82 protein-coding genes, 2 tRNA genes, 3 pseudogenes and 1 other annotated feature (1 of these 88 cut by a window edge) are annotated in these 86,988 nt (G+C 41.7%); of the genes and pseudogenes, 41 read left to right on the plus strand and 46 right to left on the minus strand.

Annotated elements, in window-relative coordinates; translation table 11 throughout:
- The 4 genes from UH38_RS07705 to UH38_RS07720 form a co-directional block, all read right to left on the minus strand.
- On the minus strand, positions 1-184 hold the beginning of the coding sequence (locus UH38_RS07705; RefSeq protein WP_045054058.1) for a hypothetical protein. Its footprint begins 188 nt before the window's first position; 184 of the gene's 372 nt are visible here — the first part of the coding sequence; the start codon lies at positions 182-184; its stop codon lies beyond the left edge, outside the window.
- A gap of 162 nt (positions 185-346) precedes the next feature.
- On the minus strand, positions 347-604 hold the full coding sequence (locus UH38_RS07710) for a hypothetical protein (protein ID WP_045054059.1): 258 nt from the start codon (positions 602-604) through the stop codon (positions 347-349).
- 12 nt (positions 605-616) lie between these two features.
- Entirely contained in the window at positions 617-1,321 is a 705-nt protein-coding gene (locus UH38_RS07715; protein ID WP_045054060.1) for a Uma2 family endonuclease, read from the minus strand.
- A 138-nt stretch (positions 1,322-1,459) separates the two neighbouring features.
- Positions 1,460-2,668 (minus strand): serine/threonine protein kinase, encoded by a 1,209-nt coding sequence (locus UH38_RS07720; protein WP_045054061.1) that lies wholly within the window; start codon positions 2,666-2,668, stop codon positions 1,460-1,462.
- A gap of 389 nt (positions 2,669-3,057) precedes the next feature.
- Between UH38_RS07720 and UH38_RS27100 the strand changes: the two genes are divergently transcribed.
- The 3 genes from UH38_RS27100 to UH38_RS07730 all read left to right on the plus strand — a co-directional run bounded on the left by UH38_RS27100 (position 3,058) and on the right by UH38_RS07730 (position 5,644).
- Complete coding sequence (locus tag UH38_RS27100) at positions 3,058-5,160, plus strand: serine/threonine-protein kinase (RefSeq protein ID WP_045054062.1); 2,103 nt, start codon at positions 3,058-3,060, stop codon at positions 5,158-5,160.
- A gap of 89 nt (positions 5,161-5,249) precedes the next feature.
- Positions 5,250-5,435 (plus strand): DUF6888 family protein, encoded by a 186-nt coding sequence (locus UH38_RS28110; RefSeq protein WP_407640444.1) that lies wholly within the window; start codon positions 5,250-5,252, stop codon positions 5,433-5,435.
- A complete protein-coding gene (locus tag UH38_RS07730) occupies positions 5,435-5,644 on the plus strand; it encodes a DUF6887 family protein (protein ID WP_045054063.1) in 210 nt (69 codons plus the stop codon). The genes UH38_RS28110 and UH38_RS07730 overlap by 1 nt, the downstream gene beginning before the upstream one ends.
- Before the next feature lie 3 nt (positions 5,645-5,647).
- On the opposite strand, the gene sbcC is transcribed toward UH38_RS07730, so the two are convergent.
- The 5 genes from sbcC to UH38_RS07755 all read right to left on the minus strand — a co-directional run bounded on the left by sbcC (position 5,648) and on the right by UH38_RS07755 (position 14,097).
- Positions 5,648-8,674, minus strand: a complete 3,027-nt coding sequence (gene sbcC, locus UH38_RS07735; RefSeq protein WP_045054064.1) for an exonuclease subunit SbcC — start codon at positions 8,672-8,674, stop codon at positions 5,648-5,650.
- Between the two features lie 346 nt (positions 8,675-9,020).
- On the minus strand, positions 9,021-11,573 hold the full coding sequence (locus UH38_RS07740; protein ID WP_045054065.1) for a polynucleotide kinase-phosphatase: 2,553 nt from the start codon (positions 11,571-11,573) through the stop codon (positions 9,021-9,023).
- 23 nt (positions 11,574-11,596) lie between these two features.
- Positions 11,597-12,349, minus strand: coding sequence for a nucleotidyltransferase domain-containing protein (locus UH38_RS07745; RefSeq protein ID WP_045054066.1), 753 nt, complete (start codon positions 12,347-12,349; stop codon positions 11,597-11,599).
- 10 nt (positions 12,350-12,359) lie between these two features.
- Complete coding sequence (locus tag UH38_RS07750) at positions 12,360-12,716, minus strand: DUF6717 family protein (protein WP_045054067.1); 357 nt, start codon at positions 12,714-12,716, stop codon at positions 12,360-12,362.
- Positions 12,709-14,097 carry a 3' terminal RNA ribose 2'-O-methyltransferase Hen1 gene (locus tag UH38_RS07755; protein ID WP_045054068.1) on the minus strand — a complete coding sequence of 463 codons (1,389 nt, stop codon included), beginning with the start codon at positions 14,095-14,097 and terminating at the stop codon, positions 12,709-12,711. Before UH38_RS07755 ends, UH38_RS07750 begins: the two co-directional genes overlap by 8 nt.
- Before the next feature lie 189 nt (positions 14,098-14,286).
- Between UH38_RS07755 and egtC the strand changes: the two genes are divergently transcribed.
- From egtC to egtD, 3 genes are all read left to right on the plus strand, one after another.
- Positions 14,287-15,084, plus strand: coding sequence for an ergothioneine biosynthesis protein EgtC (egtC, locus tag UH38_RS07760; RefSeq protein ID WP_045054069.1), 798 nt, complete (start codon positions 14,287-14,289; stop codon positions 15,082-15,084).
- A 52-nt stretch (positions 15,085-15,136) separates the two neighbouring features.
- Positions 15,137-16,375 carry an SUMF1/EgtB/PvdO family nonheme iron enzyme gene (locus UH38_RS07765; RefSeq protein ID WP_045054145.1) on the plus strand — a complete coding sequence of 413 codons (1,239 nt, stop codon included), beginning with the start codon at positions 15,137-15,139 and terminating at the stop codon, positions 16,373-16,375.
- A 69-nt stretch (positions 16,376-16,444) separates the two neighbouring features.
- A complete protein-coding gene (egtD, locus tag UH38_RS07770) occupies positions 16,445-17,467 on the plus strand; it encodes an L-histidine N(alpha)-methyltransferase (protein WP_045054070.1) in 1,023 nt (340 codons plus the stop codon).
- A 58-nt stretch (positions 17,468-17,525) separates the two neighbouring features.
- Here the strand turns inward: egtD and UH38_RS07775 are convergent, their stop codons facing one another.
- The 3 genes and pseudogenes from UH38_RS07775 to UH38_RS28115 form a co-directional block, all read right to left on the minus strand.
- The gene (locus UH38_RS07775; protein WP_045054071.1) at positions 17,526-17,993 is read right to left on the minus strand and encodes a pentapeptide repeat-containing protein; all 468 of its coding nucleotides are present in this window, start codon (positions 17,991-17,993) and stop codon (positions 17,526-17,528) included.
- A gap of 149 nt (positions 17,994-18,142) precedes the next feature.
- Complete coding sequence (locus tag UH38_RS07780; RefSeq protein WP_045054146.1) at positions 18,143-18,727, minus strand: thylakoid membrane photosystem I accumulation factor; 585 nt, start codon at positions 18,725-18,727, stop codon at positions 18,143-18,145.
- A 345-nt stretch (positions 18,728-19,072) separates the two neighbouring features.
- Positions 19,073-20,343: pseudogene (locus UH38_RS28115) on the minus strand (RNA-guided endonuclease InsQ/TnpB family protein).
- A gap of 155 nt (positions 20,344-20,498) precedes the next feature.
- Here UH38_RS28115 and UH38_RS07790 point away from each other — a divergent pair.
- Entirely contained in the window at positions 20,499-20,798 is a 300-nt protein-coding gene (locus UH38_RS07790) for a hypothetical protein (protein ID WP_045054072.1), read from the plus strand.
- Positions 20,799-20,873: 75 nt separating this feature from the next.
- Here the strand turns inward: UH38_RS07790 and UH38_RS07795 are convergent, their stop codons facing one another.
- The 3 genes from UH38_RS07795 to UH38_RS07805 form a co-directional block, all read right to left on the minus strand.
- Entirely contained in the window at positions 20,874-21,623 is a 750-nt protein-coding gene (locus tag UH38_RS07795) for a tetratricopeptide repeat protein (RefSeq protein WP_045054073.1), read from the minus strand.
- Between the two features lie 47 nt (positions 21,624-21,670).
- Positions 21,671-23,368, minus strand: coding sequence for a GspE/PulE family protein (locus UH38_RS07800; protein WP_045054074.1), 1,698 nt, complete (start codon positions 23,366-23,368; stop codon positions 21,671-21,673).
- 326 nt (positions 23,369-23,694) lie between these two features.
- The gene (locus UH38_RS07805) at positions 23,695-25,197 is read right to left on the minus strand and encodes a multicopper oxidase family protein (RefSeq protein ID WP_045054075.1); all 1,503 of its coding nucleotides are present in this window, start codon (positions 25,195-25,197) and stop codon (positions 23,695-23,697) included.
- Positions 25,198-26,076: 879 nt separating this feature from the next.
- Between UH38_RS07805 and UH38_RS07810 the strand changes: the two genes are divergently transcribed.
- Entirely contained in the window at positions 26,077-26,898 is an 822-nt protein-coding gene (locus UH38_RS07810) for a SirB1 family protein (protein WP_045054076.1), read from the plus strand.
- A gap of 175 nt (positions 26,899-27,073) precedes the next feature.
- Here the strand turns inward: UH38_RS07810 and UH38_RS07815 are convergent, their stop codons facing one another.
- From UH38_RS07815 to nagA, 5 genes are all read right to left on the minus strand, one after another.
- A complete protein-coding gene (locus tag UH38_RS07815) occupies positions 27,074-27,529 on the minus strand; it encodes an orange carotenoid protein N-terminal domain-containing protein (RefSeq protein ID WP_045054077.1) in 456 nt (151 codons plus the stop codon).
- Positions 27,530-27,696: 167 nt separating this feature from the next.
- Positions 27,697-28,074, minus strand: a complete 378-nt coding sequence (locus UH38_RS07820; protein ID WP_045054078.1) for a DUF423 domain-containing protein — start codon at positions 28,072-28,074, stop codon at positions 27,697-27,699.
- A 9-nt stretch (positions 28,075-28,083) separates the two neighbouring features.
- Positions 28,084-28,362 carry a hypothetical protein gene (locus UH38_RS07825; RefSeq protein WP_052672305.1) on the minus strand — a complete coding sequence of 93 codons (279 nt, stop codon included), beginning with the start codon at positions 28,360-28,362 and terminating at the stop codon, positions 28,084-28,086.
- A 177-nt stretch (positions 28,363-28,539) separates the two neighbouring features.
- Positions 28,540-29,223, minus strand: a complete 684-nt coding sequence (gene bchM, locus UH38_RS07830; protein WP_045054079.1) for a magnesium protoporphyrin IX methyltransferase — start codon at positions 29,221-29,223, stop codon at positions 28,540-28,542.
- A gap of 100 nt (positions 29,224-29,323) precedes the next feature.
- Positions 29,324-30,511, minus strand: a complete 1,188-nt coding sequence (gene nagA / locus UH38_RS07835) for an N-acetylglucosamine-6-phosphate deacetylase (RefSeq protein WP_045054080.1) — start codon at positions 30,509-30,511, stop codon at positions 29,324-29,326.
- Positions 30,512-30,633: 122 nt separating this feature from the next.
- Between nagA and purE the strand changes: the two genes are divergently transcribed.
- The 4 genes and pseudogenes from purE to UH38_RS27615 all read left to right on the plus strand — a co-directional run bounded on the left by purE (position 30,634) and on the right by UH38_RS27615 (position 35,819).
- Positions 30,634-31,152 carry a 5-(carboxyamino)imidazole ribonucleotide mutase gene (gene purE / locus UH38_RS07840; RefSeq protein WP_045054147.1) on the plus strand — a complete coding sequence of 173 codons (519 nt, stop codon included), beginning with the start codon at positions 30,634-30,636 and terminating at the stop codon, positions 31,150-31,152.
- A gap of 392 nt (positions 31,153-31,544) precedes the next feature.
- Positions 31,545-33,170, plus strand: coding sequence for an ammonium transporter (locus tag UH38_RS07845; RefSeq protein WP_045054081.1), 1,626 nt, complete (start codon positions 31,545-31,547; stop codon positions 33,168-33,170).
- A 316-nt stretch (positions 33,171-33,486) separates the two neighbouring features.
- Positions 33,487-34,899: an ammonium transporter gene (locus UH38_RS07850; protein WP_045054082.1), complete on the plus strand. Its 1,413-nt coding sequence runs from the start codon at positions 33,487-33,489 to the stop codon at positions 34,897-34,899.
- Between the two features lie 515 nt (positions 34,900-35,414).
- A pseudogene (locus UH38_RS27615) lies at positions 35,415-35,819 on the plus strand (LemA family protein).
- A gap of 77 nt (positions 35,820-35,896) precedes the next feature.
- Here the strand turns inward: UH38_RS27615 and UH38_RS27860 are convergent.
- Both UH38_RS27860 and UH38_RS07865 read right to left on the minus strand, forming a co-directional pair.
- Positions 35,897-36,502 (minus strand): serine O-acetyltransferase, encoded by a 606-nt coding sequence (locus UH38_RS27860; protein WP_045054083.1) that lies wholly within the window; start codon positions 36,500-36,502, stop codon positions 35,897-35,899.
- Between the two features lie 273 nt (positions 36,503-36,775).
- Positions 36,776-37,357, minus strand: a complete 582-nt coding sequence (locus UH38_RS07865; RefSeq protein WP_045054084.1) for a Uma2 family endonuclease — start codon at positions 37,355-37,357, stop codon at positions 36,776-36,778.
- Positions 37,358-37,482: 125 nt separating this feature from the next.
- Between UH38_RS07865 and UH38_RS07870 the strand changes: the two genes are divergently transcribed.
- From UH38_RS07870 to argH, 3 genes are all read left to right on the plus strand, one after another.
- Positions 37,483-38,688 carry a 4-hydroxy-3-methylbut-2-enyl diphosphate reductase gene (locus UH38_RS07870; protein ID WP_045054085.1) on the plus strand — a complete coding sequence of 402 codons (1,206 nt, stop codon included), beginning with the start codon at positions 37,483-37,485 and terminating at the stop codon, positions 38,686-38,688.
- A gap of 153 nt (positions 38,689-38,841) precedes the next feature.
- Complete coding sequence (locus UH38_RS07875; RefSeq protein ID WP_200892344.1) at positions 38,842-39,093, plus strand: hypothetical protein; 252 nt, start codon at positions 38,842-38,844, stop codon at positions 39,091-39,093.
- 98 nt (positions 39,094-39,191) lie between these two features.
- On the plus strand, positions 39,192-40,580 hold the full coding sequence (gene argH / locus UH38_RS07880; RefSeq protein WP_045054086.1) for an argininosuccinate lyase: 1,389 nt from the start codon (positions 39,192-39,194) through the stop codon (positions 40,578-40,580).
- A 259-nt stretch (positions 40,581-40,839) separates the two neighbouring features.
- Here the strand turns inward: argH and UH38_RS27130 are convergent, their stop codons facing one another.
- Positions 40,840-41,004 (minus strand): hypothetical protein, encoded by a 165-nt coding sequence (locus UH38_RS27130; protein ID WP_009632648.1) that lies wholly within the window; start codon positions 41,002-41,004, stop codon positions 40,840-40,842.
- A 239-nt stretch (positions 41,005-41,243) separates the two neighbouring features.
- Here UH38_RS27130 and UH38_RS07885 point away from each other — a divergent pair, with 239 nt between their 5' ends.
- Complete coding sequence (locus tag UH38_RS07885; RefSeq protein ID WP_045054087.1) at positions 41,244-41,699, plus strand: NUDIX hydrolase; 456 nt, start codon at positions 41,244-41,246, stop codon at positions 41,697-41,699.
- Here the strand turns inward: UH38_RS07885 and UH38_RS07890 are convergent.
- Both UH38_RS07890 and UH38_RS07895 read right to left on the minus strand, forming a co-directional pair.
- A complete protein-coding gene (locus tag UH38_RS07890) occupies positions 41,691-42,464 on the minus strand; it encodes a pantothenate kinase (RefSeq protein ID WP_045054088.1) in 774 nt (257 codons plus the stop codon). The two genes, UH38_RS07885 and UH38_RS07890, sit on opposite strands and share 9 nt — an antisense overlap.
- A 41-nt stretch (positions 42,465-42,505) precedes the next feature.
- Positions 42,506-44,497 carry a cytochrome-c peroxidase gene (locus UH38_RS07895; protein WP_235355128.1) on the minus strand — a complete coding sequence of 664 codons (1,992 nt, stop codon included), beginning with the start codon at positions 44,495-44,497 and terminating at the stop codon, positions 42,506-42,508.
- Positions 44,498-45,134: 637 nt separating this feature from the next.
- Between UH38_RS07895 and UH38_RS07900 the strand changes: the two genes are divergently transcribed.
- The 3 genes from UH38_RS07900 (at position 45,135) to UH38_RS07910 (ending at position 49,392) form a co-directional block, all read left to right on the plus strand.
- On the plus strand, positions 45,135-46,853 hold the full coding sequence (locus UH38_RS07900; RefSeq protein WP_045054089.1) for a diflavin flavoprotein: 1,719 nt from the start codon (positions 45,135-45,137) through the stop codon (positions 46,851-46,853).
- Positions 46,854-47,143: 290 nt separating this feature from the next.
- Positions 47,144-47,671 carry a phosphate-starvation-inducible PsiE family protein gene (locus UH38_RS07905; RefSeq protein ID WP_045054090.1) on the plus strand — a complete coding sequence of 176 codons (528 nt, stop codon included), beginning with the start codon at positions 47,144-47,146 and terminating at the stop codon, positions 47,669-47,671.
- Positions 47,672-47,679: 8 nt separating this feature from the next.
- Positions 47,680-49,392 carry a diflavin flavoprotein gene (locus UH38_RS07910; protein ID WP_045054091.1) on the plus strand — a complete coding sequence of 571 codons (1,713 nt, stop codon included), beginning with the start codon at positions 47,680-47,682 and terminating at the stop codon, positions 49,390-49,392.
- A gap of 31 nt (positions 49,393-49,423) precedes the next feature.
- On the opposite strand, the gene UH38_RS07915 is transcribed toward UH38_RS07910, so the two are convergent.
- Entirely contained in the window at positions 49,424-49,966 is a 543-nt protein-coding gene (locus UH38_RS07915) for a phycobiliprotein lyase (protein ID WP_045054092.1), read from the minus strand.
- A gap of 229 nt (positions 49,967-50,195) precedes the next feature.
- Here UH38_RS07915 and rplS point away from each other — a divergent pair, with 229 nt between their 5' ends.
- From rplS to rplL, 8 genes and pseudogenes are all read left to right on the plus strand, one after another.
- The gene (gene rplS / locus UH38_RS07920; RefSeq protein ID WP_045054093.1) at positions 50,196-50,570 is read left to right on the plus strand and encodes a 50S ribosomal protein L19; all 375 of its coding nucleotides are present in this window, start codon (positions 50,196-50,198) and stop codon (positions 50,568-50,570) included.
- Between the two features lie 152 nt (positions 50,571-50,722).
- Positions 50,723-50,794 (plus strand) — tRNA-Trp (locus UH38_RS07925).
- 176 nt (positions 50,795-50,970) lie between these two features.
- Positions 50,971-51,186 (plus strand): annotated as a pseudogene (gene secE / locus UH38_RS07930) (preprotein translocase subunit SecE); the annotation flags it as partial.
- An 80-nt stretch (positions 51,187-51,266) separates the two neighbouring features.
- A complete protein-coding gene (gene nusG / locus UH38_RS07935; protein ID WP_045054094.1) occupies positions 51,267-51,944 on the plus strand; it encodes a transcription termination/antitermination protein NusG in 678 nt (225 codons plus the stop codon).
- A gap of 9 nt (positions 51,945-51,953) precedes the next feature.
- Positions 51,954-52,379: a 50S ribosomal protein L11 gene (rplK, locus tag UH38_RS07940; protein WP_045054095.1), complete on the plus strand. Its 426-nt coding sequence runs from the start codon at positions 51,954-51,956 to the stop codon at positions 52,377-52,379.
- A 69-nt stretch (positions 52,380-52,448) separates the two neighbouring features.
- Complete coding sequence (gene rplA, locus UH38_RS07945) at positions 52,449-53,162, plus strand: 50S ribosomal protein L1 (protein ID WP_045054096.1); 714 nt, start codon at positions 52,449-52,451, stop codon at positions 53,160-53,162.
- 54 nt (positions 53,163-53,216) lie between these two features.
- Positions 53,217-53,377: a sequence feature (ribosomal protein L10 leader region), on the plus strand.
- Between the two features lie 28 nt (positions 53,378-53,405).
- Positions 53,406-53,960 (plus strand): 50S ribosomal protein L10, encoded by a 555-nt coding sequence (gene rplJ / locus UH38_RS07950; RefSeq protein ID WP_045054097.1) that lies wholly within the window; start codon positions 53,406-53,408, stop codon positions 53,958-53,960.
- A 45-nt stretch (positions 53,961-54,005) separates the two neighbouring features.
- The gene (gene rplL / locus UH38_RS07955; RefSeq protein WP_045054098.1) at positions 54,006-54,401 is read left to right on the plus strand and encodes a 50S ribosomal protein L7/L12; all 396 of its coding nucleotides are present in this window, start codon (positions 54,006-54,008) and stop codon (positions 54,399-54,401) included.
- Between the two features lie 128 nt (positions 54,402-54,529).
- Here the strand turns inward: rplL and UH38_RS07960 are convergent, their stop codons facing one another.
- Positions 54,530-56,251 (minus strand): protein kinase domain-containing protein, encoded by a 1,722-nt coding sequence (locus UH38_RS07960; RefSeq protein ID WP_045054099.1) that lies wholly within the window; start codon positions 56,249-56,251, stop codon positions 54,530-54,532.
- 118 nt (positions 56,252-56,369) lie between these two features.
- Positions 56,370-57,155 carry an SAM hydrolase/SAM-dependent halogenase family protein gene (locus UH38_RS07965; protein WP_045054100.1) on the minus strand — a complete coding sequence of 262 codons (786 nt, stop codon included), beginning with the start codon at positions 57,153-57,155 and terminating at the stop codon, positions 56,370-56,372.
- Between the two features lie 130 nt (positions 57,156-57,285).
- On the opposite strand from UH38_RS07965, the gene pirA reads away from it, so the two are divergent.
- The 3 genes from pirA to UH38_RS07975 all read left to right on the plus strand — a co-directional run bounded on the left by pirA (position 57,286) and on the right by UH38_RS07975 (position 58,829).
- A complete protein-coding gene (gene pirA, locus UH38_RS27135) occupies positions 57,286-57,441 on the plus strand; it encodes an arginine synthesis PII-interacting regulator PirA (RefSeq protein ID WP_200892346.1) in 156 nt (51 codons plus the stop codon).
- Between the two features lie 192 nt (positions 57,442-57,633).
- Entirely contained in the window at positions 57,634-58,305 is a 672-nt protein-coding gene (locus UH38_RS07970; RefSeq protein WP_045054101.1) for a DUF1361 domain-containing protein, read from the plus strand.
- A gap of 41 nt (positions 58,306-58,346) precedes the next feature.
- Positions 58,347-58,829 carry an MgtC/SapB family protein gene (locus tag UH38_RS07975; protein ID WP_045054102.1) on the plus strand — a complete coding sequence of 161 codons (483 nt, stop codon included), beginning with the start codon at positions 58,347-58,349 and terminating at the stop codon, positions 58,827-58,829.
- 15 nt (positions 58,830-58,844) lie between these two features.
- Here the strand turns inward: UH38_RS07975 and UH38_RS07980 are convergent, their stop codons facing one another.
- From UH38_RS07980 to UH38_RS07990, 3 genes are all read right to left on the minus strand, one after another.
- On the minus strand, positions 58,845-59,534 hold the full coding sequence (locus UH38_RS07980) for a 5'-methylthioadenosine/S-adenosylhomocysteine nucleosidase (protein WP_045054103.1): 690 nt from the start codon (positions 59,532-59,534) through the stop codon (positions 58,845-58,847).
- 99 nt (positions 59,535-59,633) lie between these two features.
- Positions 59,634-60,755: a DNA replication/repair protein RecF gene (gene recF / locus UH38_RS07985; protein WP_045054104.1), complete on the minus strand. Its 1,122-nt coding sequence runs from the start codon at positions 60,753-60,755 to the stop codon at positions 59,634-59,636.
- A gap of 150 nt (positions 60,756-60,905) precedes the next feature.
- Entirely contained in the window at positions 60,906-63,713 is a 2,808-nt protein-coding gene (locus tag UH38_RS07990; protein ID WP_045054105.1) for a cation-translocating P-type ATPase, read from the minus strand.
- Between the two features lie 261 nt (positions 63,714-63,974).
- Here UH38_RS07990 and UH38_RS07995 point away from each other — a divergent pair, with 261 nt between their 5' ends.
- The 3 genes from UH38_RS07995 to rpsU all read left to right on the plus strand — a co-directional run bounded on the left by UH38_RS07995 (position 63,975) and on the right by rpsU (position 66,500).
- Entirely contained in the window at positions 63,975-65,630 is a 1,656-nt protein-coding gene (locus tag UH38_RS07995) for a transglutaminase-like domain-containing protein (RefSeq protein WP_045054106.1), read from the plus strand.
- 191 nt (positions 65,631-65,821) lie between these two features.
- Positions 65,822-66,136: an RNA recognition motif domain-containing protein gene (locus UH38_RS08000; RefSeq protein WP_045054107.1), complete on the plus strand. Its 315-nt coding sequence runs from the start codon at positions 65,822-65,824 to the stop codon at positions 66,134-66,136.
- Between the two features lie 184 nt (positions 66,137-66,320).
- Complete coding sequence (rpsU, locus tag UH38_RS08005) at positions 66,321-66,500, plus strand: 30S ribosomal protein S21 (RefSeq protein ID WP_009632535.1); 180 nt, start codon at positions 66,321-66,323, stop codon at positions 66,498-66,500.
- Positions 66,501-66,603: 103 nt separating this feature from the next.
- On the opposite strand, the gene pth is transcribed toward rpsU, so the two are convergent.
- From pth to psbH, 3 genes are all read right to left on the minus strand, one after another.
- Entirely contained in the window at positions 66,604-67,242 is a 639-nt protein-coding gene (pth, locus tag UH38_RS08010) for an aminoacyl-tRNA hydrolase (RefSeq protein ID WP_045054108.1), read from the minus strand.
- Positions 67,243-67,246: 4 nt separating this feature from the next.
- Complete coding sequence (locus UH38_RS08015) at positions 67,247-67,546, minus strand: TatA/E family twin arginine-targeting protein translocase (RefSeq protein ID WP_045054151.1); 300 nt, start codon at positions 67,544-67,546, stop codon at positions 67,247-67,249.
- A gap of 183 nt (positions 67,547-67,729) precedes the next feature.
- Positions 67,730-67,939, minus strand: a complete 210-nt coding sequence (gene psbH / locus UH38_RS08020; protein ID WP_045054109.1) for a photosystem II reaction center phosphoprotein PsbH — start codon at positions 67,937-67,939, stop codon at positions 67,730-67,732.
- An 84-nt stretch (positions 67,940-68,023) separates the two neighbouring features.
- On the opposite strand from psbH, the gene psbN reads away from it, so the two are divergent.
- Complete coding sequence (gene psbN / locus UH38_RS08025; RefSeq protein ID WP_045054110.1) at positions 68,024-68,155, plus strand: photosystem II reaction center protein PsbN; 132 nt, start codon at positions 68,024-68,026, stop codon at positions 68,153-68,155.
- Positions 68,156-68,261: 106 nt separating this feature from the next.
- Here the strand turns inward: psbN and UH38_RS08030 are convergent, their stop codons facing one another.
- Positions 68,262-71,522 carry an alpha-mannosidase gene (locus UH38_RS08030; RefSeq protein ID WP_045054111.1) on the minus strand — a complete coding sequence of 1,087 codons (3,261 nt, stop codon included), beginning with the start codon at positions 71,520-71,522 and terminating at the stop codon, positions 68,262-68,264.
- A gap of 77 nt (positions 71,523-71,599) precedes the next feature.
- Between UH38_RS08030 and UH38_RS08035 the strand changes: the two genes are divergently transcribed.
- The gene (locus UH38_RS08035) at positions 71,600-73,078 is read left to right on the plus strand and encodes a hypothetical protein (RefSeq protein ID WP_045054112.1); all 1,479 of its coding nucleotides are present in this window, start codon (positions 71,600-71,602) and stop codon (positions 73,076-73,078) included.
- Positions 73,079-73,125: 47 nt separating this feature from the next.
- Here the strand turns inward: UH38_RS08035 and UH38_RS08040 are convergent, their stop codons facing one another.
- The 3 genes from UH38_RS08040 to UH38_RS08050 all read right to left on the minus strand — a co-directional run bounded on the left by UH38_RS08040 (position 73,126) and on the right by UH38_RS08050 (position 77,255).
- Positions 73,126-75,183, minus strand: coding sequence for a cytochrome-c peroxidase (locus UH38_RS08040; RefSeq protein WP_082065339.1), 2,058 nt, complete (start codon positions 75,181-75,183; stop codon positions 73,126-73,128).
- A 501-nt stretch (positions 75,184-75,684) separates the two neighbouring features.
- The gene (locus UH38_RS08045; protein WP_045054153.1) at positions 75,685-76,857 is read right to left on the minus strand and encodes a membrane protein; all 1,173 of its coding nucleotides are present in this window, start codon (positions 76,855-76,857) and stop codon (positions 75,685-75,687) included.
- A gap of 200 nt (positions 76,858-77,057) precedes the next feature.
- Positions 77,058-77,255: a hypothetical protein gene (locus UH38_RS08050; RefSeq protein ID WP_045054113.1), complete on the minus strand. Its 198-nt coding sequence runs from the start codon at positions 77,253-77,255 to the stop codon at positions 77,058-77,060.
- A 57-nt stretch (positions 77,256-77,312) separates the two neighbouring features.
- On the opposite strand from UH38_RS08050, the gene UH38_RS08055 reads away from it, so the two are divergent.
- From UH38_RS08055 to UH38_RS08065, 3 genes are all read left to right on the plus strand, one after another.
- A complete protein-coding gene (locus tag UH38_RS08055; protein WP_045054114.1) occupies positions 77,313-77,909 on the plus strand; it encodes a hypothetical protein in 597 nt (198 codons plus the stop codon).
- Between the two features lie 10 nt (positions 77,910-77,919).
- Positions 77,920-78,216, plus strand: a complete 297-nt coding sequence (locus UH38_RS08060; RefSeq protein WP_045054154.1) for a DUF6464 family protein — start codon at positions 77,920-77,922, stop codon at positions 78,214-78,216.
- Between the two features lie 110 nt (positions 78,217-78,326).
- Complete coding sequence (locus UH38_RS08065; protein WP_045054115.1) at positions 78,327-79,172, plus strand: peptidoglycan recognition protein family protein; 846 nt, start codon at positions 78,327-78,329, stop codon at positions 79,170-79,172.
- A 33-nt stretch (positions 79,173-79,205) separates the two neighbouring features.
- Here the strand turns inward: UH38_RS08065 and UH38_RS08070 are convergent, their stop codons facing one another.
- Positions 79,206-79,583: a hypothetical protein gene (locus UH38_RS08070; RefSeq protein WP_052672306.1), complete on the minus strand. Its 378-nt coding sequence runs from the start codon at positions 79,581-79,583 to the stop codon at positions 79,206-79,208.
- 485 nt (positions 79,584-80,068) lie between these two features.
- Between UH38_RS08070 and UH38_RS08075 the strand changes: the two genes are divergently transcribed.
- The 3 genes from UH38_RS08075 (at position 80,069) to UH38_RS08085 (ending at position 84,332) form a co-directional block, all read left to right on the plus strand.
- Entirely contained in the window at positions 80,069-82,966 is a 2,898-nt protein-coding gene (locus UH38_RS08075; protein ID WP_268748871.1) for a UPF0182 family protein, read from the plus strand.
- A 55-nt stretch (positions 82,967-83,021) separates the two neighbouring features.
- A tRNA-Cys gene (locus tag UH38_RS08080) sits at positions 83,022-83,093 on the plus strand.
- A 135-nt stretch (positions 83,094-83,228) separates the two neighbouring features.
- Positions 83,229-84,332, plus strand: a complete 1,104-nt coding sequence (locus UH38_RS08085; RefSeq protein ID WP_045054116.1) for a site-specific integrase — start codon at positions 83,229-83,231, stop codon at positions 84,330-84,332.
- On the opposite strand, the gene UH38_RS08090 is transcribed toward UH38_RS08085, so the two are convergent.
- The 7 genes from UH38_RS08090 to UH38_RS08120 form a co-directional block, all read right to left on the minus strand.
- Positions 84,319-84,513 carry a hypothetical protein gene (locus tag UH38_RS08090; RefSeq protein ID WP_045054117.1) on the minus strand — a complete coding sequence of 65 codons (195 nt, stop codon included), beginning with the start codon at positions 84,511-84,513 and terminating at the stop codon, positions 84,319-84,321. The genes UH38_RS08085 and UH38_RS08090 overlap by 14 nt on opposite strands.
- 2 nt (positions 84,514-84,515) lie before the next feature.
- Complete coding sequence (locus UH38_RS08095) at positions 84,516-84,890, minus strand: hypothetical protein (RefSeq protein WP_045054118.1); 375 nt, start codon at positions 84,888-84,890, stop codon at positions 84,516-84,518.
- 109 nt (positions 84,891-84,999) lie between these two features.
- Positions 85,000-85,269 (minus strand): hypothetical protein, encoded by a 270-nt coding sequence (locus tag UH38_RS08100; RefSeq protein WP_045054119.1) that lies wholly within the window; start codon positions 85,267-85,269, stop codon positions 85,000-85,002.
- An 86-nt stretch (positions 85,270-85,355) separates the two neighbouring features.
- Positions 85,356-85,553: a hypothetical protein gene (locus UH38_RS08105; RefSeq protein WP_045054120.1), complete on the minus strand. Its 198-nt coding sequence runs from the start codon at positions 85,551-85,553 to the stop codon at positions 85,356-85,358.
- A 49-nt stretch (positions 85,554-85,602) separates the two neighbouring features.
- Positions 85,603-85,824, minus strand: coding sequence for a hypothetical protein (locus UH38_RS08110; protein WP_144405646.1), 222 nt, complete (start codon positions 85,822-85,824; stop codon positions 85,603-85,605).
- A 260-nt stretch (positions 85,825-86,084) separates the two neighbouring features.
- Positions 86,085-86,303, minus strand: a complete 219-nt coding sequence (locus tag UH38_RS08115; RefSeq protein WP_045054122.1) for a helix-turn-helix domain-containing protein — start codon at positions 86,301-86,303, stop codon at positions 86,085-86,087.
- A 5-nt stretch (positions 86,304-86,308) separates the two neighbouring features.
- Positions 86,309-86,842, minus strand: a complete 534-nt coding sequence (locus UH38_RS08120; RefSeq protein WP_045054123.1) for a hypothetical protein — start codon at positions 86,840-86,842, stop codon at positions 86,309-86,311.
- Positions 86,843-86,988: the final 146 nt, after the last annotated feature.

Here is an 86,988-nt window from a genome sequence, read left to right on the forward strand (position 1 = left end):
CGTCTACTAATCGCATATCAAATTTTACTAATGTGCTACTTTTAACAATGCTTCGATCGTCAATGAATACTTTACCACCATCTTTTGAGGTTCCTAAATCTACCCATATTGGACTTGCATAAGCTGTATTACTCATATTTATTAAACTTGTAAAAACTGCTACTGCTAGTAACTTTAACTTCATTTCCCTTTACTGTTTCTTTGTGCTACAAGTGTAGCTACCGCATCATTAGATACGTATCAGTAGCAGTACGGAATTTGCAGTTAAGATACGATAAAGATTTCCTTAAAAATATGGCAATTGGAACCTACGGCATCGCTCGATTTCAAAACGCAATCAAAACATCTATGTTACCGCCACAAGGCTAGCAAAATTCTGTTTACAATAACGATGATTTAACTGTTTTAATACTTGCGCTTCGCGTTCAAATAGTTTGAGGTTTTTCCATTGGATTTGTCCGCCAAATGCTAGAAACTTGACTACTACAAAGGGCTTTTCAGGTAACTCTAAGTAAGTGGCTAACCAGGTTTGACGTGCTGTATTGTCAGCTAACTTTTGATGGAGTTGACAGCGGTTTTGGATGATTGCGTCTGCTTGTAGCATAATTGTCTGCTGCTAGAAGATATCTGGATCGATTCCCCTTGCTCTTAACTTGTTAATTAACTCCTGTGTCTTACGTCGCTCTTGTTCTAGCTGCTGCTGGGCAATTTCTGCCCTTTCCTCTGTTGAGAGCAATCTATTTCCTTGGGAGTCATACCAGTATAACCATTCCCGATTCCAACCCCGATAGGTTCCCTGCGCTCTACCAATCCCTAAACCAATTTCCGGTAGAAAAAATGGTTCGTCTGATTGCAGTACATATTTTCCCTGCACCAAACGATACACCTCAAAAGGACTATGGTTGTGGCGAGTGGAATATTCTGGATTGTAGACTGCGTAGTAAGTCACGCCCATATTGGCATAGTCATCTTTCTTAGTGTCGTACTCTCCCCCATAGCTTTTAGAGACATACTCTAGGGCGATGATAGGAAGAACACCCTCTTGCCAAACTACATAACTCAACCTGCCGCCTTGCCGAGGCAACCGTTGTACTCCTAGGCACAAGAACCCATCAGGGACAATTGGTGGCTTCTGCTGGTCGTAGTAAACACCCATATTGATGCCCCAGAACCAATCGTTACGGTGACTCCATTTCCAGGACAGAATATCTTCCAGCAAAGAGGCAATCAGGACTTGTAGTTGACTATCCACAGGCTTATGGTCAGTTTCAGGCAGTTCTTCCTGTGTGGGCAGGAATTGCCACGAGTTGTACTGTACCATAACGACCCTCTTTAATGACTAATTGCTCAGATTTTAACGTGCATTGCTACTAGGCTGTATATCATGTTTGAGGCAAACGAATCTGGCTGAATTTATCCAATTTTGGGGCAATCGTCGCCACTCTAGTCCAATTATATGCTACTGAATCAGAATTGACAGTAGGTACAACATACCTAGATTCCAGACTACTAGATTAACTGAGATCCCGAAAATGATGCCAGCGATCGCCCATTTGCGCTGATGCGATTGAAATTGCTCTATACTTTGCCATTTGCGGCTTTTCCACGCCCATTCGTTGCCTTTCGCGCCTAAAGCGATCGCCATCGAAAACCCAACAATAGGAACCCACGCCAGTAACCCAATCCATACGCGATTGGAAACTAGCCAAAAGGGCGATAATAAAAAGGCTCCCCAATTCCAGCCTTGAATTTCTGCGGGTACTGGTACTTTTGTATCAAATAGACTGCCTTGCCCTGAGTTATTTTTTATACTTAATTGCGGTAATAGCGCTCCTGTTTCTAAGGCTTCAAGAGCAAGTTTTGCTGTTGCAAATCTCTTTTCTGGTGCAGGTTCAACTAACTGAGAAAGCCATTTTTTCATTGCCAAACTTAGCTCGACGTTAGCAAGTTGCGCTTGGAAGTTTTGCTGTGGTAGCTCGGCTAGCATTATGCCAGTCAAAAGATGAATTAGGGTTGCACCTAATGCATACAAATCTGATGCTGGAATTGCTTTATCGCTAAATTGCTCAATTGGTGTGTAACCATAAGTTCCGACTACAAATGTATTTTCTCCGTCTTCATTTTGTCTTGCGACTGTACCAAAATCTATTAAATAAACTTGCCCGTCTGCGCTCAAAATTAGATTGCTTGGCTGAATATCGCAGTGGATTAATTGCGGTTTTTGCCCGTGTAGGTAGATTAAGATATTCAATACATTTTTAGCAATATCTTTAGCTTGCTCTTCGCTAAATTGTTCTCCTCGTGCTAATAGTTGGCTAAGTGTGTAACCAGGAATATAGTTTTGCACTAACCCAAACCAAGAGCTTTGTGCATCAATACTACTAAAGGTAGTATTTCGGCGATCGCTATCTTCAATGTTCGTACTAAAATAGTTTATAAATTTAGGAATTTGCGGATGATTTAGTTGTTTTAATACTTGCGCTTCGCGTTCGAGTAGTTTATGCTCTTCCCACTGAACTAAAAGATTAAATGCTAGTAATTTAATAATTACTAATTGCTGCTCTGGTGTTGCCAAATCTACTGCTAGCCACGTTTGACGGACAAAAGAATTTTTGATTATTTGTTGGAGTTGATAACGTTTATGTATAATTTGTTTTGCTTGCAGCATTTACAGCAATTCCTTACAACGAGCGCTTTTTATAATCTAACTATCAAAAATCAATTATCCTTTTATAAACCAGTAAATTATTTTTGTATATAATAATACCCAATCATATTTATATCGGTAGTTATATGTCTAAATAAATACAACTTTAGATAGACAGAATTTAACTAACGAGTTTGTACTTAGATTGTCCATTATTAATGTCAAGATAAATTTTTAATACAAAGAGGGAAAGTATAAAAGGCTGCGATCGTTGATATGTATATAGATAAGCATTTTCGCTCGATAAAATGTTTCTTCTAGTACACTCTAAATTCTGTCAAGGGCAGAATTATCATTGAATTAACGATCTATTACAATCTTAATTGCTTAAGTTGGAACGAAACGCCTGAATGAACTCGCTATACCAGCAAAACTATTGGCTCGGACGGTACGTTGACGATTATCAACGTTACCGCCTTGAAAAGTGGTTGGGTGGAGGCGGGATGGGCGATGTTTTTTTGGCAACCGATACTCGGCTAGGGCAACTGGTAGCATTAAAACTGCTTAAAGAATCTCTCGCCAAGACAGAAGAAGTCAAAGAACGATTTGAGCGAGAATTTGCAATTTGTGCAGCCCTCAAAAGTCAGCATATAGTTCAAGTACGAGATTACGGCGTAACTTCTGAAGGATACCCATTTTATGTAATGGAGTATCTGCAAGGACAAACATTAGGGCAAAGACTAACTAAACAACCGCGCCTAACAGTTGCCCAAACTTGCAGCATTGTCGCTCAAGTTTGCGCTGGCTTGCATTTAGCTCATCAAGGGATAGTGTTTTGGAATGGCGGCACAAATCCTGGCGAAAAAATCAAAGTCATCCACCGCGATTTGAAGCCAGACAATATATTTCTCGTTCCTACAGCTTTGGGAGAATTAGCCAAAATTATCGACTTTGGCGTTGCTAAAATTCGCAGCTTGCAAACTGAATACACCAATAGCACGACAATATTTTTGGGAACTTGTCGTTATGCTGCGCCAGAGCAACTAGGAGTATTTGCGACTTTAGACGAACGGGCAGATATTTACAGTTTGGGTGTAATGCTGTATGAAATGCTAGCGGGGATAGATCCATTTGGCTTTACAGCAGATAATAAAAAAGTTAGTGGTGAAACATGGGCAGCAGCACATACTTCGCAAACGCCTCAACCATTGCGATCGCAAAGTGGCTGTGAAGACTTAGCGCCCGATTTAGAAGCGGTAGTGATGCGCTGTTTGCAAAAACGCCCCCAAGATCGTTTCGCTTCGGTTAAAGATTTAAGTTTAGCTTTGCAATCGGCTGTAAGTGGAGTTCCTGTTAGTGATGTTTATTTACCAGAGCTTACATCTATTCCCATTCCTACAGAAATTCAACATAGGACAGGTGGTACTACTCGCATTAACCCAGCGATGGCGACGACGCTAATTAGGGAAGATACAACTCTACCTAAGCGCCAGCATAAGCTGCTATGGCGTAAATTTTTGTGGGCAATAGTTGGTAGTAGTATTTTGTTAGTCGCAACTGGCGGCTACTACGCCCATAAGTTATCTCGCAGTGCGATCGTCCAAGAAGTAGAACCAATCGAACCAGTTCCCGAAATTACTTTAACTAAAACTCTTACTGGTCACGATGATTCAGTTTGGTCTACTGCTATTAGTAATGACGGACGAACTTTAGTTAGCGGTAGCGAAGACAAAACTATTAAAGTATGGGATTTATCTACTGGTAAACTCCGCTATACTCTAACAGGACATACCGATACTGTGCGATCGCTTACTCTAAGTGCTGATGGCAAAACTCTTGCTAGTAGTAGTGGCGATAAGACAATCAAGCTATGGAATTTGCAGACGGGCGAACTGATTCGGACTTTAAGGGGGCATAGTAGTACAGTTTGGTCAGTGGCAATTAGCAGCGATGGGAAAACTTTAGTTAGCGGCAGCGATGACGATACAATTAAGGTGTGGAATCTACACACCGGACAGTTGAGGCGGATTTTGTTCGGTCATGCTGGTCCGGTTTTTTCTGTAGCGCTAAGTCCTGATGAAAAGACTTTTGCCACAGGCGGAAGCGATCGCACGATTAAAGTTTGGGATTTACAAACTGGTCGATTGCTGCGGACTTTACAAGGGCATTCTGATTCGGTGAGGTTTGTTGTTTTTAGTCCTGATGGTCAGCAGCTTGCTAGTAGTAGTTGGGATAAAACTATTAAAATTTGGAATTTACGTACTGGTAAGTTACTTTATACGTTGGAAGGACATACCGAGCGCGTAGTTGCTGTTGCATTTAGTGCTGATAGTAAGACCTTAGCAAGTGCCAGTATAGATAAGTGTATTAATATTTGGTCGTTGCCAACGGGTACATTGCTGCGTAAGCTTGGCGGTCATTCTGATTGGGTGTTGTCTGTTGCTTTTAGTCGCACAGGGGATACTTTGGTAAGTGGAAGTAAGGATAAGACAATTAAGATTTGGCAGTGGTAGGGGCGCGGCGGCATTACACCTATACTGAGATTGCGGTAAAAGAGCGCGATCGCGCTTAACAATAGTAATTATCCCCAAGGAGAACAAATATTAAACCAACGACAGATCAGGCTCAAGCAGCAGTTAGAGTTTGCCAAATGCTCTCAAGCTATTATCAACCCATAGTAGTCTTTCGCTACGATACTCATAACGAAGTCATTTATGTTTTGGCAGTTAAAGAGCGACAAGAAATAGAAGTTGTTATTTATCTCAGTGGGTTTTGGAGGTTCATTTGATGCATGAATTTGAAACAATGAGTATGGCAGAGCTAAAAAGCTACGTAATCAGCCATAGAGATGATGACGCAGCTTGGGCAAAGTATATCGCTTTATTAGTTGCTTCAGAGCAAAAATTGTATCCAGCGCCTATCGACCAAAAGGGTGTAGAAATTATGGAGCAAGCCTTTAGGGAACGACTAGGTTTACCTCAAGAAGGTGAAAGCTAAGTGCTACATAGACAAGCTTAAGTGAGAGCCTGTTTGAGTTTTGTGGACTTCAATTCGGGCTTGGAATGCTTCTTTGAAGTAGGGCATATGCGTGACGGCTAAAATGCAGGCAAAATCAGGGGCGATCGCATTGATCGCTGCAATTAGGCGATCGCATCCTTCGCGATCTTGCGTGCCAAATCCTTCGTCTACAATTAACATTTGCAAGGATGCACCAGAACGCTGCGCGAGTAATTTGGCTAGTGCTAATCTAATGGCAAAGTTGATTCTAAATGCTTCGCCACCTGAATATGTTTCATAAGCTCTAGTTCCGCGTGCGTCAGCAATTACTATTTCCAAAGTATCGATTAATTTAGCGTTTTTCTTGGCTGCTTTACCGCTGCGCCCTGCTTTTTGGGTGACAAATTGAACGTGCAACTGGTTAGCACTTAATCTTGCGAGTAATTGATTCGTCTCTGCTTCTAATTGCGGCAATACGTTTTCAATCATCAGTGCTTGAATGCCATTTTTACCGAAGGCTTGGGCTAATTCTTGGTAAATGCGGTGTTGCTGTCTGATGTCTTGTAATTGTTGCTGTTGTTGCTCAGATTGAATTTGCAATGCGTCTAACTGTGCTGATTGCTGTTGCAACATTCCTAAGTGACTGAGCAAATCGTCTAGTTCTCTGCGCCTGAATGCAAGCTTCTGTTCTAGGTTTTGGATTTCTGCTGTCGGATCGGGCGATCGCTCTAATTGCTGGACTAAGCTTTCTATTTGCGCTGCTAATAACTGCTTTTCTGTTAGTCTTTCTTCCTTTGCCTTGTTTAACTCCCCAACTCGTTGCTGCAATTCGGGATACTGCTGTTGGGCAGAAATTAGTTGCTGATGGCGCAATTGCCAAGCTTGAGACTGACGTAAAGCGCTGCGGAGGGCATTATGTTGTTCTAAGTTATAGCCTATTTCTTGAATGTGACTTTCTAAGGTAGCAATTGCGATCGCGCAGGGGGAATTGCGATCTTGTTGGTCTATTTTTGCTTGTAGTTCAGCTATTTGTGCCTGAATTTCTGGCTTGCGGGCGGCTATTTGCGCTTGTCTTTTTTGGGCATCTTTAATTTGAGCTTGACGAATTTCTGCCCAACGCCATCTTTCGATTTCACTACGGGCTAAGGCGTGATCTTGTTCGCTATAGTTGAGCGATCGCAACTGTTGCTGCACTTGTTGTAATTGGGCTTGCTTGTCAGCAGCATGATCGCCGCTAGAAAGCGATCGCTCTAATTTCTGTTTCTCAGTAGCAATTTGTTTTAATCGCTCTTTCGTATCATCTGTAACTGCTAGTTGTTCGGTTAATTTGCCTCTTTGTTCTCTTAAAGCATCGTATTGGGCTACTTCTTGCAATAATTGACGGTATTCCTGGCGCAACGTCTGAATTTCGCTATCTGTTGCTGCCATTTGATCCCTACTTACCCAAAATTGGTCTTGGACTTCTTGCTGTTGGGATTGAGTTTTCTGTACTACTCGATCCCAGTGATGTTTGTCTAAAGGGCGATCGCATAACGGACAAACAGCATCGGGATTTTGCAGCATTTGCATTTTCTGCTCTAATTCTCCGATCTGCTTTTCATAATCGCGCTGATGAGCGTGCAAGCGTTCGAGAAAATGACGGCGTTCTTGCCCTTTTTCGCGCACTCTATCTAGGTAAACTCGTTTTTTCTCTAATTCATCAATTTGCACGCCTACTTCCATTACTGCTTGTTGTAGGTGGGGTTGGCGTTGTTGCTGAGAACTTAATTGCTGTTCTGAAGTTTGGAGTTCTTCAATTTTGGCAAGAATTCGGGCTTGCGATCGCTCTAGTTGCATTTGCAAGCTTGTTTGCTGTTGCAATAAGGGCGATACTTCTAATTGCAAACGATCTAGTTGTTGCAACCGTTGACGTGCCTCTGCAAGTTGAGCTAAAGCGCTTTGCACTTCTGCTACTTTACTCAGGGTTTGTTCTATTTCTTGCTCTTGCTGCTGCAAGGCTGCTAATTGTCCTTCGGCGTGTTGCAACTGGCGCTGAATTTCGTTGATTTGCTGCGCTTTTTCTTGCTGCAACTGCTGCATTTCGACTGTAGCGCGGGTATGTTCTTGAAATTTGGCACTAAAGGCTTCTTCTTGAGCTTGCAAGCGTTGATATTCGCTATAACCTTCTGTAATTGCCTTTTGTTGACCTAGTAGCTCTCTAAGCGCTGCTAGCTGCCCGTTCGCTGCTGCTTGTTCTTGTTCTAGGCGATCGCTATCTTGGCTGAGATTTTGGTGTTGCTGTCTGAGAAATCCCAATTGCTGCTGCCAATTTTGCCTTTGGTGCTGCACTACTTGCAAGCTTTGCACTTTTACGTTGTCGTAGGCTTGCGCTTGTTGGAGTTGATTTACTTGTTCTTCGAGTTCTATACGTTGCTGGGCGATCGCGCTTCGTTGTTGCAACTGCCCTTGGATTGATTCTAAAAGTCTATCTAGCTGTTCTGCTTGCCCTTTAAAAGAACGTGACAAATCTTTTGCTCGTTCTTCTAAATCGTCATATTGATTTAGTTTGAGCAATTCTGCCAAAATTTCTTTACGCTCAGTAGGACGCTTGAGCATAAATTCATCGGCTCTACCTTGGCGCAAGTAAGCAGAATTGATAAAAGTATCGTAGTCTAGCTTGATATGGTCTAAAATTGCTTGCTGCGTGGCGCGTAAGCCTTTTTCTGTCAAAGCTTTGAAGCCGCTAGGTGTGGCGACTTGAAATTCTAAACCGCTGCTTTGTCCTCGGTAGCGAGTGCGAATTACTCGATAATTATGATCGTTGCTGCTAAAAGTAAAGTCAACGCGGACTTCTTTAGCACCAGTTTGAATTACATCATCTTCAGTAGAGGCGCGACTTTCTCCCCAAATTGCCCATGTAATTGCTTCTAGTAATGAAGATTTACCCGCACCGTTGGAACCGCAAATACAAGCTGTATGCAACCCATTAAAATCTAAGGTTGCATCCTGGTAGCTCAAAAAGTTTTTTAGGATTAGTTGGACTGGAATCATGCAAGCTTAAACGCCATACACCTGTATGTCTAGAAATAACAGTACATTTGCACTGTTGCCTAGTGTATCGACGCAGAAACAAGGATTATAGCTATTGTCTCTTTAGTTTTACAATTTTTAATACTTTAGGTGCATAAATAGAAAAAACTCTTGGGAGTCTTGCCGTGTTTCGACCCCAAGAGTTTTTTCAGTTCTGTTCGCTCCTCACACTCCTAAAATATATGTCCGTTTGTGGGGAACAAAATTGGGGAGGGTGACAGTTTGCTTATTGTCACTTACGATGTGTTGCATTAAGCTTCTGTTTTGAGATAGAGATAAGGGGATAAAGAGGACAATTGTTGCGCCCCTACAAGCGCGGATCTATGGGTTCGCTTTCTAATGCCAGAATGCCAAATACGCATTCGTGGACGCGGCGTAAGGGTTCGCTTTGGGTAAAACGTTCTAAGGCTTCTATGCCTAAAGCAAATTCTCGCAATGCTAGAGAGCGCTTTTTCGATAAACCGCGCGATCGCAGTCTATCTAAATTCTCTGTTGCTGTGTACTCTGCGCCGTAGATAATTCGCAAATATTCTCTACCTCTGCATTTAACTGCTGGTTGGACTAAAAAGCGATCGTTTTTGACAACAAAATCCAATGGCTTAACAACAATTCCTTCACCGCCTTGGCTGGTAAGTTCTTCCCACCAGGCGATTGCTGTTTCTGTGCTACTGCTGTCATTTACATCTACTACTTGGTAATTTGTTGCTAGTAACAGCGCTGGATCGCAGTTGCACGCTTTGGCTATAGTTTCCATGTGCCAGATATGATTTTTATCTGTATGCACTTGCTGCTGAGTTGCCAAAATATGAAAAGGTGCAAGCTTGAAGTCAGCTATAGAATCAACTTGCCAGCAATAACGGCGATAAGCTGCAACATAACTATCTGCCATTTCTGCACGCTGTTGGTAGTGGGCTAGGCATGACTCTAGTTCAATTGTGCGACTAGCGGCTTGTTTTAGGGCTGCTACAGCACTATTTAACGATACTTGGGATGCAGCGCCTACGGCGGCATATTGACGCTGCAATAGCTCCTGAGCCTTTGCTGACCAAGGCATCAGTTCGCAGTCCAAACATACCCAACTGGTGTTAAATTCTTGCCAAAAACCAGATGTTGTTAAGGCTGTTTGCAACTTGGCTAGCATTTGGGTTTCTAGTTCGGGAGAATTAAAAAATCTTCTCCCAGTGCGGGTGTAACAAATTCCGATGCCTTCGCTTTCTATGCCAAAATGTTTGAGCGCTGCTTGCTCGCTTTGGCAGACAATAACTATAGCGCGAGAACCCATGTGCTTTTCTTCGCAGATAACTTGGGATACGCCTTGATTTTGATAGTAGGTAAATGCTTGTAAGGGATGTTCTAATAAGCCTGGCTGCTTAGATGTTTCGCAGGGTGACATGGTAGGCGGAAGGTATATCAGCCATTTGGGATTAGCCGCAAAACGACTCATTACTTCCAATGCTGCGATCGCATTTTCTTCCCTAATGCCAATTTTGCCATGCCAGCGAGTTTCTATAATTCGCTTTCCCAATACATCGTCTAAATCTAAAACATCGTCTAACTGCTGCTGTGTAGTTAGCGCTGTATCTTCTACTGGTAAAAATGGTTTGGCTGATTCGCAGTAAGCTTGTTTGGCTGCAACCGATACTATTTCCTTTTCTGGATAGCGCAAGGCGGTTAATTTACCACCATAGACGCAGCCTGTATCGATATCGATTGTCCCATTGAGCCATTGCGGTTCTATCACGGGAGTATGTCCGTAAACGACAATTGCTTTTCCGCGATATTCTGCTGCCCAATCGTAGCGTACTGGTAAACCAAATGCATCTGTTTCTCCAGTAGTTTCGCCATATAAAGCAAAGTCTCTCACTCTACCGGAACCACGTCCTTGCAATGCTGCTTTCATGCCAGCGTGAGCTACTACTAAGTTACCGTCATCTAAAACGTAGTGGCTAATTAGAGAATCGAGAAACTGAGTTATTTCTTGTAAGTAGACTTGGCGGGTATCTTCTGATAAAGCGTCAATTTCTGCTAAAGTTTTATCTAATCCGTGAGTAATTTTGACATTTTTGCCCTGCAATTTACGCATCAGTTTCATGTCATGATTGCCAGGAACGCATAATGCTGTACCTGCTACAACCATGTTGCGAACTAGGTTGAGAGTGTCTAGAATCCGGTTTCCTCTATCTACTAAGTCGCCTAAAAATACTGCTTTTCTACCTTGAGGATGGGAATAATAGCTTTCAGTAATTTCGTAGCCTAGTTTTTGCAGTAGTGCTGCTAATTCGTCGTAGCAGCCATGAATATCGCCGATAATGTCAAATGGTCCGCGTTCTGACTTGCGGTTGTTCCATAATGGTTGAATTTGAATGCTAACAGCTTCTATATCTTCTGGCGAATTGAGAGTATAGACGTAGCGGAAGCCTTCACGTTTTAAGTTACGCAAATTCCGGCGCATGGCTGCACTTTGCCTTTGTACTACATGAAAACCAAAGTTGCGGTCTGGGCGGTGTTGATTGCGATCGTGGCATACTTGTTCTGGTAAGTTGAGAGCGATCGCAACTGGCAAGCAATGATACTCTTTTGCTAGTGCTAATAATGGTTTGCGATCTTCAGCTTGGACGTTTGTTGCGTCTATTACTGTTAGTTTACCCGCAGCTAATCTTTTTGCTGCTATATAGTGCAGTAGATCAAAAGCATCTCTACTCGCAGCTTGATTATTTTCATCGTCAGAAACTAATCCTCGACAAAAATCTGATGATATTACTTCAGTTGGCTGAAAATGCTTTTTGGCGAAGCTAGATTTCCCAGCGCCAGATGCACCAACAAGTACGACTAAAGATAGTTCTGGTATTGTTATTTTCATAAAATCTTATCAATAAATATCTTTTATATAAATTGCATTCTTAGTCTAATAAGCAGATCGTTTAACTCATTCTTACAACTAGGTGTTTCTGGTAAGCTGCTGTTTTGACTAGCGGCTTGTAATTCACTGTATAAACGTTCGTATTCTCGCTGGTGAAATACTAAATCTATTTCTGGCAATACTACTTTTTCTACTCCTGCTAACTTGCAAGCAATTAACTCAGAAAGATAAGGAAATTTAAAAATCTCGTTCAATTTAACTAAATTGGCTTCTATCTCACCTGTTTGCATTAAATGAATACCTGTCAGTAATACTCGATAAATGTATAGTAGTGGTTTAACTTTTGGTGGGTTTTGCTTTGAGAAAAGCTGCCACTGAGTTTGAGCAAAACCTAAGTAATGATGGACGTGATGGCGGGTAATGCATTGACGTGCGATCGCTTTTAATTCTTCATGTTCTGGTGTAGTATGCACGATTAACGGCGAATATAATTGCTCCAAAACGTAGCCATTCTTTTTTAGGAGCATGGCAAAGAATTTTTTAACGTCATGAGTAACTAAATCTAGTTCTAAATTGCCTTGTAATTCAGCAACTTCAATCGTTTCTCTCCCGCTATCAAGTCCAACAACTTCTTTGACTGGAAGAATATGCACGCCACGCAAATCATAATCAGAATCTGGTGAAGGAAATCCGTACAAATGCGCTCCGCTAATTGTCGCGAATAGTAGTGGATATGGTTGCTTATTAGCTATTTCAATTAGTTGCTGAGAAATCATACTTGCGAAATTAAATAATTACATATAAGCTTTCTGCTTTGCAGTAAATTGTTTGAGATGATAGCTCGAAATACTTAAATAATGCTGGACACAACCAGCCTTCCATATTCTTCTGTTCCCACCGATACCAACTTCCGCCGTATTCTTCTTTTATCCAAGTAAGTTCGGCTTGATAATTGGGAAAAGGAGTGGCAGAAAATAGTAGCCTAAAACCTTCTTCAACATTTGGAAGGATTTGAACTAAAACATCAATAATTTCCGGCGCACCGCTCACAAAAGGTTCTTGCTTAAGTCCAGCTTGTTCCTCATCAAATACCCAAGTATTTTGATGTTTGTAAGGAAAGATTGCCACGATCAAATTAGACATAATTCTTGCTAAATACTCCCATTTGTGTAGGCGCTCCTAAATCTAAATCTTCATCGCCTATAGGTAAAAATTGCACTGAATAACCGAATTTTTCTGCTATTTTGTGCGCCCAATTTTGAAACTCTTGGCGCGTCCACTCAAATCTATGATCTTTGTGGCGCAATTTACCAGCAGGTAACGTCTCAAACTTGATGTTGTACTCTATGTTTGGGGTTGTTAGCACTACTGTATTTGGTTTAGCAAATTCAAATACCACGCGCTCAAAAGCAGCCAGACGCGGCGGATCTAAATGCTCGATTACTTCTACTACCGCTGCTGCATCGTATCCACACAGGCGTTTGTCGCGGTAAGTAAGAGAACCTTGTATTAGTTTAAGGCGATCGCGCTGCATTGTTGGCATCCGCTCTAAATGCAGTCTTTCTTGAGCAATTTCTAAGGTGTGGTAGGAGACATCTACGCCGACAATTTCTGTAAAGCTCTTGTCTTGTAATAGCGCTTTTAACAGCTTCCCTTCACCACACCCCAAATCTATCACTTTGGAGCTTCCACACTGCTTTAAGGCTGCAATAACTGCCGCTAAACGCTGTTGATTTAAACTGATGCGCTCTTCTACTACCGCCTCTTCTTGCTCGTGTTGTGCTTGGGTAGTATCGGGATCTAGTTCGTCTACTAACTGTGTTAAAGCCGATCGCACTAAGCGCCCTTGACGTTTGAGATAACGCTTGGCGATCGCTTTTTGCTCTGGATGTTTATTTAACCAGCCTGCACCATGACGCAGCAATTTATCTACTTCTTCTTCGCCTACCCAGTAGTGTTTTTCGTCGTCTAATACTGGAATTAGGACGTAGAGATGGGATAAAAGCTCTTGTAGAGGTATAGTGTTTTGCAGTTCGACTGTATAGTAAGAACTTTCTCCCCACTGCGGAAACTTGTCATCTAAAGTATGACGCTGGATTGTTAGCACGTAACCTAATGGCTCAAACAAGCTGCGTAACAATGCTTCGCCGCCGCGAGACTGTACTACTGCTAGTTTTGCTGTTAAAGGTATAGGCTTTTGTGCTAGTTCGGGTTTATCTTTGCAACGCCCAGCTAAAGCGCTACCAAATACTTGAGAAATGGCTACACTCATAAATGATGAAGCTACATAAGGGCGATCGTTGACGTATTGTTCTAACCCTTCTCCACCTTTTTTTCTGACTAATCCTACCGGATCGATATCTAACAACAAAGCCGCAGTACAAAGTTCTGTACTCGCTTCGGGGTAAAATACGTGCGCTTTGCCAAAAGATAGCTCAAAAGTCTGCAACCGATTGGGATGTTTGTGCAGTAAGTAGCCTAAATCGGTAGCGGGTGAATAAGTAGTTGCGATCGTCAGAAGCATTAACTAAAAACAATACTGTAACCTCTGTATCTACTGTAGCTTAAATACTACATTTGTACTACAAAACCATATTTGCTTGTCTTCATGCTTGGGGTAGAAATTTTGTGGTGTTATAAGTCACACGCCAGGCGATGAAACAAATACAATAGGATCGACTCTTAGGAATGTGTTGGATCGCTCGCTACAAGTATGTGTAGATTATTAGGCTATATCGGTCCATCGATTCCATTGGACTATGTTTTAACCAAACCAGAACACTCGTTAGTAGTGCAAAGCTATCAACCCCGCGAGATGAAGTCTGGAGTCGTAAATGCTGATGGTTTTGGCATTGGTTGGTATCACCCGCAGAAAGATACCGCTCCTTTTGTATATAAAAACATTCTCCCTATTTGGAATGATGTAAATTTATCTAGCTTGGGGCGTTATATAGAGTCAGACTGCATTCTAGGCTATATTCGCAGTGCCACAACTGGGCAAGCTGTAGATATGAGCAACTGTCAGCCATTTAAGTCCGATCGCTTGTTGTGCATTCATAACGGCAGAATCGAGAACTTCAAGCAGACATTGATGCGTCCAATTTGCGATCGCCTCAGCGATACGGCGTACAAAGGCATTGCAGGTAGTACCGATTCAGAACACTTTTTTGCTTTATTTATTGATGAACTTCAAAAAAATCCATCTGTTACTCTAGAACAAGCTTTGCAAACTGCGCTGCTAAATTTAGATGAATTAGCCAAATCTCATCAAATTTCCGCGTCAGCCAACATGATTATCAGCAATGGTAAGCGGCTGATTGCTTCGCGTTTTGCTACTAGCATAGAAGCACCAACTCTTTATTGGACTAAGGAAGATCCAACTTTTCCGAAGTCGGTAATCATTGCTTCAGAGCCAATATTTGCAGGCGATTGGCATAGTTTTCCTGAACAAAGTATTCTGAGTGTGGGAGAAGACCTTGAGATCGAAATCCATCAAATTGCAACAAACTAGCGGAGATTCTGTAATCTCTCTTGATGCAAGAAGACAGCAACTAAAACAGTGGATGCATAACTGTCGCGCTGGTACTCTGGCACTATTTGAAACAGTAGACGAAACTACATTTTGCCATCAAGCACACGCTGAATTTAGCCCAGTTGGTTGGCATTTGGGACACATAGGTTATACCGAATCATTATGGCTGCTAGAGCGCCAAGCAGGAATAAAACTGTTTCCTGAGTATCGCCGTTTGTTTGTTGCTGATGGATTGCCTAAATCGCAGCGGGGTAATTTACCACCGCTAGCAGAAATCAAAGAGTATCTCAACACGATTAGGAATAACGTTTTCCAGCGCCTAGAAACGCTCGATTTAGAGCAAGAAGAACGTCTTTGGCGCTGGCTACTTCAGCATGAAAGTCAGCATAGCGAAACGATCGCTTTTGTTCTTCAACTCCAACGCTGGTACGCCCAAGCGCCTGTAGGTGCAAGTTGGCAATTATTTAATGCAAGACAAGCTAATTTTATGGTCAATCCTGCCCCTACTGAGGTTGCATCAGATATCAACTCAGACACTATCTGCATTCAAGCAGGTGAATCGATTCAAGGAAGCGATACTATCGATGCCTTAGATAACGAGCGATCGCAGCATTTAGTTAATCTAGATACTTACTTTATCGATCGCTACCCCGTCACCTGCGGACAGTATAGACGTTTTATAGAAGCAAGAGGCTATGAAAATTCTACCTGGTGGTCGCAAGCTGGGTGGCGATGGCTGCAAACAGAAGGCGTTACCAAACCTTTATACTGGTCAGATGATACGCGCTGGGACGATCGCCCTGTTTGCGGTGTTAGTTGGTACGAAGCCCAAGCCTACGCCCGTTTTGTCGGTAAAAGGCTGCCTACTGAGGCAGAATGGGAAAAAGCTGCCTGTTGGGATGTTGGAGCAAAATGCCGTCGCACTTATCCTTGGGGCGAAGATTTCCCTACTGAAAAACACTGCAATCACGATAATGCAGTTAGTCAAACAACTCCAGTAAATGCCTATCCTGCCGGACAAAGTGCTTACGGCTGTTACGATATGTTGGGTAATGTCTGGGAATGGACATCGACATTATTTGACGGCTATCAAGGGTTTGCTAGCTATCCTTATCCTGGCTATTCTCAGGTGTATTTTGACGCACAACATTACGTTCTCAAAGGTGGTAGTTGGGCGACTCGCCCTTGGGCGCTGCGTTCTAGTTTTCGCAACTGGTATCATCCTGGCGTACGCCAGATTTTGGCAGGATTTCGTTGTGTCACCCTGTAAAATACCGTAGAGACGTAGCAGTACTACGTCTAAATGTCTGATGATGCGATCGCACCTTGAGGAGTGAATATGTCTATTTCTAAAACGGCAAGTAGTAATATTGATGAACGCTTGCAAGTTGAGCATTTATTAAGTGTCAATACGCTGTCAGCACAACAACAGATTGATGCTAGCGATGTAGTTAAAGGTTTGACTCAAACGCCTAAATCGCTTCCGGCGCGTTACTTCTACGATGATTATGGATCAATGCTATTCGAGCAAATTTGCGAACTGCCAGAATATTACTTGACGCGTACAGAAACAGCAATTTTACAACAGTATGCAAGTGCGATCGCGCAAATTACAGGTGCTTGCGAATTAGTAGAATTAGGCAGCGGTAGCTCTACTAAAACTCGGATTCTTTTGGATGCTTATAATTGCTTGGGCTACCCTTTACGCTACATACCAATTGATGTCAGTGCAGGGATTTTGGAAAGCAGTGCTAGGTTGTTACTAGCTGATTATTCCTCTTTGCAAGTTCAAGCTCTTGTTAGTACCTATGAATTAGCTTTAAAACAGCTAAAACCAAGTCAATCAGATAGCCGTGTTATTTGTTTTATTGGTAGCTCTTTGGGTAATCTCAATCCCCAAGAATGTCAAGTATTTTTCTCGCAAGTTACTGCTGCACTTGCCCCAGGTGAATACTTTTTGTTAGGTGTAGATTTACATAAATCCAAAGATTTATTAGAAGCAGCATATAACGATAGTCAAGAAGTTACAGCAGCTTTTAATCTAAATATGCTCAAACACTTAAACCAGCGCTTCGACGGCAATTTTAATTTAAAGCAATTTAAACATCAAGCATTTTACAACGAAGAGCGAAGACAAATTGAAATGCATTTGCGTAGTATGCGCTCTCAAACTGTTGAACTTCGCGATTTAAATCTTATCATTGAGCTAGATTCAGACGAAACTATTCTAACAGAAATTTCTCGCAAATTTGACCTAAATGAGTTGAAGAAAGACTTGCAAACTCAGGGCTTGAAAACGCTTAATGTCTGGATGGATGATAATAAATGGTTTGGATTGTTGCTGTGTCAGATGCAGTCTTAATTCTAGCCAATTTGCTAATATACCCATGTAGTGTTAGCTATCAAAGGGCAAAAAGTTATTAACTTGATAATTTTTCTTTATCGGGCATCACTGCACCATGTAATACTGCATACTCTAAATTAGCTTGCGACAAGTCTGTACCAACCAAAAAGGCGTTGCATAAATTCGCCATACTTAGATTAGTTTCCAATAATACAGAAAAACCTAAGTTGGCTTCAGTTAAATTTGCTTCGTTTAAATTGGCTTTAGTCAAATCTACTTCTATTAAGTTAGCTTCTATCAAATTGCTCTCGCTTAAATTAGCTTCTTGAAGATTAGCTTGGCTTAGGTTCACCTTTCTCATATTTGCTTTTCTAAGGTTTGCTTGGCTGAAGTTTACCTCTGTTAAATTAGCTTCACTAAGGTCTGCTTTACTTAAATCTATTCCGCTTAAATTTACTTCGACTAAATTAGCGCCAATCAAACTAACGCCACTAAAATTTCTTTCTCCCTCCGCGTATTTTTGCAAAAGTTCTTCAACACTCATCGGCTTCATATTCCCAAAGGACTAAGTGTCCACAAATTAAGGATACAGTAATATAACCTTAATTATTTGGGTTTAAATTCCATCTAAAGAAGAGAACTAATGTAAATTTATGATGTTAGTTTATATACAAACCGTTAATTAGAGAATTTCTATTTCGAGAGCGTTTTCTCTGTTAATTCAGTGCTAAATTCGTTAACTGGACGTATTTTCAACTCTATTGACTCCGATCGCGGGAATAAGTTATATACTTCTCTTAAAGAGTCGTCTACTTGTTCGTAAGGTACTTGTCCTTGGCGATCGAAGACTACTTTCCCAGCTTTATCTAGTATAACTACTTGCGGAACCATCCCTTTGTAGTAATAGCCTGCTTCATCTGGCGTGTACTTTTTATTCTCCGCTAATGTATCTACATTAACTGGGATAATATCAGCGGCTCGTCCATAATAAGCTTGCATCCGAGAAACAACTGTAGCATACTGCTTGCAATCACTACTATCATCAAGATAGTAGACGAGGATTGTCGCCTTATTACTTGCTTTAGATTTAGGCAAAGTTGTTTTAGGCGGTACTAAAGAGCCATTACCACCATACAACACAAAAACATTGCCTTCAAAGCGATCGTCGTTGATTGCAGCGCTTGCAGGTAGCGTTGCCAGCAAAAATAAACACGATACTAACAAACAGCATAAAACTAGCCGCTGCCAAAGAGAAGAAAATTTTAGACGTACATTCATTAAAAGTTTTTGTAGAACGTAATTTATAGTTAAGATGCGATCGCTTTTCATTCTACCTTGACCGAAATAATTCGTAATTCGTAATTCGTAATTAACTTGGGTACAAGCCCCATTAAAATCAAGGATTTTAGTAGTCTTCAGTCAGTAGTGGTTTTAAGCCTCTACTGACGCGCTACGTTTGCGGAAGAAGCCTCTTTTGCAAAGCTGGTTTTGTAACTACACATTACTAATTATTGCCTTGCGGCTTGACAATTGACCTCTATTAACAACAAATATTTGTAGCTAAGGGCAGAGGTCTACAAATTGACATCCTCCCCGCGATGAATCGGCGGGGATTCCTAAGACTCACGACTTAGGTTTCTGTTTCTTTCCCTTGCGGGTATTTTGCAACTGCCCTTTAACCATTTGATTATTAGGTCTTATGTTCGCTCCACAGACTGACACGGCAAGCCCTGCCGCCAAAATATTCTTACTTGCGTTAATATCACGGTCATGGCTAACCCCACACTTAGGACAATCCCACTGCCTAATATTCAAGGGCATTTTATCCACGATATGCCCACAAGAGCCGCACCTCTTGGAGGAAGGAAACCATCGGTCAATTTTAATCAGTTCTCGTCCGTACCACTCGCATTTATAGGTAAGTTGACGGACAAGTTCTCAAGCGACGTTTGTGGGGGAAGCTTCCCCCACAAAGCTCGCGCCCCAAGAAGCATCACTAATAGAGAGCGACAGTTTATGGTTTTTGACCATGTTTTGAAGCGCCAAATCCTCAACTACTATCGTTTGGTTTTCACGTACCAGTTGAGTTGTCAGCTTATGCAAAAAGTCTTTTCTACTATCGGTTATTTGTGCGTGTACTTTCGCTACTTTGTGCCTTTGTTTCTGTCGGTTGTTCGACTCCTTAAGTTTACGAGACAAAGATTTTTGCACCTGTCTGAGCTTAGATCGTAACTGCTTAAAGTGTCTTGGATTGCCGATCTTGTCGCCATTGCTCGTAGCAATCAGGCTGGTTATTCCCACGTCCAAACCGATAGACTTATCAGTTTTAGGCAATGGTTGAACTGTTGTATCTACTAGCATTGATACGTGGAATCGTCCACTCGCATCCAGCTTGACTGTTATCGTGCTGGGTTCGCACGCCTGTGGCAACTGTCTACTCCAACGAATAGGCAGCGCCTCGCTACACTTGGCAAGCCAAACTTGCCCATCCTTCCACTTAAAAGCAGACTTAGTAAACTCCGCACTGCCGCCATGATGTTTTTTCTTAAAATTAGGATACTTAGCGTGTCCCGCCCAAAAGTTAGCAAAGGGCGCGACGTTTGCGGGCAGATTACTCTGTCCGCAAAGCTCGCTTCTTTTTGCAGATGTCTAAGTCCTTGTTGCAAAGGTACGCTACTAACCTCATTGAGAAATTGCAAGTCTTCTTGCTTCTTCCATTGAGTGAGCATCGCAGAAGTCTTGATGTAGTCTATTTTCTCCTGCCGTTCATACCAGCCTTGAGTTCTCGCCGCCAGCGCTCGGTTATAAACCAAACGCGCACAACCCATTGTCCGACGCAAGAGAGATTCTTGTTCGGCAGTTGGGTAGACACGATAGCGGTAAGCTTTTTGCATTCTTACATTTTAGCCTACAATTATGTAAAAATATATCTAGGCAGGATAAATCCTGCTAACAGCTTTCATCTCCGGTTTAAAAACACGGAGTTTTCAGCGTCGTTCCTTATAAATCAATTACAATATAAGTAGAGTAGACATTCTCAGAGGAAAAAGTGATTAAATCGTTGTGGTTAACTTCGCTATCTATTGGTTTAACTGCGATTTTCGCTAATACTACTTTCGCTGCTACTACTACTGAGCAAAAATCTCAGCCTACGCGAATAGTTCAAATAGAACCAGAAACTCCACTATGCTATTTGCAAACTTCTGATGGCAAAGTTTGGAACCTCAATCAATTGTGCGAGCAACAACCACAAGAAACAACAGCACGTTCTACTCCTCGAATCGCTAGCCCGTACAATGCTTCTACTATTAAGAGGTTTGATGATGATTTGTACGGAGAAGGTAATTAAGTTTTTGGCATAATTTTAGTTAATAGGCAAAAATAATTGCAGGTATAGATGCTTTATCTATACCTGCAATTGTGTTTATCTCTTCTGTGTAGAAGCTGTTGGAGTTGCTTGCTGTAAATCTTTAGCTAAATTGGTTGCTCTGGTGTAACCAGCTTTATTAGATTGTGAGGCAAAAAGTTTTGCTGCTTTTTGATAATCAGCGATCGCAGCTTTATTATTACCTAGTTTAGCTTGAACTTGACCGCGATAAGTATAAGCTTCGGCATTGTTTTCATTACCAGCAATAGCTCGATTTAAATCGTCTAGTGCTTTTTCATTTTCGCCTACTTTGAAGTACATCGCGCCGCGATAGCTATACCCCGCACCTTGTTCGGGATAAATCTCAATTGCTTGAGAATGATCTGCAATTGCTTTTCGATATTCACCTAAAGCAGCGTAGCTTACACCTCTACTATTAAGCAAATATGAATGACTAGGATTATGTTCTATCGCTTTAGTATAGTCATCAATGGCTGCTTGATACTTTCCCATCGACCGGAATATATCACCGCGATATGTATAAGCTATATAGTGATCGGGCTGCGTTTCAACTGCTTTAGTTAAGCCCTCAATAGCTGTTTGATAGTCTTTATTGTGTAATCTATCTAATGCCTGGTTTACATATTTCTCTGCTTGACGCTGTGATTCTGTAAGTTCTGGAACTACTGAACCGCTAGGTGATGAATGATGTCCGCCATGCGTTTGAGCAAAGCTATTTTTTGCTGCTACAACTGAGCCAATGCTAATTATAGTTGCGATCGCGATCGCCTGGCGCACAAAAGACATATTTTTCCTCGATAAGTTAGTTGCAAGTTTATTCAAGCTTCAGTTTTTTAATTGACATGAAGCAATTCCATTGACGGTTGTGGAAGTACGTGACTAGCGTAAGATTTTTGATACAAAGCGCTGTGAGGTAACACGCGCAATATTTCCGATACTGTAGTTATACCTTTGGTAACTTTCCTCACCGCCGCCAAGCGGAAAGAATCAAAATTGGTTTCATTAATATAATGATGCAGTTGAGTTGTTGTACCTTCGTAGATTATACGTTTAACAGTTTCATCAACATTGAGTAACTCCACAATTGCTTCTCGCCCAATATAGCCAGAATTGAAACACTTCGCACAACCTCTACCATGTCTCCAATCTTGTACGTGGGCGTGTTCCATATCTAAGCCCAAAACTTTCAAATCCGCTTCTGTAGGCTGATATGGTTCGCTGCAATGAGGGCAAACTTTACGTACTAGACGTTGGGCAACTACTCCCAAAAGTGCATCGCTAATAAATCCCGCATCAGGGCAAAGGTCTTTTAAGCGCGGTACAGCACTAATAGCATCATTTGTGTGCAAAGTAGTTAATACCAAGTGTCCTGTCAAAGCCGCGCGTACAGCAGTCTCCGCCGTTTCCGCATCGCGGATTTCACCAATCATGATAATGTCTGGATCTTGACGCAAAATCGCTCTAAGTCCCGCCGCAAATGTCATCCCCGCAGGTTCGTGAACTTGAGTTTGAGTAATTCCAGGTAATACATACTCTACAGGATTTTCGACTGTAACTACATTGACGTGATCTTGAGCTATCTTTTGCAAGCTGGTGTAAAGAGTGCTAGTCTTACCGGAACCTGTTGGACCTGTAAAAATAATCATCCCTTGGGGTTGTTGCAACCAATGTTTGTATGTTGCTAAAGTGCGATCGCTAAACCCCAATTCTTCAATACTAGAAAAGTTATTCTCTCTAGGCAAAAGTCTAATTACTGCTTTTTCTCCACCAACACAAGGTAGGGTACTAACGCGCATATCTAAGCTTTGTTCCCCATCTTGTTCGGACATATATTTATCGCCAATCCGCGCATCTTGAGGGCGACGGCTTTCGGAAATATCCATATCGGACATAACTTTTAGCGCGATGATGGCTTTGCGGCTAACATCTAAGGGTAAAGTTGTAATGTTGCGTAAAATCCCATCGATGCGATAGCGCACTCTTAAGCCGTTGGGCATTGGTTCTAAGTGGATGTCGCTAGCTCGATTCCGCAAAGCGCTAGAAATAATTGCTTTAATTCGACTAATTTGATCTGCGGCTTTAGATAAAGAAAATTCTGTAGCTTCGCTGATGTCTTCTTCTTTTACTTGTTCTTTTTCTAACTCGCCTGTCAATGGATTGAGTAAGGGAGCAGAACTAAGACGGTTGTTATCCAGGTTGTGATGATGAACCCAAGCTCGATAGCTTTTATGTTGAATAGGAACAAACTTTACTTCTGTTAAAGTCTGTTCGCTTAGTTTTTTGATTGCATCCGGTGATAGCGGTATAGAACTACCTAAAAAGTAGCAATTGCGCCACAGTAATAAAGGGATTACCGGAGGTAAAGATTTGCGATCGGGAAACTCTCTTAAAAATCTTTGACTTACTTCCGAATCGAGCAATTCTAAATGAACAAGTCCGCTTTCATCTACCAAAAGTTTTAAAGCTTGTTCGCAAGTTATCTCTTTACTTTTTAGCCTTTGCCAAACTGAGCGATGATGTTGCTTTTGCATTTTGCCTAAATTATTTATTATTTATATTTATTCAATTATAACAATTGAAAATTTACTGCGAATATCGAAAATAATGTCGAGCGATCGCCTTTTATTAAAAATTAATAATATGAACATATAAAGCACTTACTTTGATAAATTGTGCTACACCTTGAACTATATATAAATAATTTTAAGTTTACAGATTAAACCATTTATAGATACTAGCTATGAGATTTTAATTAGGAAAAGGTTAATTTTGTATTTATCACCTGTTTATTAAAAGTTATGGATAAAGCACTGCTATTTTGTTGAGCCTACAGCAGTGCTTTTGATGTACTAGCGGTTTATAATGCGGGTGCTGGTAGATTCTTCGGTGGAGCGGCAGCGATCGGGTCAGGACCGCCTGTACCTACCATAAACTGGTTCATCATGTCGTGGTCTTCGTGAACTGTGTTATGGCAGTGGCTCATATATGCACCAGTATTAGGACCAAATCTGCCAATTACGCGCAGAGTCTCGTTTTCACCTACATAGAAGACATCTTTCCAGCCTCGTTCGTAGGCAAAAGGTGCTTTACCATTGCGATCGAGCAGTTGCATATCTAATAAATGCATATGGATGGGGTGGAACCAGCCGCCTGAATTGTTGTAGATTTTCCAGATTTCTACATCGCCAAGTTGCGGATTGCCATCAAACCGCGCTTTATCCCATGTTTTACCGTTGATTACCCACAAGCCATTAGAGCGCTCGTATCTAAATTCACGAGTCCTTACTGCTGAAGATTCAGCAATAGGTTGAATGTCGCGCAGCTTGCTAGGAATAGAACTAGGATCGCTTTCAGTCCGCACAACCTCGAACTGCATAATTCGATCTGTGTTGTCATACTTGTCATTGTTGGCGGGATGATTATTTCTCAATACAATCTTTGTGCCGACTTTGTACTTGGAAAAGTCAATAACCACTTCGTAGCGTTCAGCCATCCCAATCCGAAAATTGCTGACTTGAGCAGGTGCGCCCATCAAACCTGCGTCCGTACCAATCACAGTAATAGGGTCGCCTGTACTTAGGGAAAGATTATAGGAACGCGAGATCGAGCCGTTTAAGACGCGGAAGCGATACTTGCGGTTGGCGACTTTCATGTTGGGCCAAGGTACGCCATTAACAACAATCACATCACCCATTTGGCTGCTTTCGCCTTGGTTGTCAAAAATTAACTTGCCGCTTGAGCTAAATTGCTTATCTTGGATAAGTAGAGGTACGTCGTACTCACCTTTTGGCAAAGGTAAACCGAGTTCGTAGTCATCCTGAACTAAATACATACCTGCTAAACCCATATACACATTTATGGCAGTTTTGTGGATTGCGTGATCGTGATACCACAAGGTAGCAGGGCGGTTGTTGGGATAAATATAGTCTTTATATTGACCTGGGTTGGTCAAATCTTCAGCATAGCCGTCATATTGAGGCAGCGATGCCATACCGTGTAAGTGAACTGAGGTCGGCGTACCTACGCTGTTATTAATGAATCGAACTATTGATTGCCGATCTTTGCGTTGCTTGATTGTTGGACCAGGAGTTATACCGTTGTATCCCCAAATTTCTGTTTTCAGCCCTGGTAGGATCTCTACCGTAGCTTTTTTCATTGTGATTTCGTAGTAATCAGTTGTAGCATCGCTACGGACAGGATTGAGAACAGGTGGGATACGTAGTTGCTGACTAAAGAGCGGAACTTTCGGACTACCTGCGTCCCCAGCGTAGCTGCGACGTTGGAAGCCGATCGGTAGTATTAATGACCCGCCAGCTAGCGCTCCTAGTTTTAATGCTTGTCGTCTAGTTAGGATTGTCATTGCAGTAGTTCCCTTCGAGAATATTGTTAATCTTTTTTGCTGGAGATAGCAAATTTATTAAGTTAAATTAAGTTCACTCATCTATCATGACAACTACATAGCTAATAAGTGGTTGCGTTATGTCTGAGTTATGTCTAAATTTGGCCTAAATTAGACATATTTAAAATCTATACATTACCTAATTTGCAACGCTTGCAGCGTTATCTACGACCATCTACCAAAAGAAATATTTAAAGTTTTTGCTTATGTATGTCTTTAGATAGATGTTTTATATTACATAATTAAAATGAGAAATGTGTAAATATTTGTTAAATATAAATTTTGAGATGGATCGAGTTGGCTGGCGATCGCTGCGTAACTAAATTAAGCTGCAACTAAATTAGGAGCAGTAAATTAAAGAATTACTCTTACTTATAGGTTGACAACTAAATAGATAATTAGTGTTTAACTTGTGTGTAAGTTATGTCTAAATTTTACTAAGTTTATGTATTTTTACGTAGTTTGAGCAAGTACCTAATCAAATTCCCAATCTAGCCCAAATTTTTAACTTAAATTCGAGAGAACATTTAATAAAAACTTTAAATTCAAAGTGAATAATGTATGCTGGGCAAAATGACGTGCAAAAACAATCAAACTGTTTTGCCTGAGTGGATATAGAAAAACCTTATCTTAGCCCAAAATAAGCAAGAAGCAAGACGAGCGAAAAAACACTTTTATGAGAGTGCTGCTAGTAAAAAAAGTCAATTAGGCAAAGGTAGTATATTTACAGTCTTCTTACCTTGCCAACAAAGCGTTAGTTAGAAGTAGATCTCCTCCCTGCCGTAGAACGGGCAAAGTTTATGTCAAAATCGGTTGAAGCGTAATATTTAATTTTGAATTATGGATTTTCCGCGATCGCGGCAATATTTTCAGCAAGAAATCGAGCAACCGGACGAGCAGATCGATTTAGCTTTGTCGGCGCTGTATATTGCTCAAGAAGAATATCCGAATTTAGATATTTTTGAATATCTCAATGCTTTAGATACTATGGCATTTGAAATCAAAGAGCGTTTGCCAAATCAGATGTATCCGCTACGGACGATTCAATGTATTAATCAATACTTGTACGACGATCTAGGATTTAGTGGCAATACAGCAGATTATTACGATCCGCGTAACAGCTTCTTAAATCAAGTAATTGAACGACGAGTAGGCATTCCTATTACTTTGTCTTTAGTATATTTAGAAATTGCCAAAAGAATTGATTTTCCGATGGTAGGGGTAGGAATGCCAGGACATTTCCTCATTCGCCCAGATATAGCAGAAATGGAGATATTCGTCGATGCTTTCAATCAGGGCGAAGTTATGTTTGCTGACGATTGTCAAGAAAGACTTATGCAAGTTTACGGGCAACCTGTAACTATGCAACCGGAGTTTTTAGTCGCAGTTAGCAAGCGGCAACTTTTGGCTAGGATGTTGAGCAATTTAAAATTTATCTACTTAAACGTACAGCAATTAGAACGAGCATTAGCAGCAGTTGAACGTATTTTGTTGTTGTTACCCGATAGTCCAACAGAAATACGCGATCGCGGCTTAATATATTATCAAATCGGTCGTTGGGTAGCAGCAGTTAAGGATTTTGAAACTTATCTATCTCAATTACCTAATGCCCAAGACGCACCAGTAATTCGCCGCTTGCTAGAACAGATATCTAAAAATTAAAATTTACTTTTTCTCTGCATTTCAATCCAATAAAGGCACAAAATCTAGCAATACTGTAACACAAATATGTTACTTTTTCGCTTAATTTTGTGCCTCAACACTATAACCATGTATTTACTAATTCGTAACTAAGGAGCTTGCCCCGTTCGCGAATTATACGGATTATATATGCGTGCTATTTAGCGCCCATCTCAACTACTAGACTACGCATAAAATTAATCCGTTGCTCGAAATCTAGCTGCTTAATCTGATTGACAAACTCGTCTGTTTCTGAGGGCAACTTGTAGTCAGAAGGTACTTGAATAATTACACCTTCATCCATTCCCTGAGCCAAACGCAGCCATAGATCCAACTTACCGCTAGAGCTAATAGATCCATAGCTGTGGCTAATTTCTGAATCTGCACCTGAAGCAATATCGCGTTGCGCCTGCAACTGTTCTTCCTTAGACATTGCTTTAATGCGATCGTATAGCGCTCCCGCCGTATCTTGAGCCGAAGCTGCGTTACCTGGATTCAATTTGTCTTTGAGATCGAGATAGCCAAACCACAAGATACCTAACTGAGTGTCGATATCAAAGCGCTTGAATGTTTCTAGAGACTTTTTGGTGTTTTCGTCGGTAGCGAATGTCATAGAACCTAATCAAAAATAAAAGCAACTCAGTTTTTCAACTGTAGGTTGCACTGCAATAACTTAGGTTTAATTAATTCACCCTACTAGATTAACCCCGCAAAAGATAGATGTCGCGATCGCTACTAAAGATAGATGCAAGTGAATATTTAGTATAGATAGTTACCTATTTATTCAAAATTGAAACCTGCATAAGCTAGGCAAAGCCAACCCAAGATAAAAGCCGCACCTCCTAATGGAGTAATTGCGCCCAAAACTTTAATATCAGTAAGGCTGAGTGCGTATAAACTACCAGAAAATAAAATCGTACCGACAATAAACGCCCATCCAGTTACAACCAAAGTAGACTGAGAAAAATCTGCACGAATTAGTAAAAGTGCTACTATTAATAAAGCGATCGCATGATACATCTGATAACGCGCCGCCGTTTCAAAAATTTCTATAGCTCGTTCGCTTAACTTTGCTTTTAAAGCATGGGTAGCAAAAGCCCCAGCAGCAACAGATAAACCGCCTAAAATTCCTGCTAAAGTAATAAATATTTGGGGCATTACTTGTCCTTAAATATCAAAATAATAACTAATTCCGCCACGTTCGTTATTTTCAAAAGTAGCGTTTAATTCTCGATCTTTTTTGTTTAGATATTGTTTAGCTTCTTCCGGCATGATTTGAGCGGCGATCGCAAAGTTTAAAACACTAATATGCCCTTTGTCTTGCTGTACTAATTGATAGAAAATTGCTTGCAAGCGATCGCTATTATTTTTCTGATGCTGTTTTTGCAATCCCCATACTATCCAACCGCCTGCTGCCATTACTGGAACGCCAAAGGCTAACCCCAAGTATAACCGGATCTAAACTGTCGCTTTTTTCTTGGGGTATGGTGTCTCGATCTACAAGTTCGCCAATTGCAATCATCAAGCAAAAAAGCCTACTGACAGGAGTAAACCAGCCCCTACTTTTTTAAGAAACTTCATAATATCAGTGCAAGATACGCTCGATCTTGCACGATTTTAACTCTACTTGCGAGTAGCTTCTAGAATGCGGGAAAAGTAAAATTGAGTGCGCGTCATTGCTTGCCGTTGCACTGCAAAACCGTTACTTTCCAAAATTTTGACAACGTCTACTTCGCGGTGCAAGTAGGCGCGAGTTGCTTTGCTTGCTCCTGGGAAGAAACTACCAATTTTTTTTAGCAAACTTAGGGCGAAGGTTTTGGGGGCAAAACTGAGGATAATGCGCGATTGTGCCATAGATGCAAGATGGGATATCATCCGATCTGCCTCGTTTTGAGGGTAGTGGATTAAGACATCTAAGCAAATTACGGTGTGATAGTTACCAGTAATAGTTTCTAAGTCTTGAACGGCGAATTTAAGCTTGTTGGTATTACCTATTTCTGCTGCTGCTCTATCTTTGGCTTCTTGAATCATTTTCTCGGAAATGTCGCTGCCGTAAACTTCGGCTCCTGCTTGGGCTAGTGGTATGCTCAGGCTGCCTACTCCACACCCAGCATCGCAGATTGATATTTGGGGGAGGTTGTCTGTTTTTAACCAGTTGAGAACCGTGTCTACTGTTTGCTGATGTCCGGTGCGAATGTCTAGTTGGACTTTGTTTACTTCTCCGTCTCCGTAAATTCTTCGCCAGCGATCGAATCCGGTGGAGTTGAAGTATTCTTTGACTATGGTTTTGTCGTCAGTTGCGTTCATTATCAGGGTTTATTATTTGCTCTAGGCTCTAAATTATCTCACTTAAACGAACCGTGTTAGCGCAGCGCAGACATTAGCCGTTAGACACGGAGGAAACAAATCAAAGAGAGGTTTTTAGTCTTTGCCAGGTTAGTTGGGTGTAGGGTTGGTTGAGTTGCCAGCGGATGAGATGAGTGGCTGGGGCATTTTCAATATTTGGTAGGTCGATCGCTTGTCTAGGCGATACTGTAGCAAGAGCGATCGCATTTTCTACTTCACAAATTCCCCATTTAACTAGGTTCTGTACTCCAGCTAGTAGGGGTAATGTTGTGCCAGATAGGGTGTTGTCGGGTAGTCTAGCTGTGCCTTCTGCGACTATTATTTGTCTATTATCCCAAGGATATGTGCCGTCTGGTAGTCCTAATGGTGCTAGGGCATCGCTGACTAAGAAGAGTCTTTGTTCGTTGTTACTGGCTCTTAGTAGTAGTTGCAACATTGTTTTGCAGATGTGTTGTCCGTCGGCTATTAATCCGCTTTTTACTCCAGGATGGGTTAGGGCGGCTCCTAGTAAACCTGGTTCTCTATGGTGTAATGGTGGCATGGCGTTGAAGGCATGAGTCACCATTGTTGCTCCAAGTGCAAATGCTCTTTCTGCTTGGGCTGCGGTGGCGAGGGAGTGTCCTAAACTTACGGTTATACCTAATTGCTTCAAGTAGGGTATTGCTTGCTCTAGGGGGTCTAATTCGGGCGCTAAGGTGATGATTCTTACTACTTCTGGGCGATCGCCTAATACTTGCTTAATGTTATCTAAAGTCAGGGGTAATAAGTATTCTGCTGGGTGTGCGCCGCGTTTTTGTGGGTTTAAAAATGGTCCTTCTAAGTGAACTCCCAAAATTTGCGCGGTTGGTTGGGTGTGAGATTTTTGCGTATCGACGAAATCGGCAATTACAGTTAGCGATCGCTTAATATTTTCTACTGATGTGGTTACAAGTGTAGGTAAAAATCCATCTACTCCCGCATCCCACAAAAATTGACAGATTTTATGGATAATTTCGGTATGATGTGACTTGATATCTGTAAATGCTAGTCCTAGTGCGCCATTAATCTGTAAATCGATACCACCTAATGAAATCCAGTCTTCTGCTACATCCATTTCTGGAAAATCTAGCGGTAAAACTCGTTTAAAGCTAGTACCCATCGGACAAATTCGAGCAATCTTACCTTGTGAATCTATACAAATTCTTTGCAAGTCTGCGTAACCTGATACTCGCGCATTGATAATATCCAATTTAGCCCTTACTTCTTCCATCACCAATCCACAACCAAAAACCTTAACCCCAACTCAGTTTACCCCATCTCCCCTGCTTCCCCTGCTAGACGTAGCATTGCTACGTCTCTACTCTCCCTTGTCCCCTTGTCCCCTTGTCTTTTATGACCAACTCCCAAATCGGCATCATCATGGGCAGCGACTCAGATTTGCCTACAATGCAAGATGCGATCGCTGTTTGTACGGATTTTAATATCCAGTGCGAAGTTGCGATCGTTTCTGCCCATCGCACTCCAGGACGTATGTTTGATTATGCCCAATCTGCCCACCAGCGCGGTATTAAGGTAATTATTGCTGGTGCTGGTGGCGCGGCTCATCTTCCTGGAATGGTTGCATCTCTAACGCCTTTACCTGTTATTGGCGTTCCTGTAGCTAGTCGTCACTTGCAAGGATTAGACTCGCTTTATTCTATTGTCCAAATGCCTGCGGGTATTCCTGTTGCTACTGTAGCGATTGGTAATGCTAAAAATGCTGGTTTGCTGGCTGTGCAAATTCTCGCTACTTCTGACGGCGAATTATTAACGAAAGTGCAGCAATATCGCCAAACTCTAGCGCAATCGGTTATGGACAAACAAACAAAGTTAGAGCAGTTAGGCTACCAACAATATTTAGGAAATCTCTAAGTCTAATTAGGGAAATGTTTGCTCAAATATTAGTTTTTGGCTCTGTTTTTGGCTAATTTTCGCAAATTGCTTTCGGCGTACAAAATTAAACATCAAACATCTGTATCCGATTATACAGATTTAATGCTCGCAGTGATACAAAATCAACTTTTTAACAGGCATTAACAACATTTTTAGCAGTAGAACAAGTTGCTTAGTGGTGGCTTCGCACCTCTTGGGTAAATGTTCGGGATTATGGCTTGTTGTTGTAAGTCAAGATTTCTTGAGTTAGTAGTCTGCTTGTGGGTAATATCTACAAGCAACTAAAGCCTAGCGAGCCAGGTATCAAATGCGGAAGGCTCAATTGCGTCAAATTGTTAAATATATTTACCAGGTAAGGATCGTTGCGACTGATGAAGGGAAGATTCAACCACAAGCACAAATGGAAAAAGACTAAAAGGCGGCTGCAAGGGCATTCAAGCTCCCGCTTTAGCAAAACTGCGCCGATTTTAGCTCAGTTAGAGCGGGTAATTAAACGACTCTCTCCTAGTTGGCAAGCGTGTATCCCCCTAGCTACTTTGATTGTGTTGGTGTGGGGTTATGCCGCAGTTGCTCAAGACGCACCGCCTGCAACTACAGACAAGGTAACGCAAGATTTGCAAAGTTTGCGTGTGGGGATGGATACTCTATGGGTATCGATCGCAGCTTTTTTAGTATTTTTTATGAATGCTGGTTTCTGTATGTTAGAAACCGGATTTTGCCGTCAGAAGAATGCAGTTAACGTCTTAGCAAAAAACTTAATCGTATTTGCGCTTTCTACCTTAGCATTTTGGGCGATCGGTTTTGGCTTGATGTTTGGCGATGGCAATCCATTTTTCGGTACTAATGGCTGGTTCCTCAGCGGTGCTGATAATAGTCCTGCTATTGGAGATGCTTATCAAGGTGTATTTAGCGCTCTCAATTGGACTGGCGTACCTCTAGGCGCTAAGTTTCTGTTCCAGCTTGTATTTGCCGGAACAGCAGCAACTATCGTTTCTGGGGCTGTTGCCGAACGAATTAAGTTTGTTGATTTCTTGATTTTCAGTCTCTTACTTGTAGGTATTGCTTACCCAATTACAGGTCACTGGATTTGGGGTGGCGGTTGGCTTGCTAAAGCTGGTTTTTGGGATTTTGCTGGTTCTACTGTAGTTCACGCTGTTGGCGGTTGGGCGGCTTTGATGGGAGCAGCTTTCTTAGGACCTCGCTTGGGCAAGTATCAAAATGGTGTCTCGGTGGCTATGCCAGGACACAATATGAGTATTGCTACTTTGGGCACTTTGATTTTGTGGTTGGGCTGGTTTGGTTTTAATCCTGGTTCGACGATGGCAGTAAGTCCTAGCATTGCTCATATTGCTTTAACGACGAACCTAGCTGGTTCAGTTGGCGGAATTGCGGCAACAATTACAGCTTGGTTATATTTGGGTAAGCCGGACTTGTCGATGATTATCAATGGCATTTTGGCAGGGTTAGTCGGAATTACGGCAAGTTGCGCTTTTGTGAGCTTGCCTTGGGCAGCGGTAATTGGCTTAGTTGCTGGGGTAACTGTTGTCTTTTCCGTTACTTTCTTTGACAAAATCAGAATCGACGACCCTGTTGGTGCAACCTCGGTTCACTTAGTTTGTGGTATTTGGGGAACTTTAGCTGTCGGCTTGTTTGCTGAAGGTCCTGGCGGCGCTTTGAATCTATACGAGGATGGCTTAGGACCAGTTAGAGGTTTACTTTTGGGCGGTGGTTTCCAGCAAACTTTGTCGCAACTGATTGGTATTGTCTCTGTAGGCGGTATTACTGTTCTTCTTAGCACAATCTTTTGGGTAGCCCTCAAAGCTACTTTAGGTATTCGCGTCAGTGCAGAAGAGGAAATTAAAGGCTTAGACATTAGCGAACATGGTATGGAAGCCTACAGCGGATTTCTCAAGGAAGCTGATGGCACTGGGTTAGGTGATGCTAATATCGGCGGTTCAGCACAGCAACCAGGAAATTTATCTAGCAGACCGTATTAACAGCGACCAGTGACCACATAATTCGTAATTCGTAATTAAAGAGGTACAAGCCCCTGACCAGCGACCAGTTAACAGAGTTGGTTTTACGCTGAAAGTCACTCGCTAAATTTGAATAAACCCACCTATAAACAGTCAGTTTTGCTCTTAGGTGGGTTTATTCGTTTGTTATGTAGCTCTATCTAATTAATCCAACGATTTGCGTTCGCAATTTCCTAGAATTCAGCTAAATGTATAGTATGATACGGAATTGCTATATGAGATATTGATGCAATGAGACTCACTGCATTCAAAAGATAGATGTAAAAGGTCGAAATAAGTGATAAAGAAAATACTAATTGTCGGTGCGATCGCCATATTTCTGTTTGTTGGTCCATTTGCTGCTCAAGCATCGGCTGCTCCTTTTGATGCCCAAGCAGCAGTTACCAACGCTCAAACGGCTGCTGATACTGGCTTTATACTCATGTCCTCAGCTTTGGTATTGTTGATGACACCAGGACTAGCATTTTTCTATGGCGGCTTTGTCCGCGAACGCAATATCCTCAATACTCTCATGATGAGCTTCCTCCTAATGGGAATCGTCGGCGTAACTTGGGTGCTGTGGGGATACAGTTTGTCTTTTGCTCCTGGGTTGCCATTTATTGGTGGCTTAGAGTGGTTGGGTTTGAATAATGTGGGATTAGAAACGACTGGTTATTTACAAGGTTCTGCACCTACTGAGGTAGTGTCTTACGCACCAACAATTCCCCACCAAGCATTCATGATTTATCAAGCCATGTTTGCTATCATTACTCCGGCACTAATTTCCGGTGCAATTGTCGAGCGGGTTAGCTTCCGCGCTTATGCATTGTTTGTCCTCATTTGGTCAACTGTCATTTATTGCCCTTTGGCGCACATGGTCTGGGCTAAAGGTGGATTATTAGGCTTGTATGGCGGTATTGGCGCACTTGATTTTGCTGGCGGTACGGTGGTACACATTAGCTCTGGGGTTTCAGCTTTAGTTGCAGCAATAGTAATTGGTCCTCGCAAATCTTTTCCCTCGCAACTAACTGCTCCGCACAATGTACCGTTTATTTTGCTAGGCGCTGGTTTGTTGTGGTTTGGTTGGTTTGGATTTAATGCTGGTAGCGCTTTAGCTTCTGGTGGTTTAGCTACAGTTGCCTTTGTTGCTACCAATACGGCGGCGGCGGCGGCGGCTTTAACTTGGCTAATTCTAGAAAAGGTTCTACGCGGCAAACCAACGGCTGTAGGTGCAGCTACAGGTGCAGTTGCAGGTTTGGTAGGCATTACGCCAGCAGCAGGTTTTGTTCCTCCTTTAGCAGCTATTTTGATTGGTAGTATTACTGCTGTTTGCTGCTTCTATGCCATTAGCTTTAAGCACAAAATACAAATTGATGATTCGTTAGATACTTTCCCCGTACACGGTGTTGGCGGTACGGTAGGGGCAATCTTGACGGGAATTTTTGCTACTGTTGAAGTCAACTCAGCAGGAAAAGATGGCTTATTACGCGGTAATCCAGGTCAGCTTGTTACCCAAATAATCGCCATCGTCATTGCCTATATTATTGCTGGGGTTGGTACTTTTGTTATTCTCAAGCTGCTGGATGCGACAGTCGGCTTGCGGCTCACAGCAGAAGAAGAGTTCCAAGGCATGGATATCAACGAACACGGCGAAGAAGGTTATGGCGAAGAGTTTGCTGGTGGGTTAAGTCTCAAGCGCGAATACGAGTGATTTGCTCAAGTTTTATCTGAGTGAAAGACAAGTTTCAGCAAGAGATACCGAAATTCTACAGTTTTCTCAATCTAAAATTAAATAAAACTTAAAGCGGCATTTTCAAGAGCTATTTAATAGGGACTGCCGCTTTTAAGCTTTTCATCCTTAATTGGGCTATTAGTCTCTGTTTAGCTTCCATATTTTCACGGACTTCATTCTAGCTACATAAAACTATCTACGAGTATTTACTGTTTTCGCTTAAGTTAACGTGCAGTAGCATCTGTATTGGAAAGCAAATTAGCCATTGCCTGAATAAAACTATTCAGGCAATTTACTTTTTTATACCAAATGTTTGTGTAGCACTAGGTTTTACTTGCTTTTTTAACTATAAAAATAGCAACAATTTTAACTACTATATATTTTCATCATTATTAATTGCTATCAGTTTTTTGATATCTATTCCTGATAGCTTTATGTTTCTCTATAAGAATCTTATTGGCGAGAAAAATTAAGTCGATAATTCTTTTGCTAGCATTGATGTTCTCTTGAAAAAGCGATGCAATTTAATTCCTAACTTGGTTGCTGTAGTCAAACAATATGCTGATTTCGAGCAAAAAACATTAACTGATATTGCTAACTTGCGATCGCAAGCTGTATCAAGTCATAATTCTGGTAGCGATAGGGTTGAAATAGAACATCAAATATCTAGAGCGATAGGCAATATCTTGGTTGCCATAGAGTCATAAGAATTAAAAGCTAATAATAATTTTAACCGCTTGCAAGCGTCTCTAAATGAAATTGAAGAACAATTATCAGCAGCAAGAAGATTTTATAATTCTTCGGTTGCAGATTATAACAATGCTGTCGAGATATCTCCTACCAATTTCATCGTCTCTTTGCTCAATTATCGGTTGAAACAGCTTTCTGAAAATACTTAATAAGCAAGAAACATATTAAGTTTGTAAGCATATTTAATTGATAAATTAAGCAAACATTTATTATTCATTATCGATAATTAAGTAAGTTTTTCATACACTTTAATCCCATCTCTTTTAATAATGTACGCCGGAACGCCAACTACAACACAATTGGGAGGAATATCTTTTACTACAACTGCATTTGCGCCTATTATTACATTATCACCAATTTTTATATCTCCAATAACTTTTGCTCCTGCTCTGATCGCAACATTATTTCCAATAGTTGGACTATTTCCTACTCCATTATGTCCAACTGTAACTTGTTGATTAATCCAACAGTTATCGCCAACAGACTTTGCGGAGATTACGGTACTAAAACCGTGCTGAATAAATAAACCTGAGCCAATATTCTTACACCAAATATACAGATTTTCTTCTTTTTTAAAGATAAAACTCAAGGGAGTTGCTATAATTACACCAAACAAATTTCCTTGATGAATACGATAGTAATAAAGACTTCTAAATTCTTTTTGTAATAGCAAGTACAATAAATTATTCAAATCGTTTTGATTAGTTAAATTATATATATTTGACCATCGTCTTACATCGCTAAAAATGACTGACCTTTGGTTGCTGACAAGAAAAGGTAGAAGTAAAGGGAGCGTTATTAGCTGCAAAGTTTTCTTTAAAGCGTTTCTCATAAATTTAATTATTGGATATGTTTTAGATTCCAAGCTGAATCTTTAATAAAAATAACTAATATGGCAATATAGTCAATCACTAATATAACAGCTACTATATCCTTCGTCGACACTTAGCTTATGTTAGTGCTTAAATCTATTTTTCCCAGACAGAGTGAATGCGAGTTCTAGCGCTTAGACTATTGAGCGAGCATAGATTTGAGTTATCAATTTGGATTCAACTCATAAATCTAAAAAAATGCATAACCTCAGTAGAAACAGTTTGAATTAAAACTAATTTATACCAGAAAAAATTTTAGATAAGTCTAAAGATAAATCGGGGAAGCTAGGCAAAGCGATCGCTTCATTTGCTGATAAAATTCGCTGCAGGCGATAATTACAATCGCCTTGAGTTTTTTGATACGGTTCGGCGTAAGTCTCTAAGCTGTTATCTAGTAAGTTAAATATCCAGTAATGAACTATGCCGTATTCAGCATATAAAGGCAATTTGATTTCGCGATCGTATTTTAAGGAAGAATCAGCAACCTCGATAACCAGCAATATATCTACTGCAATAGGATGACTGCTCAAATAATTATCAGCTTTATTAACAGCCAGTGTAAAATCTGGTTCAGGTTCGCTATCTGGTGGCAAAATTATCGGCGAATGTACTCTAGTAGTAGCTTTACTTCCTAATAATAAAGTTAGCTCTTTATTTAATTTACTAATACAGACTTCGTGCGCTGTCTCTTTTGCTACCATCTCAATAAATTGTCCGCGAATTAGCTCAACTCGCTCCTCTTCACCAAAAAAACCTAGTTGTGCTAGGCGATGATAATCATCTATGCTAAAAAGTTTAACATTAGCAATGCTCATAATTTAGATACCTTCAATAGCAAGCTAACCTGATAAATGTATTTTTACACCGATGCTGAATTAGCCTAAAATCTATGTAAAGCATTTGACAATAGGCTAAGACGAACTAGAGGATACGAGGCTGCATGGATACTAAAGCTTTTAAGCGATCTCTCCAACATTCAGAAAACTATCACCGTAAAGGCTTTGGCAAAGAAGCAGAAGTTGCTACGATGATGCAGGACGAGTATCAAAGCAATCTAGTTCAGCAAATTCGAGACAATAACTATACCCTAAAACGCGGTGATGTTACCATTCGTCTAGCTGAGGCGTTTGGTTTTTGTTGGGGAGTAGAACGTGCTGTCGCAATGGCTTATGAAACCCGTCAGCATTTCCCCACTGAGAAAATTTGGATTACCAATGAAATTATCCACAACCCATCTGTAAACCAGCGCTTGCGGGAAATGAACGTAGGATTTATCGAAGTTACAGCAGGTGCAAAAGATTTCTCTGTTGTCAATTCTGGCGATGTAGTAATTCTCCCTGCTTTCGGTGCTAGCGTTGAAGAAATGCAGCTACTCAACGATAAAGGGTGCAAAATTGTTGATACTACTTGCCCTTGGGTGTCTAAAGTTTGGAATACTGTAGAAAAACACAAAAAAGGCGAATATACCTCAATTATTCACGGTAAATACCAGCATGAAGAAACGATCGCCACAAGTTCCTTCGCAGGTAAGTATTTAATAGTGCTAAATCTAGAGCAAGCCGAATATGTCACGGGCTATATCCTCAATGGCGGCGATGCAACTGAATTTATGACAAAATTTAGCCGCGCTTGTTCTGTTGGATTTAACCCCGATAAAGATTTAGAGCAAGTTGGCATTGCTAACCAAACTACCATGCTCAAGAGCGAAACCGAGCAAATAGGCAAACTATTTGAGCGGACTATGATGAGAAAATACGGTCCTAGCGTCCTAAATCAACATTTCCAAAGCTTTAATACTATCTGCGACGCGACTCAAGAACGTCAAGATGCAATGTTTGAGCTAGTAGAACAAAAGTTGGATTTGATGGTAGTAATTGGCGGCTTCAACTCTTCTAACACTACTCACTTGCAAGAAATAGCTGAAAATAAGCATCTTCCTTCTTATCATATCGATAGCGCAGCGCGAATAAGCGATCGCGGCATTGAGCATCGCTTACTAAGTGGAAACTTGCAAGTAACAGAAAATTGGCTACCTGATGGTGCAATTACAATCGGCGTTACTTCTGGAGCTTCAACCCCTGACGTAGTTGTAGCAGATGTTGTAGAAAAGATTTTTGCTTTAAAAACCCTGGCTACGGTAAATTAGTTTTTGCCTAGTGTTGCTCAAAATCTAGGTAATTTCCTGTATGGTACTTACCTTAAGTTAATGCCATAATTCCGCAGATATAACTTTACAGGCATTTTCAGCAGTTGCCAGTACAGTTGTCTCAACGATTATATCTTTGTGGAAATTGAATTTATGGTTACGAACGCCATGCAGCAAATAATCGCTTTTGTAAATAGTTTTAGTCACGGCGGCGATCCTGTGTCGCTATTGCTGCTAAAATTACCTGTAAATTGGACTATTGTTGCCCAAACCGTCAAAAATACAGACTTAGCTGGCGATGTGCAAAGATCCTTCGATCATTTTGTGCAGACAGGACAAATATGGGCGTTGTTAACTGGAATAATTATCGGTTATCTATTTCGCAGCCTGACTAGCTACGGTTAAACGAAAATTGCATCTGGTGTACCAGTCTTAGGGTAATAAAACCTCTACAATGAACACTGATTTATCCTACAGACGCGGCGCACGCCGTACTAATTGCAGTGAGTCAACAACAAACTTGGAGCCAACGATTTGAGTCAAGCCTGCATCCGGCGATCGCAATTTTCAATGCTAGTATCGGTTTCGATATCGAATTAATTGAATACGATCTAACTGGTTCAATCGCTCATGCTCGAATGCTTGGGCGTACGGGAATTATCTCCCCACAAGAAGCAGAGCAATTAACCGCAGGCTTAGAACAAATCCGTCAAGAGTACAATAGCGGGCAATTTACACCAGGTGTAGAAGCTGAAGACGTACATTTTGCTGTCGAACGCAGACTTACAGAGATTGTCGGCGATGTAGGCAAAAAACTACATACAGCGCGATCGCGTAACGATCAAGTAGGTACAGATATCCGCCTGTACCTACGCGCCCAAATTCAGCAAATTTGCACTCATATCCGCCAATTTCAACAAGTTTTGCTTCAGCTTGCCGAACAAAATGTAGAGACTCTCATCCCTGGATACACCCACCTACAACGCGCCCAACCCCTCAGTTTGGCTCATCACCTCTTGGCGTATTTTCAGATGCTCCAGCGCGACTGGGACCGCTTGAAGGACGTATATAAACGGGTAAATATCTCTCCCCTCGGTAGCGGTGCTTTGGCAGGAACTACTTTTCCGATTGACAGGCATTACACAGCCGAATTATTAGAATTTGATGGCGTATATGCCAACAGCTTAGATGGAGTAAGCGATCGCGATTTTGCCATAGAATTTGCCTGTGCTGCTAGCATAATTATGGTTCACCTCAGCCGCTTGTCAGAAGAAGTCATATTATGGTCGTCAGAAGAATTTAGCTTTGTCAAGCTCAAAGATAGCTGTGCTACTGGTTCTAGCATTATGCCCCAAAAGAAAAACCCCGACGTGCCAGAATTAGTTAGAGGAAAAACAGGGCGTGTCTGCGGACATCTGCAAGGGCTATTAATGCTTATGAAGGGGCTACCTTTGGCATACAACAAAGACTTGCAAGAAGATAAGGAAGCGCTATTTGATACGGTAAAAACAGTCAAAGCTTGCTTAGAAGCAATGGCAATCCTCTTTCAAGAAGGCTTAGAGTTTCGTACCACACGCCTAGCTGAAGCTGTAGCTGAAGACTTTTCTAATGCAACAGATGTAGCAGATTATCTAGCAGCAAGAGGCGTTCCTTTTCGCGAAGCTTACAATTTGGTAGGCAAAGTTGTGAAAACAAGTCTAGCCGCAGGTAAATTGCTTAAAGATTTAACTATACAAGAATGGCAAGAACTACACCCAGCATTTGCTGAAGATATATATGAAGCGATCGCACCGCGTCAAGTAGTTGCAGCCCGCAACAGCTACGGCGGTACTGGTTTTGCACAAGTAGAAAAAGCAATTGCGATCGCTCGTACTCAGCTTGAAGCGAATTGATGAAGTTGTATGTGGAGTTACGTGCCAAAGAACAGCAGATTTGCAGAGTTATTTAGAGCGATCGCAACTTTAAAAGCGACCAGTTAAATATTGGACCTAATTCCCTAACTGCTAAAAGTTTTAGGTTTGAAGTTGGGGTAAAACATCCCCATCTTTAAACCTGGTCACTGGTAACTGACAAACTGGTCACTGTTTTAATGGCGATCGCCTAAATACAGTTAAAGTGGCAGCAAATTATTTGCTACCACTTTTTTAGAATTTAGTCAGCAGCAGTTGTTGCTGCTCCTTCATCTTCTTCGCTCTTGGGCGATCTCTGATTAAACCTTCTCTGGAAACGCCCTGTAGTAGTCCGTTTACGAAACTTTCGGGCGTATGCCTGGTTCCGTAGCGCCTTTTCTTTCTTGGGGTTACGGCGCTTTGCCATGTTCACCTCATTTATAAACGATGTTCTCGCTATCTATACAGATAGCCCAAATTAATCATTGTAATGGGATAGTTCCACCTAAGTCAAACAAGCCAATCAACTTATGTAAATCAATTTCAGTATAAATCCTTACAAACTCTGTTGCTTTCTTTGCCCAGTACAAATGTTAGGATGAATAAATGCGATCGCTCTAGTAATAAATTACTAGCAATGCTTACTTCATTATCAACATTGAACCTATGAGCCGATTGTGGCAGATTGTCCAAACCCTGTTAGGTTTGATTTTGCGCCATCCTGTAACTGGTACGAGTGTTATCCCAATTTTACCAGACGGGCAAATCGTCTTAATTCGCAGACGAGATAATGGATTGTGGGCGCTACCTGGAGGGATAGTAGACTGGGGAGAAGATGTCGCCACAGCAGTCAAGCGAGAAATGAAAGAAGAGACAGGACTTGATGTTGTAAAAATTCGTCGTCTGGTAGGAGTTTATTCCGCGCCCGATCGCGATCCGCGAATGCACTCAATTTGTATTGTGGTAGAAGCAGATGTCCAAGGCAATATGGTAGTACAAGATAAGCTAGAAGTTGCTGAAATTAAAGCTTTTACCCGTAGCTTATTACCTCCGGGCGAAATGTCTCACGATCACTTGCAACAATTGCAAGACTATTTTAATAACCAGACAACGTTAGCCTGAAGCCCTGTATAGTTTTCGGTACGATCGCACTCCCCAAAATATCAAATTACCATCAACAATTATTTTAGTTGCTAGCTGGGGAGAGTAGTTGCTGAGATAGTTTAATAAGATAGTGCGATCGCCTCCAGTTAAAACCACCTTACTATTTGGGTATTGCTGCAACCAAGATTGAATATAGTCACAAAGACTAGCAATTATTGTATAAATTATCCCGCTTTGGATTGCTTGGGTCGTATTAGTAGCAAAGCGAGGCGGTAATTGGGCGGGTAACTCTTCAATCGATAAGCCAGCAGTTTTTTGACCTAAAGACTGAAATTGCAAGCTTAAGCCTGGTAAAATTGCCCCGCCAACTAAGGAAAAATTGCTTGCACCAGTAAAAGTTAGGGCTGTACCTGCATCAATAACTAATACAGGTATACTGTAAGTTTCTATAGCACCCCATAATGCCAAAGCGCGATCGATGCCTAATGTGGGATAAGTTCCCTTAATTGGCACTTTATCTAAAGTTATTATCTGCAAGTTGGGATAAGTTTGCCAAAGTGCAGTTTGACTGGGAACAACAGAAGCCAGAAATAAAGGTAACGGGCGATCGCCATTAGTAATATTTACAGACAATTCTGCCCAATTGCTACAACTTGCTAGTAGATGGGGAGCATCCCAATTTTTCAGCAAAGATTCGCCTGCAAACAAAGCCCAATGCAGTCGAGAATTACCAATCGCCAGTGTTAGCCAATTAGATTCAAGCACATAAAAAAGGGCGGACATTGCCCACCCTAATAATATTCTGATTTCAATTAAAACGTACGTTAGGAACCAGCGAGGAAACTAGGTATAGGAGAGCCACCATTACGTCCAACAGCGACAATTTCTATCATGTCATCTGTAGCATTGCCCGTATTAGGATCTACATTCACACCTGTAGGAGCGCCTGGATGTCCGTTTGTCACCCACAATTGCGGGTGATCGAAAGGCGCTTTTTGTAGGCGAACGCGATCGTCAGTCAGAGATTTCATGAAAGCAACTAACGCCTCTTTAGCTTGTTCTACCTCTTGGGGAGTTTTGCCCAAAATTAGAGTAGACAATGGGCTAATCCTTCCTTCTTTACCAGCTATCGGCTGGAAGTCGCCGCCACGAGCATAAAAATCAACTAATTGGCGTAAAGTTAATTGACTGCCGTTGTGGAAGTAGGGCGCAGTTAGTTCTATATTACGCAGTGTAGGAGTTTTGAACGCTCCATCTACGCCAATGATGTCATTAGGATTCAAAGGTGGGTTCAAGGTTGGATCGCTAAAGCTTCCTTGTACGGCTAAACGTGCTGTAGAAAGTGGTTTGCCAAACGGATCGACATCACCTAAACCTATGTCGTCAAGAGTAGGTCTGACAGCAATATTGTTAAACCCGCGATCGAAAACATTTCCTTCGCGTCTTCTTAGAGGGCTTTTCGACACTTTACTTACTGAAGCATCAGTAAATTCTGTGCCGCTGTGACAGTTAATACATCTACCCCCACCATTTTTTTCATCTTGTCCGATAAAGATTTCTAAGCCTTTTTGCTGTTGAGCAGTCAAAGCGCTGTAATTTCCAGCTTGGAAGCGGTCAAAAGGACTATCCCCAGAAACTAACGTTGCTTCGTACAACTGCACCGCTAAACCAAAAAATAGCGGGAAGTTGTATTCCATCAATGTATATTCGTTAGTCGCTAAATTGCGATCGGGCTTTTTAACTACACTGCGGCTACCATCAGCAGCAATTTGAATCATGCGGTTAGATTTCCACCACTGCTCTTGAAATGCATCTTCGATCATCTTCTCGTAGGTATTCGTCTTCAACCCTGGTTGGGGTACTCTACTTAAGCTACCCAAAACGCTATCTTCAGGATGTACGATCTGTTTGCCTAAAGGTCTTAGCGCTCTTAGCTTTTTACCTAGTTTTCTGGGTAACTTCTTGCCTTTAAGCGCTTTATCTTTTTTATTGCGATCGCCAAACTTATCACCTACTTCCTGGAAAGTGCGACCGTCTGCTGATACTTCAAAAGAACTAATCGGCGGACCTACTGCTTGGGAAGCTAAAGAGGAATTTTTTAGGCTAACTTTGGTTTGTACCAGGTCGTTAGATTTGATTGCTTTGTAAACAAATGCATTTGGATCTCTCGATCCAAGCGGGTTTACACCATTAAAATCGTTTTGGGCGCGTCCATCCCAAAAATTGCGAAAATTGAATACAGCATTAATTACTGTGGGCGTATTGCGTGCAACTACTTGGCGCACGTTTACACCATTAATATTGAAAACTGGATCGGCTGCGGGTTTTACTATATCTACAGCCTGACCTGGGATAACATCCTCAAAAGTGCTTTTAGCAACACCTTGAGATGAAGTAATGTCGTTAACGTCAGAGATAACAGCAGAATTGCGATCGCTCGGATTTGCTAATTTGTGAAATGGGTAATCTCCAGGCTTAAGGGTGTAATTCCACCCACCTAGTTCAAGCTTTTGGTCTGGATTAGGAGTTCCATCAGCATTTACCCGCAATAAAGCTGGAGCAAGTTGGTTTTTTGCTCTACTATCTGCACCAGCATTGAAGTGACAGCTAGCACAAGATTGAATCCCATCGCTACCAACTTGCATATCCCAAAATAAAGCTTTACCAAGGGCGATCGCTGGTGCTTTATTTACCAGTCCAGTTTTTTTGTCTGTAACTAGGAATTCATTGAGATTATCAGGTTCGGGAACTGGTACGCTACTCAACGGACCAAGTGTTAGCAACGCTGGTGGGGGAGTTGCTATTTGTGCTGACACTGAATGCCCCGCTACAATTGCTACAGTAACCAACACAGCTACGGTAATTGTTCTGTTTATTTTACTCAACAGACCACTTATAAATTGCGTAAATTTAACTACGCTGTTAGGGACGAATTGAGTAACTTGTTGTATTATTTTAAACAAGTTGATTGTTAGCATAATAAAGACAAAAGCCGTTAAACTTCTCACTCCAGCTTAGGGTTGACTAAATTTTAAACAGATGAATTGTGACGTTGGCTGTTTAAACCATCACTTTTCTGTGTAACTTTGTTTGTTTTCAGTTTTTTATCATGCTCTCAGTTGAGTAAATTTGTATAAAAAGTATCTACCCTTATCCATTATTAAGTCAATCAGGTATTAATTTTTCTACCTGTAGATAGAAGACAAAAGCCGATTTAGCAGTAAAAAATACGCGAACGATTATCTGTAATAAATTACAGCAAGAACTATTTATCGAAACTAAACTGGCAAATTCGTGTTTTTGCACTCCCGCCAATTTTTAGACGTAGCAGTGCTATGTCTGTACATCACTTGTCTCCCCTATTGGTAACTCTTAACTAACCCATAGGTTTTTCAATAAAACTTTACAAGGTACTCATGTGACAATAGAGTTAGTTGCTAAGGAGACGACTAAATGGTAGCGCTCACTGATAGAGACCAAAAGCGGTTAACCATACAAACTGCCGACATTGCTCCCGATACGACAGCGATTCGCTCCTTAGACTGGGATCGCGATCGCTTTGACATTGAATTCGGCTTGCAAAATGGTACTACATACAACTCTTTTATCATTCGGGGTGAAAAAACAGCTTTAGTCGATACGTCCCATGAAAAGTTCCGTAAGTTGTATTTAGATACTCTGAGCGGACTTATCGATCCATTAGATATTGATTACATCGTTATCAGCCATACAGAGCCAGATCACAGCGGACTTGTCAAAGATATTCTGCAACGAAATCCTGAAATTACAGTAGTAGGCTCAAAAGTAGCATTGCAGTTTCTCGACGACATGGTGCATCAGCCGTTCAAACGGCAAATTGTGAAAAATGGCGATCGCTTAGATTTAGGTAACGGACACGAATTAGAATTTGTCAGCGCTCCTAACTTGCATTGGCCCGATACTATGTTTAGTTATGACAGCAAAACCCAAATTCTCTACACCTGCGACGCTTTTGGCTTGCATTACTGCGACGAATACACCTTTGATGAAGATTTAGGCGCAATTGAAGCAGATTTTCGCTTTTATTATGATTGCTTAATGGCTCCTAACGCTCGTTCGGTACTATCAGCGATGAAGCGGATGGACGAACTAGGGACAATTAGCACCGTTGCTACAGGTCACGGTCCATTATTGCAGCACAACGTAGCAGAACTAACCAAACGTTACCGCGTTTGGAGTCAAACTAAAGCCAAGGCTGAAACGACTGTTGCCTTATTCTATATATCCGATTACGGGTATAGCGATCGCTTGTCGCAATCTATAGCTAGCGGGATTAACAAAACTGGCGTAGCTGTAGAAATGGTAGATTTGCGCTCGGCGGATTTACAAGAAGTGCAAGAACTTGTCAGCCGTAGTGCAGCAATTGTCTTAGGAATGCCATCAAGTTCGGCTACTAACGCTAGAACAGTTTTAAGTACCGTTTTAGCAGCAGCTAAAGGAAAGCAAGCGATCGGTTTGTACGAGTCTGGCGGCGGCGATGACGAACCCATCGATCCATTGCAAAGTAAATTTATCGATCTAGGCTTAACAGCAGCTTTTACAGCAATTCGGATCAAAGAAACCCCCACCGAAAGCACCTATAAACTGTGCGAAGAAGCAGGGACAGACTTAGGACAATGGCTGACACGCGATCGCAGTATCAAAGAAATTAAAGCCATTGACACTAACCTAGAAAAAGCGCTAGGACGAATTAGTAGCGGGCTTTACATCATTACAGCCCAAAAAGGCGATCTTACTAGCGCCATGCTTGCCTCATGGGTAACTCAAGCTAGTTTTGAACCCTTGGGACTTACAATTGCTGTCGCCAAAGATAGAGCTATTGAATCATTGATGCAAGTAGGCGATCGCTTTGTCCTCAACGTCTTAGAAGAAGGCAATCACCTCCACTTGATGAAACACTTCCTCAAGCGTTTCCCGCCTGGTGCTGACCGTTTTGCTGGGATTAAGACTCAAAGTGCTGAAAATGGTTCGCCAATTCTTACAGATGCTTTAGCTTACCTTGAATGCGAAGTTACTACTCGCATGGAAGCTAGCGATCACTGGATAGTTTACAGCACAGTTCAAAATGGTCGCGTATCCAAGCCTGACGCGCTTACTGCCGTTCACCATCGGAAGGTAGCAAACTACTATTAACAGTGACCAGTTACCAGTGACCAGTGACCAGTTAAGAAACAGTAACTAGCCAGTGTCAATTGTCTGAATGATTAACTATCTCATCAGCAGTTATTAGTTATCAGCACTTAGACAAGAGTGTTGTCCTATTTCTCTTCTACCTGGTCACTGTTTACTGATTACTGGTCACTGTTAGGTCCTGGTCGCTATATTACAGTTATTAGTTTTTCCAATAACTAACTACTTGAGCTATAAGGTTAAGTAAAGTAAAGTAAAGTTAACTAAACCGAGCCAAGTAGGAGTAGCTAAAAATGCAAGATTCATACGATAACCCCTCAAGTAACTGGTATATATGGTTCAATAAAAGCCGTATTGTCCGCGCTTTAGAAACGATTCAAGACTTGATTGTAGTTTCGCTTTGCATCGGTCTATTCAGCGTCATGGTTATCCAATTGCGAGCAATGTTTATCTCGTTGTTGCCGCCTTTAAACTTTAAAGCTGTAACCTCAGATATATTGTTCCTGTTGATTTTGGTCGAGTTGTTTCGCCTATTGATTATCTACCTGCAAGAACAACGAGTTTCGATTGGGGTAGCTGTAGAAGTATCAATCGTTTCCGCCTTAAGAGAAGTCATTGTTAGAGGCGTATTAGAAACACCTTGGAGTCAGATTTTATCAACTTGTGCATTTTTGCTAGTTATGGGCGCACTTTTAATAGTTCGAGTTTGGATACCGCCTACATTTAGTGGTATCGACCCCGAACGCCGCCTGTCTAAAAATAGACAACAAGTAGCTAACTTGACTAATTCCCAGCACGTAGAATCTCAGCCACTTAATTAATAAAATTCATGCCAGAAACTAAAAAACGAGATGTTCAAGTATTACCTATCGCCGCAGATACAACCGTAATGCGATCGCGTAGTTGGACTCGTCTGCGCTTTGAAATTGAGTATGCTTTAGCTAGAGGTACAACTGCTAACTCCTACCTGATTCGCGGCGATAAGCTAGCGCTATTCGATCCCCCAGGCGAGACGTTTACGCAAATCTACCTTACAGCCTTACAACAAAGGTTCGATGTAGAACTGGTAGATTACGTCATTTTAGGTCACGTCAACCCGAACCGCGCAGTTACGCTCAAAGCTTTACTGAAACTAGCACCGCAGATTACTTTTGTTACCTCTAACCCTGGTGCAATTAACTTGCGTGCAGCACTGCCAGATACAGAGTTAAATATATTAGTAGTCAAGGGAGAAGAAACCCTAGATTTAGGTAAAGGGCATCATCTACAATTTATTCCTACTCCTAACCCCCGCTTTCCCGACCAACTTTGTACCTACGATCCGCAAACAGAAATTCTCTATACAGATAAGTTATTTGGCGCTCATTTCTGCGGCGATCAAGTGTTTGACGAAGGGTGGGAAGTATTTAATGAAGACAGGCGCTATTACTTTGACTGTCTGATGGCTCCTAATGCTCGGCAAATAGAAACAGCTTTAGATAAGTTAGCACCTTTCCCAGTCAGACTATATGCTACAGGTCACGGTCCATTGGTACGTTATGCCTTATTGGAATTAACCCAAGCTTATCGCACCTGGAGCAAAAAACAAACTACTCAAGATACAACAGTAGCTCTACTATATGCTTCAGCTTACGGCAATACGGCAACATTAGCCCAAGCGATCGCGCGGGGAATTACCAAAGCTGGTGTTGGCGTAGAAGCAATTAACTGTGAAGTAGCCGAACCTACCGAAATTCAAGCTGCTGTAGAGAAAGCCGCTGGATTTATTATCGGTTCGCCGACATTAGGCGGTCATATGCCTACACCCGTTCAAACTGCTTTGGGTATTGTCCTATCTACTGCTACTAATAGTAAATTAGCTGGGGTGTTTGGCTCTTTTGGTTGGAGTGGCGAAGCGATTGATTTACTAGAAAGCAAACTTCGCAATGCAGGCTACCGCTTTGGTTTTGAGACTTTGCGCGTTAAGTTCAAACCTAACGATGTGACGCTCAAACTGTGTGAAGAAGCTGGAACGGATTTTGCTCAAGCACTGAAAAAAGCCAAAAAAGTGCGATCGCCAAGACAACCAGCTACTAATGTAGAACAAGCTGTAGGTCGTCTGGTTGGTTCTTTATGCGTTGTTACTTCCAAGCAAGAAGAAGTTTCCAGCGCTATGTTAGCTTCGTGGGTTTCGCAAGCAACTTTCAACCCTCCTGGTTTAACTGTTGCTGTTGCCAAAGATCGGGCGATTGAGTCTTTAATGTACCCAGGTAGTCATTTTGTTTTGAATATCTTAGGCGAAGGCAAACATTTAGGCTTGATGAAACATTTTCTCAAACCTTTTACTCCTGGCGAAGATAGATTTGTCGGTATTGATACCGAAACAGCCGATAATGGTTCGCCTATCCTCAGCGATGCACTTGCCTATGTTGAATGTTCTGTAGATAACCGCATGGAAGCAGGCGATCATTGGATAGTCTACGCAGTTGTCAATAATGGCAAACTAATGCAATCAGATACAGTTACCGCCATACATCATCGCAAGTCAGGAACTCATTATTAGCAACAAGAGGCGTTCTTTAACTCGAACGTCTCTAACTTAGACGCTTTTCTAAATACTGCCCGATCATCTGCTGTTCGCCAGCGCGGGAAATAATTGTTTGTCTGGTGCGGTAATTTGTACCGACAAGCTTTAATTCTTCCTCAAAAACTGAGCCGTTGTACTCAGTCCGCAAGCACATAGTTTGGTCGTTGGTAAAATAATATTCGGCTGTTACAGGTTTGGGCGTTGCAAAACCGCGATCGCGGTACAATGTATTTCCCGCTACTCCAAACAATGTAGAACCTTTAGATTGCTTTTTCCCGGATACGGAATCTTTGCTATCCCAACTAACTTCAGCACCGCAACTCAGGATTTGGGGATCGTCTAATCCGTGTAACTGCGCTAGCTTAATTAACTCTTCGCACCCAGGCGGCAAAAAACGAATGGCAATGCTACTAACCATTTCCTTTGTTTCTCCATCTGGCAAAGTGTAGTAGCGTCTTTCCGAGCGCCATTTACCCTCTGAAGCTTGGAAAAATTTAGCAACTTTTAGAGGTGCGTCTATGCTTTGAGCTAATTGTAAGCGTGCTGTCACAATTACCGATCCTTAGTATGAGGTTGTCGAACTAACAAATGCGACTTTAGGCAAGTCATTGTTAACATTCTTAATATTATTTGCCCGATCCTAACACAACATCTAGTAAAAGTAGTAGCTATGCGCTACAAAATAAATCTGTAGGTTGCGTTGCTCAGATAACACACATTACTAGACTTATCAGTAGTTATCGATTTACAATTGATGATTGTGAGTTTTTTAAACGACCATGAACGCTCAAGAGATAATCCGCTCGATTGAAGCGGAACAGAAGAAATCAAATCTGCCTGACATCTATGTTGGCGACACAGTTAGAGTTGGTGTAATCATCCAAGAAGGAGAAAAAGGCAAAGAAAGAACCCGCACCCAGCCTTATGAAGGCGTAGTAATTGCCATGCGTAATGGTGGCATCAATGAAACTATTACTGTGAGGAGAATCTTTCAAGGCGTAGGTGTAGAGAGAGTATTTTTAGTTCATTCTCCACGTATTGAAAGCATCAAAGTATTGCGTCGGGGTAAAGTGCGCCGCGCTAAACTTTATTATTTGCGCGATCGCGTCGGCAAAGCAACTCGGATTAAGCAAAGATTCGACCGCTCTTTATAAGCAAAATAGATTTAAAGACGTTGCAGGCAACGTCTATCCTAAATTTATTTAATAGTGTGATATAATCATTAATCTGCACGTCGATGAGTAACGCGCAAAAGACGGTAGTAGGTGTTGATAGTAAAAATCGACAGCTAGCTTAAAACATACGTGCGCTCTTAGTTCAGTGGTAGAACGTCGGTCTCCAAAACCGGATGTCGGGGGTTCAAGTCCTCCAGGGCGCGCTCTATATCAAGACTTCTGCCCGAAAGCAGTGTCAGACGCTCAAAAAGCGAGGAAACATCAGCTTCGGGTAGAATTATTTGCGGTCGGTTGTCTCAATAGCACTTTTGAGGCTCCGAGGCAGTAGATAATATAAAAATAGCTGCCATTGCAATGTCAAAAGGAGAGATAAGCCATCGTGAATAAAAAAAACGAAGCTGAAATACAGCAAAGCTCAGGATTTAGTGCCGGAAAATTTTTTCAAGGCACAAAAGAAGAACTAGATAAAGTAGTATGGCCCAGTCGCCAACAGTTAATCAGCGAATCTGTTGCCGTACTGCTAATGGTGACATTATCTGCTGGATTAATTTATCTTGTAGATGGCTTATTTAATTGGGCATCGCAACAAGTCTTCAGAACGCAACCACCAATAACAGTTGGCATAATTCATTTTGTAAATGACTTATTTGCTTGGGCAACAACTCAGGTACTCTAATGAACTTTGCAACAGACGAAACACCTAATATAGACTCTATAGAAGCAGATGAGGCAGATAACGATAACATTGCCTCAAAAACATCAGGGCGCTGGTACGCAGTGCAGGTAGCTTCTGGCTGCGAAAAAAAGGTAAAAGCCGACCTAGAGCAACGCACGCAAACATTAGATGTTGCCGACAAAATATTGCAAATAGAAATTCCCCAAACTCCGTCAGTCAAAATCCGCAAAGATGGCAGCAGACAAAACAGCGCCGAAAAAGTTTTTCCTGGTTACGTGCTGATCAAATTGAGGCGGTGGCAAGATACAGAAACCGGAGAGTGGAAAATCTACGACGAAGCTTGGCAGGTAATAAAAAATACATCCCACGTAATTAACTTCGTGGGAGCCGAGCAAAGACGAGGTACGGGTAGAGGGCGCGGTCACGTCAAACCCTTACCCTTAAGCGGTGCTGAGGTAGAGCGGATCTTCAAGCAGACCAGCGAACAAGAGCCAGTAGTCAAAATTGATATGGCTGCGGGAGACAAAATTATCGTTCTTTCAGGTCCATTTAAAGACTTTGAAGGTGAGGTAGTAGAAGTTAGTCCCGAAAGAAGCAAGCTTAAGGCGCTATTATCGATCTTTGGGCGAGATACGCCAGTAGAATTGGAATTCAATCAGGTAGAAAAACAAGGCTAAGACAAAAAAATGGCGAAGAAAGTAGTAGCAATAATTAAACTGGCGCTTAATGCTGGTAAAGCCAACCCAGCACCGCCAGTAGGTCCAGCTTTGGGTCAGCACGGCGTAAATATCATGATGTTCTGCAAAGAATACAACGCCAAAACTGAAGGACAAGCTGGAATGGTCATTCCAGTAGAGATATCGGTATTTGAAGACCGGAGTTTTACATTCGTACTAAAAACTCCTCCAGCGTCAGTATTGATTCGCAAAGCTGCGGGGATAGAAAGAGGTTCAAACGAGCCAAACAAAAAGCGTGTAGGTTCAATTACCAAAGCGCAATTGCAAGAAATCGCTCAAACCAAACTGCCAGACCTTAATGCCAACGACATTGATGCAGCCATGAAAATTGTTGCAGGTACGGCGAAAAACATGGGAGTTGCGATCGCCGAGTAAAATCAGATAATCTAAAAACTACTAGAGGGGGAGAGGCACAGCTTCGCAAGTTACCCCAGGAGAGAAAAAATGCCAAAGAAAGTATCGCGCCGACTGCAAGAACTGCAAAAGAAAGTAGAAGATAAAACTTACGAACCCTTGGCAGCACTGCAATTGCTCAAAGAAACAGCAACAGCAAAATTCCCCGAAGCCGCAGAAGCGCACATCCGGCTAGGAATTGACCCCAAGTACACAGACCAGCAATTAAGAACAACCGTAGCATTGCCCAAAGGTACGGGGCAAACAATTCGAGTCGCGGTAATTGCTAGAGGCGAAAAAGTTGCCGAAGCAACAAATGCAGGCGCAGACGTAGTAGGTTCGGAAGAATTAATTGACGAAATCCAAAAAGGCATGATGGATTTTGACCTATTAATTGCCACTCCTGATGTCATGCCTCAAGTAGCAAAATTAGGACGCTTGCTCGGACCGCGCGGATTGATGCCTTCACCCAAAGGTGGAACGGTAACAACAGATGTCGCCGGAGCGATCGCCGAATTTAAAGCTGGTAAATTAGAATTTCGTGCCGATCGTACGGGCATAGTTCATGTTATGTTTGGCAAGGCATCTTTTGCACCAGAAGATTTGCTAACTAACTTGAAAGCATTGCAAGAAACAATCGACCGCAACCGCCCAGCGGGAGCAAAAGGACGCTATTGGCGGACAATGTATGTTTCTTCAACAATGGGACCATCCATTCAAGTTGATATCAATAGCCTGCGCGACATGAAGACAGACGTAGCCTAAATAGAGTTTTTAGAGCCTGAAGAGGTCTAAATTAGATACCCAAGAGAAAAACGAAAACTTCATAGCTAAAAGCCAGAGACAGCAGGAGCCATAGAGCTTAATACCCTGCCGAGGTTTATTGGAAAATGCGATCGCAACTTGAGTATATCTAAGTTGCTTGGCATCAAGAATAAATTGTCACTCGGCTGGGTTAGCCGAGTTTTTGTTTTTCTACTAGGTCAAAATTAAGGAGGTGACACAAGAATGGGTAAAAGTCTAGCAGATAAACAAGAGATGGTAGCTGTACTCAAAGAAGATTTGAGCGCAGCCCAACTAGCACTTGTAATCGATTACAAAGGGCTAACAGTTGCCGAAATTACCGACCTACGGCGGCGCTTGCGTCCTACTGGTACGGTTTGCCAAGTAACCAAAAATACGCTCATGGGTATCGCCATTGACGGTCAAGATAATTGGCAGCCAATGACCGAACTACTCAAAGGTTCTTCAGCCTTTTTGTTAGTCAAAGAGGATATCTCAGGAGCAATTAAGGCTTACCAAGATTTCCAAAAAGCTAGTAAAAAGACCGAACTGCGCGGCGGCGTAATGGAAGGTCGTCTGCTCAAAGAAGCAGATGTTAAAGCCATTGGCGATTTACCGTCAAAAGAGCAGCTTATCGCTCAAATTGCTGGTGCTATCAACGGCGTAGCAACGAAGTTGGCAGTAAGTATCAACGAAGTTCCAGCTTCACTAGGTCGCTGCGTTCAAGCAATATCTGACAAAGACCAAGCAGATAACGCTGAAACAGAGACAGCAGCATAACAGCTTTCTCGTTCAAGTTAAAAGTAAATTACAGGAGTTATAACCATGTCTGCTACAACCGATCAAATTCTCGAACAACTAAAAACTCTAACTTTGCTAGAGGCTTCTGAGTTAGTTAAGCAAATTGAAGAAGCCTTTGGCGTAAGTGCAGCAGCACCCGCAGGTGGCATGATGATGATGGCTCCTGGTGCTGGTGCAGCCGCTCCCGCAGAAGCCGTTGAAGAGCAAACTGAGTTTGATGCAATTCTAGAAGATGTTCCAGCCGATAAGAAGATTGCTGTACTCAAAGTAGTACGGACTTTGACTGGCTTAGGTCTAAAGGAAGCAAAAGACTTAGTAGAATCTACTCCCAAGCCAGTTAAAGAAGCTGTTGCTAAAGATGTAGCTGAAGATGCTAAGAAGCAATTAGAAGAAGCTGGCGCGAAAGTATCTATTAAGTAGTTCTTGGCGCTATAAATTAACTAGGGAGCTTGAATATAAGCTCCCTTTTTTTGATTTAACATTTACCAATCAAGATAGTTGGGTTTAAGTCTCTACTATAGCCCGGTAACTGGTCACTGGTCACTGTTTTAATGCAAGTCTGCATCCCACACGCCGATGTAAATACGATCGCGCTCGTTTCTTTCGATCGTCCCTTCTAAGTTACCAGTGTTAAAAGAGTAATTGTTAGTGCGGCGCGATCGCACTTGTTGCAAACCTTGAATAATATTATCTGTGATGCGATCGCCTAACATTCCCCTCAAGGTTGCTTGCATTTGTTCTAGTTCTACAGATTGAGCAAAGGCTACTTCTGTCTGGCGAATTTGCCCAGAATTGCGATCGTACAAATAGCCTAATGTAATGCGCTCTGGTTCGACTTCATAAATAACAGCGCGAGTATTGCCCCAAACTCCTCTACTTGTTCTGTCTGGGTTGCCTAATGCTGCTCTTACTCTACTTTCAGAAGTTCCTGGCGGAAAGCCTATGACATTTGCTTGGGTAGAATTGCTAGGTTCAACTTGATTAGTTTCTGCTGGCGCTGGTGGAGATGTAGGTGCAGTAACTTCGTTTTCTGGTTGTGAAGTTGGGGATGTCGGTGCAGTAATTTCGTTGTCTGGTTGTGGAGTTGGGGATGTAGGCGCTGTAGCTTCGTTGTCTGTCTGAGGCGAATTATCTGTTGTTGGAGCAACTGGCGATGCTGTACCTTCTGGTGTTGAAGTTGGTGAATTGGTTATTTCTGATGATTGCGGTACTCGATCTTGCCCGAAACCAATAAATAGAGCAACAGCTAATAAGCTACCTGTTAGCAGACTACCAATTAGTAAATTCTTTAGCAAATTTCCTTTATTTGCAGGCTGTGCGATCGCTTTTGCAGGTTTTTGGGGCGAAAATACTGTCGGTGACTCACTACTTGCAGCATTAGGCGCTACTGCAACGGTTGCTTGAGTTACTATTTGAGGCTTGACAGGAACAGGACTAATTGACTGCAAAGCTTCTAACATCTTCTGGGCTGTAGTATAGCGATCGCGCGGATGATAGGTAATAGCACGATCTAAGATAGCGATTAAATCTTTGCTGATATCTTCTACATACTCGTGCCACAAAACTTCGCCTGTTTCCGAGTCTAAATTCAACTCTTGGGGGTGCCTACCTGTAAGCATATAAATTGCTGTCAAGCCCAAACTATAAAGATCGCTAGCATAAATTGGTCTACCTGCAGCTTGTTCGGGAGCCATAAAACCAGGTGTACCGACAATAATTGAGCGATCGGTTTTGCCTTGAGAGTTAATTACTGTAGCGACAGTTTCTTTAACTGCACCAAAATCAATTAAAACTGGCTCGTTATTCGAGCTACGCAAAATAATATTATCCGGTTTAATATCGCGGTGAATAATGCCTGCACTATGCACGCGATCTAATACGCACAATAAACTTACCAAAATATTTTGCACATCTATTTCGCTCATTTTGCCTGTAGCTGTAACAATATCTGTCAAAGTCGGACCTTGAATCCACTCTTGAACGAGATAAAACTGCTCGTTTTCGGCAAAATAGGCATATAGCTTGGGAATTTGAACGTTAACTTCACCTAGCTTCTCTAGAGTTGCTGCCTCGCGTTGAAATCTCTCTTGTTGAAACTTTTGTTGCACCACTTGATGCATTTGCTGGTTCTCATCGCTTGGTTTTAGCTGCTTAATTACACAACGGCGATGAGAAGGCAAGTAGGTATCTTCTGCTAGGAATGTTTCGCCAAACCCACCATGTCCCAAAACCTGAATAATTTGATACCGCCCGTTTAGCGTTGTCATCATTTCATAGTAAAACTAGCGCTGCTTACGTCTCAGACTTTGGTCTATGCACCTAGATCGATATATATCATTTGTCTTGTAGTGTAGCCGACTACCTTACGATTGAAGTTAATAATATTTATCAGCGAATCAATACTTGCACTTGAGTACCTAATTTTAATTGCAACTGACGGCAAGCGTTGCCATTAGCGATCGCAATTTCTACATATCCGTGACTGCCAACTAAAGCGATCGCATTTCCAGCTACTACATCGCTATAAGTATTGCTTCCTGGAATATGTAGCCCGTTTACTATCACGTTCCAGTGTTGTTGCACGTAGCTGCCTGAAATATTAGTAATCGAATTACCAAAACCATCTATATATTGAATGCAACCATATATGATTGATGGCGTTATCCTTACTGGTGCTACATCCAATTGCACTAAAGTATTAACATCTATATTTTCCCCTAACTGAGTAAGATTGGCTCCACTAGCTAAATGCGCTCCTACAGGGGCAAAAATATCTCTACCATGAAATGTATTACTAAGTGCAGTGGTACGCCAATATTGAGGATTAGTTAATTCTACGGCTGCAAATGCAGGGCTTTGACTGAGTACGCCACTAAATAGCCCGTTATCTGGACCTACCAAATAACCTTGAGCAAATTCTACCGCGATCGCTCGCCTGGTGCTGCCAACTCCTGGATCTACTACCGCTATATGAACGGTTCCACTAGGGAAGTAAGCATAAGCATTCATCAAGCAAAACCTAGCTGCGGCAATACTTTGAGGTGGGATTTGGTGCGTCAAATCTATGACGTTTAAGGCTGGATTGATTTGGGCGATCGCGCCTTTGATTACACCTACATATACATCACTTAAGCCAAAATCGCTCAAAAGAGTCAAGATTCCGTTCGGCTGCATTGCTCTACCTTGAGACAGACACTTTATTCCTTAAGAAATATTTTAGGTATTTCTGTAACCATTGTTACTAAAGAAGTGTTATGTTAGAATAACAAAACAAAATAACTAATTAAATAAATAAGTAATCGTCATGAATAGAAATAAACAACAAGCCGCCAAGCAAGCCGCTGATGCTCACCGCGTAAATATCCAAAGAAGTATAGAGCATCGCCTTCAAGTTGCTAGAGCTAATGGAGACGAACAGCTAGTTCGCCAACTAGAAGCAGAAATGAGCTATTTCAACTAAGAACGAAATAAATAATTTTTCATAAACATCCTCTCAGACGCAGTCACGAAAGTCTGAGAGGATGTTTGTTTTTGTAATAGTAATGGCACAACTAGAAAGGGGAACAGATTTGGCGCTGTTTGATGTCGTAGTTATACTGGTGAAAACTCTGTACTTAAAATTACATCTACTGAGTTAAAGAGGAATTTATAGATGGCACAACTGATAATTGCACTCAAAATTCTGTGGTGGATTTTACGTCGTAACGTCCGTCGGATAATTTGGAATTTATTTTTGGCATTTATTCCCTTAGTTTTGAGTTTTTGGTTATTTCGCGGCAGGCGATCGCGTTCTTTTACTTGGTGGCTAGGATTTGTAGTATTCTTTGCTTTCTTACCTAACGCACCTTATATATTGACTGATATTATTCATCTAATTAACGACGTGCGGGCTGTGCGATCGGTTTGGATAGTTACTTTAGTTGTATTTCCCTTACATATACTGTTTATTGCCTCTGGGTTTGAAGCCTATGTTTTGTCTTTGCTCAACATGGGTTACTACTTATATCGCATTGGCAAAAGTCAGTGGATTTTAGCTGCGGAGTTAACGACTCATGCTTTATGTGCGGTTGGTATTTACCTAGGCAGGTTTCCGCGCTTCAATACTTGGGATATAATCACCCAACCAGATGTTTTAGTAGAAACTGTAATTGATGATGTTACAGGTAAAGTCCCATTAGTAATTATTTGTCTCACATTCATAATCACTACAATTTTGTACTGGCTGGTTAAGCAAGTAACTTTAGCTGCGATCTGGCAGCGAGATGCAAGTATTTTTCCTCAACATCTTAGCGATCGGTCAAACTTCCCTCAAACCAAATACTAAATACAATTACAATAAATCGGTATTAATAATAAGCACAAGCTTTGTCTAGTATATATTTAGTGTCCGCTAACGATTGGGTTGGTATAATTTTTCGGCTGTGCCTTGCTTTGTTAGTGGGGGCAATTATCGGCTTAGACCGCGAATTAAGACATAAATCAGCAGGCTTAAGAACTCATATGTTAGTAAGTCTTGGTTCTGCCATTTTTGTCATCATATCGCTGCAAGTAGGAACAGAAGATACCTATCAAAACGAACTTAGCCGTGTCATCCAAGGTATTGCTGCTGGTGTAGGGTTTTTAGGCGGTGGAGTAATTCTGCGCGAAGGTCAACACGATGCAATGTCAGCAGAAGTGCGCGGACTAACTTCAGCGGCGGCGATTTGGGTGGCAGCAGCATTAGGCATTGCCGCAGGATGTGGATTGTGGCAATTAGCTATTAGCGGCGCTGTGTTATCTTGGCTAGTTTTGAGCTTATTTAAAAAGCTAGAAAAAATTGAAAAGTCAAGAACCAAAAGATCGGAATGAAGTTTTTTGGTGGTTTTATACATTTGTCTTTTGCCAGTGAGCGATCGCTTGAGCTAAATTGCTCATTGCCAGCGTCAAATTGACTGCAAAATCCGCTGCTGCATTACAATTGGCTGTGTCTGTAATGCCGCGTAGTTCGATGTAGCGTTTCTGGCTAAAATTACAAGCTCTCGCGCCTCCGGCTCCTTCCCACGCCACCGCGATACAACCTGTAGATTGCTTTAGCTCCTTACCTCTAGCAACAGTAACAATATCTTCATCGCCACTAGCGATCGCGCCACACTGAATCTGGAAGTCAAAAGCTGGCAAAGACTGCAAAGCTGCGATCGCTTGAGGATCGCCCAAGAAGCGAGGCAAAGGACGGCTGACAAATTTAAGATTGTAATCGTGTTCTATTGTTTCGCTCGCTACTACAATGTCTCCAATCGCCAGCATATTAGACAAAGCTCCGGCTGCACCAGCACAAACGAGTAACTCAATTTGCGGCATTTGACAAAGTAAAAACTGCGATTGAATACCAAACTGCGCTTTCCCATGTCCGCCTCGCGCTGCCAATAAACCTAGTTCGCTAAATTCAAAGGCTTCTAAGCTGCCTAAATATAGTTTTTGTTTTTTCAGTCCAAGTTGTTCCCAATAGAACACTAAGGCAGAAAGTTCCTCTTCAAGTGGTGTAAGAATTGCTGTTTGCAAGGCTTTAATCGTCATAGATGATGAAATTTAACACTGCACTCGACACATTCTACGCGCTGAAATCGTAGTTTGAAGCTTTAACTGCGTGATTGACTTATTTAAAACTACCAATTCTTACTCTGGACTGAATATTCTCCCAGCTTGAACTGAAAGGATTTGCGAAGACTTCAGCCATTGGGAATCGAAAGAACCTAAATGAGTAGTAGTAATCAAGGTCTGAAATCGGTCTTGGATAGCATCAAGTAATTGATTTTGCCGATTTAAGTCTAGTTCTGCTAGTACATCGTCAAGTAATAATAGGGGTGCTTCTCCCACTACTTCCTCAATTAGTTTTAATTCCGCCAGCTTCAGTGCTAATACTAAAGTGCGCTGCTGTCCTTGAGAACCATAGGATCTAGCTGGAGTTTGATTGATAGTAAGTTCAATTTCGTCGCGGTGCGGACCAACTAAAGTAGTACCTTGATGCTGTTCGGCGACTTCTCTTGTCTCCAGTTTAGCTAAAAAAGCCTGCTGTACTTGCTCTGGTTCGTTTTGTTCCAAAGGAACGTTAGGAGCGTATTTCATCTCTAAAATTTCTGTGCTGCCACTAATACTAGAGTGCCAAGCTTGGGCAATTGGTGCTAATCTTTCTACAGCACGCGATCGCCTTCTAGCTACTCTAGAACCTGTAGTTGCTAGTTGCACGTTCCATAAAGCAAGTTCTTGTGCTTCGTTTTTGCTTGCTGACTCTAGATTTCTTTTCAAAAAAGCATTGCGCTGCCTCAATACTTGGTTGTATTGCTGCAAAATATAAGCATAAATTGGTTCTAACTGAATTAACAGCGTATCTAACCAATGTCGCCTTTGTTCTGGTCCACCCCGCACCAAGTCCAAATCTAAACTAGAAAACTCGACAGCATTAAGTACGCCCAAAAAGTCTAGCTGACGGCGCAAAGTTTCGCTATTAAGAGCAACGCTACGACGACCGTTGCGACGTAGCGTTATTGATAAGTCACTAACTCCATTCTGCCGTTCAACAGTAGCAGTAATTTGTCCGACAAGTTCCGATTCTTTAATTAAATCGCGATCGCGGCTATTGCGGTGAGATCGCAATGTCGCCAACAATTCCACAGCTTCCAAAAGATTTGACTTACCTTGAGCATTATTACCCACCAAAATCGTCTTAGGAGCCGAAAAATCAACTCGTTGCTCTTGATAATTGCGAAACTGTCGTAGTTGGATTGTCTTCAAATACATGATTTAGAAAAATGAGGAGTGTGGGCGGTAGGGGCGCAATGCATTGCGCCCGTACAGACAAGAAATCCCCCTGTAGTCCCCTTGTCCCCTCATAATTACGAATTACGAATTACGAATTACGAATTATTGCAATTCTCCCTTGTCCCTCCCTCAAGCTCTCTTTCTAAAGAAGCGAACGAACAATTTCTCCCCTTCAATCCAAACAAACATCAAAGCACTAAATCCGAAGCAAATGGCAAGTTCCATCGGAGATATATAGTAAGTCCCGAAGAAACTTTGTAGGGGTGGGACGTAAACAAGCAGCAGTTGTAAAATCGTCGTCACGACTACAGCACCTAGCAAGTAAGGATTAGAAAAAGGATTTAGCTCCATTGTTAGTCGCGTATTCGAGCGAATTGCTAAAGCGTGACCCATTTGTGCTAGACACAAGGTAGTAAATACCATTGTTTTCCAACGTTCGCGTACAAGTTGTTCGGTAACGACATTTTGCGAGTGGAAGTACGCCCACTCCATGAGGATAATTGTGATGATCGCAAAGATAATCCCAATCCGCACCATATAAGAACCCAACCCTCTAGCAAAAATACTTTCGCGCGGACTAAAGGGTGGACGGCGCATGACATTAGGTTCTGGCGGTTCTACAGCTAAAGCTAGTGCAGGTAAACCGTCAGTAACTAAGTTCATCCACAAAATTTGTAAGGGTGAGAGGGGAACGCCTCCTAAGCCGAGAATTGGCGCAGCGGCGATCGTCAATACTTCACCGATGTTGCTACCTAATATGTACTTAATAAAGCGGCGAATATTAGTGTAAACAACTCTACCCTCTTCTGTAGCGGCGACGATTGTGGCAAAGTTGTCATCGAGCAATACCATGTCGCTTGCTTCTTTGCTCACATCTGTGCCTGTGATGCCCATCGCGATGCCGATATCGGCTTGCTTGAGGGCGGGAGCGTCGTTGACTCCATCGCCTGTCATGGCGACAAATCTCCCCCGCTTTTGCAATGCCTGCACGATCCTTAGTTTGTGTTCGGGAGAAACTCTAGCGTAGATACTAACTAAATCTACTTGCTCCTCTAGTTCCTGCTGGCTCATGCGTTCCAACTCTTGCCCAATTAAAGCGCGATCGCCTGCTTGAGCTATACCTAAGTCAGCGGCGATCGCTCTTGCTGTTAGTTGGTGATCGCCTGTAATCATAATTGGGCGAATTCCTGCTTCCCGACACCGCGCTACAGCATCTCTTACTTCTGGACGCGGCGCATCGAGCATTCCTACTAATCCCAACCACACTAACTCTTGTTCGGAGGTATCTTCTGAGCTTTCTGGTGGTAGGGTAGCAAGGGGCTTATAAGCAAAGCCCAATACGCGCAAGCCATTACTTGCCATTTGGTTGTTTTGGTCTAGGATTTGCGCTCTTTGTTCTTCAGTAATAGCAACTATGCGATCGCCTACGTGAATGCGATCGCAACGTTCTAATGTTAGTTCTGGCGAACCTTTTGTAAACATTAAATAATTTTCAGGTTCTAGCAAGCCATTTTGCGCTGTGCGGCTTTTTACTTCTGGCTGTACCTGACAAATTACGCTCATGCGCTTGCGTTCGGAGGAAAAAGGAAATTCAGCAGTGCGAGGTAGTTGCGCTTCCCACTGATCTTTTTCAACTCCGGCTTTACCTGCCAAAGATAGTAATGCACCTTCAGTCGGATCGCCGATAATCGCCCATTGTCCTTCTTGTTGCTGCAAAGTTGAATCGTTGCACAAGGCGCAAGCAACTAACAATGCTTGAAGCGCAGGTTGGTCTTCGCTACTTGTCGCCCGACCATCTATTTGAAACTCGCCTGTAGGCGCGTAACCATCGCCTGTAACGTGAAAAGAGCGATCGTTAGTATAGACAGCCTGCACGACCATTTTATTTTGCGTCAGCGTGCCTGTTTTATCAGAACAAATTGTTGTGACGCTACCTAATGTTTCTACGGCTGGAAGTTTGCGAATTAAAGCTTGGCGACGTACCATTCTTTGCGTACCCAAGGCAAGAGTAACTGTAATTACTGCTGGTAAGCCTTCAGGCACTACAGCAACAGCCATACTTAAGGAAACTTCCAATAAGTCCTCAAACGCGCCTACACCAGCACGCCATACGCCACCCGCGACGACTATAGCAACTAGAACTAAAGAACCTGTAACTAAAACGTTTCCTAACTGGGACATTCTTTGCTGCAACGGCGTAGGTTCGCTTTCTACAGATTGCAACAAAGCAGCAATGCGCCCTAGTTCTGTTTGCATCCCCGTACCAGTCACGATCGCTTTTGCCCGTCCTTGGACTACTTCTGTGCCTTGAAATACTAAGTTTATGCGATCGCCTAATGGTGTATCTTCGGGTAAGTGCAACTCGGCTTGCTTTTCTACAGCATGGGCTTCACCTGTGAGTGCTGATTCGCGCACTTGCAAGTTAGATTCTTCAATCAAGCGCCCGTCAGCTGCTAGCTGCACTCCAGCCTCTAACAGCATCACATCGCCTGGAACTAAATCTTTGGCTGCGACTTCGCCGAGTCTACCATCGCGCATGACTCTAACTAATGGGGCAGAAAGCTTTTTTAGGGCAGCGAGGGCTTTTTCGGCACGACTTTCTTGCAGGTAGCCTAAAACGCCGTTGAGAATGACAATTAAGGAAATGGCGATCGCATCTTTAGGAAATTCACCGCCTCTAATATCTAAAATTGCCGATACTACTGCTACTGCAATCAGCATCAACAACATGATGTTTTTGAACTGGTCGATTAAGATGGCTAGAGGACTGCGCCCACCCGTCTCTTGAAGTTCGTTTGGTCCGTAGCGCTGCAACCGTTGTTGGACTTCTTGGGAGCTTAAACCAGCGTTGGCATCGCTCTCTAGCAGTTGTAGGGTTTTATCAACTTCCAGGTGATGCCAGACGGCTGCTGGGTTGGGCAGTGAATTTGCAGACATAGCTAGCTTTAAGAGACTTACTTATAGTCTTTAATGATAAATGAGCTACTGCCTCTATAGCTATTGGTTAGATTGTTAATTACCGACAATCAATATAATTTTGCCTTGCAAAAGTTTATAGTATTCTGGCAACTTTTGTGCTAGGTGCGCTCAAATTCAATTTAAAGATCGTTCTTCTCTAACAGTTTAAAATTCCTAAACTTGGATAGGATTGGTATCAGCTTTGAGCAACAAACAGCCTGTTAATATCACCAACTGAGTATGAACCCCGCTGCAATTTCTTCTCCCAGCAAAGACTTGTCAGAACGCAGAACTATTAGACCGATTGGTGCGGCAGCACTTGCTGGCATCGCTTTTTCAGGAGACAAACTGATTGCACTTGATACTATCAAAGGGCATTTACTCCAAATCGATCCGAAAAGCGAAAATACTACAATTCTTAATACTCACCAAGTAGCAGATTTTATCAATGCTAGTGGTTTATGTCTGTGGCAAGACACTTTATGGTGTACGCAGGAAGATACAGTATATTTTTGCCAGATGGGAGATTATACACTCAAATCTTTTGTAACTTTGCCTTATAGGGCTAATGGCGTTGCGGTTTGGGAATCAACAGTTTACATTACTTGTCAAAAAGCAGGTTACATTCTGATTTACGATCGCCATACTCGCCGCCAAATTACGCGCTTTTATGCGCCTGGGGTAGGTATAGAAAATATTGCCGTACGCGGCGAAGAAATCTGGATTTGCGATTCTATCGAACAAACTGTGTATTGTTTAGACAGAGCTACTGGGGCAATTATCTTCAGCGTATTGACTCCGTTTGAGCATCCTACAGCTTTAGCTTTTGACAATAACCCGCAAAAGCAAACTTTATATGTTGCTTATGCAGGTGAAGAAGCTTACATCCGCGACAATCCTAATGCCGATCCTTCTTACGAATTAACATACCGCGATCGCACTTTTATTCATCCCCTCGATTATTACTACAATCCCCAAGGACGCTACGCCCTCTCTAACGGCTATCTAATTGAAATGTCTTATGTAGAAGAATTAGCGCCTTTAGAAGAAGTAGATTTAGAACAAGTAGAGTGGCGAATTGCCTTACCGTCAACGAGCGATCGCCAAAAAGTTAGAAGTATTGAACCTATTGGTTTACCTTTTACTGAGGAAGAATTAAACGGGCAAAAAGTGGCTGTATTTAAATTTGATACTCTTAAGCCAGGCGAACGACATTTGTTTGGCTGGAAAGCGCTGATAGAAGTACGTTCGATTAAGTATCGCCTCACTCCTAAAGATGTAGAAAAAATTCCCGAACTTGCACCCGAATTGCAACGTTACTTAATTGATGATGATGAGTTGGCGATGGATAATCCTATTGTCAGCCGCGCCGCGCGATCGGCGATTGGGACGGAAACAAATATTTTGCGGAAAATGTACAGTATTCGCAATTACGTTTACGACCAACTTTCCTACGGAATTAAACCCCATATTGATACGCCTGATATTGTCTTAGACCGCGGTATCGGTTCTTGCGGAGAGTATGTAGGTGTTTTACTGGCTTTGTCGCGGTTGAATAACATTGCTTGCCGCACAATTGGGCGTTATAAGTGTCCGCCTTATCCAGAACAAAAAAATATCCCTTTGCAGCCAGATTTCAATCATGTGTGGTTGGAGTTTTATATCCCAAGTTTAGGTTGGTTGCCAATGGAATCCAATCCTGATGATGTGGGGGAAAATGGTCCTTATCCATCGCGGTTTTTTATGGGACTAGCTTGGTATCACGTTGAAATTGGTAAGGGTATTTCTTTTGAGACGTTTACAAGTAAAGGGGAAAAACTAGAGGATATTTCTATTGGTGACTTGGCGATTAATCATATTCGGTTTACAATTCTTGAGGAACTTGCAGAATTTTAAAAAAATTTAGTTTTGCACTTTTAATGTCCGCTTGGGGCAAGTTACGGGCATTGATTGTGTGCTAGAGTATCAACCGTGAGTCAGATTCGGTTGAAGGCTTTGTTATTTGCTACAGAACCTTTTTTTTCTGTCGTGCCGACGGGCATATCTCCGAACTGGAGCGTTATTACATTGATTTTTGGAGATATTCCATGTCGATTTATGTAGGTAATTTATCCTACCAAGTTACTGAAGAAGACGTTGTTGCTGTCTTTAGAGAGTACGGAAATGTAAAGCAGGTACAAGTACCTACAGACCGAGAAACAGGTCGTCCTCGCGGTTTTTGTTTTGTAGAAATGGAAACTGAAGCAGAAGAAACTGCTGCCATTGAAGCTTTAGATGGAGCAGAATGGATGGGACGTAGCTTGAAGGTAAATAAAGCTAAACCTCGTGAAGAACGTGGCGGACGTTCTGGCGGTGGCAACAGAGGCGGCGGAAATGGGAGATTTTCGCGCGATCGCTACTAAACAGTGACCAGTGACCAGTTTTGATGTTGACGGTTACTGGTTATTAAAAATGCAGTTAGTTGGTGACTGATAACTATTATTGACCAAGGCGTGCCTTGGTTTCATTTTTAGGCGGTCGTTGGTTACTGTTGATAATAATTGCGCCAGTCTTATAATGAAAGTTGAACGTTAAAAAGGAGTAAGAATGACCCAAGTTGTTTTAGGCGAAAATGAAGGCATTGATTCAGCGTTACGTCGATTTAAGCGGCAAGTTTCTAAGGCAGGGATTTTAGCTGATGTGAAGTATCATCGGCATTTTGAGACACCGTTAGAAAAGCGCAAGCGCAAGTTAGTAGCAGCTAGACGCAAGCGGCGCTTTAGATAAGAATTAATGGCAATAGTTGGGTAGATGCAGTTGTACGAAGCTGCGATCGCTGACACAATTTAGAAAGCGGACTAAGAAATTAATGTTATAGTCCGCTTTCTGTTTAATCGCTTTCTACTAGAACGTGGCGATTGTTGTAGCGATTCATCGCTTTTTCTACTCCCTGTTTGAGCGTAAGTTCGACGCAATCAACAACTAGCTGGAGAACTTCCGACACTACAGCCGTTTCTTTAGCATCGAATTGCCCTAGAACAAAAGAAATAGTTTTAGTATCGTCGCCAGCTAATTTATTTTGCGGTTTACCGATGCCTAGACGCAGGCGAGGGAAGTTTTGATTGCCTAAATGAGCGATCGCACTTTTCATGCCATTATGCCCGCCTGCCGAGCCTGATAGGCGCAAGCGCATTTTTCCTAGTGGTAAATCCATGTCGTCATAAATTACTAATACCGAAGTTGGCGGCAATTTAAACCAATCAGTAGCAGCACGAATAGATTGTCCTGAACGATTCATGTAAGTTAGCGGTTTTAGCAAGCGCACTTTGCCTAGTTGCGGCTGGTGCAATTCACCAAATTCTGCTTGAAACTTGCGATTTTCGGCAAGATTTACGTGCCAAGAACGCGCCAATGCATCAATCGCTGCAAAACCAATATTATGACGCGTGCGATCGTATTTTGGTTCGGGATTGCCTAAGCCGACAATTAATTGAGGAATTACTATTTGTGAAGCAGTAGCTTCTGTCATTTATTTAGCTGTGTTCTGATGTAGTAACAGGTTGGTTTTCTGCCTCTTTGACATCTACTTCCGCGTCATTGGCTGCGGCGGCTATTTGTTTGGGTTCAATTTCAGCAGTAGTTTTGACTGCTGTCTCTATTTGTTCGGCTTCGCGTTTGAACTCATTTTCAAATTCTTTAGAAGCGTCTTGAAAGCTACGAATTGCCTTACCCATACTGCGACCTATTTCTGGTAGCTTCTTAGGTCCAAAAATTAACAGCGCCACAATCATAATCAAAGCCATTTCCGGTAAACCGATACCAAAGACGTTCATTACAACTTCTCCCATAACTTATTTAGCGATCTTAGCAAGCAAGGGAAACAAGGGGAGGCGGGGGTGTAATTCGTAATTCGTAATTAAAAAAGAGACAAGGGGGACTACAGGGGGATCTCAATAAAAAACCCGGACTAGCCGGGAGATCTTAAACCACCTAAGTATTAGCTCAAATATTGCTATCTAGTTGCCTAATGTCGTCCAGTCTGGAGTTATATCTACTCTCTCAATTAACAAAGAGGAATTGTAGATTTGGAGAATAATCAGCAAGAAGACGAAAAATAGCAACATAAAAACAGCCATTACGGGGGTTGTTCCCCAACCACGCGCAACTTTACCGTACTCAGAGTTTAGCGGTCTGAGAATATCACCTAACCAAGTCCGTTGTGCCATAGCTTACCGTTTGATAAATTCTAGAAGCTTTTTTTAATGTTCTGTAATATTCTATAGGAATAGCACTCATAATTAATATCGCTTATGGAACCCGCAACAGTTCTTAGCATTTCTGTCTTTGCGATCGTCATTGCCATTACTGGCTTGTCTGTCTATACCTCTTTTGGTCCTCCTTCCAAGGAATTGAGCGATCCCTTTGAAGATCACGAAGATTAGATTGAGGGCGGATTAGGATTCGCGCTTACACAAACTAAAGTCCGCTTGCGCGGACTAATTAAGATTTTAGTTTTGTCGTTATATTAGCGCTCCTTGCGCCTTTGGTTTATTTGGGTGTTTCTAGGACAAAATTAACTATTTTCCAAGGCACAACTTTGTCAAACTGGCTTGGGGTAGTTTGGGTAGAACGTTCTAGAATATCTACGTTGCTTGCGATCGCAAGTCCTAATTGACTTTGCACTAAAACGTTTTCTGCTGTTAATCCATGACATTCATAGCAGCGCATAATCCATTGTTGCGGGTTATCTTCTGCTTGCTTGAAGGCAGTTAAAACTAAATTATCGGCGGAGATATTGAGCAAGCTAGTAGCACTGGGTAAAACGCCTGACTTAGAGCGAGAAGTTGCTGGAAGCTGGATTACTTGCAATGGTGTGTTTAATTGGTAGCCTTGTCTAACTGTCTGCGCTGTTTGCCAGTTGCCAGCATGGGGATAAATAGCATAAGTAAATTCGTGATGCCCTTTATCTGCTTCTGGGTCGGGCCAACTGGCGCTTCTTAGTAATGTTAGCCGTAGTTGATTGGGTTTGCTGTCGTAGCCGTATTTACAGTCATTAAGCAAGCTTACTCCGTAGCTGTCATCGCTTAAATCTGCCCAGCGCAGGGCGGGTACTTCCCACTTTGCTTGCTCTTGTGGTGTTGTTGGTTTAGTTGTCCTAGAAATTGCGCCAAAGGGTATTTCATAGGTAGCGTAGTCTGCACTTAAGTTGAGGGGAAAAGCTGCTTTTACTAATACTTGGCGTTCTTGCCAATCTACTGTAGTGGCGATTTTGAGTATTGGCGATCGCACAGGCAATACATAATCTTGACAAAATTCCGATTTACCTATCTGTCGCACAACTCGCAATCGACTTTGAATTTCTCCTTGTTCTACCCAATTAATAGATTTTAACTGCGGTGCTGGTAAAGGGTGTTGGCTGTAATTAGGATCTATATTCCAAGCATCCCAATATTGTCCGCTATCTTGGAATGCTTGTAGTTGATTTCCTGAGCTATCGTTGAGTATTTTTCTATTATTTACCTTGTCAAAAACTTGAGTTAAATTACCACTTTCACTATCTACAATTACTTGGATAAATTCATTCTCTAAAACCCAATCTTTTCTGTCTAAACTATTAATTTGACTGAAAGTATGATTTTCTGATAAATTATTACTATCATTGATCATCCTCGTACTTTGAGGCGGTAAACCTGGATTTTCTAACGTATTTATAGGGGTTTGCGCCGTTGTGGGACACAGCCAATACAGGCAATAACCTACACTCGAAATACTTTCTACTAGAAATAGCAATGTCGATTCCGCAGTAAGTTGGGTAGGTACGATTTCGCCTGCAACGTTGTAGACTTGCCAATTTTGCTTGGTATTGGGTAGAGGAACGCTGACTACTTCAAAGTTGCGTTGCCAGTTGAGAGCATTAAAAATAATTAGGGGAATACTGTCAGGCTGGGGCGGTTGAGGTAAGGCGATTTGGGATGCGATCGCATTTAAGGACGTTTGCAGTATTTCCGTACCAACTTGCTCTACTTCCTGCCAAGCAGCATCAGCATCAACAAACACTTGGGGAATAGAGGAACCAGGTAGAATGTCGTGAAACTGGTTGACAAGCATCTTTTTCCAAGCCTGTTCGATCTCCACTTTGGGATAGCTAGTATCAGCGCTAATAGTTGCCAAAGCAGCAAACAATTCAGCTTGATACAGTAAAGTTTCACAACGGCGATTGCTAAGTTTTTGATCGGCATGAGTTGTATAACAGCCACGATGGAATTCTAGATAGAGTTCGTCATCCCATGTGGGGATGGCAGCGGGAGCAGGGGAGGCAGTGCTAGTTATTTTAAGTTGTGAATTGTTAGTTCTAATATCTTGCAAATATTGTTCGGCAGTAGCGAAATTACAAGTAGGAAAAAACGGCGATTTTTGCCAAAGCCCTGCTAATTCCAACATATCGCGAGTAGGTCCGCCGCCATGATCGCCAACACCAGGCAACCACAGATATTTCTGCAATTTAGTTTGACTTTCCCAATCATTACTAAAACTAGCCATTTTGACTGCATCAATACCTTCACCGATAGGTGCAGACATCAAACTAAATAACTCCGTTCCATCAGGCGATCGCCACCAAAATGCACCATGAGGAAATTTGGTTGTATCGTTCCACTGCAACTTTTGAGTTACAAAATACTCTATTCCCCCACTAACAAGAATTTGCGGCAAAGTTGCACAAAAACCGAAAGTATCTGGCAACCAAGCAACTGAGGAAACTTTACCAAACTTTTCTAGGACATAACGCTGACCGTATAACAACTGTCTAACTATAGATTCGCCAGCAATTAGATTCAGTTCTGGTTCTACCCACAAACCGCCCACAACTTCCCAACGCCCCGCTAATACTTGCTTTTGAATTTCAGTAAACAAGTCAGGTCGATGTTGTTCTATCCAGTTATAAATTGCTGGTGTGGAGTGACAAAAAGTTAAATTTGGATATTCTTGTTGCAGTTGTAAAACTGATGTAAAAGTGCGTTGTGCTACTTCCCAAGTTTCATCTATAGCCCACAGCCAAGCTAAATCTAAATGGGCATGACCTAGTAAGCAAATTTGTTGTTGTTTGATTTGTTGGCTGTAAACTTCTAGACTAGAGCGCAACTGCATGAGCGATCGCTCAAACTTAGATTTATCGGGCAGTGCTAACCAATCAATTTGAGCAACTGCTGCTTCCATGCTTGCTAAAGATTCATGCTGGAAAGCTGTTAAATAATGCTGCAAAATTGTTAATTCATCAGCAATAAAACCAGGTTCGGGAATATTGACGTTATTTGATTCGTAAACCAAGAGCGATCGCACTAATGCCCCTTCGTCATGGCTAGGACTTACTAGGCGGATAGCTACACTAATTTCTTGTTGCGGCGTTACCTGCGGACTTAGTAACACTCTAGCCGAGCAATCAAACAAATCTCCTTCTTGGACTAATTGCCCGTTGACAAAAACTTGGGCAGATTCAGCCCACCAAGTTAAAGCAAGTTTGAGCGATAAACCTGCTAAGGGATAATCCTGCAAACTTTCAGGAATTACCAGCTTTTGGACTAACCATAGTACCTGTTGCCCCTTAGACCAAGGAATATGACCTTTACGATCTAACTGCTTTATCTCCCAATTGCTACAATTGGCAGGCGCTAAATTACCCATAACTTGGCTAATAGAGATGTCCGCAGCATAGCAATACCAGCTAGGGAGAATGTCTGTTTGACTGCACGAGCGCAGAAGGGCGATCGCGCTAGAAATTTGTTTGCTAGATTCTGCTACTAAAGAGTTCATATTTTCGATAATATTGGGACATCTGTATTGGTGAAGGCAATAAACCTAAAAATTCATCCTTCATCCTGGTAATTGATATGTCTTCTGCTACCTCTAATCGATATCAAAGCAGACTTTTTAATTTTGTTTATAAGCGCTCTCGACGCTTGAGCGAACAGCTAAATCGTGCAGTGCAAAGTGTTACCAGTTGGATAATGCCTGTAGTTTCATATCCAGCGCAAGTATTACACGCCAGGGTAAATAAAAGCTTACCCCAACTGCCAGAGTTAGATAAGTCTGACTTACCGCCAAATGCCGACACGCCAGTTAAAAATGTATTGTCGTTAGTGCAAGGGCAAGTAGATGAAGAGTTGGTACACACATCCCAACCGCCAACACCAACTAATTTCTTAGCCTGGTTGGGGGGTAAAATCTCTCCTAAAACTCAGACAACATCAATTCCTAGTAGCACTCAACCTGTAGTAAGAGGAATCGCCAGCTACATATCTAGTCGCGCTTTAGTATTAGTTACGCCCCAAAATGAGATTTTAGATATTTTAGATAGCTGGCAGCAGCAAAAATTGCAGGCACGTATTACTAATGAAATTGCTCAATATTGGCGTTATCAAAGATTGCTAGTAGGTGTAGAAGTAACCACAGAGCGACTACCTGGAAAAAAATCCTTACCAGTGAGGCTGTTTAGTAATGTAGCTGCTTGGTTGCAAGTAGGAGGATTAAGTAAAAGTAGCGATCGCACTTTCCCAGATAGCTATGACGAGCGGGGAGAACTAATTTTTGCTACCCAACAAGCGATCGCTTTTTTAGATCGTAGTATTGCCCAATTTGAGGCAAATCATTTATCATCCCCTGCAAAAGATGCAGCTAAAACTAATAAATGGCAAATTCAAGCTTTGATTTGGGTAGCAATCGATTATTTTTTTGGCGATCGTCAAGGTAAGAAGTTACAGCATCAAATAGAAAATAATCTAAACTTACCAACTAACAAGCAAGTAAATTTACTTTCTACCTCTGAGGATAAAATAGCAGATCCTTGGTTAACGCTTGAAGATTTATTTGGCGTATCTAAGTTAGTAAAACAACCTGCGATCGTTGCAGATTCTTTATCATTTAAAATTGCACAACTTCCAGAAGATTCAACCTTAAAGCGCTCAGATCAATTATTAAATAAATATTCTTTACGCAGTTTATTTAAGCGTATCCAACCAAATAAATCATCTTTGCAAATAGCTCAAAAGTTTCAATATCCAACTCAATTAGCAAAGGTTGAGCGTAAAAAAGAGCGCGTACGAGCAGCTTCTAAATTGCCTAGAGATTCTCAGCAACTTAATTCTCAAAGAGAAGTCAACACTGTTTTCAATTTGTCAAATACAGTAGCTTCTCAATCGTCTAATATAAACCATACTCCAGATTGGATTGAAACTGAAGCAACCACAATGGGGTATATCAAACATCCATTAGAGCAGTTATTAGCATGGCTAGATAGCGCGATGCTGTGGCTAGAAGAATTGCTAGTAAAAATTTGGCAGCAATTAGAGAAAGTATTAATAGGCAAATAAAAAGTACAGGCAAATGCCTGTACTTCAAAAATTAGATTGCAGCAGATTTAGTTAGCATTAGCTAAGAAATTTGCCGTACCTTTATTACCATTACGACCAACAGCCGGAATTTCAATTAGATTGACTGTCGCTTTACCAGAGCCATCATTAGTAACAGAAGTTGTAGTTCCAGGATGTCCGTTAGTAATAAACAACTGTGGGTGGTCGAAAGGTGCTTTATCAGAGCGAACGCGATCGTCTGTAAGCGATTTTAAGAACTCTACTAATGCATTTTGTTCTTCTTCACTTAAACCAAGGTTTTCGATATCAGGATCGAGGTCTTTGATATTTTGCTCGTGGAAATCTCCACCTCGGTTGTAAAACTCAATAACTTGCTTGAGAGTTAGTTGTCCGCCATTGTGGAAATAAGGAGCAGTAAGTTCAATATTTCGCAACCCAGGAGTTTTAAAAGCGCCATCTACAGCTACTCTTTCATTAGCACCTACTGGTGGGCTTAAATTGGGATCTGTAAACTTACCTTGCTGCGCCAACCGCGACTCAGATAAGGGATTACCAAAAGGATCTTTTCCACCTACTCCTAAGTCTTCTAACGTAGGTCTAACACCGATGTTATAGAAGCCATTATCATAAACAGCTTCACCACCATCGCCCATTGTCATCCGCTCTAAACGCTCTTTTTGCACGTTTCTTACAGAAGCATTTGTAAACTCTGGTCCACCGTGACAATTAATACACTTAGCTTTACCTTCAAAAAGCTCTTTTCCTTGCTTCTGCTGCGCTGTCAAAGCATTACTGTTCCCATCAAAAAACTGGTCAATAGGTGCATTGTTGGAAACTAATGTAGCTTCATACAACTGAATTGCTAACCCCATAAACAGCGAGAAGTTGTAATCCATCAGGGTAAACTCATCAGTAGCCAATGCGCCTTGTGACTGCTTAAATGTCCGAGTTCCGTCAGCACCAACTTTGATAATTTGGTTTGAGTTCCACCATTGGGATTGAAAAGCATCCCTAACCATAGTCTCGTAGTTTTTCTGCTTCAAGCCTGGTTTTGGTGCTTGGCTGTATTTACCTAGTACGCTGTCTTCAGGATGGACAATTTGCTTACCTAATGGAGTAAGATATTTCAACTTCTTACCAGTTTCGCGAGGTAGCTGCTTCGTTTTGATCCGGTTAAACTTTTGACCGACATCTGAGAATACCCTACCTGTAGCTGATTCTTCTACATCGCTTAATGGTGGTCCTACCGCTTGGGAAGCTGCTGAAGCATTTTTGAGGCTAACTTTTACTTTCTCAAGCGATGACTTAGTAGCAGCTTTGAGGACGTAAGCATTAGGATCTCTCGAACCAAAAGGATTGACTCCATTAAAGTCGTTTTGCGCTCGTCCGTCCCAAAAACTACGGAAGTTAAAAATGGTATTGACTGTGCTAGGTGAATTGCGTCCTGTAGTTTGACGAACGTTAACACCATTAATGTTAAATACTGGATCTGGTTTTACAGTCATATTGTCGACTGCACTACCAGGAATGATATCATTAAACTGATTTAAATCGATACCTTGAGAGCCAGCAACATCATTAGTATCGGCGACAACTGTTGAAGTGCGATCGCTAGGATTCGATAATTTGTGAAACGGGAAATCTCCAGGCTTAAGAGTGTAGTTAAGTCCTGCTTCTACAATTGTATCCGGTCCAGGATGCAACTGATGTTTTGCTCTAGTATCAGTCCCCGCATGAAAATGGCAGCTAGCGCATGATTGCAAACCATCGCTACCAACTTGCATATCCCAAAATAAAGCTTTTCCTAGTTCAATTGCAGCTGTTTTGTTTTTAACAAATTCACCCAAGTTACTAGGTTCGGGGATTGCAACGCTTTTTAATGAACCTAGAGGCTGTGAAGGTGGCGCTACTTGTGCCGATACTGTATGTCCAGCTAAGATTGCTGTTGCTACAATTGCAGCGATCGTCACGCTACTTTTTAACCATTTTGAAGCTTTAGTAATTAGTGCTAAAAATCCGTTGGGTATAAGTGCAATTTTGCGAACAATTCTCCGCAACTTTACTACTATTTTAGCATTTGCTTTATTTACATTCAGAGCGGGCAAGTTCTCAATCTCCTCTTTTTAATACTACTATTTCGTGCTTTTTAGCCCGCAAAAACTGTTGTTTTACTTATAAAAGAGTAAATATCGTTTCCAATGATTGCATTACACAACCAGACAACAATTTTTACTCAAATATGTCACCAAATACATACTTGATTAGAAGAATTGTTAGTATTTCTCCTAATCTAGACTTAGTTATTAGAAACAAATTAAAAGTCTTTTCATCTACTTTAGCAAATACACAAATATATTGAGATGCGTGCCATAGTTCTTAGTACGCATATTCATAAATCGATGTATCCTAACATTAGATATTAAGTATGTATTTGTTGATGGCTATTAAGTAAATAGCTCTCGTATTATTACACTCACATCTAGTCGTAATGTCTAACAAATGTGTACTATATGTAAAGTTTATGTGTAACTTTGACTACGAAACTCATATCACGTCTTAAGTAGTAGCCAAAACGGTCAATTATGTAAAAATACTACCGAATGTTTTTAAGCTACCCACAAATGTTGAGCGAAGCGCATAGCATAAAGAGCAAGTAAAAGTCCAAAAAAGGCACTAGATATGTATCCCCAACGAGGATAACGAGATAAGAAAATACCAAAAGCGATCGCTACAGACACAATTCCATAAGCATAGCGTTCTGCTGATTCAGGTCTTCCCGTACTAAAAATCAAACCTAAACTACAAAAACCATAAACAAATAAAACCAAACCTAATTGAGAGCGAAAATACCATAATAAATAAGCGCCGCCAAAAATAATAATGCTATTAATTAGTGGATTTCCTGCCAACAACCATAAAATAAATCCTAAGACACCGAAAATATAAACTGTATTAGTTGCTCCTAACTTTTCTCGAAATCGCCAAATTAAGCAACTGCTAGCACAAATAACTACAAATAATAGAGGATGCCAAAAATCGACAACTGCACCATGCTGCCAATTTCTTGTCCCGATCGCAACTTGCATTAACATTTTTAACCATCCCTGACCGTAAAAGTCTTCCACTGGTTGCCATGCTTTTTGAACGCGAACAAAAGCTAAAGCATCTTGAAAATGCACATAACAATAAATACTATAAAAACATACACCACTGGCAGCAGCTAAACTAGCAATGTAAGCCGTCACTTTTCTTTTTTCTCGCCAAGCCACAATTAAAAAAGCCGGAATTAATGCTATCCCTGTTGGACGCGTAGCAGTTGCTAAAGAACCCCAAATTGCTACCCACCAATATTGATTTTGCTCAAAAGCACGTAAAGTTGCAGAACTAAGTAATAAATATAATCCTTCAGCATAAATTACACTGCCATAAATGGAAAGTGGAAACCATACCAAAAAAACTATTGTCCAAAGAGCAGTTTTTAGACCTAATCTTTCTCTCATCCAACTATAAATAAATAGTATGGCTCCTAGAAACGCTAAGTTATTTACTAACGTACCAGCGATTATAAAGGGTAAACCCAAAGCCATAATTCCGCTAATAATCAAAGGATACAGAGGAAAAAATGCTATTGTGTGGTACTTGCCATCATTGATATATTCATAACCTAACGTCGCAATTTTTTCGTACCAAATACTATCCCAAGCATGAAAAACATCCCAGCTAAAGTTAGGTGTAATTCCTTCTGGTGGGGCTGCCAGTAAAGGAGCTATTATTAACATTGAAATAGCTATAACAACGCGACTAACAAGCCACATTATTATAGGAAATAATAGGTTTTTACTTATTATAAAACTTTTGCAAGCCTGCATTTCGCTTGTACCCTTTATAAATAAATAGTAATTTACCAATTCTTTCTGCGCTTGGCACTTAATAATTATGTCTAGCCTACCAGGGTATAGCTCCTATTAATGGGTTCAAGCTAGAGAAGGAAATTACGCAAACTATGGAGATAAATAGCAAAATTAAATATACCAAGTTTTGTAGAAATAAAGATGAGAGCGCTACCTGTAGTTGTTTTATTACCTGGCGTGATGGGATAGTTAGCGATCGCTCTGTAGTTTCCTAAACCAACAGCACAAATTTTAGCAACACTTGTGCGGAAAAATACAAAATACATTCTTGCTTTAATAGTTCATTTGTACTACTCTATTGGCAGTAGCTAACTACAAGTCAGATGAACAAACATCAAGCAATGACTAAAGATATCCAGGCAGTAGAATCAAAATCAAGTTCGTGTCAGGGGATAGAACCACTGCACGTACAATTACATCGAGAGCAATTGCCGCAAAAATGCGATCGCACCTGGCAGCAATTAGCAGCAAGTACAGAACGCATCAATCAGCTATCAGCAGAATTAGAAGCAGCACTATACGACCTAAAAGAGATCGCCTGCGACATCAGACAGCAGCAAAACCTGCCAAGAATGCCTGATTTTGACAAACCAGCGCTCGCAATTCCCTATATTTACTGCAAAAGACCTGGGTTATTTGTCCTCAAAGCAAAAACAGTAGACTTATTTGCTGAAGAAAAAGCAGCATATCAGCTAGCACAACAACTACGGCACAGAACAAAAACCCGATTGAAAAGATCCCGCACAATGTCGCTAGCACATCTAAGCTGGAAACTAAAGAAATTTTGGCAAAAGTTAGCAAAACAATGGCAAAGCCCAAGCGATCGCCGCAGCAAAGAAAACAGAGTTAAAATTAATTTATCTTCAGCAGCAAAAACAACGAAAATAGAAAATAGAAAGCGTTTTGTACTGCAAAGGTAAATACAAGCCAGTGTTAAAGGCTCTATTAATTTTTGCCCTTGGGTTAATGCCACCACTGCTCTCGGTATGGATGATGCGTTCTAAAGCAGCCAGAACGCAAAATCGGCTGAGAGCAGCAAGCAATTCGCCAAATAATATCAGGATACAAACTAATAGCACTATCCCCGAACGTTATTATTTAGAAGGTGTAGGCTATTTAATCGGCGATATTAGCTGTAAATTTAACGCTAGGTCGGGTTATCTGCGCTGTGCTGTCAATCCTCAAGGACCTTGTGCCAACTGCCGCTATTACGAGCAAACAAAATAGCCATAAAATCAATAAGCGTTAACAAACTTATTTAAAATCGTTCAAAGTAGGCTAGTTTCTCTGGATGCGACTGAGGCAAAATAGCAATAACAGGATTTATACGTGCGAAGATGACAGCCAAGGTTTGGAAAACTAGAGCATTGATAATTTGCTTGCAATTAGTGGCATTGATAGCAGTAATTGCGATCGCTTATCCCCAACTACGTAACGACATAGCATCGCCACCTACACCAATAAACGAAGAGGTAGTCAATTGGCAGGCTAAAACTCAAAATCCTATTTTCCAGCCGGAAGCACAACCAAGTCCATCCCCAGTTGAAATCGATCCTGCAGTTCAACAAGTTAAATTTGTCCCAGGCTATACACCTAAATACCAAATTAGTTGGGCAAATCCTCTTAATTACGGACCGCGCTATACCAAAGATATTTACGGCGCACCTGTTCGCAACCAACCAATTATTGTCCTCCACGAGACTGTTAATTCCGCCTCAAGCGCTATTAATACTTTCCAGACACCTCATGCCAGCGAAAAAAATCAAGTAAGTTATCATGCTTTAATTACTCTAGACGGCACAATTGTCTATATAGTCCCACGCGAGTACCGCGCCTTTGGAGCGGGAAATTCAGTATTTGATGGTCCCAACGGTCCCGAAACCGTCAAAACTCATCCTAACTTCCCTCCTTCTGTCAATAATTTTGCTTATCACATCGCTTTTGAAACGCCAGCAAATGGTCGTAATAGTAGCAGAACTCATAGCGGCTATACAGAAGCGCAATATAAATCTATTGCCTGGTTAGTTGCTCAAAGCAGCGTTCCTGACTATCGGATTACTACCCACCGCGCAGTAGATCGTTCTAGAAGTAGGCTCGATCCCCGCAGTTTTAACAGCAAAAAGTTTTTAACCTTGCTTGGTTCGTACCGTCAATCAACTGCTGGAAATAGCAATGCTCTGTAGCACCAATTGTTAATTAGCTACTCAATATTTTTATTAGGCAGACTTGCGATCGCGCTGACAGTAGTCCGAGCAATCAATTGCTTTTTCAGTTAGCACTAACGAAGGATGAATTGCACATTTCAAATGAGGGTTGTTAGCAAAAAAATTACAATTTTTGCAAGGAACTTGATTTAAACTTTTAATATTGACAGCAATTTCATTACGAGCAATTCTCCCTCTTTTAGATAGCATTAAAAATAATGCTGCCCAGCTTAAAATTAAACCAATAGGTCCCCAAACCATAAATATATGATCGGGAATATTCCCATTATTATTAGGTGGAGCATTGTCAACTTGTATTTCGCTCAATTGGGACTGCTCTAATTTATTGTTAGTTATGGAATACTCTGCACTAAGTTTATCTGCTTGCATAATTATTTTCCTCTCAGCCTTACAAATACTAACTAATCGGCGAATTACATACGTTTGCCAGCTATTTAATTTAATGAGTTTTAGCAATACTACTTTAAAATTTTACATTACAGATATAGGGAAGCACCCAAATTAGTATCTATAAATTGTATGATTTTTCTTACTTCAACTTATACCTCCAATTAATGAATTACATTACCTACTTCAGTATATAAAATTACAAATTAAGCAGATTTACAGGAAATGGTCTAAAAATATACTATTTAAATTCTAAAAATGCAGGATAACTTTTTCAAGAGCGATCGCTTATACTCAAAAACACTATTTATAAAAAAATATTCCTCATCCGCTATTCTGAACTAAAGTAAAAACAGAGGCAGATAATCTCAGTTTACTAAAAACATTAGAGTTTAAAGCTTATTTCCGCAAAATCTTCAAATTACAGTTAGTATCCGCTCGTTAGAAATAAATGAATTTTAAATAAAGTGCAAATAAGTTTACAAAAAGCAAAATATGCGCTCGCAAACCTCTGGTGGCGAGCAATAGTAATACTTATAGGTATAGGGTTATTCTTGAATTTAGTAGCCCATCTTTGGGTAGAAAGTCTATGGTTTCAAGAAGTCGGTTATCTACAAGTATTTTTACTACAACTAACTGCGCGTGGCGGACTGTGGGCGATTTCTTGTAGCGTCTCTGCTAGCTACTTACTAGGCAACCTAGCGATAGCAAGAAAGCTAACGCGCGTCAAGCCAGTGAAAGACCTGTCAGGGCGATCGCCACAAATAGAATTGAATTGGTTATTACCTTTAATTTTGGCATTAAACTTGCTAGTAGGGATACTATTGTTTCACTACATTCAAGTCGGGATAAATTACTGGCATGACGCAAATAGTTCGCTAGCGATCCCCAGGTTATTTACACCAGAATCGATCTGGCAAACTAGCAAGCAACTAAGCCCGTATTGGTATTTTGGTCTGGTTGGGGGACTTGCGATCGCTCTATCAGTGTACCCGCAGTTTTTGTTAAATGCGATCGCAACTCTCCTCAGCCTCATTATGGGTGTAATTTTGTCCGCACACTGGGCAAAATTGCTGCAATACATACGCCCTACTGCCTTTAACAGTTCGGAACCTGTATTTAATAGAGATATTAGCTTTTATATCTTTGCGCTACCAATTTGGAAATTATTAGAATTTTGGCTAGTGGGACTCTGCTTGTATAGCTTCGTCTCAGTTGCGCTTACCTACCTGCAAGCAGAAGATAGTGTAAGTCAAGGTCGCTTGCAGGGACTATCTCTCAACCAACAGCGTCATTTACTAGCACTAGGTAGCGCCTCAGTGTTAGTTGTAGCTTTCGGCTATTGGCTCAGTCGCTACGAATTACTGTACTCAAATCGCGGCGTAGCTTATGGCGCAAGTTATACAGATGTAAACTTTCAACTGCCAGCATACACTGTGCTGAGTCTAATTGCTTTGGCGATCGCCTTTTTATTACTATGGCAAGCAATTTTCTCAGTACCGAAGACTAACCATAAGTTTTTATTTACAGCAACGGGAATTTATGCAGCAACAGCGATCGCTAGTAGTTCCATTTTCCCATTAGCCATACAGCGCTTAATCGTACAGCCCAACGAATTAGCTAGAGAACGCCCTTACATCGAACGTAGTATCGCGCTCACTAGACTTGCTTTCGACCTAGAAAATATTGATGCTAGAACTTTTAATCCTCAAGGACAACTAACGTATGCTGATATTCAGGCAAACGATCTAACTATCCGCAATATTCGCCTTTGGGATCAAAGACCGTTATTAGAAACCAACCGTCAATTGCAGCAAATTCGTCTCTACTATCAATTTCCTGATGCGGACATCGATCGCTATACTTTAAAAGCAAATTTAACAGCACATTCTAGCAATTCTCCCGCCGTCGCCGAGAGGCAACAAACATTAATAGCTGCGCGAGAATTAGATTACAGCGCCGTACCCCAGCAAGCGCAAACATGGGTCAACCAGCGTCTAATATATACTCACGGTTACGGTTTTACCCTTAGTCCTGTAAATACAGTTGGTGCTGGTGGTTTGCCAGAGTATTTTGTTAAAGATATTGGCGATACAGGTAATGGGAGTTCTTTATCAACCTCTAACTCTGCGATCGCTTCTAGTATTCCGATTGGACAGCCTCGGATTTACTACGGAGAAATTACCAATACCTACGTCATGACGGGGACTAGAGTTCAGGAACTAGACTATCCCAGCGGTAACGATAACGTTTACAACACTTATGACGGTCGAGGCGGAATTAATATTGGTTCCTGGTGGCAGCGCAGTTTATTTGCTGCTTATTTAAAAGATTGGCAGATGTTACTGACGCGGAATTTTTTGCCGCAGACAAAGGTATTATTTAGGCGTAATATTACTCAAAGGATTCGGGCGATCGCTCCCTTTTTACAATACGATCGCGATCCTTATTTAGTAGTCGCCGATACGCAAATACCAGAGAATAAAGGAAATTACCTTTACTGGATCGTAGATGCTTATACGACAAGCGATCGCTATCCTTATTCTGATACTGGCGCTCAAGGAGTTAACTACATCCGCAACTCTGTAAAAGTTGTTGTCGATGCTTATCACGGTTCGGTTGATTTTTACGTAGCAGATCCTCAAGATCCAATTATTACTACTTGGCAAAAGCTGTTTCCTAGGTTATTCAAGCCACTTAATCAAATGCCAGCAAGTCTGCGTAGTCACCTGCGCTATCCAGTAGACTTTTTTAAGCTCCAAGCGGAGCGGTTGATGACTTATCACATGATCGATCCGCAAGTTTTTTACAATCGGGAAGATCAATGGCAGATTCCTAACGAGGTTTATGGCAACAAACCTCAGTTAGTAGAGCCGTATTATCTAATTACAAGTTTACCGACTGTACCCTTTGAAGAATTTATTTTGCTCTTGCCATATACTCCCAGTCAGCGGACTAACTTAATTGCATGGCTAGCAGCACGTTCCGATGGCGAAAACTACGGTAAATTGTTACTTTACGAATTTCCCAAACAGCAATTAGTCTACGGACCGGAGCAAATCGAGGCTAGGATTAACCAAGATCCAGTAATTTCGCAGCAAATTTCACTCTGGAATCGTCAAGGATCGAGAGCTATTCAAGGAAATCTGTTAGTAGTTCCGATTGAGCAATCGTTACTATATGTAGAGCCAATTTATTTAGAAGCAGATCAAAATAGTTTGCCTACATTAGTGAGGGTAGTTGTTGCCTACGAAAACCGCATCGTCATGGCAGAAACTTTAGAACAGGCTTTGCAGGCAATTTTTCAAGCCGAGGAAACCAATACTCCAGCGATCGTCCGTCCTGTTGAGGAACCTACTCAATAAAAAGGTGAAAAAATGCCGAGAATCTGCTATACTAATAATCCCGACTTAAATCGGTGGCGACATAGCCAAGTGGTAAGGCAGAGGTCTGCAAAACCTTTATCCCCCGGTTCAAATCCGGGTGTCGCCTTGTTTTACAGTGAAAATAATTAACTCAAATCCCAGATTTACCAGGTAGTTCAGGGTTTATTAATTAATGTAAATATACCCTAATATACCCTAATATACTTTAATGTACCTAGAAAGTTAGGCACGTTTTAGGCACGTGGACATCGCATCAAAACTTAATCAAGCCAATGGACGGTTAAGAGCCGGAAAGATCGGGGTAGCGATCCAAGTTAAGGGCGATCGCTTGTACCTTCGAGCTACTTTCCCGCCAAAGCCAGGAGCTACCAAGCAGCAGCCCCACCAACAGCGACTAGCTTTAGGATTCCATGCTAATCCTTCGGGCGTTTCTGCTGCCGAGGCTCAAGCCCGTAAAGTAGGCGCTCTGCTCGACGCACGGGAGTTTTCCTGGAGTGCTTACCTGGAAAATTCCGAGCAACTGCACACGATCGGCAGTTGGGTAGAGCGATTCGAGCGCCAGCACTGGGCAGAGGTGATACAGAATCAAGCTAGCCTGACAACTTGGAAAACTGGTTACTTACAAGTATTTAAAAAGTTGCCCGCTGCGGACCTACTAACGCTAGCAGCGCTGATCAACTACATTACTACAACTGAGCCTGACAGCCGGACCAGGAAACGAGCTTGCGACTACTGCTATAAGCTAGCTGAGTTTGCGGATCTAGAAGGCAGATCCGCAATCAAAAAATTGACGGGGACCTATTCGGCGGCGGCGGTTAATCCCCGATCGCTGCCAAGTGATGCTCAGATTGCTACTTGGCGGGGTAGCTTACCTCCTGGCTCTTGGCGGTGGGTTGTGGGAATGCTGGCTTGTTATGGGCTGCGCGGTCATGAGGTGTTTCGCCTGGACCTAGTTGATTTTCCCATCGTGCGCGTGCTGTCCGGCAAGACTGGCGCTAGATTCATTTACCCGCTATATCCAGAATGGGTTGAGGATTGGCAGCTAGAGCGAATAGATTTACCAAAACTGAGCTTGAGCTATAGCAATGCCAAACTAGGCACTAAGGTTGCTGGCTGGTTTTACGATCGCAAAGCCCCATTTAATGCTTACGATTTACGGCATTGCTACGCTCGGAGGTGCTTTGAATTTGGCATGGCTCCTGATTGGGCAGCGGGGCTGATGGGGCATTCGGTTAGAGTGCATCTCAATACTTACAGGGCTTGGATTGACGAACAGACTTACAGGCGGGTTTATCAGGCGATCTTAGGTAGAAGCGATCGCCCTCTGCCACCTACTCTTGTCTAATCAAGCGATCGAGTATCTCGTCTAGTCGCTTTACTATAGCGTTCAGGCTTGCCATTTGAACGTCGTTGCGTTCTCTGTACTGTTGAAAGTTAACGCGGTCTTCCTTGGCTGATTCTTCCCTTCTTTCAACTGCCGCCTCTAACCGCTCAAGACGATTCTGTATCAAATCAAAGTTAGTCATGATTAATCTTCTTGTTCTCCTAGCAATTCCCAGGGTGCATTCTGTATCAAGTCTTGGAATTCCAGTAAGCAATCCCAGGCGCGGGTGAATTTGAATTCGCCTTTTTGGGAAGGATTCTCGCCGTAGCTTTCTTTCTTATCAGTGATGAATTGATTTAAGGCTTTGAGGATAATTTCTTGCTTGTTTTCTTCCTCTCTACAAAAGCGCTCAATTACATCTGTTCTAGAGATGTTTTTAGAGTCACCAATATCTTTTAATTTCTGCCAAGCTACATCAGTTAATCTTACCGATCTGGTAACTTTAGGTTCCTCGTATCTTAGCGAAAATTCCCCATTCTCATTTCGATCCATTGTGCGAAGTAAGCTACTATTGTTCATAAGCTGATATCTGGTGGTACAGAAACAGCTTACCGTGCATATACATGGTTGTCAACACCCTGTATATGCACGGCAATAGATTTGTATAGTTAGCGTTAGCGGCTATTGGTTACTCGTTGTTATTTTCCTCTCCAAATAAATGATCCAGAATACGGCGGTTTTCTGTTTGTAAGCCTCGTATTTGTGCTGCCACAATTTCAAAATTCCTTTGGCTTGTTTCTAGTCCTTGCTGCTGAATAATAACAGTTTGCAATAGAGCTTCTGAGGTACTTCTGAGGTCTGCAACTGATGTCCGTAACTCAGTTACAGATGTACTTAAGTCGGAAACTGTAGAGGCAAGCGTGTCTAGTCTATCGTCTGTCCAACGTTCTATCGTCATTGGTAGAAGCTACCTATTATCTGGTGGTACATCAAACAGCATACCGTGCATATACATGGCTGTCAATACCTTGTATATGCACGGCTTTAATATTTGCTATTCCGTTCTTTTAACAAGCTTAGTATTTCATGAATTGATTGTCGTAAAAAGCAGAACTCTATTCTTAATTCTTGAAGTGCTACCCGTAATTCTTGTTCTGTAATCAAAGCTTTTTCTAATAAAGCTTCTGCTGATACTCTTAAGTTAATTGCCCTTGTACTTAAGGGTAATTCTGGATTATCCATTGGGTTAATATCCTTGTATATACGCGGTAAGACGTTTGTATTAGGTTCTCTAAAAGTCTTCTATCGGGTCTTTTAAATTTTCAGCCATTTGGTCGGCTTTCATGTCTTCATATAAATCTTCGTCATAATCTGGATCGTCAGAATCAAATCCCCACATAAGAGAGCAATCTTCGCATTTATGAAAATTAAATGCTCTATCAAAATAAGTATGATTCGAGCCACAACTAGGGCATTCTTCTGGTACTAGATCGCTATCAAGTTCATCAAACACTTTTGTTTCCTTAATCAATATATCTATCAATAAAATCTGAATATAGGCAGGTGTCGCGTAAACATTGACAGTCAATGGATTCTTCAACTATGTCTTCTCCAAAATCATCAAACTCTATAAAATGTTCGATTTCTATGTCTTCAGAAAAACATTTAGGGCAAACTCTGATAGACAGCCAATGAGTAAGTTCACTCAATTCATCTTCAGAGCAACGAGAATCTAAAAATCGTTGGACGATCGCATTTTCAAGCACAAAACTATTACCTCTTTTCCATTGGAATTTCTAGGGCAGCGCCACACCTGTCGCAATGCCAGCGATATCTGGGCTTGCTAGCTACTGCGCTTGTAGTGACGCGGTAATGTTTGCCAAGTTTAAGCAGTCCTTCTTTACGCAGCTTTCTTAGTTGGCGGGGTGATATGCCGAGGGCAGCGGCAGCGGTGTTGGTATCTGCCCAGGCGCTAGATAGTTGATTGGGCATATTTTCTAGGTCATAAGATAGAAATGTTTGGATAGTCCAAATTTCTCGACATCGCTCCATCGAAAGCGGTAAGTCTGTTCAGTATCGCCATCTAATGTTATCCAGCCCTTCTCTCCAGATTCTGATATTTGCTCTTCATCAAATTCAAGATTTCTGCCCTTAAAACTTATGTAGGGCTTTAGATCGAATTTTTCAAATAGTTCAGGTTTATGCTCGATTAAAAGATTTATTAAGCCCGATCGAGCGTTGGATATTGCCATCCCATCCTTTGGGGGAAGATCCCTCGGTGGGGTTGAGTCTGGATAGAAAGTATTGAAGATTTCCTGAGCGATCGCTTCTGCCTGCTCTCCAAAACTCAAGCTAACAAGTTTGGATAGTTGGTAAATGACGGCTTGAGCATTTTCGCCGTGATAGACCTGGCTACCGCCGCCATGCCAACCAATGACTGCTACCGAACGTTCTTCTCTGACCTCGACCTGGACGCGGCGGACAAAGGCTAGGTTGATGTATTCCCCATTAGGAAGTCTGATTATGTGCATAGCCGATCCGCCTCTATATTGAGCCTATCCCACTAATATAAAAATCTGAGCTAGAATCAACGTAAAGGAGAAATAGACAGAACAAAGAAGAAGGAAAATGGCAGGTAGGTTTGAGGGGTTGAGCGACTTGGAATGGAAGTTATTTG

The organism is Aliterella atlantica CENA595 (assembly GCF_000952155.1).
In the GTDB taxonomy this organism is placed as follows: Bacteria; Cyanobacteriota; Cyanobacteriia; order Cyanobacteriales; family Chroococcidiopsidaceae; genus Aliterella; species Aliterella atlantica.

Coding starts and splice junctions, on each gene's coding strand:
- UH38_RS07805 (WP_045054075.1), bottom strand. CDS start 25,197: ATGACAATCCTAACTAGACGACAAGCATTAAAACTAGGAGCGCTAGCT.
- UH38_RS07800 (WP_045054074.1), bottom strand. CDS start 23,368: ATGCAAAAGCAACATCATCGCTCAGTTTGGCAAAGGCTAAAAAGTAAA.
- UH38_RS07910 (WP_045054091.1), top strand. CDS start 47,680: ATGCCAGAAACTAAAAAACGAGATGTTCAAGTATTACCTATCGCCGCA.
- UH38_RS08105 (WP_045054120.1), bottom strand. CDS start 85,553: ATGGATAATCCAGAATTACCCTTAAGTACAAGGGCAATTAACTTAAGA.
- UH38_RS08070 (WP_052672306.1), bottom strand. CDS start 79,583: ATGCAAGCAGATAAACTTAGTGCAGAGTATTCCATAACTAACAATAAA.
- UH38_RS07870 (WP_045054085.1), top strand. CDS start 37,483: ATGGATACTAAAGCTTTTAAGCGATCTCTCCAACATTCAGAAAACTAT.
- rplK (WP_045054095.1), top strand. CDS start 51,954: ATGGCGAAGAAAGTAGTAGCAATAATTAAACTGGCGCTTAATGCTGGT.
- UH38_RS08045 (WP_045054153.1), bottom strand. CDS start 76,857: ATGTTAATAATAGCTCCTTTACTGGCAGCCCCACCAGAAGGAATTACA.
- UH38_RS07980 (WP_045054103.1), bottom strand. CDS start 59,534: ATGACGATTAAAGCCTTGCAAACAGCAATTCTTACACCACTTGAAGAG.
- UH38_RS07885 (WP_045054087.1), top strand. CDS start 41,244: ATGAGCCGATTGTGGCAGATTGTCCAAACCCTGTTAGGTTTGATTTTG.
- UH38_RS07745 (WP_045054066.1), bottom strand. CDS start 12,349: ATGATTTCTCAGCAACTAATTGAAATAGCTAATAAGCAACCATATCCA.
- UH38_RS07865 (WP_045054084.1), bottom strand. CDS start 37,357: ATGAGCATTGCTAATGTTAAACTTTTTAGCATAGATGATTATCATCGC.
- UH38_RS08030 (WP_045054111.1), bottom strand. CDS start 71,522: ATGAACTCTTTAGTAGCAGAATCTAGCAAACAAATTTCTAGCGCGATC.
- sbcC (WP_045054064.1), bottom strand. CDS start 8,674: ATGATTCCAGTCCAACTAATCCTAAAAAACTTTTTGAGCTACCAGGAT.
- bchM (WP_045054079.1), bottom strand. CDS start 29,223: ATGAACGCAACTGACGACAAAACCATAGTCAAAGAATACTTCAACTCC.
- UH38_RS07810 (WP_045054076.1), top strand. CDS start 26,077: ATGGATTTTCCGCGATCGCGGCAATATTTTCAGCAAGAAATCGAGCAA.
- UH38_RS07875 (WP_200892344.1), top strand. CDS start 38,842: ATGGTTACGAACGCCATGCAGCAAATAATCGCTTTTGTAAATAGTTTT.
- rplS (WP_045054093.1), top strand. CDS start 50,196: ATGAACGCTCAAGAGATAATCCGCTCGATTGAAGCGGAACAGAAGAAA.
- UH38_RS27130 (WP_009632648.1), bottom strand. CDS start 41,004: ATGGCAAAGCGCCGTAACCCCAAGAAAGAAAAGGCGCTACGGAACCAG.
- UH38_RS08100 (WP_045054119.1), bottom strand. CDS start 85,269: ATGACGATAGAACGTTGGACAGACGATAGACTAGACACGCTTGCCTCT.
- UH38_RS27860 (WP_045054083.1), bottom strand. CDS start 36,502: ATGAGAAACGCTTTAAAGAAAACTTTGCAGCTAATAACGCTCCCTTTA.
- rplA (WP_045054096.1), top strand. CDS start 52,449: ATGCCAAAGAAAGTATCGCGCCGACTGCAAGAACTGCAAAAGAAAGTA.
- UH38_RS07995 (WP_045054106.1), top strand. CDS start 63,975: ATGAACCCCGCTGCAATTTCTTCTCCCAGCAAAGACTTGTCAGAACGC.
- egtC (WP_045054069.1), top strand. CDS start 14,287: ATGTGTAGATTATTAGGCTATATCGGTCCATCGATTCCATTGGACTAT.
- rplJ (WP_045054097.1), top strand. CDS start 53,406: ATGGGTAAAAGTCTAGCAGATAAACAAGAGATGGTAGCTGTACTCAAA.
- UH38_RS08095 (WP_045054118.1), bottom strand. CDS start 84,890: ATGAACAATAGTAGCTTACTTCGCACAATGGATCGAAATGAGAATGGG.
- nagA (WP_045054080.1), bottom strand. CDS start 30,511: ATGGAAGAAGTAAGGGCTAAATTGGATATTATCAATGCGCGAGTATCA.
- UH38_RS07970 (WP_045054101.1), top strand. CDS start 57,634: ATGGCACAACTGATAATTGCACTCAAAATTCTGTGGTGGATTTTACGT.
- rplL (WP_045054098.1), top strand. CDS start 54,006: ATGTCTGCTACAACCGATCAAATTCTCGAACAACTAAAAACTCTAACT.
- UH38_RS07730 (WP_045054063.1), top strand. CDS start 5,435: ATGCATGAATTTGAAACAATGAGTATGGCAGAGCTAAAAAGCTACGTA.
- UH38_RS07740 (WP_045054065.1), bottom strand. CDS start 11,573: ATGAAAATAACAATACCAGAACTATCTTTAGTCGTACTTGTTGGTGCA.
- rpsU (WP_009632535.1), top strand. CDS start 66,321: ATGACCCAAGTTGTTTTAGGCGAAAATGAAGGCATTGATTCAGCGTTA.
- UH38_RS08090 (WP_045054117.1), bottom strand. CDS start 84,513: ATGACTAACTTTGATTTGATACAGAATCGTCTTGAGCGGTTAGAGGCG.
- UH38_RS07710 (WP_045054059.1), bottom strand. CDS start 604: ATGCTACAAGCAGACGCAATCATCCAAAACCGCTGTCAACTCCATCAA.
- UH38_RS07780 (WP_045054146.1), bottom strand. CDS start 18,727: ATGAATGTACGTCTAAAATTTTCTTCTCTTTGGCAGCGGCTAGTTTTA.
- nusG (WP_045054094.1), top strand. CDS start 51,267: ATGAACTTTGCAACAGACGAAACACCTAATATAGACTCTATAGAAGCA.
- UH38_RS07990 (WP_045054105.1), bottom strand. CDS start 63,713: ATGTCTGCAAATTCACTGCCCAACCCAGCAGCCGTCTGGCATCACCTG.
- UH38_RS07795 (WP_045054073.1), bottom strand. CDS start 21,623: ATGTCTTTTGTGCGCCAGGCGATCGCGATCGCAACTATAATTAGCATT.
- pirA (WP_200892346.1), top strand. CDS start 57,286: ATGAATAGAAATAAACAACAAGCCGCCAAGCAAGCCGCTGATGCTCAC.
- UH38_RS07900 (WP_045054089.1), top strand. CDS start 45,135: ATGGTAGCGCTCACTGATAGAGACCAAAAGCGGTTAACCATACAAACT.
- UH38_RS08015 (WP_045054151.1), bottom strand. CDS start 67,546: ATGAACGTCTTTGGTATCGGTTTACCGGAAATGGCTTTGATTATGATT.
- UH38_RS08055 (WP_045054114.1), top strand. CDS start 77,313: ATGAACAAACATCAAGCAATGACTAAAGATATCCAGGCAGTAGAATCA.
- UH38_RS27100 (WP_045054062.1), top strand. CDS start 3,058: ATGAACTCGCTATACCAGCAAAACTATTGGCTCGGACGGTACGTTGAC.
- UH38_RS07905 (WP_045054090.1), top strand. CDS start 47,144: ATGCAAGATTCATACGATAACCCCTCAAGTAACTGGTATATATGGTTC.
- pth (WP_045054108.1), bottom strand. CDS start 67,242: ATGACAGAAGCTACTGCTTCACAAATAGTAATTCCTCAATTAATTGTC.
- UH38_RS08065 (WP_045054115.1), top strand. CDS start 78,327: ATGACAGCCAAGGTTTGGAAAACTAGAGCATTGATAATTTGCTTGCAA.
- UH38_RS08035 (WP_045054112.1), top strand. CDS start 71,600: ATGTCTTCTGCTACCTCTAATCGATATCAAAGCAGACTTTTTAATTTT.
- egtD (WP_045054070.1), top strand. CDS start 16,445: ATGTCTATTTCTAAAACGGCAAGTAGTAATATTGATGAACGCTTGCAA.
- UH38_RS07845 (WP_045054081.1), top strand. CDS start 31,545: ATGAAGGGAAGATTCAACCACAAGCACAAATGGAAAAAGACTAAAAGG.
- UH38_RS08000 (WP_045054107.1), top strand. CDS start 65,822: ATGTCGATTTATGTAGGTAATTTATCCTACCAAGTTACTGAAGAAGAC.
- UH38_RS07715 (WP_045054060.1), bottom strand. CDS start 1,321: ATGGTACAGTACAACTCGTGGCAATTCCTGCCCACACAGGAAGAACTG.
- recF (WP_045054104.1), bottom strand. CDS start 60,755: ATGTATTTGAAGACAATCCAACTACGACAGTTTCGCAATTATCAAGAG.
- UH38_RS07720 (WP_045054061.1), bottom strand. CDS start 2,668: ATGCTGCAAGCAAAACAAATTATACATAAACGTTATCAACTCCAACAA.
- UH38_RS07765 (WP_045054145.1), top strand. CDS start 15,137: ATGCATAACTGTCGCGCTGGTACTCTGGCACTATTTGAAACAGTAGAC.
- psbH (WP_045054109.1), bottom strand. CDS start 67,939: ATGGCACAACGGACTTGGTTAGGTGATATTCTCAGACCGCTAAACTCT.
- UH38_RS08115 (WP_045054122.1), bottom strand. CDS start 86,303: ATGCCCAATCAACTATCTAGCGCCTGGGCAGATACCAACACCGCTGCC.
- UH38_RS08050 (WP_045054113.1), bottom strand. CDS start 77,255: ATGTATTTTGTATTTTTCCGCACAAGTGTTGCTAAAATTTGTGCTGTT.
- UH38_RS07750 (WP_045054067.1), bottom strand. CDS start 12,716: ATGTCTAATTTGATCGTGGCAATCTTTCCTTACAAACATCAAAATACT.
- UH38_RS07890 (WP_045054088.1), bottom strand. CDS start 42,464: ATGTCCGCCCTTTTTTATGTGCTTGAATCTAATTGGCTAACACTGGCG.
- psbN (WP_045054110.1), top strand. CDS start 68,024: ATGGAACCCGCAACAGTTCTTAGCATTTCTGTCTTTGCGATCGTCATT.
- purE (WP_045054147.1), top strand. CDS start 30,634: ATGACCAACTCCCAAATCGGCATCATCATGGGCAGCGACTCAGATTTG.
- UH38_RS07820 (WP_045054078.1), bottom strand. CDS start 28,074: ATGCCCCAAATATTTATTACTTTAGCAGGAATTTTAGGCGGTTTATCT.
- UH38_RS07960 (WP_045054099.1), bottom strand. CDS start 56,251: ATGATGACAACGCTAAACGGGCGGTATCAAATTATTCAGGTTTTGGGA.
- UH38_RS07775 (WP_045054071.1), bottom strand. CDS start 17,993: ATGAGTGTTGAAGAACTTTTGCAAAAATACGCGGAGGGAGAAAGAAAT.
- UH38_RS08120 (WP_045054123.1), bottom strand. CDS start 86,842: ATGCACATAATCAGACTTCCTAATGGGGAATACATCAACCTAGCCTTT.
- UH38_RS07755 (WP_045054068.1), bottom strand. CDS start 14,097: ATGCTTCTGACGATCGCAACTACTTATTCACCCGCTACCGATTTAGGC.
- UH38_RS07815 (WP_045054077.1), bottom strand. CDS start 27,529: ATGACATTCGCTACCGACGAAAACACCAAAAAGTCTCTAGAAACATTC.
- UH38_RS07965 (WP_045054100.1), bottom strand. CDS start 57,155: ATGCAGCCGAACGGAATCTTGACTCTTTTGAGCGATTTTGGCTTAAGT.